We start from the raw sequence: 115032 nt of genomic DNA on the forward strand, positions 1-115032 counted from the left end.
GGCGCTGATGAAGGAGGTGAACAGCGGATGCGGGGCGAACGGCCGGGACTTCAGTTCCGGATGGTACTGGACGCCGATGAACCAGGGATGATCCGGAATTTCCACGATCTCCGGCAGGATGCCGTCGGGCGACATGCCGGAGAAGCGCAGCCCCACCTGCTCCAGCCGGTCCTTGTAGTTGACGTTCACCTCGTAGCGATGACGGTGCCGCTCGCTGATCACGTCCTGGCCGTAGATCTCATGCACCTTCGTGCCGGCGCGCAGGTGCGCGGGATAGGCGCCGAGCCGCATCGTGCCGCCGAGGTCGCCCTCGGCGGAGCGCTTCTCGAGCTGGTTGCCGCGAATCCATTCGGTCATCAGTCCGACCACGGCGTGGTCGGTGGGGCCGAACTCGCTCGACGAGGCGTCCTCGATCCCGAGCAGGTTGCGCGCCGCCTCGATCACCGCCATCTGCATGCCGAAGCAGATACCGAAGAACGGCACCTTGCGCTCGCGCGCGAACTTCACGGCGTGGATCTTGCCCTCGGTGCCACGCTCGCCGAAGCCGCCCGGGACCAGGATGCCGTGCACGTTCTCGAGATGGCTGACGGCATCGTCGCGCTCGAAGATCTCCGAATCCATCCATTCCAGCGCGACCTTGACGTTGCTGCCGAAGCCGCCATGCGTCAGCGCCTCGCTCAGCGACTTGTACGCGTCGAGCAGCACCGTGTACTTGCCGACGACCGCGATCGTCACCTTGCCCTCGGGCTCGCGCACGCCGCGCACCACTCCACGCCAGCGGTCGAGGTTGGGCTCCTTGTCGGCGTCGAGGTAGAAATAGCGACAGACCTCGCGGTCGAAGCCCTGCTCGTGATAGGCGATCGGCACCTGGTAGATCGTGTCGACGTCGCGCGCCTCGATCACGCGCTCGGGCCGCACGTTGCAGAACAGTGCGATCTTGCGCCGCTCGTTGGCCGGGATCTCCTTGTCGCCCGAGCGGCAGACCAGCAGATCGGGCTGGATGCCGACGCTCAGCAGCTCCTTGACCGAATGCTGTGTGGGCTTGGTCTTGAGCTCGCCCGCCGTCGGCACCCACGGCAGGAGCGTGAGATGCACGAACATCGTGCGTTCGCGTCCGAGCTCGTTGCCGAGCTGGCGGATGGCCTCGAGGAACGGCAGGCCTTCGATGTCGCCCACGGTGCCGCCGATTTCGACCAGGACGAAGTCCTCGTCCTTGCTGTCGGCGAGGATGAATTCCTTTATGGCGTCGGTCACGTGCGGAATGACCTGCACCGTGGCGCCGAGATATTCGCCGCGACGCTCGCGCGCGATCACCGTCGAATAGATGCGGCCCGTGGTGACATTGTCGCTCTGCCTGGCATCGACCCCGGTGAAGCGCTCGTAGTGGCCGAGATCGAGGTCGGTCTCGGCGCCGTCGTCGGTGACGAACACCTCGCCGTGCTGGTAGGGGCTCATCGTGCCGGGATCGACATTGAGATAGGGATCGAGCTTGCGTAGCCGCACGCGATAGCCGCGCGCCTGCAGCAGCGCGCCCAGCGCCGCCGACGAAAGACCCTTGCCTAGCGAGGAAACCACGCCGCCCGTTACAAAGATAAAGCGCGTCATGGGCCTACAGACTACAAAATCCGGTGGGATGCGGCCATGGGGATATTGCCCCCGCCGACGATGCTTCGACGAGGGAACGGGCGGCCGCGATCATTGTTCCTAGCGGTTCGGGGCGGTGGGCGGTGCCGGCGCCGCTGGCGGCCCCGGCGTGGCGCCGGGCACGGGCGCGCCCGGCGTGGGGCTCGCTGGCGCGGCGGTTCCGGCCGGCAGCTTATCCATGATCGAGGTCGAGGAGCGCGGCGGCCCGCCGAAGCTCCACGCCATCACGAGGCTGAGGAAGAAGAAGATGCCGGCGAAGATCGCGGTCATGCGCGACAGCACGTTGGCCTGGCCGCGCACCGAGAAGAGCGCATCGGTGCGGCCCATCCCCAGCCCGCCGCCCTCGCTGCGCTGGAGCAGGATGACGACGATCATCGCCGCGGTCACGCCGACATGGATGATCAACAGAACCAGCCGCCAATCGTGCAAAAAGCCTCGTACCGCTTCCATTTTTTCCAGCGTTAGATGGGGTCCGGATCAAGCCGGCGCTTCTAGCCTCTTTGGACCGCCTTGGCGATAGCCAAAAATTCATCCGCCTTGAGGCTCGCGCCGCCCACGAGCGCCCCGTCGACGTCGCCGGCGGCGAGGAGCTCGGCGGCATTGTCGCCTTTCACCGAGCCGCCATAAAGAAGGCGCACCTGCGGCGCTTCGGCCGTCACGCCGCCCAGCTCCTTGCGGATATGTGCGTGCGCGTTGGCCACCTCCGCCACCGTCGGCGTCTTGCCTGTACCGATCGCCCATACCGGCTCGTAGGCGACCACCAGCTTCGCTGCCGTGGCGCCCGCCGGGACGCTGCCTTTGATCTGGCCCGCCAGCACGGCGAAGGTGCGGCCCGCCTCGCGCTCCGCCAGCGTCTCGCCGATGCAAACGATCGGCACGAGCCCCGCCCGCCACGCCGCTTCCGCCTTGGCGCGCACTGCCGCGTCGGTCTCACCGTGGTCGGTGCGGCGCTCGGAGTGGCCGACGATCACGAAAGCTGCGCCCGAATCGCGCAGCATTTCGGCCGCGATATCGCCGGTATGCGCGCCGCTCGGCTTGGCGTGGCAATCCTGGCCACCCACGAGCACGGCGCTTCCCCGCACCGCCTGCGCGACAGCCATGACGAGCGTCGCGGGCGGGCAGACGAGCAGATCGCGGTCGTTCCACGCTGCCTTCCCGAGGCCGTCCGCGACACCTTTGGCCAGGGCCAAGGCATCGGCCCCGAGACCGTTCATCTTCCAGTTGCCGGCGATCAGCGGCCGTCTCGTGCGCGCCATGGATTTTCCTCTTTTTGCGTGCCGGCGTGTCTAGCGGCCGCGCGGCCTGCGGTAAAGGCCGGTTGGTTGCCTGTCCGCAGGGCGGGTGGTAGGCATGCGACCCCACCGCCCGCCCAAGCTGACCATGATTTCCGCAAAGCTCGTCCCGTGAACAAATTCAGAAAGTACGCCGGCTACGTCGTCATGACCCTGCTGATGGGCACACTCATCATCAGCTTCGCGCTCTGGGGCATCGGCGACATGCTGAACATGGGCCGTCGCAGCACCGAGGTGGCGCATGTCGGCGGCATCCATATCCCGGTCTACGGCTGGGTTGGCGGCACGTCGGTGTCGATCGACGAGGTGCGCGAACGCTTCAACCAGCAGCTCGACCAGATCCAGCGCCAGACCGGCCAGCGGCCCGATACCGCGCAGGCCGCGCGCTTCGGGCTGAACGTGCGGGCGCTGCAGGACGTCGTGCAACGGGCGGTGATCGACGCCGCGATGGCCGACTACGGCATCGTGGTGAGCGACAATCAGGTTCGCGAGAACATCGCGCAGAACCCGGCCTTCCACGGCGCGAACGGCAAGTTCGATCCACTGAAGTACCGCAACCTCTTGCAGCAGGCGCGCGTCAGCGAGGCCTCGTACGTCGCCGACGTGCGGCGCGAGATCGGCTCGTCGGAGCTGTTCGGCGTCGTGCGTACCGAAGGTCTCGCGCCGACCGTCCTGCGCGACGACATTTTCAAGATGGAGAGCGAGAGGCGTATCGCGGAAACGGTCTACGTGCCGGACTCGATCGTCACCGACGTGCCCAAGCCCACGGCGGAGGAGCTCGGCAAGTACTTCGACGCCAACAAGGCGCGCTTCCAGATTCCGGAGTACCGCTCCTTCTCCTACGTCCTCCTGACCAACGCCGACGTGATGGACCAGGTCAAGGTGACGCCCGAGCAGGTGAGGCAGGAATACGAGTCGCGCGCCGCCGAGTTCGGCACGCCCGAGAAGCGCGACGTCGACCAGGCGATGGCCGACAGCGAGGACAAGGCCAAGGCCATCATCGCCGCCGTGAAGGCCGGCAAAACGCTCGAGGAGGCGACCAAGGAGGTGACCGGCAGTGCCGACGGCGTGATCAAGCTCGGCCTGATCCAGAAGAAGGACCTGCCCGCCGGCGCGCTGGCCGACGAGATCTTCAAACTGCCGCAGGGCGTGGCGCCCGAACCCATCAAGTCGCCGCTCGGCTGGCACGTTGTGCGCATCAACAAGATCGAGCCCGGCAAGGTGACGCCATTCGACGAGGTGAAGGGCAAGCTCGAGCAGGACCTCAAGAACCAGCTCGCGCCCGATCTGCTGATCAAGCTGGTGAACGACTTCGACCGCGAACTGGGAAAGGACGGGTCGATGGCCGACGCCGCCAAGGCGCTGGGCCTCAAGGTCCATTCGGTCGACAATGTCGACGAACGGGGCCAGGATCCCTCGGGCAAGCAGGTGGTGCTGGGCACCGCCGCCGCCGAGCTCATCAAGGCCGCCTTCTCCACCCGCGAAGGCAACGACAGCGACCTTCTCGAGACCGGAAAGGGCGAGTACTACGTCGTCCACACCGAGCGCATCACGCCGTCACGCACGCCGGTCCTGTCCGAGGTCGAGGCGAAGGTCACGCAGGCGTGGGAGGGCGAGCAGCGCCGCAAGCTGGCCGACCAGAAGGTCAAGGAGGCGGTGGACAAGGCCGGCTCGGGGACCGATCTCGCCGCCGTCGCCAAGGAGCTCGGGCTCGAGGTGCGCACGACCAAGGCCGTCACGCGCTTCGACGTCGATACCGCGAACCATCTGGGCCGCCCGGCGACGCAGGCCCTGTTCAAGCTGCCTGTGGGCAAGGCGCAGGCGGTGCGGGTGGCGGAAGGCAACGTCATCGTACGCACCAAGGAGATCCAGCCGGTCGATCTCGCCAAGGAGAAGGAGCAGCTCGAGCGCTTCGGCGGCCAGCTCGACGGCATGATCGCCAACGACCTCGTGGCCCAGCTTCTCGCCGCGCTGCGCGCCAAGTACGGCGTGACGGTGAACGAGCAGGTGTTCGAGGCGGCCTTCCAGTCGCAGCAGCCTCCGCAGTAACGCGCGATGGCCCTCTCGCCCGACTACGACGCCTTCGCCCGCCTCTACGAGTCCGGCAAGCCGCAGCTCGTCTGGACCAAGGCGGTGGCCGACCTCGAGACGCCGGTCTCCGCCTACCTCAAGCTGGCCGACGGCCGCGCCAACTCCTTCCTTCTGGAGTCCGTCGAGGGCGGCTCGGTACGCGGCCGCTATTCGATCGTCGGCTTCAAGCCGGATGTGATCTGGCGCTGCCGCAAGGGCCAGGCGGAGATCAACCGCCGCGCTCGCACCGATGCACATGCCTTCGAGCCGATCGAGGGCCGGCCGCTGGAGACGCTGCGGGCGCTGATCCGCGAGTGCCAGATGGAGCTGCCCAAGGGGCTGCCGCCGATGGCCTCCGGTCTGTTCGGCTTCCTGGGCTACGACATGGTGCGCGACATGGAGCGGCTGCCGGACGACAATCCGGACCCGATCGGCCTGCCCGACGCGATCATGGTTCGGCCCACGCTCATCTGCGTGTTCGACCGGCTGGAAGACAACGTCACCATGGTCACGCCGGTGTGGCCGCAGGCCGGTATCGGCGCGCGCGCCGCCTACGAGGCGGCCGAGGAACGGCTGGCCGATGCGGTGTCGGACTTCGAGCGCTCCCTGCCCTATCGCCGCGAGAATGCCGAGGCGCTGGACAGCCTGCCCGAGCCGCAGGCCAACATGTCCAAGGACGCCTTCAAGAAAATGGTCGACATCTGCAAGGAATACGTCCTTGCCGGCGACGCCTTCCAGATCGTCCCCTCGCAGCGCTTCTCGCTGCCCTTCAAGCTGCCGCCGCTCGCACTCTACCGCTCGCTCAGGCGCATCAACCCTTCGCCGTTCCTGATCTTCTTCGACTATGGCGACTTCTCGATCGTGGGCTCGAGCCCCGAGATCCTGGTCCGGCTGCGCGACAATACCGTCACCATACGGCCGCTCGCTGGCACGCGGCCGCGCGGCGCCACGCCGGAGGAGGACAAGCGGCTGGCCGACGAGCTCCTGGCCGATCCCAAGGAGCGCGCCGAGCATCTGATGCTGGTCGATCTGGCGCGTAACGACGTGGGGCGGGTGTCCAAGATCGGCTCGGTCAGGGTGATCGAGCAGTTCACCATCGAGAAGTACAGCCACGTCCAGCACATCAGCAGCCATGTGGAGGGCACGCTCGAGGACGGGCTGGAGGCAATCGATGCGCTCAAGGCCGGGTTCCCGGCCGGCACGCTGTCGGGCGCCCCGAAGGTCCGCGCCATGCAGATCATCGACGAGGTCGAGCCGGTGCGCCGCGGCATCTACGCCGGTTGCGCCGGCTACTTCGCATCGAACGGCTCGATGGACACCTGCATCCTGCTGCGCACCGGGCTGGTGAAGGACAACACGCTCTACGTGCAGGCTGGCGTCGGCGTCGTGGCCGATTCCGACCTCGAAGCCGAGTACCAGGAGAGTGTCCACAAGGCGCGTGCCCTCGTCCGCGCCGCGGAAGAGGCCGTGCGCTTCGCCTCGGCCGGCAACTGGAGCGCCGGCAACAAGCGTTAGCCGGACGCCGCCGCAGGCGCTACGCTTCTCCGGAAATGGAGGAGACGGCATGTCCGACTGGCAAAAGCGCTATCAACGCCTTCTGTTCGACCGCCCGCATCCCAAGGTGCTGCGCGTCACGATGAACCGGCCCGAGAAGTACAACGCCACCGATGCCGTGATGCATCGCGAGCTGGTCAATGTCTGGCGCGACATCGACGGCGACGACACCGTGAACTGCGTGATCATCCAGGGCGCGGGCGGGAAAGTGTTCTCGGCCGGCGGCGACTTCGACATCATCGAGAAGAACATGACGGACTACAACGCGCTTCTCGGCATGTGGAAGGAGGCACGCGATCTCGTCTACAACGTCATCAACTGCTCCAAGCCGATCGTCAGCACCATGCGCGGGCCCGCCGTGGGCGCGGGCCTCGTGGCGGGAATCCTGGCCGACGTGTCGATCGCGTCGAAGAAGGCGCGCATCATCGATGGCCACACACGGCTCGGCGTCGCGGCCGGCGACCATGCGGTGATCGTGTGGCCCCTGCTCTGCGGCATGGCCAAGGCCAAGTACTATCTGCTGCTCTGTGAATCGGTCGACGGCGAGGAGGCCGAGCGCATCGGCCTCGTCTCGCTTTGCGTGGACGACGACCAGCTCGAGGCCAAGGGCCTCGAGGTCGCGACCAAGCTCGCCGAGGGTGCGCAGACCTCGATCCGCTGGACCAAGTACGCGCTCAACAACTGGCTGCGCATGATGGGGCCCTCGTTCGACGCCTCGACCGCCCTCGAGATGCTGGGCTTCATGGGCCCCGAGGTGAAGGAAGGTCTCGCCTCCCACCTCGAGAAGCGCAAGCCCAGGTTCGATCCCTACTCGCCGCTTTGACTTCATCCAAGCTGTGTCATCCCGAGCGGGGCGAGGGATGACACCGAATTGCCGGAGTGCGTGCCTGCTGCTTGTTGGTGGTGCGCTCCTGTGAGTCCTCTATTCGCTTCGAACGAGATCGTGAGGAGAAGATCATGCGCGGACTGGACGGCAAGAATGTCATCGTCACCGGCGGCGGCGGGGCGATCGGCGGCGCGATCTGCCGGCGCTTCGCGGGCTACGGCGCCCGCGTCGGTGTTTTCGACAAGAACCTCGACGGCGCCAGGAAGGTTGCGGGCGAGATCAAGGGCTTCGCCTCGGGCGTCGACATCACCGACTACGATGCCGTCGCCAAGGCGGTCGCGCAGTTCGAGAAGGAAGCCGGTCCGACCGACATCCTGGTGAACAACGCTGGCTGGGACCGCTTCGTCAACTTCGTCGACACGACGCCCGACCTCTGGGACCAGATCATCGCCATCAATCTCAAGGGCGCGCTCAACATGAGCCATGTCGTGTTGAAAGGCATGGTGGCGCGCGGTCACGGGCGCATCGTCAACATCGCCTCGGATGCCGGCCGCGTCGGTTCGTCCCTGGAGGCGGTATACTCGGCCTGCAAGGGCGGGCTCATCGCTTTCACCAAGACGGTGGCCCGCGAAGTGGCCCGCAAGGGCATCACGCTCAACACGGTCTGCCCCGGCCCGACCGACACCCCGCTGCTGGCGGCGGTCGCGGGTGAGGACGAGCGCGGCCAGAAGATTCGTGCGGCGCTGGTAAGTGCGATCCCGATGAAGCGCGTGGGACAGCCCGAGGACATCCCCGGCGCGGTCTGCTTCCTCGCCAGCGACGATGCGGGCTTCATCACCGGCCAGACGATCAGCGTGTCCGGCGGCTTGACCATGCACGGCTGACCGGCCGACACTTCGGGGCAATGCCTGAGCTTGCATGGCTGGTCGCCGCTTTCCCGAACTTCCTGCGCTACATCGTCGTGAGCTTCGCGCTCGCCGCGCTTTTCCTCTGGATCTACGGCCTGATCACGCCCTGGCGCGAATTCACCTTGATCCGCGCCGGCAACTCCGCGGCCGCGATCGCCCTGGTCGGCGCCCTGCTGGGCTTCTGCCTGCCGCTCGCCAACACCATCGCCCATTCCGCGAGCCTCACGGACCTCGTGCTGTGGTCCCTGGTGGCGCTCGCGGTGCAGGTGCTCGTCCATATCGGCATGCGCCTGTTGCTGCCGCATCTGAAGGAGGCCGTGGAGGCGGACCGCTCCGCCGCCGGCATCGCGGCCGGCGGCTTCGCCGCCTGCTTCGGCCTCGTCAATGCGGCCTGCCTCACGAGCTGATCGCCATGTCCATGCCCAATCCCGACGACCGTGGCCCTCGTGCCTCGCGCGCGGTGAAGCTCGTGCTGATGGGCGTGGCGGGTGCCGCCCTCCTCTATTCTTGCGCGCCGGGGATCGGCACCGCAGTCGGGGCCTGGCCGCATTTCTGGCTTTGGGGCAATCCCTTCTATCGAGGGGCGACGTTCTCCTCGCCGGCGTCGAGTTCGTCGACCGCGACGGGGACCACGCCGGCACGGACGACCAGCCAACGCGGTGGCTTCGGTGGATCGGCAGCCACGCACGGCAGCACCGCGAGCTGACCGATGCGACGCGAGGCGGTCCCGCCGCGTCCCGGCTGGCAGCAGAAGCTCGAGCAGCTCGGGTTCGACTTCTACACGCTGGAGGGCAAGGCCTACTGGACCGAGCAGGCTTGTTACGTCTTCACCTCCGACGAGATCGACGAACTGGAGGCGGCAACCGAAACGCTCCACGATCTCTGCCTAAAGGCGGTCGAGCATGTCGTGACCGACAAACTTTGGGGACGGATGCGCATTCCGCCGGCGTGGGGTGACTATATCGAGCGCGTCTGGCGGCGCTCCGACCCGGCGCTGGTCGGCCGCTTCGATCTCGCCTACGACGGCACGAGCCCGCCCAAGCTCCTCGAATACAACGCCGACACGCCGACCGCGCTCTACGAGGCGGCCGTCGTGCAATGGCACTGGCTGAAGGATGTGAAGCCCGAGGCCGACCAGTTCAACTCCATCCACGACAAGCTCATCGAGGGCTGGCGTGGCATTGCCAACCGGATGGCACCGCAGTCGCTGGTCCACTTCGCGCGCTTCGAGGACCATCCCGAGGACCTGGCGACATCGGAGTATCTTCGCGACACCGCGCTGCAGGCCGGGCTCACCGGCAAGCCGTTGGCGGTCTCCCGGATCGGCTGGAACGGCCGGCGCTTCACCGACCTGGAGGAGGCACCGATCCAGGTGATGTCCAAGCTCTACCCGTGGGAATGGATGGCGCGCGAGCAGTTCGGCCCGCACGTGCTGGCCGACACCACGGCCTTCATCGAGCCGGCATGGAAGATGATCCTCAGCAACAAGATGCTGCTGCCTCTTCTTTGGGAAGGCTTCCCGGGCCACGCCAATCTCCTGCCGGCGTTCGAGAGCGAGCACCCCGGCCTCGGCAATGCCTTCGTCAAGAAGCCGATCTTCGGCCGCGAGGGCCACAACGTCACCGTAATCGCGCCGGGCCTGTTCGACACGGCTCCGGGGAGCTACGGTGCCGAAGGTTATGTCTGGCAGGCTTATCAGCCGCTGCCCTCCTTCGACGGCAACCATGCCCTCGTGGGCTCGTGGGTGGTCGACGGCAAGGCGGCGGGCGTGGGCATGCGCGAGGACGAACGGCGCATCACCCACAACAACAGCCGCTTCATGCCGCACTATTTCATGTGAAGGGAGCATCCGATGAGCGAGATGTGGATCCAGCCGACCGGAGGCCCGTTGGGCGCCGACGTCCATGGGGTCGATCTCTCCCGGCCGGTCAGCGACGCCGTCTTCCGGAGGATCCTCGATGCCTGGAGCGAGCATCTGGTGCTGCGCTTCAGCGGGCAGCGGATCGACGACGCGACCCTGATGAAGTTCAGCGCCCGCTTCGGCGAGCTCGACCGCGTGCCGATCGCCAGCGCCGATGTCGACAGTGCCGATTCGGATGTGGCGCCCGAGGCAGTCGACTGGGTGAACGTGATCTCCAGCATCAAGAAGAACGGCAAGGCGGTGGGCGGGCTCGGCAGCTACGAGCTCGTCTGGCACACCGACATGTCCTACAATCCGGTCCCGCCGCGCGCGAGCCTGCTCTATGCGCTGGAGGTGCCGCCCGACGGGGGCAACACCGGCTTCCTCAACATGTATCTCGCCTACGAGGCACTGCCGGCCGATCTCAAACGCGCGATCGAGGGCAGGACCTGCATCCACGACGCCAGCCGCAACTCCGCCGGCGAGCTTCGCCAGGGCTTCCAGCGCACACTCGATGTTCGTCAGACGCCGGGCGCGGTGCACCCGCTCGTGCGCCTGCACCCGATGAGCAAGCGCAAGGCGCTGTTCCTTGGCCGACGGCCCGGCGCCTACATCCACGGCCTTTCGGTCGAGGAGAGCGAGGCGCTGCTCGACGCGCTTTGGGAGCATACGACCCAGGAGCGCTTCGCCTGGTACCAGAAGTGGCGCATTGGCGACCTCGTCATGTGGGACAATCGCTGCGTGATGCACCGCCGCGACGCCTTCGACGAGACGATGCGACGCCTGATGCATCGCACGCAGATCGTCGGCGAGCCGGTACTGGCGGGTTAGCTCTCGGCGAAGCCTGCTCGAACGACTTCGTCCTGCTTGTGCCGGAGGTGGGTGCGCAGGATGTGGGCGAGGCCGATGCCGTCGCGGCGTGTCAGGGCATTCAGGATCGCCTCGTGTTCGGTGATCGCGGCCTTCCATCTCGCGGGAGTCATCGGCGTCACGTAACGCGCCCGACGGATGCGTGCAGTGACCGATTCGTAAAGGGTGGCCAGCGCCGGATTGCGTGCGGCCGCCACGATCGCCTCGTGGATCAGGCGATTGCAGCGATAGTATTGGGCGAGATCGCGGTTCCGATGGTGCCCAAGCATCTCCTCGTGCAGGTTCGATATCCAGACGAGCTCGTCATCGCTGATGCGCTCGCCAGCCAGTTCTCCCGCCAGCGCTTCCAGGGCTTGGCAGATCTCGAACAGATCCTGGATGTCCTTGGCTGTCACCTTCGCCGCGCGCGAGCCGCGGTTGGGCAGCAGCACGACCAGGCCTTCCGCCCCCAACACCTTCAGGGCCTCGCGCAACGGCGTGCGCGAAATGCCGAGGCGGGTGCAGAGTTCGCGCTCGGGAATACGCGCGCCAGGCGGGATCTCGCCTTCGATCAGCATCTCCCGCACGCAGCCTACCACCTCGTCATGCAGCATCGTCCGGCACCATTTTGCATGCAAAAGTAGACGAATAAAGCGAAATATCCAATATTTTCTTGATAGTCAGGCAATTTTGAATTCAAAGTTGGCTGCTCGTCGAGAAGACCGAAGGATGGAGGAAACGATGCGGATGGCCGCTGCAATCACAGTTCTAGGTCTGGGAATGGCCCTCGGCACCACAACCCCGGCTTTGGCCGAATGGCGTCCGACCAAGCCGATCGAGTTCGTCGCCACGGCGGGTCCCGGGGGCGGCACCGACAACCTGGCGCGCACCATCCAGAGCATCATCACCAAGCACAAACTCACCGATCAGTCAGTGATCGTGGTCAACAAGGGCGGCGGCAGCGGCGCCGAGGGCTACACCTACGGCAAGGCCTCGGCCGGCGACCCCTACAAGGTGATCTTCGGCACCTCGAATACCTGGCAGCAGCCCATGGTATCCAAGGTCGCGTTCAAGCACACCGACTTCACCCCTATCGCCGCGATGGCGCAGGACGAGTTCCTGCTCTGGGTGAAGCAGGACTCGCCCTACAAGACGGTCGGCGACTATCTGAAAGCCGTGGCAGCCAAGCCCGGCGACTTCAAGATGGGCGGCGCGCAATCCAAGGACACCGACGAACTGCTCACGCGCATCATCGAGAAGACGGCGAACGTCAAGTTCACCTACATCCCCTTCAAGAGCGGCGCGGAGGCGGCGGTCCAGCTCGCGGGCGGCCATATCGACAGCCACGTGAACAATCCCAGCGAAAGCCTCGGCCAGTGGCGCGGCGGCACACAGCGTCCGCTCTGCGCCTTTAGCCCCGAGCGGCTGCCCAAAGGGCCGCTGATCACGGCCAAGGAAGGCTGGCACGACGTGCCGACCTGCGTCGAATCCGGCCTCGACATCCCGCGTTTCCAGCAGCCGCGCACGGTGTGGCTGCCGGCCAAGGTGACCCCTGACCAGGTGGCGTTCTATGTCGCGCTGATGAAGAAGGTGCAGGCGACGCCCGAATGGAAGGAGTACATCGAGCGCACGTCGCAGACCGACACCTTTCTCGCCGGCGCCGACTTCGAGAAGTTCATGGCCGACGACATCGAGCGCGTGCACAAGGTCGCCGCGGAGCAAGGCTGGCTGGTCAACTGAGCAGGCGACCGTGATCTCACGACGCATCCTCGAGGCGGCGACGGCGATCCTGACCGGAACGTTCGGCGCCGCCGTCGCGATCTCGAGCCTCGACAACGGCATCGGCTGGTCGACAGCGGGTGTCGAGGCGGGCACCTTTCCGTTCGTCATCGGCCTGATCATCCTGGCGGGCAGCGTCTACAACCTCGTGCGATCCGGTCTCGGCCCACGCCAGGTCGCCGTGACGCGCAGCGACCTGGGGGCGCTCCTCGCCATGTTCCTGCCAGCGGTCGCCTTTATTGCAGTCATTCCCTTGCTGGGTATGTATGTCGCAACGGCTGGCTACATGCTGGGCACGTTGGCGACACGGCCGGGATTTTCGCGGTCGAAAGCTTTCGTCTATGCCCTGGCAGCGCCAGTCCTGCTCTACCTCGTCTTCGAACGGGCTTTCGAGGTGGCCCTGCCGCACGGGCTCCTGGGCGAGCTCCTGGGCTTCTGACCGCATGGCGAATGTCGAAGCCCTGATGCACGGCTTCGGGATCGCGGTCACGGTCCCGCATCTCGCGCTGATGGTGGTCGGCGTCCTGCTCGGCATCCTGGTGGGCGTGCTGCCCGGCCTCGGCGCGCCCAACGGCGTGTCGCTGCTGCTGCCGCTCACGTTCGGCATGCAGCCCGTATCGGCGATCATCCTGCTGTCCAGCATGTACTGGGGGGCGCTGTTCGGCGGCTCGGTGACATCGATCCTGTTCAACATCCCGGGCGAGCCCTCGTCGGTGGCCACGACCTTCGACGGCTACCCCATGGCGCGCGACGGCCGGCCGACTACCGCGCTTGCCACGGCCTTCGGCTCGGCGGCGTTCGGTGCGCTGGTCGGCGTCGTGCTGATCACCTTCCTCGCCGCCTGGGTCGCCAAGGTGGCGCTCGCCTTCGGGCCGCCCGAGTTCTTCGCCGTCTATTTCCTCGCCTTCGCGAGCTTCATCGGCATGGGCGGCTCCCCGCCGACCAAGACGCTGGTGTCCCTGTCCATCGGGTTCGCGATCGCGGCGATCGGCATCGATACGATCTCCGGCGCCGTACGGCTCACGATGGGCGTCGACGAGCTCGTGAAAGGCGTCAATTTCGTCGTCGCGGTGATGGGACTGTTCGGCATCGGCGAGCTGTTGCTCGCAACCGAGGAGTCGTTCCAGCTCAAGAGCGTCTCCTCGCGCGTGGACTGGCGGGAGGTCGTGCGCACGGTGGCCGGCCTGCCGCGGCATGGCTGGGCTCTACTGCGCAGCGCCGCCATCGGCTGCTGGATGGGCATCACGCCCGGCGGTCCGACCGCCGCCTCCTTCATGAGCTACGCCATCGCCAAGCGCCTTTCCCGCCGGCCGCAGGCCTTCGGCCGTGGCGAGCCGGAGGGTGTCGTTGCCCCCGAGACGGCGGACCATGCTGCCGGCACGAGCGCACTCCTGCCCATGCTCTCGCTCGGCATCCCGGGCTCCGCGACCGCGGCGGTGATGATGGGGGGACTGATGATCTGGGGCCTCAACCCCGGACCGATGCTGTTCGTCGAGCAGAAGGATTTCGTCTGGGGCCTGATCGCCTCGATGTATGTCGGCAATATCGTCGCCGTCGTGCTGGTGCTGGCGACCGTACCGGTCTTCGCCGCCCTGATGCGCGTGCCCTTCTACCTGATCGCGCCCCTGATCCTGATCGTCTGCACCGTGGGCGCCTACTCCGTCTCCAACTCCTATCTCGACGTGCTGCTGATGCTGGGCTTCGGCGTCGTGGGCTATCTCTTCAAGAAGCTTTCCTATCCGCTGGCGCCTTTGGTGCTTGCTGTCGTGATCGGCGACAAGGCCGAGGACGCGTTCCGGCAATCGATGCTGATGTCGAAGGGATCACTCGGCATCTTCTTCGGCAACAGCCTCGTCGGCAGCCTGATGGCGGCCGGGCTCGTGCTGCTGTTGTTGCCCCTGTTGCTGCGGTTCAGGCGTGCGTGGGCGCCGCGACCGTCGCTCGACCAGGAGCCTACGCCATGAACGTCCCCAGCCGCCACCAAACCCGGCCGACGATCGCCCTCGCCATGGGCGACCCCGCCGGCATCAGCCCCGAACTCACCGCCAAGCTCGCGGCGCTCGAGGACGTGCGGCGCGAGGCGCGGTTGATCGTGATCGGCGATCGCCGCCTGTTCGAGGAAGGTGCACGGATCGCAGGCATCGCCGCTCGCGCGGGCACCGCCGATGAGCTGGCGTTCGTCGACCTGCCCCATCCGGACCCGGCGTCGGTCCGCCGCGGCGTCGCTGCCCGCGAAGGGGGTCTGTCGGCGCTGGCGAACTACAAGCATGCCCTTTCGCTCGCCTGCGACGGCAAGGCGAACGCCGTCTGCTTCACGCCGTTCAACAAGCAGGCGATGAGGCTGGCGCGTCCTTCCTATGACGACGAGATCGTCTACTCCGCCGAGGTGATCGGGACCACCGCGCCCGCGAGCGAGTTCAACATCCTGGGAAAGCTATGGAACGCGCGCGTGACGTCCCATATCCCCCTGGCGGACGTGGCGCGAAGCCTGTCGATGGAGCGCATCCATCGCGCGTTGGGGCTGACCGATGCCTGCATGCGTGGCGCCGGTTTCGCGCGGCCGCGCATCGCCGTGGCCGGCCTCAATCCGCATGCGGGCGACGGCGGCAGCTTCGGCCGTGAGGAGATCGATGTGATCCAGCCCGCGATCGAGGCCGGCAAGGCCGAGGGCATCGCGGCCGACGGGCCTTTCCCCGCCGACACGGTGTTTCTGAGGGCGACGAAGGGCGAGTTCGATGCCGTGCTCACGATGTATCACGACCAGGGCCAGATCGCGATGAAGCTGATGGGCTTCGACAAGGGCGTGACGCTTCTGGGCGGCTTCCCCTTTCCGATCTGCACGCCGGCGCACGGCACGGCCTACGACATCGCCGGCCGCGGCATCGCCTCGGTCACCGCCGCGCGCGAAGCTCTGAAACTCGCGATCGCAATGGCACGACAGATTATGCCATCCCCGGCATCTTGACCGCCGCCTTGCGCCGTTCCGGCATCGGGTCCTCGAAGGCGCGCGGATAGCGGTGCGGGCGGGCCGAGACCTTGTCGAGCTTCTCCAGCGCCTCTGCCGGCAGCCGCCAGCCGCCGGCCTTCAGCGTGTCGGCAAGCTGCTCGGCGTTGCGGGCGCCGACGATGGCGCTGGTCATGAAGGGCTGATCCATTACCCAGCGCAGCGCCGTCTGCGCCGGCGTGCGGCCGATCTCCTTGGCCGTGTCGAGCAGCGTCTGCAGGATCTCGGCATGGTTTGGCGCGAAGAAGCGGGCCTGGAAGCCCCAGCCTTCGGCCGAGCGCGTCCCCTGAACCTTGAGGCTGCCGGGCGTGTACTTGCCGGCGAGATAGCCCGACGCCAGCGGCGACCAGGCGACGACGCCCAGCCCCTTGGCCTGGCAGGCCGGCACGATTTCCTCGTCGATGTCGCGCACGACGAGGCTGTACTGCGGCTGATAGGCGACGAAGGTGTCCCAGCCGCGTGACCGAGCGACCCACAGTGCATCGACGAGCCGCCAAGCCTCGAAGTTGGAGCAGGCCGTGTAGAGGATCTTGCCCTCGCGCACGAGATCCTCGAAGGCGCGCAGCGTCTCCTCGATGGGCGTGTGATGATCGACGTGATGGACGTAGTGGATGTCGATGTAGTCGGTCTGCAGCCGCTTGAGGCTCGCCTCGATCTCCTGCTTGATATGCAGGCGCGAGCCGCCCGAATCGTTCGGCCCCGGTCCCATCGGGTTGAATACCTTGGAGGCGATCACGGCCTGATGGCGCCGGCCCTTGAGCGCCACGCCCAGCATCGCCTCCGACTTGCCCCAGACGTAGGCGTTGGCGGTGTCGAAGAAATTGACGCCGGCATCGAGCGCGGCGTGGACCATGCGCGTCGCGCCGTCCTGGTCGGCGCCGTTGCCGAAGGTCATGGTGCCGAGACAGATCTCCGAGACCTTTACGCCGGCGCGGCCGAGATTGCGGTAGTCCATCTTTCGCTCTCCTTCCCCGCCCGCGACGATCAGAGCCCCAGCATCGCCTTGGCAAGCACGTTGCGCTGCACCTCCGACGAGCCGCCGTAGATCGTGGTCTTGCGGTTGTTGAAGTAGCGCGGCGCCACATCGTCGACATAGTCGCCGCCCACCGGCACGACGTTGCTGTCGTAGTTGCGCAGCTCGGTGAAGGGAACGCCGTACCATCCCACGGCCTCGACCGCGAGCTCGGTCACCTTCTGGCCGACCTCGGTGCCGCGCATCTTCACCACCGATCCCATGTTGCCCGGCGCGTCGCCGGTCTCGAGGCTCGAATAGAACATCAGCTCGTTCATCTCGACGGCGTCGATCTCGATCTCGAGCGCCGCCATCTTCTCACGCCATTCGGGATTGGCCGCGATGGGTTCGCCGTCATCGAGCTGCGTCCTCGAAAGAGTCTGCAGATGGCGGAAGGCCTTGCGCAGGCGCGGTCCGAAGGCCTGGCCGCCACGCTCGAACTCGAGCAGGTACTTGGCATAGGTCCAGCCCTTGTTCTCCTCGCCCACCAGGTTCTCGACCGGCACCTTCACATCGGTGAAGAAGACCTGGTTCACCTCGTGCCGCATCGGCGTACGCGTGCCGTCGACCAGGTAGATGGGATCGATGCGGATGCCCGGCGACTTCATGTCGATCAGCAGGAAGGAGATGCCCTCCTGCCGCTTGCCCTCGGTCGAGGTGCGCACCAGGCAGAAGATCCAGTCGGCCCAGTGGGCGTTCGTCGTCCAGATCTTCTGGCCGTTGACGACATAGTGGTCGCCATCGCGGACGGCGCGCGTGCGCAGGCTGGCGAGGTCGGAGCCCGAGCCAGGCTCCGAGTAGCCCTGGCACCACAGTTCCTCGGCGGCCGCGATCCTGGGCAGGAAGCGCTTCTTCTGGGCCTCGCTGCCGAACTTCATCAGGACGGGTGCCACCATCTTGATGCTGAACGAGGAGAGATAGGGCGAATCGGCGCGCGCCATCTCCATTTCAAAGATGAACTTCTGCGTCGAGCTCCAGCCCGGTCCGCCATATTCCCTCGGCCAGTTCGGGCAGAGCCAGCCTTTGCCGGCGAGCTTCTTCTGCCACTGCAGCAGCCGCTCCCTGGAGACGTGGCTCGACCGGCTGCGCCGGCTCTCCTCCGCCACCTCCGGCGGCATGTTGGCCGCGATCCAGTCGCGAACCTCCTTCTGGAAGGCGAGCTCCTCTGCGTTGAACGCAAGATCCATCGCTTACAGGCCCAACATGACCTTCGACATGATCCCGCGCTGCACCTCCGAGGAGCCGCCATAGATCGTCATCTTGCGGCCGTTGAAATAGCGCGGCGCCAGCACGTCGACGCCCTCCGGTCCGATCGGCTCGACATTGGCGTTCCAGGCGCGCTGCTCGGGGAACGGCATCGAGTACCAGCCGGCCGCCTCGACCGCGAATTCCTGCACCTGCTGCATCACCTCGGTGCCGCGCAGCTTGATCATGGAGGACATCGGCCCGGGGTTCTGGCCCGAGGCGAGGCGGGAATAGAATTCCTGCTCGAACATCTCGAGGCCGGAGATCTCGATGTCCATGCGGGCGAGCTTCTCGCGCCAGGCGGTGTCGGCGAGGATCGAATCGTCGCCTTCCGGCATCGACCTCGCGATGCGCACCAGCCGCTCGTAGGCCGAGCGCAGCCGCGGGCTGTAGGGATTGCCGCCGCGTTCGAACTCGAGCAGGTACTTGGCGTAGGTCCAGCCCTTGTTCTCCTCGCCGACGCGATTCTCGACCGGCACCTTCACATCGGTGAAGAACACCGAGTTCACCTCCTGCGTGCCGGCGCGGTTGCCGTCGGCGGTGATGATGGGCTCGACCGAGATGCCCGGCGTCTTCATGTCGATCAGCAGGAACGAAATGCCCTCCTGCGGCTTGCCTTCGGTCGAGGTGCGCACGAGGCAGAAGATCCAGTCGGCGGTCTGGGCGAGCGTCGTCCAGGTCTTCTGGCCGTTGACGATGTAGTGGTCTCCTTCGCGCACCGCCCGCGTGCGCAAGCTGGCGAGGTCCGAGCCGGAGCCCGGCTCGGAATAGCCCTGGCACCAGATCAGGTCCGAATTGAGCATCGGCGGCAGGTGCCGCGCCTTCTGCTCCGGCGAGCCGTATTTCATGATCACCGGCGCGCACATCTTGGGGCCGAACGGCGAGGTGCCAGGCGCACCCGCCCGCGCCATCTCCATCTCGAAGATGTACTTCTGCGTCGTGGTGAAGCCTGGCCCGCCGAACTCCCTGGGCCACCCGGTGCAGAGCCAGCCTTTCTTTGCCAGTCGCTTCTGCCAGTCGATCAGCCGTTCTTTCGGCATGTAGGCATTTCGCGCCACCTTGGTCTCGCCCACGATCTCGGGGGTCAGGTTCTCCTTGAGCCAGCCGCGCACTTCCTGCTGGAAGGCCAGTTCTTCCTTGCCGAACGTCAGATCCATCGAGCAGCTCCTTCAGGGCCGCGAAGGTACCGCGCCGTCGCCGGCAAGGCAAAGGACGCCGTAGGTACGTTCCTCCGCGTCGGGCATTTGCCCTCGCGAGCCGTCGTGAGGCCCTTCCCTCATACCAACTCTACGCGCGCGTGCTGGCCCGCCGCAGCCGCCAGATGTCGGTCTCGGGTAAGCAATGACGCCCCCAGCGCTTCTGCGAGGGCGACATAGATCGCATCATACGCAGTCAGATTATGCCGAAGTTCCCATACGCGCTGCATCAGAAAGCCGTGCGGATATCGACGTGCCGGGAAATCGACGAGATCCACCAGCAGCTCCCGGCCGCGCTCGGAGTCGATTTCTCCCGCCGCTGCGTAACGACGGATCACTTGGGCTATTTCCACGTCGAGCAGGTGCGGCGCGTGCAAAGTTTCTCGCGGATCGAACAAGCGCCTTTCCACATGCTCCGCTGCGGGTGTCCGCAGCAACGCTTCGAGCAGAGCCGACGCATCGACGACGATCACAGCCGATCGCGCTCCGTGCGGATGGCCTGGGCTGGATCAATCGACGGACTGACCGCGGACCGCCGTTCCAAACGCGCCCTCAATTCCTCGATCGTCGGACGCTCGGCCACTTCCCGAATCTCGTTGAGCAGATAGTCCGAAAGCGACATCCCGGCGAGCGCCGCACGCGACTTGAGACGACGGTGCAAGGCGTCGGGAACGTTGCGAATTTGGATCATCGCGGACATGCTTGTAACATGCAAGCATGCGCCAAGCATGTCAAGGCGACGAGCTCAATGCGCCATTGCCGGCTGCTTTGCCTCGCCGGTGATGGCGAAGTAACGCGCGCGCATCGAGGTCTGGTTCTCGTAGATCGAGCCTTGGCGCGGCGCGGGTGGCAGCGGCATGCGCACCGGCACGGCGGCGAGCCGCGGCGTGACGACGGACTCGCCCGCGATCAGGTTGGCGTCGAAGGCCGCGAGATCGGTGGCGGGCTTGGCCAGCGGAAAGGCGTCGGCGGCCGCAAACTCATAGAGCAGGAGCTGGCGCGGCTTGTCGGAGACGTTCTGCGCCGAGCCGTGCACCAGCCGCACGTGATGGAAGCTCATCGAGCCGGCGCGACCGACCAGCGGCACCGCTTTGGCATGGTCGATATCGCATGCCGGATCGATCGCCCCGCAAAAGAAGCCGTCGCAGTGATGGTCGTAGACGGGTCCCTTGTGCGAGCCCGGGATCACCATCAGCGGCCCGTTCTCCGGCGCACAGTCGTCGAGCATGACGCCGACCGCCAGCAGGTCGTCGTTGGTATGCGGATAGAAGGCCCAGTCCTGGTGCCACTCGACCGGCGAGCCGTACTGCGGCGCCTTGATGTTGAGCTTCGAACCGTGCAGCCGGACGCCGGACGGTCCCAGGAGCTGCTTCAGGATCTCGACCAGCCGGGGCGTGCGCATGATGCGGCGGAAGATCTCGTGATGCAGATGCGGCGTCTTGAGGCGGCGCACGCGCGGCGCTTCCGGCCGATGCGTGGGCTCGAGGTCGTAGAGGTCGGTATGGGTCGTGACGCCCCGCGCGCCTTCCACGAGCTCGGCGATGACCTGGCGAGCTGCGCTCAGCATCTCGCCATCGAGCAGATCGGGCACGACCACATAGCCGTGCTCGCGGTAGAACGCGACATCGCGCTCGGGAATCATGGCGCCTCCTTCGACTCGGCGGTTCCATGACGACGCTAACACGAAATGCCGACGCGGATCACGGCCGCCGCCGGCTCACTCCGAGCCGAAGGTCCGGCGATGCGTCCTGGCCATCAGCTCGTCGAGCCGCGTGCCCGGGACGAAGTCCGCCATCTCGTCCGGCCGAGCGAGGCCCGGAAGCTGGCGGACGCATTCCGACGGCGCGCCCAGCACCTGCGTGACCGGATAGAGCGCCGACCACGCCGGCACGGTGGCATAGTCCTCCTCGTCGTCCGCCACGTGCTTGTCGCGGATCTTCGCCGAGGCCATCTCGATCTCCATGCCCATCATGGTCGTCGCCTTCAGCTCCTGCCTGTTGGGCTTGCGGATGAGCCTGGAGCGTCCGGGATAGACGCGGTCGATAAAGCTGTCCATCAGGCGCAGCTTGTCCTCGACATTGTCGATCATGTGGGCACGACCGAACGCCATGACGGCGCGATAGTTGACCGAATGATGGAAGCCCGAGCGCGCCATCACTAGGGCGTCGAGATGCGTGACGGTGAGGCAGACATCGACGCCCTGCGCCTGCGTGCGGATCATCCGGCTGGCCGACGAGCCGTGCCAGTAGAGATGATCGCCCTCCCGCCAGAAGCTGGTCGGCGTGCAGTAGGGCCGTCCGTCGATGACATAGGCGATATGGCAGACGAGCGCCGCATCGAGGATCTCGTAGACCGTCTTGCGGTCGTAGCGGCCGCGCTCGTGCATGCGCTTGACCTTGTTCACGGGCGTGATCCCGAAAGCCTCGGTCGTGTCGCCGTCTTCCCTGGCGCCTATGCTCGTATCCATAGCTCAGCTCCCGCAAAGCGATTGCGGGGCGGACCATGCTGGCAATAAGGTCCACAGGAAAGAGCCAGTTCGGCGGAAATGGACTGAACCAGTTATGACGGGACGCCCTCGCAAGGTCGCACCGCTCGGCATCGCGCTCGATCCCGCCGCAACCGTGCCGCTGCATCGGCAGATCGGCGAGCAGATCCGCCGCGCCATCCTCGAGCGCCGTCTCGCGCCCGGCCTCAAGCTGCCCTCCTCGCGCCTGATGGCAGCCGAGCTCAATTGCGCGCGCGGGACGGTGCTGGCGGCCATCGACCAGCTCGTTGCCGAGGGCTACCTCGTGGCGCAGGCCGGATCCGGGCTGTCGGTCGCTGCCGACCTGCCGGACGAGATGCTGGTGCCATCCGGCGTCGAAGAACGGCAGGAGGATCGGGCAATGCAGGCGCCGGTCCTGTCCCGGCGCGCCGTCGCGGCGCTCGCGGACGACTCGCCGGAGGAGGCCGTCGACGGCACGCCGGTCGCCTTTCCTACGGGGCAGCCCGACCGCGAATCCTTCCCCTTCCCGCTCTGGGCCAAGCTGCTGGAGCGCGAATGGCGCCAGCCCGCCTGGACAGTGGCTGGTGCACCCCATCCCTTCGGCCACCCGCGTTTGCGGCAAGCGATCGCGGCCTATCTCGGCATGGCTCGCGGCTTCGGCTGCGAACCTGGCGCTATCGTCATCACCATGGGCGTGCGGCAAAGCCTCTCGCTTCTTGCCCGCCTCGTCCTCGATGCCGGCGATGCCGCCTGGATCGAGGAGCCGGGCTTTGTCGGCACACGCGAGGCACTGGCGTCGGCGGAAGTGCAGATCGCGGCTGTTCCGGTCGACGCATCCGGCTTTCCGCTCGAGGCGGCGATGGCGCTCGCGCCCCGTGCGCGTCTCGCCGTCGTCGCGCCATCGCACCAGTTTCCGCTCGGCGTGGTGCTGAGCCTGCAACGGCGCCTGGCGCTGCTGAGCTGGGCCGAGCGCGTCAACGGCTGGATCGCGGAGGACGATTTCGACGGCGAATATCGCTATGCCGGCCGACCGCTGGCGCCGCTTCGCGCGCTCGACCGAAACCGGCGGGTCGCCTATCTCGGCAGCTTCTCCAAGCTCCTGTTCCCGGCGCTACGGCTGAGCTACATCGTGTTGCCCGACGCGCTCGTCCCAGCTGCGGAAAAGATCATGTCGGATGTCACTGCCCGCGCCTCGATGCTGGGCCAGGGTGCCCTGGCCCGCTTCATCGCCGACGGTCACTTCGCCGCCCATCTCAGGCGCACGCGGTTGCTTTATTCGATACGCCAGCGGGCCCTGATCGACGCGGCGCGGCGCCATCTCGACGGGCTCCTTCAGATCGCACCGGACCCCGGCGGCATGCACCTCATCGCAAGGCCGCATCCCGACCTCGCATCGGTCTTCGACGACCGGCCAGCAACAGCCGCCGCCGCGGCAACCTCGCTCAGCGTCTCGCCGCTGTCCGCCTGCTATCGCGACGAACCGCGGGTTCACGGCCTCATCCTCGGCTACGCGGCGACACCGGAGGACACCATCGAGCCGGCGGTCGCGGCGCTCGCGAGCGCCCTTCGCCCACTTTACAAACGGCCGTACGCACGATGACGGAGGGAAACGCCATGGCCAAGCGGATCAATCGCGCAATCGAGCTTCTGGAGGCGGGCCAGGCGATCTACTACGACGGCCCGCATACCGGCCACGTGCTGACCTACGAGCGGGGCCGCGAGGACGCCCGCACCTGGGCCGACTACATCAACGTCGGCATGGAGCACGGCGCTTTCGACATGACGGGGCTCGCCGAGTACATGCGCGGCCTCGTCGATAGCGGACCGACCGCTTCGGGCCATCGCACGCCGGCCGTCATCGTCGAGGCGCCGGTCAACGGCACGGACGGGCCAAACGTCGCCTTCAATGCCTGGCAGTTCCGGCAGATCCTGGGCCGTGGGGTCCACGGCATCCTGCTGTGCCAGGCCGAGTCCGCCGAAGCCGTGCGCGAGTTCGTGCGCGCGTGCCGTTTTCCGCATCACAAAGCCGAAATCGACAAGCTCGGCATCGGCAGCCGCGGTCGCGGGTCGGAGCCGACCGCCGCCCCGGTCTGGGGCCTCGATCAGCAGGAATACTTCGCCCGCTGCGAGCCGTGGCCGCTCAATCCGCAGGGCGAGCTTCTGCTCGGTGTCAAGATCGAGAGCCCGCCGGGCGTCGAACACTGCGACGATATCTTGGCGGTGCCTGGATTGGGCTTCGCAGAACTCGGCCCAGGCGATCTGGGCCTGTCGCTGGGCTATACGAGCCTGCAGCGGCGGCCCTACCCTCCAGAGATGGAGGCTGCCCGCACCAGGGTCTTCGCCGCCTGCCGCAGGAACAATCTCGCCTTCCTGGAGGGGGCGACGCCACAGACCATCGCCCAGCGTCTCGACGAGGGCGTGCGCGTCATTTCCGGCCACGATCCCGAGACGGCCAAGATCGGGCGCGCCCACCAGAGACGGACGATGCCGGTGTAGCGACGGGCGTCAGACCGCGATCACCACGCCGTCGTGGCCGGGGTCGGCGCCGCCATCGAGGCCGTCCTCGTGGATGCGAATGCCGTGCACGGCGGCAAAGCCGAAGCCGTAGGGACTGCGAACGACCGGATAGCCCAGGGCCTGCAATTCGCGCTCGACCTTCCACTGGACGCGGTTGGAGATATCGATCGTGTCCGAGGTGGCCGAGAAGCGGGGGGCGCTCACTGCCTCGACCATGGTCATGTCGAAGTCGAGCGCGTTCAGGATGACGTGCAGCACGCCCATGGCGATCTGCGTGGCTCCGGGCGCACCGATAACGAGGTGCGGCCTGTCGCCCTTGAACAGGATCGAGGGGACGACCGAGCTGAACCGGGCCTTGCCCGGTGCGATCGACCCGGCATGGCCCGGCCGCGGGTCGAATACGCCCATGCAGCCGTTGTACATGAAGCCCAGGCCCGGCGTGACCACCCCCGAGGGCATGCCGAGCGAATGGGTCATGGCGAAGCAGTTGCCGTCCCTGTCGAGCACCGAGATATGCGTAGTATCCTTGCTGATGGCGCCCGAGTTGAAACGCGGCACATGCGCCTTGACCCCGCGCTTGACCTCGTCCGCCATCCGCCGGGCATAGTCCTTCGAGGTGAGCGGCTCGACCGGCACCTTGACGAACTTCGGATCGCCGACATGCGCGTCCTTGTCGATCGTGGCGCGCTTCATCGCCTCGGCGACGATGCGCACATACTCCGCCGAATTGTGCTCGAGCGCGCCGAGGTCGAAATTCTCGAGGATGTTCAACATCTCGACCAGCATCACCCCGCCGCCCGGGGGCTGGTTGGTCGAAACCCTGTAGCCACGATACTCGCCCCAGAGCGGCGCATTGCGCACCGTCTTCCACGCCTCGAGGTCCTCGATCGACAGGAGCGCGTCGTTCTTCCTCATGTCCTCGTCGATCGCATGGCCGATCTCGCCGGAGTAGAAGACGTCGGCGCCATCCTTGGCGATGGCGCGCAGCGTCTGGCCGTAGTCGCGGTTGACGACCGGATCGCCCACCCGCTTGGGCGTGCCGTCGGGCCGGCAATAGAGCGCACGGGCGGCCGGAAAGGCGGTGATGCGCTCGTGATTGGGCGCGCGGCCGAATGCGCCCTCGTCGGCCCACCAGAAATGAACATGCGGCCGCACCGTCCAGCCGTTCTCGGCCCAGTGGATGGCCGGCTCGACGATGCGCGACCAGGGAAGACGGCCGTGCTCGTGGTGCGCCTCGTAGTACATCCTGAGGTTGGCCGGCGCGCAGATCGACTTGTAGCCGATGTCGTTCACGCGGCCTCTCAGGATGAAGCCGTAGCCGTCGCGCGCCTCGCTCTCGATGAGGCTCGCCCACATGTCCGGCGTGGCGGCAAGCGGCGCCGGCGCATGGGCGTCGATGTAGCCGTGGAAGTTCTTGCCCGGCAGGTAGAGGCCGCAACTGCCGAAGCCCGCGATGCCGCACATCAGCGGATCGACCACGCCCTGCACCAGGGCGCAGGCGATGCCGGCATCGACGGCATTGCCGCCCTCGCGCAAGGCATCCGCCCCCGCCTCCGCCGCCTCGGGCTGCGGCGCCACGATCATCGCCTGCTTGTGATAACGCACTGTCCTGTCCTCCAACTTCCGTCGACGGGACTCAATCCCAACCGTTGCGCTTGCGCAACGCGGCCGTGAGCGGCGCCAGCGCGAGGCCCTTGGCGGCGAGACCGGGCAGCCATGCCGCCAGCGCTTGCAGGGTGTTCTCGTGCGGATGTCCGATCGCCACCGCGAAACCCTGGCGGCGTGCCACCTCCTCCGTCTCCGCGAGCTTGTGCTTCACCGCGGCAAGGGACTCGTCATCATCGAGGAACACGTTGCGCGAGATCGTGGGCACGCCGAGCTCGTGCGACAACGTCTCGCCGACGGTCTGGGCGGTCGTGCGCGAGTCGAGAAACAGCAGCCCGCGCGCCTTCAGGAGACGCAGCACGATCTCCATGCCGGGCTTCGATGCGGTGAAGCGGCTGCCCATGTGATTGTTCACGCCGACATAGCCGGAGAAACTGTCGAGATCGGTCGTGACGCGCTGGCGGATCTCGCTCTCGCTCAGCGAGGTGAGGAGCGCGTTGGGCCCGGGATCGGCATGGCCCATCGGCTCCATCGGCATGTGCAGCATCAGCTCGTTGCCGTGCGCGCGCGCGGCCTTCGACTGCTCATGGAGATCCCGGGCATAGGGCAGGAACGAGAGCGTGAGCGGCCCCGGCAGCTCCCAGGCGCGCTTCGAATGCGGCCGATCGAGACCGACATCGTCGATGACGATGGCAATCAGGGGGCGCGCATAGAGATCACCGAACGGCACGGCGTTGCGCCGCCAGGCCGGGCGCTCGCTTGCCGCAACTGCCGCGACCTGCGTCGGCTGGGGCAGCTTGCGCGCCGGCTCCTCGATCGTGGTGCGCGCCTGACCGGGTTCGGCTTCGGTATATTGGGGCAGGCCCGGGATATCCTCGATGCGCGCGTACTTGCCGGCAGGTTGCTGCTGCGGTCGGCCTTCGCGCTTCATCTCGTTGAGCGCGTCCTTCACGATGTGCGCGCGGTCGAGCGAGTCGAGCCGGTTCGCGAGCCAGTAGCTGCCCATGAAACTGCCGCCAAGCAGCACGACGCCGCCGATCACGACCGCGGGCCAGCGATGGGCCTCGATCCAGGCTAGAAGATCGCGATAGCGCCCGACCAGTCGACGGCGCCACGTGGCGGCGGCCTTCGGACTCCTTCTGTTCGCCTTCCTGCTTCTGTTCTTCCTAGATGCCATCTGAAAGTTCGGAGTTAATCCCTTGGCTGGCCGCCACTATTTCGCCTCTTTTCGAGGCAGACGCAAAACAAACGTTACGGTTCGTCCAGCACCTTCACCACGCGGACGTCCGAATTGCCGGCGCGCCCGCCTTCGCGCCTGAAACCAAGCTGCTCGGCGAGTTCGAGCATGCGATGGTTCTCGCGCAGGACATGGCCAATGACACGCTTGATGCCGCGTTTCCGTGCGTAGTCGAGCACGTGACCGAGCAGCAACCCGCCATACCCGTGCCGTTGCCTGTCCGACGCCACGATCAGCGCGAACTCCGCCTGCTCGAAGTCGGGATCGGCGGCGAGCCGCCCAACACCCAGCAGTTCCTTGCCGTCGAGCAGCAGGAACGCCATCTCGCGATCGTAGTCGATCTGGCTCAGGCGCGCTGCCATCTCGTGCGTGAGCTCGCGCAGGGGACCAAAGAACCGCAGCCGGATGTCCTCTGCCGTCAGATGCTTCGTGAAGACGTTCAGCAGCTCTTCGTCCTCGGGCCAGATCGGGCGGATATGCAGGCGCTGGCCGCGATGCTCGATGTCGGTCTCGAGCTCGACCGGATAGGGGCGGATGGCAAAGCGCGCGGCCCGCTCCTGACCCGCCGGCCGGCGCACGACGATGCGCGCATCGAGCGCGATCACGCCCTCGGCATCGACCAGCAGCGGGTTGATGTCGAGCTCGGCAATCTCATCGATATCGGCGATGAGCTGCGACAGCCGCACCATCGCCTCGGCCACCGCGCCGCGCGCCGCCGGCGGCCGGTCGCGGTAGCCGCGCAGCAGGCGGTCGACGCGGGTTCGCGACAGCGCGCTCTCGGCCAGCACCGGATCGAGCGGCGGCAAAGCGAGCGCCTTGTCGTCGATCACCTCGGCCGCCACGCCGCCATGGCCCACCATCAGGATCGGCCCGAACACCGCATCCTCGGCGGCGCCGAGGATCAGCTCGATCGCATCCCGCCGCTTGATCATCGGCTGCACCACGAAGCCGTCGATGCGCGCCTGATTGGCCATAACCAGCGCCTTGCCCGTGATCTCGCGCACGGCATCGAGCACCGTCTGCTCCGAGACGAGGTCGAGCGCCACGCCGCCGACGTCGGACTTGTGCGCGATGTCGCGCGACAGGATCTTGACCGCGACCGGAAAGCCGATGCGCGCCGCCACGGCCGCGGCCTCGGCAGCATCACGGACGATCTCGGTCGGCACGACGGGAATGCCGTAGGCTGCCAGCACGCGCTTGGATTCGGGCTCGGTCAGGAGCTGCCGCCCATCGGCGAGCGCGGCCTCGACGATGGTGCGCACGAGCGCCGTGTCGGCATGGGCTTCGGGAATCGACGGCGGCGTGCGCTGCAGGGCACGCTGGCCCCGGCGATACTCGATGATGTGCATGAAGCCCCGCACGGCCCGAAGCGGCGTGTCGAACGCCGGAATACGGGATTCGTGCAGGACGCGACGGCCGGCGTCCGCGTCCGGGCCGCCGATCCAGCAGCCGATCACCGGCAATACACGCCGGCCGGCCGAGCCTGCCACGGCGCGCGCCACCTCCTCCGACGAGGCGAGCGCCGTCGGCACGTTCATGACCAGCACCGCGCCCACGGCCCGGTCGGCTGCCAGGATGTCGAGAGCCGCCGCGTAGCGGCCGCCATCGGCATCGCCCACGATGTCGACCGGATTGCCGTGCGACCAGATGCGCGGCAGGCGCTTGTCGAGCTCGGCGAGCGTGGCTTGCTGCAGCGTCGCGAGTTCACCCCCCTCGTCCATCAGCAGATCGGTGGCGATGATGCCGGCGCCGCCGCCGTTGGTCAGGATCGCGAGCTGCTCGGTGCGCGGCAGCAGGCCGTGCCCCAGCGTCTCGGCGGCGTCGAACAGCTCGCCGAGGCCGGTTACGCTGACCAGCCCCGCGCGTGCGAAAGCCGCTTCGTAGACCGCCGTCGATCCCGCCATCGCGCCGGTGTGCGAGGCTGCCGCCTGGGCCGCGGCGGCGTGCCGACCGGCCTTGAGCACGATCACTGGCTTGAGCCGCGCCACGCCGCGCGCCGCCGACATGAACTTGCGGGCATGGGTGATGCCTTCGACATACATCAGCACGGCGCGCGTATCGTAGTCGCGCGCGAGCATGTCGAGCACGTCGCCGAAATCGACATCGGCCATGTCGCCCATCGAGAAGAGATGCGAGAAGCCGATGCCTTGCGCCATGCCCCAGTCGACCAGGCCAGCCAGCACGGCGCCCGACTGGGCGATCGCGGCGAGACGCCCGCTCCTCAGCCTGCTTGGACCGAAGCTGCCGTTGAGGCCGATCTTGGGCGCGGCGTAGCCGATGCAGTTGGGCCCGACGATGCGCAGCAGAAAGGGCCTGGCCGTCTCGAGAAGGTGGCGGCGCCAGCGCGCGTTGATCTCCGCGGCGTTCGGGCCGACGCCCGGACCGGCACTGATGATGACCGCCACCCTCGTGCCGTGCCGGCCCAGCTCCTCGATCAGTCCCGGTACGGTTTCCGCCGGCGTCATGATGATGGCGAGGTCGGCCGGCTGCGGGAGCTCCGACAGGCTGCGCCGCACCGGCCGCCCCTCGACCTCGCCGCCCTTGACGTTCACGAAGTGCAGATCGCCCTTGAAGCCTCCCGCCAGCAGGTTGCGCGTCACCGCGGCGCCGACACTGCCGGGCCGGCTGCCCGCACCGATGGCGACGACCGAGCGCGGGGCCATGAGCTGATCGAGGTTGCGCGTCGACACGGCGCTAAAAGAACGCCGGACCGTTCATCAGCACAAGTCCCGAAACGATGACAAGGGCTGCGGCCACACGCCGCCCGCCGAACGGCTCACCCAGCAGCAACGTGCCGATCAGCGTGCCGAACAGGACCGACGTCTCGCGCAACGCCGCCACATGCACCATGGGGCCGGTGGCGAGCCCGTAGATCGCGATGCCGTAGCCGACGCTCGCGATCGCGCCGCCCAGCACACCTCGCCACCAGTTGGCACGCAGATGGATCCACACCTCCGCCGGTCGCCGCGCACATGCCAGCGCCAACAGCCACGGTCCCTCGACCACGCACAGCCAGGCGATGTAGCCGATCTTCTGTCCGAGCTCAGGGCCGGCCGCCCGCACTCCGAGACCGTCGGCCAGGATATAGCCGGCAATGGAGACCCCCGTCAGGACGGCGAAGATCGTCGCGAGCCCATGTCGGCTGCCGGGCCGCGGCGCAGTCAGGCGCACCGGGAAGGCAAGGGCCACCAGACCGCAACTCAGCAGAAGAACCCCCAGCACGTCCTGGCCACGCAAATGCTCGCCGACGAGCTGGCCGGACAGGATCGCGACCAGGAGCGGTCCCAAGCCGCGGGCAATCGGATAGGTATGGCTGAGATCGCCATAAGAATAAGCCTTGAGCAGGAAGGTGTAGTAGGCGAGATGGATCGCCACGGAGAGTGCGATAAACTTCCATGCGGCGGGCTCGATCATGGGCAGGAACGGTACCGCGACGAGACCCATCACGGTGCCGGTGGTCATGATCACCCCGAAGGTCGCCAGCCGGTCGGATCGGTCCGATTTCAGGAGCGCGTTCCAGCTCGCATGCATGAGGGCTGCCGCCAGCAGCAGCCCGACGATCAGCGGGGAGACAACCATTGGCGCGCGGTCACCGCGCCTTGTAGCCCGAGTATTTGACGTTCACCCGCAGGTGCACCGGATTGTCGTCGGTGCGCACGTCCTCGTCGGCGCGAATGAGGGCGGGAAACCAGTTCTCCTCGCCGACCCGTTCACGGCGAATCTCATAGCGCATCGGCGCGATCGGATAGGCGGTCGATCGGCCGCAGCTCCTGAGGACCGCGCTCTTGCCGGGCCACACCCAGACGCGCCCGACGAATCCGTGCAGGGGAGCCTGGTCGTTGCGCGGCAGGAGATCGAACACGCTCGGGCTGTAGTCGCCGATCTGCTGCCGCCCTGAATAGACGGCATCCTTTTCGGCCAGCACATCCGGCGTCAGGGCAAAGGGCGGGGCGCTGACGAAGGTGTCGACGTCCCTTTTTGAAAGCTTGAAGCGGCTGAGCGTGTCGACGGCCGGGTCGGCCGGCTTCGCGACCCGTGCGCCGGTATCGTCGAAACCAACGTCGGCAACCTGGTGGAAATCACCGTCGACGGCACCCTCCTTCACCGTCTGGACACTCACCTCGACCCTGTACGCAAACTTCGCGAAGGCCTTGGCCAAGGTCACCTCCTTGGCGGCAACCGCCTGCGTGAACTCGAATGCACTCATTGGCGCCGGTGCGTCCCGGTCGATCGGTCCCATTCCGTCACTGCAGTGGATCTGGGCGAAAGCCGGCAGCGCCAGCAGCAGGAAGGAGAGGAAGGCGGCGACAGGAATCATGCGGCAACCTTAACGCCGGAGCAGCGGCGAAGTCACCGGATCCCGTCAGACCTTCCGGTCGGCCAGGGAGAACATGTCCCGCTCGCCGAGATCGGCACTGCGGCGGCGCTCGAGTTCCTGATTGTAGCGCCGCAGCGCGTACTGCTCGGACAGGTAGCCCACGATCGAACGGTCGTTCGACGAGGCGAGCACCGGCAGGGTCTCGACCTCCTTGTCCTCGAAGCGCCCCAGGGCGGTCCGGACATTCTCGTAGGGCAGCAGGAAGATGTCGGGGTCGGCCGCCAGATCGCGCGCGTAGAGGGTCTCGAGCTTGTCGTTCTGCTGCGTGTCGTGGACGTCGGCGCTGTCGAGCGCGCCGGTGTAGATGCCCTTGTCCGAGACCACGAAGACGTGCCAGGCCGTGCCGGGGGGAAATTTCTCGCGCAGCTCCTTGAGCGGCGTGTTCTCGGGCACGACCTGGGCGTCGGTGCGCATCAGCCGTCCCACCGAAAGATCGGCCAGCCAGCCGATATCGTGCGGGCTGCGGATGCCGATGCCACGCTGATGGAAGCGCCAGGTGGAGAACGAATAGCCGAAGGTCAGGCGCACGATGGTGGACGAGATCACCACCCCCACCATGACCGCCACCATCATCGCGAAGCTGCCGGTCCCTTCCAGCACCAGGAAGACCATGGTGAGCGGGCCACCGATGATGGCGGCCGCCACCGCCCCCATGCCGACCATCATCAGGGCCGACTGCATGTCGCTGAGCGACGGCACGACGAGCGCGGCGACACCGGCAAAGGAGCCGCCGAACAGGCAGCCCAGGAAGAGCGATGCGCTGAACATGCCGCCGCGAAACCCCGAGCCCAGCGAGACGGCCGACGCCACGAGCTTGGCGATCAGCAGGAGCAGGAATGTCTGCAGCGCCACGTTGCGGTCGAACATGAGCTGGATCGCGCCATGGCCGCTGCCCAGCACCTGCGGCACGATGATCGCGATGGCCGACAGCAGGATGCCGCCGATCGCCGGGCGCAGCCATTGCGGCAGGGGCAGGCGACGCAACGCCCGCTCGGCCCATGTCACCGATTGCATGGCCAGCACGCTGAAGGCGCCGGCGAAGATGCCCAGCAGGGCGAACACGAAGTAGACCCTGAGGTTGAAATGAAAGAACTGCTCGACGCTGAAAATGGGTTCGGGATCGATCAGGGCGCGCTGCGCGAAGGTCCCGGCGATCGCCGCAGCGGCCACCGGCGCCAGCGCCCGCACCGAGTAGGTGCCGAGGATGAGCTCGTAGCCGTAGAAAGCGCCGGCGAACGGCGCGTTGAAGGCGGCGGCAATCGCCGCCGCGGCGCCTGCGCCCACGAAGATGCGCTGGTCGTTGCGGCGCAGGCGGAAATACTGCCCCACCTTGGCGAGGATGCTGGAGCCCATCTGGGTGTATCCGGCCTCCATTCCCACCGAGGCCCCGGCGGCATTCGAGGTGATCGTCGCGATCAGCAGACGGAGGCTGTCGAACATCGACATGATGCCGCCGTGGAGCGCGTTGGCCTCGATCGGGTCGACGATATCCTTGGGCCGAAGCCTGCGCATGATGATCGCCGAGAGCCCGATCACCAGGCCGCCTATGACGGGCACGATGAGGATGCGCAGCGGATCGACGCCGATGCCGGTGCTGAGGGTGCGTCCTTCCGACAGATTGAAGCCGACCAGATGCAGCAGGTCGACCACCCAGCGCAGGCCCGCGACGAGCGCCCCGATCGCCGCCCCGACGATGCCGCACACGAAGATCTGCACGGGCTCGTTCGAGCGAAGGCGGCTCTGCATACGGAAGAACCGACGCGCCTGCCCCACGAAGACGGAGCTGACCCAGTCCGAAAAGCTGCCGGCCGCGTCCCGCGCGGAAGTCAAAACGCTCACAGTCTTCTTTCCTTCAGGCGCCGATTCCGGGAAAATAACCCGAACCCGGCGACAGGTGCCACGTGCTGCTTTTGATCGATAACTACGACAGTTTCACCTACAACCTCGTTCACTTTCTGGGCGATCTTGGGGCGCGTTGCGTCGTCCATCGCAACGATCAGATCACGGTCGAGGCCGGAATGGCACTGGAGCCCGACGGAATCGTGCTCTCGCCCGGTCCGTGCACGCCCAGCGAGGCCGGCATCTGCATGGATCTGGTCAAAGCCGCCGCCCACGCCCAGGTGCCGCTGCTGGGCGTTTGCCTCGGTCATCAGGCGATCGGCCAGGCGTTCGGCGGAAAGGTCGTGCGTGCGCCCGTGCCCATGCACGGCAAGCTGTCGGGCATCGAGCATAAAGGCCAGAGCGTGTTCGAGGACGTGCCCTCGCCGTTCTCCGCGACCCGCTATCACTCGCTGGTGGTGGACCTGGCGAGCCTGCCGCAGGACCTCGAGGTGACGGCCAGGACTGGCGAGGTCATCATGGGGCTGCGGCACAGGACGCTGCCGATCCACGGTGTGCAGTTTCATCCCGAGAGCATCGCCTCGGAGCACGGCCACAAGATCCTGGAGAATTTCCTCAAGATCGCCGGAGAGCACCCGGCGCAGCAAAAGCGGAAGGCCGCCTAGCTCCGGCCAGGCCGCCTCGCCTCCGGCCAAAGAAGTGTAATATCAGCGGGTTAGGAGGCCGCGACCCCGAAGCCCGCGCGCTGGATGGCGCGCGTGATCGCGGCCACGTCCGCCCCTGCCGGCAAGCGCATCTCGCCGCTCTCGAGGTCGACGGAAATCGGCGCAGTGCCAGCGCCGGTCGCGGCCCGGGTGACGGCCTTCACACAGCCGTCGCAATCCATGCCGGTAACCCTGAGGATGAGTTCTTCAGCCATGTGATATAGCTACGCGCCCGCCGGCCGAACCGGCAAGGGGTAAAAGAGCACGGGGTCGAGGTGAGCGGCGATATCGACGATTTTCGCGGTCTTCTGGCGAAAGTGGGCAATGGCCAGACACTGAGCGTGGACGAAGCCGAACGCGCCTTCGACATCATGACCAGCGGCGATGCGACGCCGGCCCAGATGGGCGGCTTCCTGATGGCCCTCAAGGTGCGCGGCGAGACGGCCGAGGAGCTGGCGGGCGGCGCGCGCGTGCTGCGCGCCAAGGTCCAGCGAGTGCGGGCGCCCGGGAGCGCCATCGATATCGTCGGTACCGGCGGCGACCACCATGGAACCTTCAACGTTTCGTCATGCTCCGCGCTGGTAGTCGCCGGCGCCGGCATTCCCGTTGCCAAGCACGGCAACCGCGCCTTCACCTCGAAGTCGGGGGCGGCCGACGTTCTGAATGCTCTCGGCATCAATCTCGATCTGCCGATCGAAACACTCGAGAAAGCGCTGGTCGAGGCCAATATCTGCTTCCTCATGGCGCCACGGCACCACAGCGCAATGCGCAACGTGGCAGGCCCGCGCGCGGAACTGGTCCCTTCCCGCACCATCTTCAATCTGCTGGGGCCGATGTCGAACCCGGCGCTGGTGAAGCGCCAGCTCGTGGGCGTCTTCGACCGCCGCTGGCTGAGGCCGGTGGCCGAGGCGCTCGGACAACTGGGCCTCGAGCGCGCCCTCGTGGTGCATGGCCAGGACGGGATGGACGAACTCACCACCACGACCGCGAGCTGGGCCGCGTCGCTCGAGAACGGCAAGGTGAGCGAGATCGAGATTGCACCCGAGGAGATCGGCGTGGCACGGGCCTCCCTCGCGCAGCTCAAGGGCGGCGATGCCGTTCACAATGCCGAGGAGATCAAGAAAGTGCTGGCCGGTGAACGCAACGCTTTCCGCGATATCGTGTTGTTGAACAGCGCCGCAGCCATCATGGTGGCGGGCAAGGCGAAGGATCTGAAGGAAGGCGCCGCCGTCGCCGCGAATTCGATCGACGAGGGCAAGGCTGCGCAGGCGCTCGCCGCGTTGCAAAGGATCTGTGCATGAGCGACACGCTGGCAAGGATCGTCGACGACAAGCGCCGTCATGTCGCCCTCCAGCGCGAGCGTCGGCCACAAGGCGAGGTCGAGCGCGCGGCCAGGACGACGGACGCGCCGCGCGGCTTTGCCAGGGCATTGAAGGACGCGATCACAGCCGGCCGCTACGGCCTGATCGCCGAGATCAAGAAGGCCTCGCCCAGCAAGGGACTGATCCGACCGGACTTCGATCCGCCATCGCTTGCCCGCGCCTACGAACGCGGCGGGGCCTCGTGCCTCTCGGTGCTGACCGACGAACCCTACTTCCAGGGCAAGGACGAATTTCTTTCCCGGGCGCGCCGGGCCACGAAGCTTCCAGTCCTGCGCAAGGACTTCATGATCGACCCCTATCAGGTATTCGAGGCGCGCGCGCTCGGCGCGGACTGCATTCTGCTGATCATGGCCTGCCTCGACGACCAGCTTGCGGCGGAGCTCGCGCGGCTTGCGCATGTTTGCGGCATGGATGTCCTCGTCGAGGTCCACGACGGAGACGAGCTGGACCGTGCGCTCGGCATCGACAGCGAGCTGATCGGAGTCAACAACCGCAATCTCAAGACGCTTGCCGTCGATCTCGCCGTAACCGAGCGGCTCGCACCCAAGGTACCGAAGGATCGCGTGCTGGTGGCGGAGAGCGGGCTCGGCACGCCGGCCGATCTGGCCCGCATGGCCAGGGTCGGCGCCTCGGCCTTCCTGATCGGCGAAAGCTTCATGCGCAAGCCCGACGTCGAAAGCGCGGTGCGCGAAATCCTGGTGAAGGCGGCATGAGCAGGACGCTCAGCCACTTCGACACGCGCGGCAACGCCCATATGGTCGATGTCGGCGCCAAGGACGAGACCGAGCGCATGGCCATGGCGAAGGCGAGCGTCGTCATGCAGCCCGAGACGCTGGCGCTGATCAAGGACAGGAAGGCAGCCAAAGGCGACGTGCTGGCGGTGGCGCAACTTGCCGGCATCATGGCCGCCAAGCGCACCGCCGAGCTGATCCCGCTTTGCCATCCGCTGGCGCTTTCCGCCGTCGAGGTGAAGCTCTCGCTCGATGCCGGCCGCCATGCGGTCGACATCGAGGCCACGTGCCGGATCAGGGGCCGCACCGGCGTCGAGATGGAGGCGCTGACAGCGGCGTCCGTCGCGGCCCTCACAGTCTACGACATGTGCAAGGCGGTCGATCGCGGCATGGTGATCTCGGAAGTGAAGCTTCTGCACAAGTCCGGCGGCAAGTCGGGAACGTTCGACAGAGACCGATGATATGCTGACCGTTCGCGAAGCCCATGCCCGTGTGATCACCGCCTTCACGCCGCTGCCGGCGGAGCTCGTGTCGGTGGCAGATGCCGCGGGGCGCGTCCTGGCCAATCTACCGGCCGCGCGGCTCACGCAGCCTCCGGCCGATCTCTCTGCCATGGATGGATACGCCGTCCGCGCCGAGGACGTTCCGGCAGTGCCGACCGTTCTCACGCTGGCCGGCCAGGCGCCCGCCGGCGGTTCCCACGATGAAGCGCTGAAGCCCGGCGAGGCTGTCCGCATCTTTACCGGCGCCCCGCTGCCGATGGGAGCGGACTCGATCGTCATCCAGGAGGATACCGAGGCCGACGGCCGGAAGGTCACCATCCTCGAGGCGCCGACACCGGGCCGGCACATCCGCAGGGCCGGCCTCGATTTCAAGGCGGGCGACGTTCCCTTCGCCGCGGGGCGCAGGCTCACTGCGCGCGACGTCGCCCTGCTTGCGGCGATGAACGTGCCCTGGGTCGGCGTCTACCGCAAACCGCGCGTGGCGATCCTCTCGACCGGCGACGAGCTCGTGATGCCGGGCGAGCCGGTGGGCCGCAACCAGATCGTCTCCTCCTCCGGCATCGCGGTCGCCGCCCTGGTACGCGGCTGGGGCGGCGAGCCGAGCCTTTTCGATATTGCCCGCGACGACGCCGTCCTCATCCAGGATCGGATTGCCGCCGGCACCCAGCACGACCTCCTGATCACCCTGGGCGGCGCGTCGGTGGGCGACCACGACCTCGTGCAGGATGCGCTCAAGGCCCAGGGCTTCACGATGGACTTCTGGCGCATCGCCATGCGGCCCGGAAAGCCCCTGATGTTCGCCGGACGAGACAGGGCTCGCGTGCTCGGCCTGCCGGGCAATCCCGTCTCGACGATGGTCTGCGCGCTTCTGTTCCTGAAGCCGGCGCTCGAGCGCATGCTTGGCCGGTCCGGTGATCTTCCAGCCACCCGTCCGGCACGGCTTGCCGTCGATCTTAAGGCCAACGATACGCGGGAGGATTATGTCCGCAGCCGGCTTGACCGGGCCCCGGACGGCGGTCTCAGCGTCGAACCGCACAAGATCCAGGACAGCTCGATGCTTTCGGTGCTGGCGGGCTCCGGGGCCTTCCTCGTCCGACCGCCCCACGATCCGGCGCGAAAGGCCGGCGATACCGTCCAGGTCATTGATCTCGGCACCCTCGACGGCGGCTATTGATCCCCAGTTTCCTCTGGAAAACTTGACCTGATCCGGGAACTAAACTAGAACATGTAGCGGGTTTCAGGATTTGTTCCGAAATCTGGTAGTTGGTTTGGGGAGAAGTCGGTGCTGACCCGCAAGCAAAGCGAACTGCTGCTGTTCATCAACAAGCGTCTGAACGACGCCGGCGTATCGCCTTCGTTCGATGAAATGAAGGAGGCGCTGCGATTGAAGTCGAAATCGGGCATCCATCGGCTGATCACCGGCCTGGAGGAGCGCGGCTTCCTGCGTCGACTGCCTCATCGGGCGCGGGCGCTGCAGGTCCTCAAGCTTCCCGATGCGGCCGGATTGCCGGCCCCCAACGTCACGCCCCTCCTCGTCGAGGCGCGCCGTTCCGGCATGGCCGAGCCGCGCGAAGGCTTCGTGCCGCAGGTCGTTCGCGGCGAGCGCGCGCCGCTTGCCGGCGCCTTCCAGGTGGCGAACGAGGCGCATGCCCTCAGCCTGCCGCTGTACGGCCGGATTGCGGCCGGCACGCCCATCGAGGCGCTGCGCGACAACTCCACGACCATCGACGTGCCGGTGTCCCTGCTTGCCTCCGGCGCCCACTACTGCCTCGAGGTGCAGGGCGACTCGATGATCGAGGCCGGCATCCAGGACGGCGACATCGTGATCATCAAGAGCGCCGATACGGCCGAGACGGGCGACATTGTCGTCGCACTGATCGATGATGCCGAGGCAACATTGAAACGGCTGCGCAAGAAAGGCGCCTCGATCGCGCTCGAGCCCGCCAATGCCGCTTACGAGACCCGAATCTTCGGGCCCGACCGGGTGAAGATCCAGGGCCGGCTGGCGGGACTCTATCGCCGCTACCACTGATCTTCGACGCCGGCGGCACGTTCGGATGGCGAGTCGCATGCGCCGGGATCGGAGGCTATCGTGCCGCGCATGACGCTGGAGCAGCTTCGCGTTTTCGTGGCGGTGGCCGAGCGCCAGCATATGACGCGCGCCGCCGAGTCGCTGCATCTGGCGCAATCGGCGGTGAGCGCAGCGGTCGCCGCACTGGAGGCGCGCCACGGCGCCAAGCTCTTCCATCGCGTCGGACGAGGCATCGAGCTCACCGAGGCGGGCGTGCTCTTCCTGAACGAGGCCCGCGCCGTTCTCGCGCGGGCCGAGGCGGCCGAGCTCGTCCTGTCCGAGCTCGGCGGCCTGCAGCGCGGCACCCTCGCCATTCACGCCAGCAAGACGATTGCCAGCTATTGGCTCCCGAGGCACCTCGTCGCCTTTCGGCGCGCTCATCCCGCCATCGATCTGCGGCTGAGCGTCGGCAACACGGCGCAGGTGGCGGCCGCCGTCCATGAAGGCCTTGCCGAAATCGGCTTCGTCGAGGGCGCCATCGATGATCCAATGCTGATCGCGACCGAGGTGGCGCGCGATCAGCTCGTCGTCGTGGTCGGCGGGGACCATCCCTGGTCCAGGGCCGACCGGATCGAGCTCGCCGAGCTCGTCGGAACCGAATGGGTGCTGCGCGAACCAGGCTCGGGGACCCGCTCGGAATTCGAGACGGCGCTCGAAGCGGCGGGCGTCTCGCTGGATCAGGTCAAGGTCGCCCTGGAGCTGCCCAGCAACGAAGCCATTCGCGCCGCCGTGGAGGCCGGCCTCGGTGCGACAGCCATCTCCGCCTCGGTCGCGGCCCCCAGCCTGGAGGCCGGTCTCCTCCATCGGGTCAAGGTCGCGCTGCCGGAACGGGCATTCCATGCCGTCCAGCATTCCGAACGGCACCGGAGCATCGCCGTGGACAGGCTGCTCGAGATCATGGGGGTGCCGCCCGCGGCTGGCCAGCCGGCCGGCCGGCTCAGGCAATACCGATCAGATGGATCAGGCCGAAGCTCATCGCGCCGAGCACGACCAGCGACAGCGTGACCACCGCCGTCACCCGCCCGCCCGCCTGCGCGACGCTACGCAGGTCGGTCGAGAGGCCGAGGGCCGCCATGGCGATGATGGTGAACCAGTTCGCGAGCGCCGCGGCCGGCGCCAGTGCGAATTGCGGCAGAAGTCCCAGCGAGCGCAGAAGGGCCAGCAGCAGGAAGCCGATGATGAACCACGGCACGAGCTTGTGCAGACCGGGCCTGCCCTTCTTCGGCCGATCGCCCGCCGTGACATGCGGCGGCGCCACGTCCGCCTGATCGCGCAGACGGCGGGTCAGCAGGGTCAGCAGCAGCACGACCGGCCCCAGCATCAAGACGCGCACCAGCTTCACCAACGTGCCGATCTGGACGGCGATCGTCCCGATCGGCGCAGTGGCGGCCAGCACCTGCGGTACGGCGTAGACGGTCAGCCCGGCCAGCACGCCGTATTGCAGGTGACTCATGTCGGCGACCGCCGGCAGGAACGGCAGCCCCAGCACCACGGCCACGCCCAGGACCGCCGTGAAGGCAATCGAGGCCGCGACATCCTCGCCGCTGGCGCCGATCACGGGCGCCACGGCCGCGATCGCGGAATTGCCGCAGATCGAGTTGCCGCAGGCGACCAGGACGGCCAGTCGATGGCGCAGCCCGAGCACCCTGCCGATCCCGTAGCTCGCCATGATCGAGACGACGACGATGGCGGCGATGCCGGCCAGCAATGCCGGCCCAGTCGCCATGAGGGTGGCGGCACTGAGCGAGGCGCCGAGCAGGACCACGGCCACCTCGAGCAGCGTCTTGGCGCAAAAGGAGATGCCGGCAAAGGCGCGCTGGCTCGGCGTCCAGACCGTCCGCACGATCGTGCCGACCAGGATCGCCAGCACCAACGCCTCGATCCACGCTCGTCCGAACAGGCGGGCCTCAACCTCCTCGAGCACGATGGCCACCACGGTAACCGCACCGCACAGGACGAGGCCGGGCAGCAAACGGACCGCCAGACCGGCGGGACGTTCCTGCGGGACGGCAGAGGCATTGGAGGGCGCGGCGCGTGTTACCATTTCATTCTCGAGCAGGATTTACTCCCTAGCATCACCGGCGCGCGCAGATCCTTCCAATTCAATCGCATGTTCATATCGATCTGTCTTTTGGATCGATCCGCATCGCGAACATGGATTTAAGCACCCGGAGCCTTGATCGCCGCTCGACGGCTGGGACTGTTCGGGACCCACGGCCGGTCGCCGCGTGCCGCATTCGAGGTAAGCCGCCGCACGCCACTGTCGTCCAGCCACAAAGCCTGCGCGCCGCTGCGCCAGGCGTCCCGCCGATCGATCACCAGGCGCGGACCGCGGCACCGGCCGTGCGCGTCCACGGTCGACAGCACGATGTCGGCATTGGCGCAGGCTTCGACGAGACGGTCCCTGTCACTCACCAGGGCGACACGCCACGGCCCTTTTTGCCAGCGGCAAAGGCCGGACGCGCAGCCGAGGCCCAGCGCCCGTTCCTCGGCGCTCGCCGTCCATTTGCGCGCGCCGTCCTGACCGCCGCGGCGTGCCCAGGTGTCGGTGACGAAGCGGTTGCTCCGCTGCGAGGCGATCTTGAGCACGCCATGGCCATCGTGCAGGCCCAGCACGCGTCCGTCCTCGCTCATCAGCAGGTCGGGCGCCGGCCCGGAGTCCAGCATCAGCGCGACGGCGATCACCGGCAGGCCTGCCAGCCGCCAGGGACGGCGCCAGAGGCAGAGCCACAGCCCGCCCAGCGTCAGCAGCCACAGGCTGGCGCCGGGCAGCGAAGGGACCAGCATTGCCGCCTGCGGCCAGGCGGCGACGTGATCCGCGATGGCGTCCAGTCCCACGATCCCCCATCCCATCGGTATCAAGGCCAACTTCTCCAGGCCCAATGGCATCAGCAGCATGGCAAGAAGGCCCCAGGGCATGATCCAGAAGCCGGTCAAGGGGACACCCAGCAGGTTCGCCGCCACTCCGAGGAAGGACAGGCGATTGAAGTGATAGGCGGCAAAGGCCCCAGTCGCGACCGAGGCCACGAGCGTCGTGGCCACACTCGCGCCGAAGCCCGCGATCAGGCGCCACAGCCAGCGTTGGCTGGCACCCTCGATCCGCTCGTGCCAGCGCCGCCGCCAGCCTCCGGCGGCCTCCCAGGCAGCGATCAGGGCGACGACGGCCGCGAACGACATCTGGAACGAAGCGCCGGTCAAGGCATCCGGCGCTGCGGCGAGCACGACGATCGCCGACCAGGCCACCAGCCGCAACGACAACGCGGTGCGATCGAGCAGGATCGCAAGCAGCGCCAAGGCCGCCATGGCGCAAGCCCGCTGTGCCGGCACCGGGGCGCCGGCGAGCGCGGTGTAGAACAGAGCCGCCGAGAGTGCCACGACGGCAGCAATTTTCTTGGCGTCGACACGCAGCGCGAGCGGCGGCACGAGGGCGACGCCGTAGCGCACCAAGCCCATCACCAGCGCGACCACGAAGACGATATGCAGGCCGGAGATCGAGAGGATGTGGGCCAGCCCCGAATCGCGCATGGCCTGGTTGACCTCGCGCGTAACCGCCGTCTGCTCGCCGGTCAGCAAGGCGGCCGCGACGCCCCCTTCCGGACCCGGCAGGGCCTGCAGGACGCGTGCCGTGATGTCGGCCCGCAGGGCGTCGATGGAGCGCACGATGCCGCTGGGCTCGCCATGTTCGAGCACCACTGCCGGTGCCAGCGCGTAGCCGACGGCGCCGATCTGCTGGAACCACGCGACGCGCTGAAAATCGAACGCGCCGGGCGTCGCTGGCCCTGCTGGCGGCGAGAGGTTGGCGAGGACCAGCAACCGATCGCCCACGCCGAGCGGCGGGGCGCCGCGGCCCAGCGACACCCGAACGCGGACAGGCGTCATCTCCGGCGCCGGCGCGCCGCGGCCTTTCAGCCGCACGGCCTCGAGGACGACACGCGCGCTTTCGGGCAGACGCTGCACGTCGGCGATCCGGCCTTCGACGTTGATGCTGAACAGCGGTCGGCCGAGCACCGGCGCCGCAAGATCGGCCGTGTGCCAGGTCGCGAGACCGAAGCCGGCCGACGCCGCGACGAGCCCGGTGCACAGCGCGCGGATTGCCGTCCCGACGGGCGCGAGGAAGGTTGCAGCAAGGCCGGCGACGGCCAGCGCCGGGCCCAGCCACATCGGCGGCTCGCTCGGCAAGGCGAAGTAGATCGCAATGCCGAGGCCCATGGCCACGGGCAGCCACAGCATCCAGCGGCCGCGCTCGGCGTCCAGTTGCCGCAAAATCCAGGTGCGTGCCCCCGACACGCGCTCCCCCTTCTCGATGGTCTATCTGTCGCGGTTTGACAGACATAGTACACCCGCCTACCTACGGCGCGCTTTTTCGGCCCAAACGTGGCAATCCCGCACCCTCTCCGCACCATGACCGTCGTCACCCGCTTCGCCCCCTCACCGACCGGCTTTCTGCATATCGGCGGCGCTCGCACGGCGCTCTTCAACTGGCTGTTCGCCCGCCATCACGGCGGCAACTATCTGCTGCGCATCGAGGATACCGATCGGGCGCGCTCGACCCAGTCCGCCATCGACGCGATTCTCGACGGCCTCTCCTGGCTCGGCCTGAACTGGGACGGCGAGGTCACCTACCAGTTCGCGCGCGCGGCCCGTCATGCCGAGGTGGCTCGCCAGATGCTGGCGGAGGGCAAGGCCTATCACTGCTATGCCTCGCCCCAGGAACTCGACGAGATGCGCGCTGCGCAACGCAAGGCCGGCGTACCGATGCGCTACGACGGGCGCTGGCGCGATCGCGATCCCAGCGACGCGCCGCCGGGCGTGGCGCCGGTCATCCGGCTCAAGGCACCGCAAAGCGGGAAGACGGTTATCCAGGATGCGGTCCAGGGCGAGGTTGCCGTCGAGAATGCCCAGCTCGACGACATGATCCTGTTGCGCGCCGACGGCACGCCGACCTACATGCTGGCCGTCGTGGTCGACGACCAGGACATGGGCGTCACGCACGTGATCCGCGGCGACGACCATCTGAACAACGCCTTCCGCCAGCTCCAGATCATCCGGGCGATGGGCTGGCCGGAGCCGGTCTATGCGCATATCCCGCTGATCCACGGCGCCGACGGCGCCAAGCTCAGCAAGCGCCACGGCGCCTTGGGGGTCGATGCCTACCGCGACATGGGCTTCCTTCCGGCGGCGCTGCGCAACTATTTGCTGCGGCTCGGCTGGGGGCACGGCGACGACGAGATCATCTCGACCGAGCAGGCGATCGAATGGTTCGATCTCGCTGGCGTCGGGCGCTCGCCCTCGCGCTTCGACACCGTCAAGCTCACCAATCTCAACGCCCACTATCTGCGCGCCGCCCCGGACCCGGAGCTGCTGCCCCTCGTCCTTCCCCGGATCGAGGCCAAGGTCGGCGCCATCGATGCCGCAGGCCGGCAACGGATCGAGCGCGGCCTCGACGGCGTGAAGCAACGCTCGCGTACTTTGGTGGAACTCGCAGACAATCTCGTCTTCTATGCCCGCGGCGGTGCTCCGACGATCGCCGACGACAAGGCGCGGAGCCTGCTGACGGCCGACGCCAAGGCGTTGCTGGGCAAGCTTGCGGGCGCGCTCGAGGCAGAGAAGGATTGGCGCGAAAGACCGATGGAAGAGGCCGTCCGCCGCTTCGCCGACAGCCAGGGCGTCAAGCTCGGCCAGGTGGCCCAGCCGTTGCGCGTGGCGCTCACCGGCTCGACCGTCTCGCCCGGCATCTTCGAGGTCCTGTCGGTGCTCGGCCCCGACGAGACTGGCCTCAGGTTGCGAGCTGCCAGCGGATAGAGGACGTGGGCAACCTCGTTGCCGCGCGCAGTCCGTTGATTGTTCCGATCATGCTGGTTGCCGACGGGTGCGTCACCGACATGCCATGGCCCGCGAAATAGCGGCCTGCGGCCACAATTGCGCCCTCGGGGGCGGCTTGTTAGGGTGCCGCCGAACTCGCAAATCGAGCCCGAAAGAGTATGAAATGGCCAAATCGACCGCGACGCTGACCGACAACGAAACCGGCAAGTCCTACGAATTCCCGATCATCCACGGCACGATCGGGCCGCGCCTGATCGATATCCGCAAGCTCTATGGCCAGTCCGGCATGTTCACTTACGATCCGGGCTTCACCTCGACCGGCTCGTGCGGGTCCAAGATCACCTATATCGACGGCGACGAAGGCATCCTGCTCTATCGCGGCTACAACATCGCCGAGCTCGCCGAACAGAGCGACTTCATGGAAGTCTGCTATCTCCTGATGAAGGGCGATCTGCCGACCAAGGCCCAGAAGGAGAAGTTCGTCAAGGACATCACGAACCACACGATGGTTCACGAGCAGATCAGCACCTTCTATCGCGGCTTCCGCCGCGACGCCCATCCGATGGCGGTGTGCTGCGGCGTCGTGGGCGCGCTGTCGGCCTTCTATCACGATTCGCTCGACATCAACGATCCGCGACAGCGCATGATCGCCTCCTATCGCCTGGTAGCCAAGATGCCGACGATCGCGGCGATGGCCTACAAGTACTCCATTGGCCAGCCCTTCGTTTATCCGCGCAACGATCTCTCCTATTCCGCCAACTTCCTGCGCATGTTGTTCTCGGTGCCGGCGGAGGAGTACGAGGTCAACCCCGTGCTCGAAAAGGCGATGGACCGCATCCTGATGCTGCATGCCGATCACGAGCAGAACGCCTCGACCTCGACCGTGCGGCTGGCGGGCTCGTCCGGCGCCAACCCGTTCGCGTGCATCGCCGCCGGCATCGCCTCGCTGTGGGGCCCGAGCCACGGCGGCGCCAACGAGGCGGTGATCAACATGCTGCACGAGATCGGCGGCAAGCAGAACATTCCGGGCTTCCTGTCGCGCGTGAAGGACAAGCAGGACCATACCCGGCTGATGGGCTTCGGCCACCGCGTCTACAAGAACTACGATCCGCGCGCCAAGGTGATGCGCCAGACCTGCCACGAGGTGCTGACCTCGCTCGGCATCGAGCACGATCCGCTGCTCGAGCTGGCCATGGAGATGGAGCAGATCGCACTGAAGGACGATTACTTCATCTCCAAGAAGCTCTACCCCAACGTCGACTTCTACTCGGGCATCATCTTCCGGGCGATCGGCATCCCGACCTCGATGTTCACCGTGCTGTTCGCGGTGGCCCGCACCGTCGGCTGGATCTCGCAGTGGAACGAAATGATCGAGGATCCGGACCAGAAGATCGGGCGTCCGCGTCAGCTCTACAATGGTCAGACCGAGCGGCCCTACAAGCCCCTGCACATGCGGGGCTGAGCCGCCGGCCGGCGGAAAGGGAGTGACGATGGCGAGATCGATCCATGGATCGCGCCGGACCACGACCTGGGCGGTCGCCCAGAAGCCGAGGCCGATGCCGCGCGTCGTGCGGCTCGGCCGTGCGGCCAACGACAACGTGCGCCGGGCAAGTCTCGGGGCACGGCTGCTCGTCGTGGTGATCGCCTCAGCGCTGGCGGCGATCGCACTCTACGACTGGCGCCTGCTCTGACTCGTTCATCGGGGGCACGCCACCCGGGCGGCGTCGCGCCCTCGAGCCTGCCTTCGGTCTACTTCCGCTCGATCAGCTCGATCTTGTAGCCGTCGGGATCCTCGACGAAGGCGATCACGGTGGTGCCGAACTTCACCGGGCCCGGCGCACGTGTGACCCTGCCGCCGGCCTTTGTGACCTGCTCGCACATGCCGTGGACATCCGGCACGCCGACGGCGAGGTGGCCGAAGCCGGTGCCGATCTCGTAGGGCTTCTCCTGGTCCCAGTTGTAGGTGAGCTCGACCACGCAATGGTCCTTCTCGTCCCCGTAGCCGACGAAGGCGAGCGTGTACTTGCCTTCCGGCACCTCGCGCTTGCGCAGCACCTTCATGCCCATCGGGCCGGTATAGAAGGCGAGCGACTTTTCGAGATCCTTCACGCGGATCATCGTGTGCAGCATGCGGTAGTTGGCGGCTGTATCGGGCATGGCCTTTTCCCCTCACCGGTCGCGGATCATCGCCGCAAAGGTCGCCTCGGCCGCCACCTTGCCTTCGACGATCGCCTTGCCGGCGAACTTCCAGACGTTGGCGCGGCTCTGCACCTTCGTGACATGGAGCTCGAGACGGTCGCCCGGCACGACCGGCCGGCGAAAGCGCACCCCGTCGATCGACATGAAATAGACGAGCTTGCCCTCCGAATGAGAACCGAAGGTGGAGACGACCAGGACCGCTGCGGTCTGCGCCATCGCCTCGACGATCAGCACGCCGGGCATCACCGGTTCCGAGGGGAAATGGCCCTGGAAGAACGGCTCGTTGATGCTGACGTTCTTGATACCGACAGCGCGCGCGTCGAGATGCATGTCGACCACACGATCCACCATCAGCATAGGATAGCGGTGCGGGATCATCTGCAGGATCCGCCTGATATCGACCGCCGTGGCGGTCGTGGTCGCGATGCTGGTCTTGTCGGTCTGCATGTTCATGACAGCGCCGCTCCCGATCAGAACCGGGTCCCGAAGCTGAAGCGGATATTCTGGAGCTTGTCGTAAGGCTGATAAACGAGCGGGAACGTGTAGTCTATACGGATCGGCCCGAAGGGCGACAGCCATTGCAGGCCGATGCCCGTGCCGACCCGCATGAGTTGGTCGTCGAGGATGTTGGCGCCCGCCTGCGGGACCGCCCCCCACAGCGATCCGACATCGACGAACGCCTTGCCGACAATGCCGATTTCCTTGGGTAGCCCGAGCGGGAAGCTCAACTCCCCTATGCCGGTGTAATAGTACTGGCCGCCCAGCGAGTCGCTGGTGTTGCCGTCGCGCGGGCCGATGCCGCCCACCGCCCAGCCGGGCAGCGAGTCGCCGCCGATGAAGAAGCGGTTGGTGAGGCGCAGGTTGCTGTTGTTGAAGGGCGCGATATAGCCCACCGACCCGCTGATCGAGGCGACGAAGTCCTCGACGATCTGCTGGTAGAAGGTCGCATCGGCCGTAGTGCGGAAGTAGTAGTTGTCGCCGATCAGGCCGGCGACCGCGATCGTGTGACGGATCAGCCATCCCTTGGTCGGATTCAGCCGCTGGTCACGGGTGTCCCAGGACAGGGTCTCGGAAATTTCCGACGTCAGAGACTCGCCGGCCTGGGACTGCACGACCGGCGACGCGAACGGCTGAACATTGTAGATGTTCGTGTCGCGCAACGTATAGCGGACCGTCTGGCTGGTGTGCTCGGTGTAGGCCCAGCCGGCGCGCAGCGCGAAGCCGAGGCTGGAGTCGCTGTACGATGCGATGGCCTGCCGGTTGTTGGTCGTCCGGAAGATGTCGAAGCCGGCAGCCAGAGGGCGATCGAGGAAGTAGGGCTCGGTGAAGCTCAGATCGATCAGGGTGCTGAGAGTGCCGAGCGACAGGCCGAGCCGGAGGTCCTGTCCCTTGCCGAGCAGATTGCGCTCGCGGATCGAGATATCGCCCAGGATGCCGCCCACGGACGAGTAGCCGGCGCCGAACGAGATCTCGCCCGTGCTCTGCTCCACCACCTGGACCTGCAGGTCGGTCTTGTCCGGCGTCGAGCCCGGCACGGCCGAAACGTCGACCTTCTCGAAAAAGCCGAGATTCTTGAGGCGCTGCTCGCTGCGCCGCACCTTGGCGGTCGAGAAGGCGTCGCCCTCGGCCAGGCGGAACTCGCGCCGGATCACCTTGTCGAGCGTTCGCGTATTGCCCGAGATGTCGATCCGCTCGACATAGACCCGCGGTCCTTCCTGGATGTTGAAGGTGATGTCGATCGTGTGCGTCTCGCGGTTGCGCCGGATGTTGGGTCGCACATCGACAAAGGCGTAGCCGAGCGACCCCACGGCGTCCGACAGCGCCGTCACGGTCTTGTCGACCTCGTTGGCGTCGTACCAGTCGCCCTCGCTCATGGTCAGGTAGCTCTTGAGCGTGTCGACGTCGAGGCCCTGGAACCGGGTGCTGATATCGACCTTGCCCAGCTTGTAACGCTCGCCTTCATGGATCGTGAAGGTCAGGAAAAAGCCGTCGCGCGTCGGCGACAGCTCGGCAACCGCCGACTCGACGCGGAAATCTGCGTAGCCCTCGGACAGGTAGAACTTGCGCAGGAGCTCGCGGTCGAGATTGAGGCGATCGGGATCGAAGCGGTCGTCCGACGACAGGAAGCGCCACCATGCGCTCTCCACGGTCCGGATGTGACCCCGCAGCGTCCCGTCGCTGAAATGCTCGTTGCCGATGAAGGTGATCCGCTTGATGCCGGTGACGTTGCCTTCGTTGATCTCGAACACGAGATCGACGCGGCCCTGCTCGAGCTTGATGATCTTGGGTTCGATGACCGCATTGTAGCGGCCGCTGCGGCGGTAGATCGAGAGCAGGCGCTCGACGTCGGCCCGCACCCGCGCCTGGGTGAAGACCTGGCGCGGCTTGGAGCGAATCTCGTCCCGCAGCTTGTCGTCCTCGATCTTGTGGTTTCCCTCGAAAGCGACGCGGTTGATGATGGGGTTTTCCGTGACCTTCACCACCAGGGTCGAGCCCTGCATGTCGATCGCCACGTCCGAGAACAGACCCGTCGAGAACAACGCCTTCAGCGACCGATCGGCGGCCGCCGGATCGTAGGCCTCCCCTTCCTTGAGCTGCAGATAGGAGCGGATCGTCTCGGGCTCGGCACGCACGTTGCCCTGAATCTGCACCGCCGTGATCTTGGTCCCGGCGCCGGTCGCGCGCTGGGCCTGGGCAGGGGCGCTGAATGCGAGAAGCGCAGCAACGGCCAGAGCGGCCCAACGATAGATCAAACTCACCCCTGGCACCTTCAGGACCTGCCGATGGCCACGTTCCGGACCGGGGTTTCATAAACCGGCAACAAGGCGTTAGCCACCCCTTTCGTTCCCCAAGTGCGTGCGCCGCCGGTGGGGCCGTCCTCTTCCACCATCGTGTCAGATCACCGCAGCACGTACTTGATGGCGTTGACGTCGTTGAACGTTGCCACCAGCGCGATGCCGATGATCAGCGCGAACCCGATCTTGAGGCTGAGCTCCTGCGCCTTGAGGCTGAGGGGGCGGCCGCGGATGCCTTCGTAGGCATACATCGCCAGATGGCCGCCATCGAGCATCGGCACAGGCAGGAGATTGAACACGCCCAGCACGACCGAGAGCCCGATGACGAGGTTGAGGATGCCGAACCAGCCGGCGTACGAGGCCTCGCCCGCCGCCTTGGCAATGCGGATCGGACCGCCGAGCTCGTCGACAGGCCGCGCACCGGTCACGATCTGGGCCATCGAGGTGTAGAACATCGTCGTCATGTTCCACACGTGCTGGACACCGGCCCACGCTGCCCCCAGCACATCGTGATTGCGGAACTCGGTCACGTTTGCAGCACGAATGCGCATGCGCCCGACCGTGTGCGTGGCGCCCGAGCAATCCGTCACCTGATCGGGCTGCGGAACGATGGTCGTCTCGTGGATTTGGCCGGCGCGTTCGTACTTGACCGCGAGAGGCTGGCCGGCCCGATCGCCGATCAGGTCGGGAATTCTCGAGAAGTACTCGACCGGCTTTCCGTCGATGGACAGCAGCAGGTCGCCGACCTTGAGCCCTGCGGCCTGGGCCGGGCTGTCGGTCGTGAAGCCGCCCACCACCGGCCGAATGAGCTCGTCGATGCCGAGATCGCCGTACCGGACCGTGTTGTGATAGCGATCCGTGCGTTCGCAGTACCGCGGAATGATCTCGCCATGCCGCAGTGTGTTGCCGCGCCGATACTCGACCGACATCGGGCGGGCAAGGTAGAGGAATTGCGCCTGCTGAATCTCCTCGAAGCGATCCACCGACCGGCCGTCGAGGCGCACGATCTCGTCTCCGCTGCGCAAACCCGCCTTCGCGGCGGGACCGTCGGGTTGCACGGCCACGACGGGCGGCGAGTAAGGTTCACCCGCGACATAGAAAACGCCCGTCAGCAACACCACCGCGAAGAGGAGGTTGGCCAGCGGACCGCCCAGCACGACCGCCGCCCGCGCATAGAGCGGCTGGCTGAAGAACGCATGCCGCCTCTGATCGGCCGACAGCGCTTCGTCCGACGGCAGCGCGCTGCTGCCGTCGCTGTCGCCCAGGAACTTCACGAACCCTCCCAGGGGGATCAGCGAGATCTTCCAGCGCGTGCCGCGGCGATCGGTCCAGCCGATCAGCTCGGGCCCGAAGCCGATCGAGAACACTTCGGCATGGATGCCGAAGCGGCGGGCGACCCAGTAGTGACCGAACTCGTGAACGAACACGAGTAGCGTCAGCACCAGGATGAAGTACGGCAGGTAGGTCGTGAACAGGCTGACGACTGCGTGCATGACTCACTAGACCATAAATCTCTTTCTTCCTCAATTAGTTAGGCTGTGACCTTTGACGGCCTCTCCAGCCCGGCGGCGCGCCTCCCGGTCGGCGGCGTGGACCTGCTGGAGCGATTCGACAGGTCCCGCCAGACCCGTCGTGGCAGTGAGCACGTCCTCGACAATCCGGGCGATATCGAGAAATCCGATCCGCCGGGCCAGGAAGGCCGCAACCGCCACCTCGTTGGCCGCATTCAACACGATCGGTGCAAATCCGCCCAGCGCCAGCGCCTCGCGCGCCAGACGTAGTGAAGGAAAGCGGCTGGAATCGGGCCGCTCGAAGGTGAGCGGCGAGAGGCTGGCAAAATCGAGCCGCGCCGCCGGCCCGTCGATCCGCGCCGGCCAGCCCAGGGCATGGCTGATGGGCACGCGCATGTCGGGCGTGCCAAGCTGGGCCAGCACCGACCCGTCGCGGTAGGCGACCATCGAGTGGATCACCGACTGCCGATGGACGACGATCTCGATCTGCTCGGGCGGCAGCCCGAAGAGCAGGTTGGCTTCGATGAACTCGAGCCCCTTGTTCATCATGGTTGCCGAATCGATCGAGATCTTGGCCCCCATGTCCCAGTTGGGATGGGCCAGGGCCTGCTCGGGGGTCGCGGTCGCCATCTCCGCCAGCGACCAGTCGCGGAACGGCCCCCCCGAGGCGGTGAGCACCAGCCGGTCGACGGCGTCGCGCTGGCCCGGCTCGAAGACCTGGAAGATCGCATTGTGCTCCGAGTCGACCGGCAGCAACACGCCGCCCGACTGCTCGACTGCGTCCATCAGGAGCCGGCCGGCGCAAACCAACGCCTCCTTGTTGGCGAGCGCCACCATGGCGCCGCGGCGGGCGGCGACCAGTGTCGATTCGAGGCCGGCAAAGCCGACGACGGCGGCCATCACCCAGTCGGCCGGCCGCGACGCCGCCTCGACCACCGCTTCCGGCCCGGCCGCCGCCTCGGTCGTTGTGCCCGCAAGGGCCTCCTTGAGCGCCCGGTAGCGCTGCGGATTCGCCACCACGGCGAGCCTGGCACGCAGCCGTCGTGCCTGCTCGGCCAGCGCCTCGACGGAGTTGCCGGCGACCAGAGCTTCGACGTCGTAGCTTTCGGGAGTGCGGTCGACGAGGTCGGCGGTGCTCTGGCCGACAGAGCCGGTCGAGCCGATGATGGTGATACTGCGCGGTCTTTCGCGCGACGGCGCCGTCCAGCGCATCATGCCCATGGCCAAGCTCCTCCAGCGATCAAGCGGGCCAATCCGACGACGACCAGAGCCGCGATCAGGCCATCGATACGGTCGAGCAGCCCGCCATGGCCGGGTATCACATGGCCGCTGTCCTTCAATCCAGCGCGCCGCTTGGCCATCGATTCGAGGAGATCGCCCGCCTGGGCGACGATGGCGACACCGGCACCGGCCAAGGCCAGCGTAACGGTATCGCCCTGATCGAACGCAAGCCCGCACGCGGCGCTCGCGACGGCCGAGAGACAGATGCCGCCGACAAGGCCCGACCAAGTCTTGCCGGGACTGATGGCTGGCGCAAGTCGTGCTCCCCCGGCGAGGCTGCCGACAAAGTAGGCGCCGATATCCGTCGCCCAGACGCAGGCGACGATCCAGAGCACGGTCTCGCGGCCGAGATCCGGCTGATGGCGCAGCCACAGCAGCGCGACGATCGCCGCCAGACCATAGAGGATCGCCAAGCCGCGGGCCACCGGCCGTCCCGGCGTGAGACGGATCCATTCGCCCAACATGATCGGCGCGGCAATCGCCGCCATCAGGTCGACCCAGGGAAAGCCGAACCAGATTGCCGCGAGGCAGAGCGGGGCGAGAATCGCGGCCGACACGACGCGCGACAACAGCCCGCGGAAATGCCGTGGCGGCGCTGCCGGGGCATTAGCTGCCGACGCCGCCATAGCGCCGTTCCCGCCGCCGGAACTCGGCGACCGCCTCCTCGAGATGGCCCTTCTCGAAATCGGGCCAGAGCGTGTCCACGAACACCAGCTCGGCGTAGGCACACTGCCACAGCAGGAAATTGCTGATCCGCTGCTCGCCGCTGGTACGGATCAGGAGGTCCGGATCGGGCACGCCGGCGGTGAGGAGCTCCCGCTCGAACTGCCGTTCGTCGATCTGGTCGGCTTCGATCTGGCCCGCCGCCACCTTGCGGGCGAGGCTTCGGGCCGCCCGCAGAATCTCGTCGCGTGCGCCATAGTTGATGCAGATGTTGACGTCGATGCGGGTATTCGAGCGTGTCCTCGTCTCGGCCTCGACGATGTCGCGCACGATGTCGGACGCCAGCCGGTCGCGGTCGCCGATGACGCGCAGCCGTGCGCCGTTGCGCGCCAGCTCGTCGAGCTCGTGTCGCAGATAGTGGCGCAGCAGGCCCATCAGGTCGCTGACCTCGGCCTCCGGTCGTGTCCAGTTCTCGGTCGAGAAGGCGAACAGCGTCAGGACGGGGATGCCGAGCTCCGCCGCTCCACGGATCACGCGCCGCACGGCATCGGCGCCGCGGCGGTGCCCTGCGACCCTGGGCAGGCCGCGCGCCTTCGCCCACCGGCCGTTGCCATCCATGATGATGGCGACGTGGTGTGGTCCCGGCGTGGTGCCGGCATTGGCGGGCAGCGAGGCGGTGGGCATCAGACCGTCTTGATCTCCTTTTCCTTGTGGGCCAGCGTCTCGTCGACGAGCTTGACATACCGGTCCGTGAGCTTCTGCACCTCGTCGGCCCGCTGCCGGTGCTCGTCCTGCGATATCTTGTGATCCTTTTCCGCCTTCTTGAGGGCATCCATGCCATCACGCCGCACGTTGCGCACGGCCACCCTTCCCTGCTCGGCGTATTTGTGCGCAAGCTTCGCAAGCTCGTTGCGCCGCTCGGCGGTGAGTTCCGGGATCGGGACGCGGATCATCTGCCCGTCCGGCGCGGGATTGAGGCCTAGGCCCGCCTCGCGGATCGCCTTGGCGGTGGAGACGACCAGGCCCTTGTCCCAGACATTCACGGTGAGCAGGCGCGGCTCGGGCGCGCTCACGGTGCCGACCTGATTGAGCGGCATGCGCTGGCCGTAGGCCTCGACCATGACCGGATCGAGCAGGTTGACCGACGCCCGCCCTGTACGCAGGCCCGCGAACTCCTTCTTCAGGGACTCCACGGCGGTCTGCATGCGTTTTTCGAGTTCCTTGAGGTCTGTGCTCATGTTCAGCCCTCGTCCTTGATGACGGTGAAAGTGCCCTGCCCCGCCATCGTCTCGGCAAAGGCGCCGGGCTTGTGGATATCGAACACGATAATCGGAATCCGGTTCTCGCGCGCAAGCGCGATCGCCGAGGCATCCATCACCTGCAGGTCGCGCGACAGCACGTCCATGTAGGTGAGCGCATCGTAGCGCTTGGCGCTCTTGTCCTTGCGGGGGTCAGCGGAGTAGACGCCGTCGACCTGGGTGCCCTTCAGCATCGCGTCCACGCTCATCTCCGCCGCGCGCAGGGCGGCCGCCGTATCGGTCGTGAAGAAGGGGTTGCCGGTGCCGGCCGCGAAGATCACCACCCGGCCCTTGTCCATGTGCCGGGCGGCGCGCCGGCGGATATAGGGTTCGCAAACCGTCGTCATGGGAATAGCCGACTGTACACGCGTCTGCAGCCCCTTGCGCTCCAGCGCGCTCTGCATGGCCAGCGAATTGATGACCGTAGCCAGCATGCCCATGTAGTCGCCGCTCGCCCGATCCATGCCGGATGCCGCCGCCGACACGCCGCGGAAGATGTTGCCTCCGCCGATGACCAGACAGACCTGCACGCCCATGTCGTGCACCGTCTTGATCTCCTGGGCGACCATGCCGACCATCACCGGGTCGAGGCCGTATTCCCGATCCCCCATGAGCCCCTCGCCGGAGAGCTTCAGCAGGACGCGACGGTAGCGAGGAGCCGGCGGCATTCAGGCCTCAGTGGAGTTCTTGGGCGGCGCGGGCACCCTCCCGCGCGCCGGGGGTTTTATCAATACTACTTCTTGAGCTGAGCAGCCACCTCAGCCGCAAAATCTTCCGATTTCTTCTCGATTCCCTCGCCGAGTGCGAAACGCAGGAAGCCGGCGATACGGACCGGCGCGCCGACCTGCTTGGCGGCATCGTCGACCACTTTCGACACCTTGGTCTTGCCATCCATGACGAAGGCCTGCTCGAGCAGCACGACCTCCTGATGGAACTTGCGCAGGCCGCCTTCCACCATCCTGGCGACGATGTCGGCGGCCTTGCCGCTCTGCCCCGCCTTCTCGGCCAGCACCGCCCGCTCGCGCTCGATCGCTGCCTTGTCGAGGTCGGCGACGGTCAGCGACTGAGGACTGGCCGCTGCGACATGCATGGCGAGCTGCTTGGCAAGCGGCGCCAGCTTCGACTTGTCGCCCGACGATTCGAGCGCGACCAGCACGCCGATCTTGCCAAGATCCGGCGCCACCGCGTTGTGGGTATAGGCGGCCACGACGCCGTCCGACGCCGAGAGCGCGGCGGCACGGCGGAGCGACATGTTCTCGCCGATGGTGGCGATCAGGTTGGTAAGCTCGGCCTGCACGTCGCGCCCCGTGCCGGGAAAGGGCGCCGCCGCCACCTTGGCGATGTCGCCACCCTGCTCCAGGGCGATCCTGGTGACGGCGCTCACGAACTTCTGGAACTGCTCGTTGCGGCCGACGAAGTCGGTCTCGGCGTTCACCTCGATCAGGGCGCCGCGGGCGCCGTCGGCCACGACGCCGACCAGCCCTTCGGCAGCGACCCGGCCGGCCTTCTTGGAGGCTGCCGACAGTCCCTTGGTGCGCAGCCAGTCGACTGCCTTCTCCAGGTCGCCCTGGACCTCGTTCAGCGCCTTCTTGCAGTCCATCATGCCGGCGCCGGTCTTCTCGCGCAGTTCCTTGACGAGCGATGCGGTGATCTCAGCCATCTTCAAGCTCCATTGGGTGCGACGAGGGCCGGTCTCGCGACCGGCCCCGCAATTCTTCCGTCAGAGGGGCCGCTATTCGGCCGGCGATGCCTCCGCCGCACCCTCGCCCTCGGCCGAAGGCGCGCCGGCGGCGGGGACCTCGTCGCCCGAAGGCTCGGCAAGCTCGCCGATATCGCCGCCCGAGGCCGCGATCTCGGCCCGGATGCCGTCGAGCACGGCGCTCGACATCAGGTCGCAGTAGAGCGACACGGCGCGGATCGCGTCGTCGTTGCCCGGGATCGGGAAATCGATGCCGTCGGGATCGGAGTTGCTGTCGAGGATGGCGGCAATCGGGATGCCGCGCTTGCGCGCCTCCTGGACCGCGATCGCCTCCTTGTTGGTGTCGATGATGAACAGCATGTCCGGCGTACCGCCCATCTCCTTGATGCCGCCCAGCGACCGCTCGAGCTTGTCGCGCTCGCGCGTGAGGTCGAGCTGCTCCTTCTTGGTGAGGCCCACGACGTCGCCCTTGAGGCGCTCGTCGAGCTCGCGCAGACGCTTGATCGAGGCGGAGATGGTCTGCCAGTTGGTAATCATGCCGCCCAGCCAGCGATGGTTCACGTAGTACTGGCCGCAGCGCCGCGCCGCCTCGGCGACGCGATCAGCGGCCGCCGCCTTGGTGCCGACGAACAGCACGCGGCCGCCATTGGCCACCACCTGGCGTATCTGCTCCAATGCCTGCTCCAGGAGCGGCACGGTCTTGGTGAGGTCGATGATGTGGACCCCGTTGCGCACGCCGAACAGGTACGGCTTCATCTTGGGGTTCCAGCGCCGGGTGTGATGGCCGAAATGGACACCCGCTTCCAGCAACTGACGCATCGTGAAGGTCGGCATCGCCATGCCGTTTCTCCTTTTCCGGTTGAGCCTCCGCGGGCGCCGTCCCTGTTCGGGACACCGGAGCGAGCGGCGGGATATCTCCCCGTCGACCGCAAACCCGCGTGCGAAGTGGCGCGTTTCTAAGGGGGAACGTCCCGGAATGCAAGGTCGACGGTCGGATCGGCCAGTACGGTACTCCAATAATATTCGTGAATTACAATATATTACCCGATATTGTTGACATCGTTCCCGGGCTCGAGGCCGACGGCAATCGCCTTGGCCAGTTTCAGAAGCGACAGCGGCGCACTGCCTTCGGCCTTGTTGTTCGCGGTAATCCAGACCCTGCGGCCTGCCTTGAAGGCCCTTCGGGCCATACGCGCGAGAATTCGGCGCGTCTCCGGATCCTCGTCGACAAGCCGGTCGAACGGCTCGTAGCGCTGCCTCGCGCTCTGATAGAGAAAGCCCCGGTGCAGGTTCCAGCGCACCACCAGATCGCCGGGCCCATCGCCGTCGAGCGCCCCGAGCGCCGTCTCCTGACGCTCCACCTCCGGCATCCGGTCGTGCAGGCCCACGCAATAGCGCACGCCGGCATCGCGCAGCATGCGTATCAGCCGCGGCGTCAGAAGCTCGCCGTTGCGCAGTTCCAGGGCGTAGATCGGCCGCTCGCCGCCGAGCTCCTTCGGGAGGGCGGCGAAGAAAGCCGCCAGTCGCTCGATCAGCGCCGGCCCTTCCTCGACCAGGCTTCGCGGCAGCGGCGACACCTGGAATACCAGCGGTCCCGCCTTCGCCTCCAGTCCTTCAATGCAGGGCACGACGAACTCGCGAGCGGCGATCGCCGGGTCGAGGAAGTGTGGGTTGGGCACCCTGCCCCGCCCCTCCTCGTCACGCACCACGGCATCGCAGACGAGCGCCGGTGCCTTGATCACGAAGCTGAAGTCGTCCGGCACCTGGGTGGCATAGCGGGTGTACTCGATGGTCGTGATCGGCGCGTAGAAGGTTCGATCGAGACTGACGGTACGCAGAAGCGGAATCCGGGCATAGGCCGCCAGGCCCTGCTTGCTGAGCGCCGTCTGGGGATGGAGACCTTCGTAGACCAGTCCGCGCCAGCCGGGGAAGAACCACGACGAGGTGCCGAGCCGAATGCCCGGCGGCAGGGTCGGCGCCTGCAGAAGCGGCGACTCCCGGGACGGCTGCACCTCGGCCGCAGCCGATTTCGACCGCTTCGGCGTGGATTGCTCGAACAGGCCGGGCTGGCGGCTCAAATCTCCTCCACCTGCGCGACCCCCGGCAGGCTGCCGATGGCGTCACGCAGGCCGCCCGCGACCGAGTAGCTGCCGGGCAGGACCACCTCGGCCTCGGCCTCCTCCGTCACCGGCACCACGAGCGTCACCCGGCCGCGGCCGCGCTTCCCGTCGAGATGCTTGCGCAGGGCGTCGAGCGCCGCCGGATCGGAGATCACGATGCGCAGGCCGGCCGCGGCATGGGCCACCGCCTCCTCGAGCTTCTCCACCGATTGGGCCATCAGCTTGACCTGCTCGCCGTCCAACCGGCCGTCAGCCGACACCAGGATCGCCTGGCCGGCCTCGAGGAGCTGGCGCTTGCTGCTCAGCACCTCGCTGAAGCAGGTGAGCTCGAACGCCCCCGACTGGTCCGAGCATTGCACGAAGGCGAAGCGGTTGCCCTTGGCCGACACGCGTTCCATGCGATCGATCACCGTGCCGGCGAGCCTGATGCGCCCGGGCACGCCGCGCGCCAGCAAGGCCGGCAAATCGGCCGCCCGCACCACGCCCAGTCGCTGCAGGCTGCGCTCGTAGGCCGCCAGCGGATGCGAAGAAAGGTAGAAGCCGATCGCCGAGAACTCGTGCTGCAGACGCTCCATGGGAGCCCAGTCCGGGACCTTCGGCAGCGGCGGGCGACGCTGCGCCGTGTCGTCACCGAACAGGTTGTTCTGGCTGCTGCCGCGGGCCTCGTGGGTAGCCTGCGAATGGCGCAGCAGCGCCTCGATGGCGCCGAAGGTCTGAGCCCGGTTCCTGTTCAGCGTGTCGAAGGCGCCTGCCTTCACCAGACTTTCGACCAGGCGCTTGTTCAGCACCCGCTGGTCCAGCCGCTCGGCGACGTCGAACAGGTCCTTGAACGGTCCGCTGGCCTCGCGCTCGGCGACCAGCCGAGCCATGGCGTCGCGGCCGACACCCTTGATTGCCGCCAGGGCATAGCGGATCGCCTTCCTGCCGTCGGCCGTCGCCTCGACCGTGAACTCGGCCGAGGAGCGGGTGACGTCCGGCGGCAGCAGCTCGATGCCGAGCTTGTCGAGGTCGCGGCGGTAGCCGTTCAGCTTCTCGACGTTGCCCATGTCGAGCGTCATCGTCGCGGCGAAGAATTCCACCGGATGATTGGCCTTGAGATAGGCGGTCTGGTAGCACACCAGCGCGTAGGCTGCGGCATGGCTCTTGTTGAAGCCGTAGCCGGCGAACTTGTCGACCTGGTCGAAGATCGAGGAGGCCTTGTCCTTCTTGACGCCGTTCTTCTCCGCGCCCTCGATGAAGGTGGCGCGCTGGGCGTCCATCTCCGACTTGATCTTCTTGCCCATGGCACGGCGCAGAAGATCGGCGCCGCCCAGCGTGTAGCCGCTCAGCACCTGGGCGATCTGCATCACCTGCTCCTGGTAGATCATGATGCCGTAGGTCTCCTTCAGGATTCCTTCCAGCAGCGGGTGCAGGTAGTCGGGCGTCTCCTCGCCGTGCTTGCGCTTGATGTAGCTCGGGATGTTCTCCATCGGCCCTGGGCGATAGAGCGCGACGACGGCGATGATGTCCTCGAAGCGGTCCGGCTTCAGCTTGCGCAGGACATCGCGCATCCCGTTGCCTTCGAGCTGGAACACCCCCGATCCGTCGCCGCGGGCCAGTAGCTCGAAGGTCTTGCGGTCGTCGAGCGGCAGCTTGGCGATGTCGATCCTGTCGCGGCCGATCAGGTCGCAGGCCTTCTCGATGACGGTGAGCGTCTTGAGGCCGAGGAAATCGAACTTCACCAGGCCTGCCGTCTCGACCCACTTCATATTGAACTGGGTGGCAGGCAGGGACTCCTTGTTGTCGGTGTCGCGGTAGAGGGGCACCAGCTCGTCGAGCGGCCGGTCGCCGATCACCACGCCGGCCGCGTGCGTCGAGGCATTGCGGTAGAGACCTTCGAGCTGCAGCGCGAGGTCGATCAGGCGCCTGATCTCCTCGTCGGCCTCGTATTGGTCCTTGAGGAGCTGCTCGGTCTCCAGCGCCTTGGCGAGCGTGACCGGATTGGCCGGATTGTTCGGCACCAGCTTGCAGATGCGGTCGACCTGGCCGTAGGGCATGCCGAGCACCCGTCCGACGTCGCGCAGCACCGCACGCGCCTGCAGCTTGCCAAAGGTGATGATGGCGGCGACGCGATCGTGGCCGTACTCGTCCCGCACGTAACGGATGACGCGGTCGCGCTTGTCCTGGCAGAAATCGATGTCGAAGTCCGGCATCGACACGCGCTCGGGATTGAGAAAACGTTCGAACAGCAGGCCCCAGCGCAGCGGGTCGAGGTCGGTGATCTTGAGCGACCACGCGACCAGGGAGCCCGCACCGGAGCCGCGGCCTGGCCCGACCGGCACGTCGTGGTCCTTGGCCCACTGGATGAAATCGGCCACGATCAGGAAGTAGCCGGCGAAGCCCATCTTCTCGATCATGTCGAGTTCGTAGGCGAGCCGCTCCCCGTACTTCTCGAAGTCGATGTGCGGCGCAAGCCGCCCCAGCCGCCTGAGCTCGTCGAGCCCCGAGCGCGCCAGCGCCCGCAACGCTTCGCCTTCCGAGCGTCCCTGGAGCTTGGTGTAGCTCGGCAGGATCGGCTTGCGCGGCGCCGGCATATAGGCGCAGCGCCGGGCCACGACGAGGGTGTTGTCGCACGCTTCCGGCAGGTCGGCGAACAGCCTGCGCATCTCTTCCGCCGACTTGAAGTAGTGCTCGGGCGTAAGCCGGCGGCGGTTGGGATCGTCGATATGCGCTCCCTGCTCGATGCAGAGCAGTACGTCGTGCGCCTCGTGCATCGCCGCCTTGGGGAAATGCACATCGTTGGTGGCGACGAGCGGCAGCCCCTTGTCGTAGGCGAGGTCGATGAGCGGGTCCTCGATGCGCCGTTCGGCCTCCTCGCCATGCCGCTGCAGCTCGATATAGAGCCGCGCCTCGAACATCTTCTGCAGGCGCTCGAGCTGATGCGCCGCCGCCGGCGCCTGTCCCGCCGCCAGCAGGCGGCCCAGCGCGCTCCCGATGCTGCCGGTCAGGGCGATCAAGCCGTCGGTGTGGCCTTCCAGCTCTTCCAGCGGCAGGGCCGACAGCGAGCCGGTCTTGAAGTCGAGATGAGCGCGGCTCACCAGCCGCATCAGGTTGACGTAGCCCGCTTCGCTCTGGACCAGCAGCGTCAGCCAATCGACGGACGGCAGCTTTGCGGCCGCGGCGATGCCGCCCTCCTCGGCCCGGCGGATCGCGAGGTCGCAGCCGATGATCGGCTGGACGCCGTTGCTGGCGGCGTACTGCGAGAACTCCAGGGCGCCGAACAGGTTGTTGCGGTCGGTGACGGCGACCGCGGGCATCGCGTTCTCCTTTGCGAGCGCGACGATCTTGTCGACCTTGTTGGCGCCCTCGGTGAGCGAATAGGCGGATCGGACCTTGAGATGGACGAAATCGGCGATGGGCACGGTCCACTATTGCGCCTGAACCTTGTGGAAAGCGAGGCGCACTTCAGGTCAGCACGCCGTCCTTCAGATGCACCGTGCGGTCCATGCGGGCGGCCAGTTCGGGATTGTGGGTGGCTATCAGCGCCCCCATGCCCGTCTCCCGCACCAGCGTCAGCAACTGCCGGAAGACCGTGTCCGAGGTCCCCGAGTCGAGATTGCCGGTAGGCTCGTCGGCCAGCAGCACGCGCGGCGCATTGGCGACGGCCCGGGCGATGGCGACGCGCTGCTGCTCGCCCCCGGAAAGGCGGCCCGGCCGGTGGTCGGCGCGGTCATTGAGCTGCACCATGGCCAGGAGCTCGGCCGCCCGCAGCCGCGCCTGGCTGCGCGGCAGGCCGTTCAGCATCTGCGGCAACATCACGTTCTCGAGGGCCGAGAACTCCGGCAGCAGATGGTGATACTGGTAGACGAAGCCGAGGAACTTGCGGCGCAGCGCGGTGCGCGGGCCGTCGGCGAAACCCTGCACCGACCGGCCGTCGATGATCACATCCCCCGCGTCGGGCCGCTCCAGCAGGCCCGCGATATGCAGCAGGGTCGACTTGCCGCTGCCCGACTGGCCGACAAGCGCCACGATCTCGCCGGCGTGCAGGTCGAGCGTGACACCGCGCAGGACCTCGAGACGGCGATCGCCCTGGATGAACGTACGCACGATTCCGTGCAGGGAAAGCAGGCCGGCGCCTTCACTCATGACGGAGCCCTTCAACCGGTTCGATTTGGGTGCTGCGCCACGCGGGATAGGCGGCCGCCGCGAGCGACAGCAGGATCGCCACCAGAACAATAGACAGAACTTCCAGCGGCTGCACGCGCACCGGCATGGAGGTGATGAAATCGACCTCCGCACCGCCCGAGCCGGCGGCCCCTGTCAACGCGGTCAGCAGCCGCCCGATCGCGGGCATGTTGGCGCAGACCAGCAGGCCGAGCGCGGTGCCGGCCACCGTTCCGATCACGCCGACTCCGGCCGCCGCCATGAAAAAGGCACGGACGATGGTGCCGGTGCCCGCCCCCATGGTGCGCAAAATGGAGATGCTGCCGCGCTTCACCCGCACCAGCATAGTGAAGCTCGCCACCACGTTCATGGCCGCCACCAGGACGATCAGGCTGAGGATGATGAACATCATCACGCGCTCGACCTGGAGCGCGCCGACGAAACGCGCATTGAGGCTTTGCCAGTCGGCGACCTTGAGGTCGTCGCGGTGAAGCGATGCGCGGATGGCGGCCGCCACCTCCGGTGCCCTGGCCCGGTCGGGCAGCTCGAGGTCGATCGAGCTCACGGTGTGCGGGCCGTACTCCAGGTCCTGTTGCAGCATCGACAAGGGCAGGAACACGAAGCTCGAATCGAACTCGTAGCGCTTGCTGAGGAAGCTCGCCAGCACCTCGTAGTCGGTGTAGCGCGGCGCGATCGTGCCGGTCTCGTTAAGCCGCTGCGTCACGATCGTGATCTTGTCGCCGATCCGCAGGTTGAGCGCCTGCCGCAGCCTGTCGCCGATCACCACGCCCGGCCGCGTGCCGAAGCCGTCGACCGCGCCGTGCACGATGTTCCTGGTGACGATGTCGCGCGACAGCAGGTCCTCGGTGCGCACGCCGCGCAGGACGGCGCCGCGCGTCTGGCCGTTCGCGCTGACCAGGGCCTGGCGCTCGAGCGTGAGGCGAACCGCCTCGACGCCCGGTGCCTGCCCGAGCGCGGCGACGAGATCCGCCGTCGCCTCCAGCATGCCGCTACGGGCGGTGACGACGACGTCGCCGTTCATGCCGATCAGGCGGCCGATCAGCTCCTGGCGAAAGCCGCCCATGACCGACAGCACCACGATCAAGGTGGCCACGCCGAGAGCCACGCCGATCAACGAGAAGATCGCGATCACCGAAACGAAGCCCTCGCGCTGCCGGGTCGCGAGGTAGCGCCAGGCGAGCCAGCGCTCGACCGCCGCCTGCGCCCGGTCACTCACGACGCAGGCCCTCCACCGGATCGAGCCGTGCGGCGCGCGCCGCCGGATAGAGGGAAGCCACCAGGGCGAAGAAGACCGCCATGAGGGCAATTCCAAGGACTTCCTGCCATTCGATGTGCGACGGCATCTCGGCCAGCAGGTAGAGCGTCTCGTCGAACAGCACCAGGCCGAAAGTGTGCTGCAGCCATTGCCGGATCGCCTCGATGTTGTCGGCGAAGGCGAGCCCGAGGACGACGCCGATCAGCGCGCCGAGGCCGCCGATCGTCAGCCCATCGAGCAGGAAGAGCCTCATGATCGCGCCGCGCGTCGCGCCCATGGTGCGCAGGATGGCAATGTCGGCGGTCTTGGTCCGCACCAGCATGACCAGGCTCGAGACGATGTTGAAGGCGGCCACCAGCACGATCATGGTGAGCACCAGGAACATCACGTTGGTTTGCGCCGCAATCGCCGAGAAGAAGCCGGTGTTGGCCTGCAGCCAGTCGAACACCCAGCCCTGCAGGCCCACCGCCTGCGTCACCTCGCGGCGCACCTTCGCGAGCGGGGCCGTCTCGTCGACGAAGATCTCGATCGTCGTCACCTTGTTGCCAAGATCGAGCAGACGCTGCACGTCGACCAGCGGCGCGTAGACGAAATTGGCGTCGTAGTCGTACATGCCGGCGCAGAAGATCGCGCTGACCCGCGCACTGCCCGAGCGCGGCATGACGCCGAGCGGCGTCGCGACGGAGACGGGCGAAACGAGCTGCAGGCGATCACCCACCTTCAGTCCCATCAGGTCGGCGAGACGCCGGCCGATCACCACTGTGAACTGGTCGCCGAAGCCCTTGAGCGAGCCCCAGTCGCTCGGCTCGTCGCCGCTGTCGCCGCGACAAAGGTTGCGGTAGCGGTCGCGCACCGCCGGCGGACCGTCGATGGCCGCCGAGAGCGGCAGCCGCGCCCTGAAGTCGTCGGGCCGCATGCCGCGCAGGATGACGCCGCGCACCTTGTCTCCCGCGACCGCGATCACCTGTCCTTCCGCCGATGGTGTTGCCGAGACGACGCCCGGGATCGCCCGGAGGCGTGCCAGCAGATCCGGCGTCGCCTCGAGCCCACCGCGATTGCCCTGCACTCCGAGCTGTCCACTGATGGCGGACATCTGGCGCAGCATCTCGATGCGAAAGCCGTTCATCACCGCCATCACGACGATCAGCGTGCCGACCCCGAGCGCGATCCCGGCGAGCGAGAAGCCCGCGATCACCGAGATGAACCCCTCCTCGCGCTGGGCGCGCAGATAGCGGAACGCGATCAAGCGCTCCACGGCGGCGAACGCCATGATCAGGCGTATCCCGGGCGAGGCAGATCAGTGTCGTCTCGAGCCAGGCGCGGGATCCTTGATCGGCGCCAGCCAAAGATCCCTCGCTGCGCTCGGGACGACACGATTCCTGTCGCGCTCAGCACCGAGGCCTTGATCGGAGCCTCCGTCACCTAGCCGAGACGAGCCGACAGGGTGGCCACGACCTCGTTGACCGGCAGCTCCTCGCGATTGCCCGTCTTGCGGTTCTTCAGCTCGGCCTTGCCCGCCGCCAGCCCCTTCGGGCCCACGATCACCTGCCAGGGCGTGCCGATCAGGTCCATGTCGGCGAACTTGGCGCCCGGCCGCAGGTCGCGATCGTCGTGCAGCACGGTGATGCCGCCGGCCCTCAGAGCCTCGTAGAGCTTGTCGCAGGCACCCGCGACCGCGGCGTCGTCGGGCTTCAGGTCGACGACCGCCACCTTGAACGGCGCCACCGATTCCGGCCAGACAATGCCGGCCTCGTCGTGGCTCGCCTCGATGATGCCGCCCACCAGGCGCGAGACGCCGATGCCGTAGGATCCCATCTCCACCGTGATCTGCTCGCCGTTCGGCCCGGTCACCACCGCGTTCATCGGCTTGGAATACTTGGTCCCGAAGTAGAAAATATGGCCGACCTCGATGCCGCGCGCGGCCAGGCGGTCGCCCTCCGGGATCTTCTCGAAAGCCGCCTTGTCGTGCATCTCGTCGGTGGCGGCGTAGAGCGACGTCCACTCGTTCACGATCGGCTGCAGGTCCGATTCGTAATCGATCTTCCGGCTGAGGATATTCTTGTCGACCAAGCCCTTGTGGCAGAACACCGCGCTCTCCCCGGTGTCCGCCAGCACGATGAACTCATGGCTGAGATCGCCGCCGATCGGGCCCGTGTCGGCCCGCATGGGGATCGCCTTCAGGCCCATGCGTGCGAAGGTGCGCAGATAGGCCACGAACATCTTGTTGTAGGAGCGGACCGCACCGGCCTTGTCGAGGTCGAACGAGTAGTTGTCCTTCATCAGGAACTCGCGCCCGCGCATGACCCCGAAGCGCGGCCGCACCTCGTCCCGGAACTTCCACTGGATGTGATAGAGGTTCTTCGGCAGATCGCGATAGCTCTTCGCGCCGTCGCGGAAGAGCACGGTGATCATCTCCTCGTTGGTCGGCCCGAACAGCATCTCGCGATCGTGACGGTCCTTGATGCGCAGCATCTCGGGACCGTAGGCATCGTATCGTCCGCTTTCACGCCACAGGTCCGCGGACTGGATGGTCGGCATCAGCACTTCCTGCGCGCCCGACGCATCCTGCTCCTCGCGGACGATACGCTCGATGTTCTTCAGCACCCGGAAGCCGAGAGGCAGCCAGGCGTAGATGCCGGCGCTGGTCTGACGGATCAGCCCGGCCCGCAGCATCAGACGGTGCGAAACGATCTGCGCTTCCGCCGGGGTCTCCTTCAGGGTCGGCAGGAAATACTGGCTCATGCGCATGCTGGATCGGTCCTCGCTCAGGCTGCCGGGGATGGCGGCGGACTGTAGGGAACGGGCCTTCCAAAGGCAAACGTCCCGCCCCTGCGACTGGTTTTGCACAGGCCAATGCCCGCACACTGCCCTCGTTCTCGGGGGAGATGCACAATGCTCGAACGGCTCTTCAGGCTGCACGAAAACAACACGAACGTGCGGACGGAGATCGTGGCCGGGATCACGACCTTCCTGACCATGGCCTATATCATCTTCGTCAACCCGCAGATCCTGGGGCTCGCGAAGATGCCGGTAGACGCGGTGTTCGTCTCGACCTGCGTCGCCGCCGCCATCGGCTGCTTCCTGATGGCCTTCGTCGCCAACTACCCGATCGCGCTGGCCCCGGGCATGGGGTTGAACGCCTACTTCGCCTTCGGCGTGGTCGGCGGCATGGGCTACAGCTGGCAGGTCGCTCTGGGATGCGTCTTCCTCTCCGGCGTGATCTTCTTCCTGATCAGCGTGCTGCCGATCCGGGAATGGATCGTCAACGCCATCCCGAAGTCGCTGAAGATGGCGATTGCCGCCGGCATCGGCCTGTTCCTGGCCCTGATCGCGCTGAAGAATGCCGGCATCGTCGTCGGCAACCAGGCCACGCTCGTCACCCACGGCCAGCTCGCGAGCTGGCCGGTGCTGATGGCGGCGCTGGGCTTCGCCCTGATCGTGGCCCTGGAGCATCGCCGTGTGCTGGGCGGCGTCATCATCGGCATCCTGGCTGTGACGGCCATCTCCGTCATCGCCGGCTACCAGAAATTTGGCGGCATCTTCGACACGCCGCCCTCCATCGCGCCGGTGCTGCTTCAAATGGACCTGGGCGGCGCCTTGAAGGTCGGGCTGGTGACGGTGGTCTTCGCCTTCCTGTTCGTCGATCTGTTCGACAACACCGGGACACTGATCGCCCTCGCCCATCGCGGCGGATTCATGCGGCCCGACGGCACCGTGCCACGCCTCAAGCGCGCGCTGATGTCCGACAGCGCCGCGGCCATGATCGGCGCCGCGATCGGCACGTCGACCACGACCAGCTATATCGAGAGCGCCTCGGGCATCAACGAGGGCGGCCGCACGGGCCTCACTGCCGTGACTGTCGGCGTGCTCTTCCTGCTGGCGCTCTTCATGGCGCCCCTCGCGGGTTCCATTCCGGCCTATGCGACGGCGCCCGCCCTCCTCTATGTCGCCTGCCTCATGGCGCGCGGCTTGACGGAGATCGAATGGAACGACATCACCGAGGCGGCCCCGGCGGTGATCACGGCGATCGCCATGCCTTTCACCTTCTCCATCGCCGAAGGCATCGCCTTCGGCTTCATCTCCTACGCCGGCATCAAGCTCGTCGCCGGAAAATTCCGCGACATCCATCCCGCCGTCGGCATTCTCGCGGTCCTGTTCGTGATCAAGTATCTGGTCATCGGATAGTCAAACGGCGGAGGCGGACATTTGCTTGTTTTGGTCTCGGCCAATCTCATAACAATCATTCCGTCAAGCCCCCGCCATCGAAAGAAAAGGTCTTGGCAAAGCAAAGTTGACGGGCTACAGAGGCGGAGGCTTGGGCACCGTCCGAGTTTAGGGAGGAGAGCGGCTTAAGCCGCCAGACTACGAGTTTCGGGGTTGAAGAAGCGGCGGGTGAAAGCCCGCCGTTTTCTTTTCAAAGAGTTAGCCGGCTTTCCTGAAACCGCTCAATATTTGTCGGCCCATTGGCGGAAATTGAAAATGTCTGCCTGGTGCAGGAAGTAGAATCCGATCCACACCACGGCCGCGACCAGCGACGTTATGACCACCTTGCGCAGGATCTGGGGATTCTCGGGCGCACCGCGATCCTGCCCCGGCCCCGGATTCTCGACCCGGCGGACGCCGAGCGGCAGGACCGCGAACAGCATGATCCACCAGACCACGAGGTAGACCATGATGCCGGTCGCCCAATCCATGGCCGCCTCAGACCTGTTCGAGCTCGATCAGCGTACCGGTGAAGTCCTTCGGATGCAGGAACAGCACCGGCTTGTCGTGCGCGCCGATCTTGGGCTCGCCGTCGCCCAGCACGCGCGCGCCTCCCGCCTTGAGCTTGTCGCGGGCCGCGTAGATGTCCTCCACCTCGTAGCAGACGTGGTGAATGCCGCCGTCTGCATTGCGCGCCAGGAAGTTCGCAATCGGCGACTTCTCGCCCAGCGGGTGCAGCAGCTCGATCTTCGTGTTGGGCAGCTCGACGAACACCACGGTGACGCCGTGCGCCGGCTGGGCCTTGGGCGCGCTCACTTTTGCCCCCATCACGGTGCGATAAAGCTCCGCCGCCTTGCCCAGGTCGGGCACGGCAATGGCGATATGATTGAGGCGTCCGATCATTCTCGGGTCTCCGTCGTCTCGAAGTTTAGATGCGGACGATGTGCACGTCCGTCAATGGCTTCTTGCCGAGATGCGCGCGCACGACGCGCCGCACCGACTGACGTGCCGCCTCCTCGATCCGGTCGTCGTCGCGGCGCTCGGCCGCATTCAAATCGGCCAACATCTCCTCGAGCGCCGTCACGGCCGCCTGGATGAGCTCGCCCTCGGTGTCGGCGATCCCGCGCAGCGAGACTTTGGGCGATGCGACCGGCCGGCCTTGCGAGTCGATGACCAGCGTGGCCGACGCCGACCCGTTCCAGAGGAGCTTGCGCCGCTCGCGCAGGGCCTCCCCTTCCACCGGAGCCACCACATCGCCGTCGCGCGCCAACCGGCCGGCATGGACATGATCGACGATCGTCGCCGGGCCGGGCGCCAGGCGCACCAGCGTGCCGTTCGGCGCCAGCACCGTCTCTGGCACCTGGCAGGCCTTCGCGAGGCTGGCGTGCTCCACCATATGGCGGATCTCGCCATGCACCGGCACGGCGATCCTGGGCCGCACCCACTGGTAGACCCGGACCAGCTCGTCGCGCGCGGGATGGCCCGAGACATGGATGTCGACATCCTTGTCGGTGACCACCTCGACACCGCGCGCCAGCAGCTCGTTCTGCAGGCGTCCGACCGCGCGCTCGTTGCCGGGAATGACGCGCGAGGAGAAGACGGCGGTGTCGCCCGCCTCCAGCACGATATCGCGGTGCTCGCCGTTGGCGATCTTGGCCATCGAGGCGCGCGACTCGCCCTGGCTGCCGGTGCAGATGTAGAGGACCTTGTCGCGCGGCAGACAGCCCGCGTCGCGCTCGGGCACGCATTCGGGGAAATCGAGCAGGTAGCCGCACTCCTGCGCCGCCTCGACCATGCGCTGCACCGCCCTGCCGGCCAGCACCGGATGGCGGCCGGCGGCGACCGCCGCCTTGGCGATGCTCTCGACGCGCGCGACGTTCGAGGCAAAGCACGTCACGGCGACGCGGCATTTGCGTGCCTTCACCAGCTTTTCGAGGTTGGCGCGCACCGTCGCCTCCGACCCCGCCTCGCCCTCGACGAAGACATTGGTGCTGTCGCACACCATGGCGAGCGCGCCCTCCTCGCCGATGCGCTTCAGCGTCGCCTCGTCCGTCGTCTCGCCGAGCAGCGGCTCCGGGTCGATCTTCCAGTCGCCGGTGTGGAAGACGGTGCCGAGCCCGGTCCGAATGGCGAGTGCATTCGGCTCGGGAATCGAGTGGGTCATGGTGATCATCTCGAGCTCGAACGGAGCGACCGTGAATTTTGCTCCCAATGCGATCTCGGTGACCGGCACTGCATCCGTCAGGGCGGCCTCCGCCAGCTTGCGGCGCAGCACAGAGGCGGCGAAGGGCGTGGCATAGACCGGCGCCCGGAGGCGCGGCCAGAGATCGGCTACTGCCCCCAGATGGTCCTCGTGCGCGTGCGTCAGGACGATGCCGGCCAAGTCGTCCCGCCGCTCCTCGATGAAGGCGGGATCGGGCATCACGACGTCGATGCCCGGCATCGTGTCGTCGCCGAAGGCGATGCCGAGATCGACCATCAGCCATTTGCCGGCGTGGCCGTAGAGGTTGAGGTTCATGCCGATCTCGCCCGCTCCGCCCAGGGCAAGGAACAGGAGCTCGTCGGCGCCGGGAACGGTCATTTGCGGTTGCGCCGATAGATCTCGATCAGGCCACGCGCGGTGATGTCCGGCACGATCTGCTCGATCACCGTCGTGGCGCCGTCGAACACGGGCGCGAGGCCGCCGGTGGAGATCACACGCATCGGTCGGCCGAACTCGGTCCGGATGCGCTGCACGATCCCCTCGATCAGCCCGACATAGCCCCAGAACACGCCGGAATGCATGCATTCCACGGTGTTGGTGCCGATGACGTTGACCGGTTTCTCGACGACGATCCGCGGCAGCAGGGCGGTCGCGTTCACCAGCGCCTCGATGCTGAGATTGATGCCAGGGGCGATGACGCCGCCGCAGTAGCTTCCCTCCTCGTCGACGACATCGAACGTGGTGGCGGTCCCGAAATCGACCACGATCATCGGCGTCCTCGGAAACAGGATGGCGGCGCCGATCGTATTGCAGATGCGGTCCGCGCCGGCGCCCTGGCCCTTGATCTTGATGCCGTAGGAAATGTTGGGATCGCCCAGGACAAGGGGGGTGCACTCGAAATAGCGCGTGCACAGCCGCCGCAGGTTGAAGGTGGCCTGCGGCACGACGCTGGCGATGACGGCTTCGGTGATCGAGCTCGGCTCGATCCCTTCCATCGCCAGGAGCTGGAACAGCCAGACCGCGTGCTCGTCGGCCGTACGCATCGCCGAGGTGTGCTGGCGCCATTCGCCGACGATCTTGTCGCCGTCGATGACTCCGAATTTGACGTTGGTGTTGTTGGCGTTGATGACGAGCAGCACGACTGTCTCCTTCAGGCCGCCCGGCCCAGCAGTTCACCCGCGACGATCTTGCGCGGACCGGCCGGCGTGTCCAGCAGCAGCGCGCCGTCGTGGTCGATGCCGCCGAAACGGCCGCGCACCAGCTCCGTGCCGAGCCTCACATCGACCTCGAGTCCGATCGGCCCTGCCCTGGCAAGCCAATCGGCGCGGATCGATTCGAAGCCCTCACGGCGCCATTGCCCGAGGCGCACCGCCAGCGCAGTGACGAGCTTCTCCAGCGCCCCCTCGACCGACCCGCCCAGCATCGCTGACGGATAGCGCATCTCGGGCAGTTGCGGCGCGAAGCCGACATTGACGCCGATGCCCATCACCACGTGCTCGGCCTTGCCGTCCTGGCCGATGGCGCTTTCCGGCAGGATGCCGGCCACCTTGCCGCCGTCGACCAGGACATCGTTCGGCCATTTCACCCGCACCGAACGTTCGGGCGGCACGATGTCGGCGGCGGCGAGCGCGGCCACGAAGCCCAGCTCCGCCGCACGCTGCGCCGGGCAGGCCGGCCGCAGAATGGTCGAGCTGTAGAGGTTTCCGACTGGCGACGCCCAGCGGCGCCCGCGCCGGCCGCGCCCGCCGGTCTGCTCGCGCGCCCACACGACGGTGCCTTCCGGTGCGCCATTGTCGGCAAGATGCGCGGCTTCGTCGTTGGTGCTGCCGACGCTCTGTAGCGCGACCAGCGTCCACCCGTCCGGCAGGACGGGCGTCGCGGTCACGGGAACAGGCCCTTGGCGGCCGCCGCCGCGACCGCGCTGAGCGGCTGCGGCGCGAACGAGAAGATCGCAACGAGGAATGCCGCCGCCAGCGCCACGGCGCGGTTGGCGCCGAACGTCATGCGGTCGAGGGCCTCGGCCGGTTCGTCGAAATACATCGCCCTGACGATCCGCAGATAGTAGTAGGACGCCACGACCGAGGCGAGCACGCCCAGCACCGCCGGCCAGAAGAGCTTCGCTTCGATCGCGGCCATGAAGATGTAGAGCTTCGCCCAGAAGCCTGCGAGCGGGGGAATGCCAGCCAGCGAAAACATCAGGATCAGCATGGCAAAGGCCATCATCGGCTGGGTGCGGCCGAGACCGGCGAGGTCGGACACGTTCTCCACCATGATGTCGCGGCGCTTCATCAGCAGGATGACGGCAAAGGCACCCAGCGTCATGACCATGTAGACCGCGAGATAGAACACCATCGACTGGATGCCCTTCTCGGTGCCGCTCGCCACACCCAGGAGGATATAGCCGACGTTGCTGATGGACGAATAGGCCATCAGACGCTTGATGTTGGGCTGGCGCAGCGCGGCGAAGGCCCCCAGCGCCATGGAGAGCACGGACACGACCACGATAATCTGCTGCCACTCCGCGAACAGTGGCTTGAATGGCCCCATCAGCACCGAGACGGTGAGCGAGATCGCCGCGATCTTGGGCGCCACGGCGAAGAAGGCAGTCACCGGCGTGGGCGCACCCTCGTAGACGTCCGGCGTCCACATGTGGAAGGGCACCGCTGCGATCTTGAAGGCAAGCCCCGCCACGACGAAGACGAGCCCGATCACGGCGCCGAGCTCGGCCGCCTTGCCGTCGAGCAGCGCCTCCGAGATCCGCACGAAGGCCGTCCCGCCGCAGAAACCATAGATCAGCGAGGCGCCGAACAGCAGCATGCCCGACGCCACCGAGCCCAGGACGAAGTACTTCACGCCCGCCTCGGTCGAGCGCAACGTGTCGCGCTGGAAGGCGGCGATCACGTACAGCGCCAGCGACTGCAGCTCCAGCCCGACATAGAGCGACATCAGGTCGTTGGCCGAGATCATCAGCATCATGCCGAGCGCCGACAACGCCACAAGTATCGGATACTCGAAGCGCCAGACCCTCACGCGCTCGAAGTAGGTCTGCGACATCGGGATGGAGATCGCCGCGCCCACCAGCATCAGCGCTTTCATCGTTCCCGTCAGCCGGTCGACGACGAAGAGCGAGGCGAAAGCGGTGCCCTCGCGATAGGGCACGAAGATCAGCACCGCGGTCACCAGCAGCGCTACCGTGGTCGCGGCGGCGACGAATGGCGCCGAGCCCTCGCCGCGCAGCACGCCATAGGCCAGCAGCAGCGCCGTCACCGCCGCCAGGAAGATTTCCGGCCGGGCCAGCGTCCAGGATTCGAGACCGATGGGCATGTTCGTCACTCCCCGCCGCTCACGGCCTTGCCGAGGCCGTGTGCGCGAGCTTGATGGCCGCGTTGTAGTCGCCGATCAGCTTGTCGACGGCCGGTGCCATCGGATCGAGAAACGAGGCGGGATAGATCCCCATCCACAGGGTGATCAGGACCAGCGGCAGGAAAACCGCGATCTCGCGGCGGTTCATGTCCAGGATGGCCTTCAGCGAGGCCTTGGTCAGCTCGCCGAAGATGATCTTGCGGTAGAGCCACAGCGCGTAGGCCGCGCCGGTGATCAGCGCGGTCGTGGCAAGGAAGGCGACCCAGGTGTTGGCCTTGAAGGTGCCAACAATGACCAGGAACTCGCCGACGAAACCCGACAGGCCCGGCAGCCCGACGCTCGCGAGCGTGAAGAACATGAAGACGAAGGCATAGCGCGGCATGCGGTGCACGAGGCCCCCATAAGCGGCGATCTCGCGCGTATGCATGCGGTCGTAGATCACGCCGACGCAGAGGAAGAGCGCCGCCGACACGATGCCGTGGCTCAGCATCTGGAAGATCGAGCCCTGCACCGCCTGCATGTTCATGACGTAGATGCCGATCGTGACGAAGCCCATGTGGGCGATCGACGAATAGGCGATCAGCTTCTTCATGTCCTCCTGCACCAGCGCGACCAACGAGGTGTAGATAATGGCAATCACGCTCAACCCGAAGATCAGCGGCGCGAAGTACTGCGTCGCTTCGGGCATCAGCGTCACCGAGAAGCGGATGAAGCCGTAGCCGCCCATCTTCAGGAGGATGGCCGCCAGGATGACGGAGCCGGCGGTCGGCGCCTCCACATGCGCATCCGGAAGCCAGGTATGGACCGGCCACATCGGTATCTTGACCGCGAAGGACGCGAAGAAGGCCAGCCACAGCCAGAACTGCCACTGGAACGGCAGATCGAGCTTCTCGAACGCCGTCGGCAGGTCGGTCGTGCCGATCTGCCAGTAGATGGCGATGATCGCCAGCAGCATCAGCACCGAGCCCAGCAGCGTGTAGAGGAAGAACTTGAAGGCGGCGTAGACGCGCCGCTGGCCGCCCCAGACGCCGATGATCAGGAACATCGGGATCAGCACGCCCTCGAAGAAGACGTAGAACAGGGCGAGATCGAGCGCGCAGAACATGCCGACCATGAAGGTCTCGAGCACGAGGAACGCGATCATGTATTCCTTGACACGGGTCTGGACCGCTTCCCAGCTGGAGAGGACGCAGATCGGCGTCAGCAAGGTCGACAGCAGCACGAAGAACAGCGAGATGCCGTCGATCCCCATGTGGTAGCCGATGTTGAGCGACGGAATCCAGGCGAGCTTCTCCTCGAACTGGAAGCCGGGCTTGGCGGCATCGAACTCACCCCACAGGACGAGCGAAAGGATGAACGTCACCAGGGAGGTGATCAGGGCGGCGCTGCGGCAGTTGCGATCGACGGCCTCCTTCGGGCCGTTGACGACAAGACAGAACAATGCTCCCACCAGCGGCAGGAACGTCACAAGCGACAGGATCGGCCAGCTCGACATCGTCCCTACCTCGGCCAGCTGAAGTAGGTCACGGCCGCCGCCACCCCGACCAGCATGGCGAACGCATAGTGGTAGAGATAGCCGCTCTGGAAGCGGCTGAGCGCGGCCGCCATGTCGCGCGAGCGCGCGGCGATGCCGTCCGGGCCCAGGCCGTCGATCAGGGCGCCATCGCCCTTCTTCCAGAAGGTGCGACCGATCGCGAGCGCCGGCCGGACGAAGATCGCATCGTAGATCTCGTCGAAATACCACTTGTTGTAGAAGAGCTGGTACAGGCCGTTGAAGGTCGCGATCGTCTTGCCCGGAAGATCCGGCCGCACGAGATAGTAGACGTAGCTGAGCGCGATGCCGGCCAGGCCCATCACGAGCGGCAGGAGCGAGCTCCAGGTCGGCACCGCATGCATGTGGTGCAGGATCTCCTCGGTCGCCTTGACGGCGATCGAGGTCGCCCAGAAGTGCTCCCAGTCACCCCCGACGAACCACGGATAGGCGACGAAGCCGGCCGCCAGCGCGCCAACCGCAAGCACGTAGAGCGGGACCAGCATCACCGCCGGCGATTCGTGGGCGTGCTCCCAGGTGTGATGGTCGCCGCGGTACTTGCCGTAGAAGGTCAGAAACATCAGGCGTGTCGAATAGAAGGCGGTCATGAAGGCGCCGACGATGCCGAGCCAATAGGCGATGTAGCCGACGTCGGTGCCCGCCCCGTAGGCCGCTTCCAGGATCGAGTCCTTCGAGTGGAAGCCGGCGAAGCCGATGCCGTGGCCGAGGATGAAGGGCACGCCGATGCCGGAGAGCGAGAGCGTGCCGATCCACATCAGCCAGAAGGTCTGCGGCGCCTTCTCCTTGACACCGCCCATCTTGCGCATGTCCTGCTCGTGATGCAGGCAGGTGATCACCGAGCCCGAGCCCAGGAACAGCAGCGCCTTGAAGAAAGCGTGCGTCATCAGGTGAAACATCGCCGCCGAATAGGCGCCGACGCCCGCGGCGAAGAACATGTAGCCGAGCTGGCTGCAGGTCGAATAGGCGACCACCCGCTTGATGTCGAACTGGGTGAGGCCGATGGTGGCGGCGAAGAAGGCGGTCGCCGCGCCGATCAGCGTCACCACCTGCGACGCGACCGGCGCCAGCTCGAACAGCGGCGACAGGCGGCACACCATGAAGACGCCGGCGGTCACCATGGTGGCGGCATGGATCAGGGCGGAAACCGGCGTCGGACCTTCCATGGCGTCCGGCAGCCAGGTGTGCAGGCCGAGCTGGGCCGACTTGCCCATGGCGCCGACGAACAGCAGGATGCAGGCCGTTTCCAGTGCCGGCAGGTCCATGCCGAGGAACTGGATGCGCATCTGGGCCATGTCGGGGCCCTTGGCAAAGATCTCCTGGAAGCCGATCGAGCCCGACAGCATCCAGACCGCCGCGATGCCCAGGGCGAAGCCGAAGTCGCCGACGCGGTTCACGATGAAGGCCTTGATGGCGGCGGCATTGGCCGACGGACGATCGTACCAGAAGCCGATCAGCAGGTACGACGCGAGCCCCACCCCTTCCCAGCCGAAGAAGAGCTGCACCAGGTTGTCCGACGTCACCAGCATCAGCATGAAGAAGGTGAAGAGGCTCAGGTACGACATGAAGCGCGGGATCGACGGATCATCGGCCATGTAGCCGACAGAATAGACGTGCACCATCGACGACACGCCGGTCACCACGATCAGCATCACCGCGGTGAGCGTGTCGACGCGCAGAGACCAGGAAACCTCGAACGATCCCGAGCCGATCCAGTCGAACAGCTTCACGACCATCATCTTGCCGTCCTCCGGCCCGAAGCCGACGCGGACGAAGATGAAGACCGACAGTGCCGCCGCGATCAGGAGCGCGGCGCAGGTGACTGTCTGGGCCGGTCGATCGCCGATCACCCGGCAGAAAAGGCCGGCGATCGCTGCGGCGACCAGAGGCAGGAAGACGATGAGCTTGATGGCAAGATCCATGATGCGTCCCCGGCCTCTAGCCCTTCATCGCGTTGATATCTTCGACCTCGACGGTGCCGCGATTGCGGAAGTAGACGACGAGGATGGCAAGCCCGATCGCGGCTTCCGCCGCCGCCACGGTGAGCACGAGCATCGCGAAGACCTGGCCTATGACGTTTCCCTGGAACGCCGAGAAGGCCACCAGGTTGATATTCACGGCGAGCAGCATGAGCTCGACGCACATCAGGATGATGATGACGTTCTTGCGGTTGAGGAAGATGCCCAGCACGCCGAAGGTGAAAAGCACGGCGGCGACGAACAGGTAGTGCCCGAGGCCGATCGTCATGACACGCCTCCCCGGGTCGGCACCTTGACGACCGTGATCGTCTCCTCCTTGGGCCGGAACAGCTGCTCGCTGATGCGCTGCCGCCGCACGCCGGGCCGGCGCCGCAAGGTCAGCACGATCGCCCCGATCATGGCCACGAGCAGCACCACGCCGGCCGCCTGGAACAGGTAGAAGTACTGCGTGTAGAGCACCTGGCCGATCGCCCGCGTGTTCTCGACCGCACCGACATGGGCGCCGGCCTGGTCGAGCGCCGCGATCGTCGCCGAACCGCCGCCGAACACGCCGAGCGCAAACAGGATCTCGGCGAGCAGCACCGCGCCGATCAACGCGCCGATCGGCAGGTACTTGAGAAAGCCGGCGCGCAGCTTGGCGATGTTGATGTCGAGCATCATGACGACGAACAGGAACAGCACCGCGACGGCGCCGACATAGACGATAATCAGGATCATCGCGATGAATTCGGCGCCGATCAGCAGGAACAGAGCGGCAGCATTGAAGAAGGCGAGGATCAGGAACAGGACGGAGTAGATCGGATTGCGCGACACGACGACCATGGCGCCGGACGCCATGGTGACGAACGCGAAGACGTAGAAGGCCAGCGCCTGGAGCAGCATGTTTCTTCCCCCGCTCCGGCTACCGGTACGCCGCGTCGGCCTGGAGATTTGCCGCGATCTCGCTCTCCCAGCGGTCGCCGTTCGCGAGCAGCTTCTCCTTGTTGTACATCAGCTCCTCGCGCGTCTCGGTCGAGAACTCGAAGTTCGGCCCCTCGACGATCGCATCGACCGGGCAGGCTTCCTGGCAGAGACCGCAATAGATGCACTTGGTCATGTCGATGTCGTAGCGCGTGGTCCGGCGGCTGCCATCCTCGCGCGGCTCGGCCTCGATGGTGATCGCCTGCGCGGGGCAGATGGCTTCGCAAAGCTTGCAGGCGATGCAGCGCTCCTCGCCGTTGGGATAGCGGCGCAGCGCATGCTCGCCGCGGAAGCGCGGGCTGAGCGGGCCTTTCTCGTACGGATAGTTGACCGTCACCTTGGGCTTGAACATGTACCTCAGTGTGAGCAGGAAGCCCGAAACCACCTCCGACAGGAGGAAAGATCGGGCGGTGCGGTCGAGAGAAGCCATCAGCGATCTCCCTATGTTCCGGGGACCCAGCCGCCGAACTGCAGCACGGCGGCGGTGAGGACGACCCATCCCAGCGAGATCGGCAGGAAGACCTTCCAGCCCAGGCGCATGAGCTGATCGTAGCGATAACGCGGCAGCGTTCCCTTGCTCCAGCTGAAGACGAACAGCAGGAACGCGATCTTGAGCGCGAACCAGACGAGGCCCGGAATCCAGGTGAACGGCGCGTAGGGGATGGGCGACATCCAGCCGCCGAGAAACAGCACCGCGCCCATGGCCGACAGCAGGATCATGTTCGCGTACTCGCCGAGGAAGAACAGGGCGAAGGGTATCGACGAATACTCGGTCTGGAACCCCTGCACGAGCTCCGCTTCCGACATCGGCAGGTCGAACGGCGTGCGGTTGGTCTCGGCCAGCGCCGAGACGAAGAAGATCACGAACATCGGCAGGAGCGGCAGCCAGAACCAGTTCCAGAACCAGCCCGACTGCGCCAGCACGACCTTCGTCAGGTTGAGCGAGCCGACGCACAGCAGCACGGTGACCAGCACGAAGCCGATCGACACCTCGTAGGACACCATCTGCGCGGCCGACCGCAGGGCGCCGAGGAACGCGTACTTGGAGTTCGACGCCCAGCCGGCGATGATGATGCCGTAGACGCCGAGCGAGGAGATGGCGAAGAGGTAGAGGATGCCGACATTGATGTCGGCGATCACCCAGCCGTCGCTGAACGGCACGACCGCCCAGGCGATCAGCGCCGTCATGAAGGTGATCATGGGCGCGATCAGGAACAGCACCGTATTGGCGCTCGACGGGACGATCGTCTCCTTCAGCACCAGCTTCAGGCCGTCCGCTATCGGCTGCAGGAGGCCGAGCGGGCCCACGACGTTGGGGCCGCGGCGGAGCTGCATCGAGGCCCAGATCTTGCGGTCGGCATAGGTCATGTAGGCCACGGCCAACAAGAGCGGCACCGTCACCAGAAGGCACTCGGCCAGGATGACGATCGCCTGGCCCAGCCAGTTGACGGTGAAGAAACGAACCAGATCGGCGTACATGCCCCTACTCCGCCGCCAGGACCTGCTGCCGCGAAGCCATGCATTCGGCCATGGTCCGCGAGGCGCGGCTGATCGGGCACGTCATGTAGTAGTTGGCGATGGGCGAGGCGAAAGCCGCGTCCGTCGTCGGGCCCGGCTTGCCGAACGCACCCCAGCCGCCGGCCGCCTGCTGGTCGAGCGCGGCGAAGCTGCGGTTGACGGCGACCAGCCGCGCCCGCACCTGGTCGAGGGAGTCGTAGGGCAACGTCTTGCCCAGGCGCTCCGACAGCGCACGCAGGATCGCCCAATCCTCACGCGCCTCGCCGGGCGGGAAGCAGGCACGGCGACCAAGCTGCACGCGGCCCTCGGTGTTCACGTAGGTGCCAGGCTTCTCGGTGTAGGCCGCCCCGGGCAGGATCACGTCAGCCCGGTGGGCGCCGGCATCGCCGTGGTGCCCCTGGTAGATCACGAATGCCTTGCCGAGCTTCTGGGTGTCGATCTCGTCGGCGGCCAGAAGATAGACGACCTCGATCGCCTTGGCCCGCGCGCCGTCGAGGATGCCTGCCACGTCCCGGCCGCCGTCGCCCGGCACCAGGCCGAGATCGAGGCCGCCGACGCGCGCCGCCGCCGTGTGCAGGACGGCGAAGCCGTTCCAGTCGTCGCGCACCGCATTCACCTTCTCGGCAAGATCGCGCGCGAGCGCCAGGACCGCCGCGCCGTCTTCGCGTGCAAGCGCGCCCATGCCGACGACGATCAGCGGGTTCTTCGCCGCGTTGAGTCGTTCGAAAAAGCCGACCTTGCCGTCGACCAGCTCGCGCAGCGTCGCCGGCCCGGCTCCGAGACGCTCGACGGCGTAGGTAAGGTCCGCCATCGGCCCGATGCTCGCAATGGCGCAGCGGCCCGATAGGTAGCGCTTGCGGATGCGCGCGTTCAGCACCGGCGACTCGAGCCGTGGATTGGTGCCGACCAGCAGGATGGCGTCGGCCTGGTCGATGCCGCGGATGCCGGGGTTGAAGATGTAGCCGGCGCGCGCGCCCGCTTCGAGCTTGGCGCCGTCCTGGCGACAGTCGACGTTGGGCGAGCCGAGGGCCGCCATCAGGTCCTTGAGCGCCACCATCGCCTCGGCGTCGCACTGATCGCCCACGATCGCGGCGATCTTCTTGCCGTCCAGGCCATCGAGCTTGCCGGCGATCGCCGCAAAGGCCTCGTTCCAGGTGGCCGGGGCGAGCTTGCCTTGCTTGCGGACGTAAGGCCGGTCGAGACGCTGATAGCGCAGACCATCGATGGCATGGCGCGTCTTGTCGCCGATCCACTCCTCGTTCACGTCGTCGTTGAGCCGAGGCAGGACCCGCATCACGACGGCGCCGCGCGTGTCGACACGAATGTTGGCGCCGAGCGCATCCAGCACGTCGACCGACTCGGTCTTGCGCAGCTCCCACGAGCGGGCCTCGTAGGCATAAGGCTTCGACGTCAGCGCGCCGACCGGGCAGAGATCGACCAGATTGCCGGAGAGCTCGCTGGTGAGCGTATGCTCGACATAGGTCGTGACCTCCATGCCCTCGCCACGGCCTGTGGCGCCGAGCTCCTCCACGCCCGCCACTTCCGTCGCGAAGCGGATGCAGCGCGTGCAGTGGATACAGCGGTTCATCGAGGTCTTGACCAGTGGGCCCAGCTCCTTGTCCGGCACCGCACGCTTGTTCTCGAGATAGCGGCTGCGGTCGAAGCCGAAGGCCATCGCCTGGTCCTGCAGGTCGCACTCCCCGCCCTGGTCGCAGATCGGACAATCGAGCGGGTGGTTGATCAGCAGGAATTCCATCACGCCGTTGCGCGCCTTCTTGACCATCGGCGTGTTGGTCTTGATGACCATGCCCTCGGCCACCGGCATGGCGCAGGAGGCGATGGGCTTGGGCGCCTTTTCCTGCTCGACCAGACACATGCGACAGTTGCCGGCGATCGACAGACGCTCGTGATAGCAGAAGCGCGGAATCTCGACGCCGGCCATCTCGCAGGCCTGGAGGACCGTGATGCCGGCCGGCACCTCGATCTCGACGTTGTCGATCTTCATCTTGGGCATTGCCTGCTCCTGCCCCTACTCGGCCGCGAGCTGTCGGGTGCGCGCCCGGATGCGGCGCTCCATCTCCGGTCGGAAGTGGCGAATGAGACCCTGGATCGGCCAGGCGGCGGCGTCGCCCAGGGCGCAGATCGTGTGGCCTTCGACCTGCTTGGTGACGTCCTCCAGCGCATCGATCTCCTCGATACGCGCATCGCCCACCACCATGCGCTCCATGACGCGCCACATCCAGCCCGTGCCCTCGCGGCAGGGCGTGCACTGGCCGCAGCTTTCGTGCTTGTAGAAGTAGGAGAGCCGCGCGATCGCTTTGATGATGTCGGTCGACTTGTCCATGACGATGACAGCCGCCGTGCCGAGGCCGGATTTCTGGTCCTTGAGCGCGTCGAAATCCATCAGGACCGTGTCGCAGATCTCCCTGGGCAGAAGCGGTACCGAGGCACCGCCCGGGATGACCGCCAGAAGATTGGCCCAGCCGCCGCGCACGCCGCCGGCATGCTTCTCGATCAGCTCGCGCATCGGGATGCTCATCGCCTCCTCGACATTGCACGGCTTGTTCACGTGGCCGGAGATGCAGAAGAGCTTGGTGCCGGTGTTGTTGGGACGGCCGAAGCTCGAGAACCAGCTCGCGCCGCGACGCAGGATGGTCGGCGCAACGGCGATCGATTCGACGTTGTTGACCGTCGTCGGACAGCCGTAGAGGCCGGCGCCGGCCGGGAATGGCGGCTTCAGCCGCGGCATGCCCTTCTTGCCCTCGAGGCTTTCGAGTAGCGCCGTCTCCTCGCCGCAGATATAGGCGCCGGCGCCGCGATGGACATAGAGATCGAAGTCCCAGCCCGAGCCGCAGGCGTTCTTGCCGAGGAGACCGGCATCGTAGGCTTCCTGGATCGCCGCCTCGAGATGCTCCGCCTCGTTGTAGAACTCGCCCCGGACATAGATGTAGCCGGCGTGGGCACGCATGGCGAAGCCCGCGACCAGACAGCCCTCGATCAGGAGATGCGGATCGTGACGCATGATGTCGCGATCCTTGCAGGTGCCAGGCTCGGACTCGTCGGCATTCACCACCAGGTAGTGCGGCCGGTCCTTCACCTCCTTCGGCATGAACGACCATTTGAGCCCCGTCGGGAAGCCGGCGCCGCCGCGGCCGCGCAGGCCCGACTTCTTGATCTCGTCGACGATGGCGTCGGGGCCGCGCTCGAGCAGCGCCCTGGTGTTGTCCCAGGCGCCGCGGGCCCGCGCGCCTGCCAGCCGCCAGTCGTGGAAACCGTAGAGATTGGTGAAAATGCGATCCTTGTCGGCGAGCATGCTCACTCACTCTTCAATGTCGTTGGCCCGCCGACCGGTGCCGATGTTTGCCGGTCGATCTGCGGCCCGGGCTTGGGTTTCTCGCCGCGGCGAAGCGCATCGAGAACCCGGCGCATCGACGCTTCGTCGAGGTCTTCGTAGAAGTCGTCGTTGATCTGCACGACGGGCGCATTCACGCAGCCCCCGAGACACTCCACTTCCTGCACGCTGAAGGTCTCGCCGTCCGCGGCCTCGCGGCAGACTTTCATCACACCCTCGGAGCCGCGCAACCAGCAGGGCGTCGTGGTGCAGACCTGCAGGAGATACTTCCCCTTCGGCCGGAGCTGGAACATCGTATAAAAGGTCGCAATCTCGTAGACGCGAATCGGCGCCATATCGAGAAGCTTCGCCACTTCGTCCATCGCCACCCGCGGCAGCCAGCCCTGCTGGCGCTGCGCAAGGTCGAGCAGGCCGATCACCGCGCTCGCCTGGCGGCCCGGCGGATACTGCGCGATCAGCGCCCTCGCCTTCTCCAGATATTCGGGCGCAAAGGCGAACGATTCGACCTGCGGCACGTCCTTCGGATCGGCGGTGATCATCGCCATCGCATCGCCTCCTAGCGGTCGATCTCGCCGAACACGATGTCGAGCGAGCCGATGTTCGCCGACATATCGGCGAGCTGATGGCCGCGGGTCATCATGTCGAGCGCCTGCAGATGCGGGAACCCTGGAGCACGAATCTTGCAGCGGTACGGCTTGTTGGTGCCGTCCGACACCAGATAGACGCCGAACTCGCCCTTCGGGGCCTCGACGACGGTGTAGGTCTCGCCCGGCGGCACCTTGTAGCCCTCGGTATAGAGCTTGAAGTGATGGATCAGCGCCTCCATCGACCCCTTCATCTCGGCACGGCGCGGCGGCGCGATCTTGCGGTCGTCGATGCGGACCGGTCCCTTCACCGTCCGAAGCGCCTTGATGCACTGCTCCATGATGCGGGCGCTCTGGACCATTTCCTCGATCCGCACGAGATAGCGCGCGAAGCAGTCGCCGGTCTTGCCGACCGGAATATCGAAATCCATGCGGTCGTAGACATCGTAGGGTTGCGCCTTGCGCAGATCCCAGGGAATGCCTGAAGCGCGGATCATCGGGCCGGAGAAGCCCCAGTCGAGCGCCTGCTGCCTGGAGACGACCCCGATGTCGACCGTGCGCTGACGGAAGATGCGGTTGTCGTTCAGAAGCACCTCGAGATCCTTCACGAAAGGATGGAACTGCTTGATCCACGCTTCCATCGAATCGAGCATGCCGTCTGGCAGGTCCTGGTGAACGCCGCCGGGACGGAAATAGTTGGCGTGCATGCGCGAGCCGCTCACGCCTTCGTAGTATTCCATCAGGAGCTCGCGCTGCTCGAAGCCCCACAGCGGCGGCGTGAGCGCGCCGGTGTCCATGGCGAACGTCGTCACGTTCAGGAGATGGTTCAGGATGCGGGTGATCTCCGCGAACAGGACGCGGATATACTGGCCCCGCTCCGGCGCCGTTATGCCCAGGAGCTTCTCGACGGCGAGCGCGAAGGCGTGCTCCTGGCTCATCGGCGAGACATAGTCCAGCCGGTCGAAATACGGCACTGCCTGAAGATAGGTCTTGTACTCGATCAGCTTCTCGGTGCCGCGATGGAGCAAGCCGATGTGAGGGTCGCAGCGCTCGACGATCTCGCCGTCCATCTCGACGACGAGCCGCAGCACCCCGTGCGCCGCCGGATGCTGCGGTCCGAAGTTCATGGTCAGCGTTTTGATCTCGACGTCGGACATGTCAGCTCGCCTTGGTCGCTTTCTCGTCGCCGGGCAGCATGCGCGGCACGTCCCCTTCCCAGGGACTGAGGAAGTCGAACCGCCGGAACTCCTGCGCAAGCTTCACCGGCTCGTAGATCACCCGCTTCTCCACGTCGTCCCAACGCATCTCGACGAAGCCGGTGAGCGGGAAGTCCTTGCGCAGCGGATGCCCCTCGAAGCCGTAGTCCGTCAGGATGCGCCGCAGGTCCGGATGATCGGAGAACCACACGCCGTAGAGGTCGTACGTCTCGCGCTCGAACCAGGTCGCCGAGCTGTAGACGGCGGCGGCCGAGGGCACCGGCGTCGCCTCGTCCGTCGCCACCTTGACGCGGACACGCTGGTTATTGCGCAGGCTCAGAAGATTGTAGACGACGTCGAACCGCTTCTCCCGCTCCGGCCAGTCGACGCCGCAAACGTCCATCAGCTCGGCGAACAGGCATCTCGGATCGGTCTTCAGGAAGGTCAAAAGCGCGATCAGCCTGTCCGGCGTCGTCTCGAGCATCAGCTCGCCCAGCCGGACCGCCACGCCGGTCGTCGCGCCGCTCTTTTGCGCAATGTAGTCGCCGAGCTCGTCCATCGCGCCCTCCTACCGGACCAGCGTACCGGTGCGGCGGACCTTCTTCTGGAGCTGCAGCACACCATAAAGCAGCGCCTCGGCGGTTGGCGGACAGCCCGGCACGTAGATATCGACCGGCACGATACGGTCGCAGCCGCGCACGACGGAGTAGCTGTAGTGGTAGTAGCCGCCGCCGTTGGCGCACGAGCCCATCGAAATCACGTAACGCGGCTCGGCCATCTGGTCGTAGATCTTGCGCAGCGCCGGCGCCATCTTGTTGCACAGGGTGCCCGCCACGATCATCACGTCGGCCGAGCGTGGGCTCGGCATGGGCGCAACGCCGAAGCGATCGAGATCATAGCGGCTCATCCAGCAGTGGATCATCTCCACGCCGCAGCAGGCGAGGCCGAACGTCAGGCCCCACATCGAGCTCGTGCGCGCCCACGAAACCAGCTTGTCGAGCTGCGATACGACGAAGCCCTTGTCGGCCAGCTCATCGTTCAGCGCACGCGACAGCGCCGCCTCGGCGGCGGGATTGGTTTTCGCGGGCGTGATCACTCCCATTCCAATGCTCCCTTGCGCCATTCATACAAGAACCCGACGGTCAGAACGCCCAGGAACAGCATCATCGACCAGAAGCCGAAGACGCCGATATCGCCGAGCGCCACCGCCCACGGAAACAGGAAGGCCACTTCCAGATCGAAGATAATGAAGAGGATGGCCACAAGGTAGAAACGCACATCGAACTGCCCTCGGGCATCGTCGAAGGGCGCAAAGCCGCACTCGAAGGGCGACAATTTTTCCGAGTTGGGATTCTGACGGGCGATCAGATAGGAGCCGCCCAGCATGGCGATCACCAGGGCGAAGGCAAGGCCGAGGAAGATCAGGATCGGAAGGTATTCCTTCAGAAGAGCTTCCATCGTCACCCCTTCCGCCCGTTGGGCTACCAGCGTCGGGGCTGGCGCGAGCGACGGGACTCGAACCCGCGACCTCCGGCGTGACAGGCCGGCGTTCTAACCAACTGAACTACGCCCGCAAAAGCCCCAAACGGCGCGCGGAGAGATAAAGGACACCCTATGGGGTGTCAAGCTTACCGCATCCGCGAGATCGTGTGTAAATGCCCGGAATATCTGAATTTTCCGCAAGGCCCGAAAAGCCTGCGCCGATATGTGCAGTGGTGGGCGATGACGGGCTCGAACCGCCGACATCCTCCGTGTAAAGGAGGCGCTCTACCAACTGAGCTAATCGCCCGCCGCCTCCTCATAGCACAGGTTCACAGGCCCGCGGGCTTCCAGTCCCCGCACGTCACGGTCGCGGTCCACAAGCAGGCTCAGTTGATGGCGTCTTTCAGCGCTTTGCTGGGTCGGAAGCGCGGCACGATCGCCGCCGGGATCTTGATCTTCTCCCCAGTCTGCGGATTGCGCCCTTCACCGGCCTTGCGCCTCGAGACCTGGAAGGTCCCGAAGCCGACCAGCAGAACCTTCTCCTTCTTCTTCAAGGATTTGGTGATCACGGTGAGGATCGAGTCGACGGCGTTGGCGGCGTCGGTCTTGGAAAGGTTGGTCGAAGCGGCAACGGCAGCAATCAAGTCGTGCTTGTTCACGGGCGATCCTCTGCAAAATCCGGCAGCGTGGACTCTAGGGGCGGCGCGAAAACGGCGTCAATGTTGAATACCATATTTTGTGGGCCAGAGGCGATCACGGTCGCATATCATGGGCCAAAAAACGAGGCCCCGGATCGTTCCGGGGCCTCGATGTGTCCAGTCAAGAAACGACGGTGGTCAATGGGCGACCATCGCCTCCGAATTCTCCGCCGGCTTCTTGGTGACCGGCTCCAGGTCGTCGGCCCACTCGATCGGCACCAAAGGCTTCACCAGGGCCCGCGCCAGCACCTCGTCCACAGTCGAGACCGGGACCAGGTCGAGACCCTTCTTCACGTTGTCGGGTATCTCGGGCAGATCGCGCTCGTTCTCCTTGGGGATCAGCACGGTCTTGAGACCGCCGCGCAGGGCGGCCAGCAGCTTCTCCTTCAGGCCGCCGATCGGCAGGACGCGACCACGCAGGCTGATTTCGCCGGTCATGGCCACTTCCTTGCGGACCGGATTGCCCGTGAGCGCCGACACGATCGAGGTGATCATGGCGACACCGGCCGATGGACCGTCCTTGGGCGTCGCGCCCTCCGGCACGTGCACGTGGATGTCGCGCTTCTCGAACATGGCCTGCTTGATGCCGAAGGCGGCTGCACGGGAGCGGACATAGGCGTTGGCCGCCTGCACCGATTCCTGCATGACGTCACCCAGCTTGCCGGTCACGGTGACGCGACCGCGGCCCGGCACCAGCACCGCCTCGACCTGCAGCAGCTCGCCGCCGACCTCGGTCCAGGCGAGGCCCGTGGTGATGCCGACCAGGTCCTCGAGCTCGGCCTCGCCGTAGCGGAAGCGACGGACGCCGGCATACTTGTCGAGGTTCTTGGCCGTGACCTTCACCTTGGCCGTCCCCTTCATGAGGATTTCCTTGGTGGCCTTGCGGGCGAGGTTGGCGATCTCGCGCTCCAGATTGCGGACGCCAGCCTCGCGCGTGTAGTAGCGCACGAGATCGCGCACGGCGTCGTCGTGGATGTCGAGCTCGTTGTCCTTCAGCCCGTTCGCCTCGACCTGCTTGGGGATCAGGTGCTTGCGGGCGATCGCCACCTTCTCGTCCTCGGTGTAGCCGGCGAGCCGTATGATCTCCATGCGGTCCAGCAACGGCTGCGCCATGCGCATCGAGTTGGCCGTGGTGATGAACATCACGTTCGACAGGTCGTAGTCGATCTCGAGGTAGTGGTCGTTGAAGGTGGCGTTCTGCTCGGGATCGAGGACCTCGAGCAGGGCCGACGACGGATCGCCGCGGAAGTCGGCGCCGAGCTTGTCGATCTCGTCAAGCAGGAAGAGCGGATTCGACGACTTCGCTTTCTTCATGCTCTGGACGACTTTGCCCGGCAACGACCCGATATAGGTCCGGCGATGACCGCGGATCTCGGCCTCGTCCCGCACGCCGCCCAGCGACATGCGCACGAAGTTGCGGCCGGTCGCCTTGGCGATCGACTTGCCGAGCGAGGTCTTGCCCACGCCCGGGGGACCCACGAGGCAGAGGATCGGGCCCTTCATCTTGTCGACCCGCTGCTGCACCGCGAGGTACTCGAGGATGCGCTCCTTCACCTTCTCCAGGCCATGGTGGTCGGCATTGAGTACGTCCTCGGCGTATTTGAGGTCCTTGATGATCTTGGTCGGCTTGCGCCAGGGGATCGACAACAGCCAGTCGAGGTAGTTGCGCACCACCGTCGCCTCGGCCGACATCGGGCTCATCGTGCGCAGTTTCTTGAGCTCGCCGTTGGCCTTCTCGCGCGCCTCCTTGCTGAGACGCGTCTTCTTGATGCGCTTCTCCAGCTCGGAGATCTCGTCGCGGCCGTCTTCGGTCTCGCCGAGCTCCTTCTGGATCGCCTTCATCTGCTCGTTGAGGTAGTACTCGCGTTGCGTCTTCTCCATCTGACGCTTCACGCGGTTTCGGATCTTCTTCTCGACCTGCAGGACGCCGATCTCGCCTTCCATCAGGCCAAGAATGCGCTCCAGCCGCTTCGACACCGAGTCGAGCTCCAGGAGCTGCTGCTTGTCGGCGACCTTCAACGCGAGGTGCGCCGAGATCGTGTCCGCAAGCTTCGACGGCTCCTCGATCTTGTTGATCGAGACGACGACCTCCGGCGGCACCTTCTTGTTGAGCTTCACGTAGTTCTCGAACTCCGAGACCACGGTGCGCGCGGCGGCCTGCAGTTCGGCCGGATCGCCGGACGCCTCCTCCATCTCGACGGCGCGCGCCTCGAAGAAGTCGGGCCGGTCGGTATAGCCCGCCACACGCACGCGCTTGCCGCCCTCGACCAGCACCTTGACGGTGTCGTCGGGCAGCTTGAGGAGCTGCAGCACGGTGCCGAGCGTGCCGATATCGTAGATATCGTCGGGACCGGGATCGTCCTGGGTCGCGTTCTTCTGGGCGATGAGCAGAATCTGCTTGTCGTCCTTCATCACCTCTTCGAGCGCCTTCACGCTCTTCTCCCGACCGACGAAGAGGGGAACGATCATGCCCGGAAACACGACGATGTCGCGCAACGGCAGGACGGGATAGACGGTACCTTGTTGGCTGGGGGCGTTCATGATGCCTCGCTACTTACACTGTTAGAGCTGTCGCGCACCCCGACCGTCATCCCCGGACATGGGCGACAAGCGGCTGAAAGCAACGCACACTCAGCTGCAAAGATTGGCCTCAACGGAGTTCCATTCAAGGCCTCGGGACAGGAGCGCGCCGGCTGCCGCAATTGCCGCCGGCCTCGCCGGACTCAAGCTGGCGCAGCAGCGATGCCTTCCTTGCGCTCGCCGTGCACATAAAGCGGCTGGGCGCGCCCTTCAATGACCTCACGATTGATCACGACCTCGTCGACGCCATCGAGCGAAGGCAGGTCGTACATCGTATCGAGCAGCACGGTTTCCATGATCGACCGCAGGCCGCGGGCTCCCGTCTTGCGCAGGATCGCCTTCTGCGCGACCGCACGAAGCGCGTCGTCGGAGAACTTGAGCTTCACGTTCTCCATATCGAACAGACGCTGGTACTGCTTGAGCAGCGCGTTCTTCGGACGCGTCAGAATCTCGATCAGGGCGCCCTCGTCCAGGTCCTCGAGCGTGGCGACCACCGGCAGACGGCCGACGAACTCGGGAATCAGCCCGTACTTCAGCAGATCCTCGGGCTCGAGGTCGCGCAACACCTCGCCCGTACGCCGGTCGTCCGGGCCGCGCACCTCGGCGCCGAAGCCGATCGACGTGCCCTGCCGGCGCTGCGAGATGATCTTGTCGAGGCCCGAGAAGGCACCGCCACAGATGAACAGGATGTTGGTCGTGTCGACCTGCAGGAATTCCTGCTGGGGATGCTTGCGTCCGCCCTGCGGCGGCACGGAGGCGACAGTCCCCTCCATGATCTTCAGCAGGGCCTGCTGCACGCCCTCCCCCGATACGTCGCGGGTGATCGAGGGGTTGTCCGACTTGCGGCTGATCTTGTCGACCTCGTCGATATAGACGATGCCGCGCTGCGCCCGCTCGACGTTGTAGTCCGCCGCCTGCAGGAGCTTCAGGATGATGTTCTCGACATCCTCGCCCACATAGCCCGCCTCGGTGAGGGTCGTGGCGTCGGCCATGGTGAAGGGGACATCCAGCATGCGGGCAAGCGTCTGCGCCAGCAGGGTCTTGCCGCAGCCGGTCGGGCCGATCAGCAGGATGTTCGACTTGGCGATCTCCACCTCGTTGGCCTTGCCGCTGTGGCCGAGCCGCTTGTAGTGATTGTGCACCGCAACAGCCAGGATGCGCTTGGCCTGGTCCTGGCCGATGACGTAGTCGTCGAGGATCTGGCGAATTTCCTTCGGCGACGGCACGCCATCCTTGGACTTCACCAAGGTGGTCTTGCTCTCCTCCCGGATGATGTCCATGCAAAGCTCGACGCATTCATCGCAGATGAATACCGTCGGCCCGGCAATGAGCTTGCGAACCTCGTGCTGGCTCTTGCCGCAGAAGCTGCAATAGAGGGTATTGCGGGAATCGCCCCCGGACTTGGCGGCTGGCATCTTGTAACGCACCTCCGCTTGGGGGGCCCGCCGCCGGCGAGCCCGCACACAAGACTATGTTAAACGCGCCTCCCAGATGGCCACAACCCCAAAATATGGTGTGTTAGCCTGCGAATAGGAAGCAATTGGTCGCGGCCCCTCAGGAAGCGGCCGCCTGGATGGTCGGGATCGGCCGATTCTCCAGGACGTCGTCGATCAGGCCGAATTCCTTGGCTTCTGCGGGCGAGAAGAACTTGTCGCGCTCCATCGCCCGCTCGATTTCCTCGATCGTCCGGCCCGTATGATGAACGTACATCTGGTTCAACCGTGCCCGGGTCTGCAGGATTTCCTTGGCATGAATCTCGATGTCGGTCGCCTGGCCCTGGGCACCGCCGGACGGCTGATGGATCATGATCCGGGCATTGGGCAGCGAGAAGCGCTTGCCTTTCGTACCGGCCATGAGAAGCAGCGAACCCGCCGACGCCGCCTGGCCGAACACCAGGGTCGAGATCTGCGGCCGGATATATTGCATCGTGTCGTACACGGCGAGCCCCGACGTCACCACACCGCCAGGCGAATTTATATAAAAAGAGATGTCCTTGGTCGGGTTCTCGGACTCGAGATACAGAAGCTGTGCACAAACCAGACCGGCCACATTGTCCTCGATCGGGCCGTTCAGGAAAATGATGCGCTCCTTGAGCAGCCTCGACCAGATATCGTAGCCCCGCTCGCCACGCGCCGACTGCTCGACGACCATCGGCACGTAGTAGTTGTTGTAGACCTCGAGCGGATCGCGTTCGCGGCTCATCGCCGAAACCCCCTATGAACTGACGACAGAAAAGTGGCAGCGCGGACCTTCGGGTTCAAGACCGGCGGCGCTGATCAATTGGTGGCTGCCGGGGCGGGCTTCTCCTCGGTCTCCCGGGCCGCCTTCGCCAGTTCCTGGGGGGTAACCGTCTTTTCCGTCACCTTCGCAAGCTCGAGGATGAAGTCCACGGTCTTCTCCTCGAAGATCGGGGCGCGGAGCTGTTCCTTCAGTTCGGCGTTCTTGGTGTAGAAGTCCAGCACCTGCCGCTCCTGGCCGGGGAAGCGCATCGCCTCGCGGATGATCGCCTGGTTGAGCTCTTCCGGCGTCACATCGATGCTGTTGGAACGGCCGACATCGGCCAGCAACAGGCCGAGGCGCACGCGACGCTCGGCGATGTCGCGATATTCCTTGCGCATCTTCTCCTCGTCATCCTCGAGCTTTTCGCCATTCTTCTTGGCCTGCTCGACACGCTGCCAGATCGCGTTGAATTCGCTCTCCACCAGCCCCTCGGGCACGGCGAACTTGTGGGTCTCGGCGAGCTTGTCGAGAAGCTGGCGCTTGATCATGGATCGCGAGACCTGGGCGTAGTCCTGCCCGATGCGGTCGCCGACCGCCTTGCGCATGGCCTCGAGACTCTCGAAGTTGTTTTTCTTCGCCAGCTCATCGTCGATCGGAGCCTCGACGAACTCGCGGATCTCCTTGACGGTGCACTTGAAGACGGCGTCCTTGCCGGCCAGGTCCTTGTTGCCATAGTCGGACGGGAAGGTGACCTTGACGTCGACCGGCTTGCCGACCTCCGCGCCAACGAGTTGATCCTCGAAGCCCGGGATGAACGAGCCTGACCCCAGCTCGAGCACGTAGTCCTCGGCCTTGCCGCCCGGGAACTCCGTTCCGTCGACGAAACCCACGAAGTCGATCTTGATCGCATCGCCCTTCTGCGCAGGACGCGGCGGATCGACCGGCTTCTGCTCGCGGTTGGCCTTGGCGATGCGCTGCACCGTCTCGTCGATTTCCGCTTCCGGCACTTCGGCCTTCAGCCGCTCGAGCTCGATATCCGAGAAGTCGAGCTTGCCGATCTCCGGCAGCACCTCGAGGGCGACCTCGAACTCGACGTCCTTGCCCTCGGCCAGCTCCTTGAGATCGACCTTGGGCTGCAGGGCGGGCCGCAGCCCGCGATCCTCGATGGCCTTGGTCGTGCCCTGGTTGACGGCCTGCTCGAGCGCCTCGCCGTAGAGCGCCTGCCCGTACTGCTTCTTCAGCAAGCCGACCGGTACCTTGCCGCGGCGAAAGCCCGGCATCTGCGCCGTGCGGGAAAGCTCCACCAGACGCTCGTCGACCTTCGCCGACAGGTCGCCGGCCGGAACGACGATCTTGAATTGCCGCTTCAGCCCTTCGGCTGAGAGTTCCGTGACTTGCATAATCCCACTTCCATCACTTCGTTGGTGCGGGCGGAGGGACTTGAACCCCCACGCCTTGCGGCACGAGAACCTAAATCTCGCGTGTCTACCAATTTCACCACGCCCGCCCGACGTGGCCCCGTGCCCCGCCAAGGGGAGAGCGGGCCAATGCCGCAAGGGCCGAATCGCGGGCCTCTTAGCCCGCGCCTGCGGGGCGGTCAATTGATCGCCGCGCCGAGGGCCAGCGGCAGGCAATCGATCAGATCCTCGGCGATCAGCCCGGCGCGGCCGAAGCGATAGGCGCTCTCGCCGTGGATCCACGCCGCCGCCGCACCGGCCGCCAGCGGCGCCAGGCCCCGTGCCATCAGGCCGGCTGCGATTCCCGACAACACGTCGCCCGAACCGGCCGTCGCGAGGGTGCTCGGCGCATGGACATTGATCACCGCCCGCCCGTCCGGGCTGGCAATCACCGTGTCGGGTCCCTTGAGCAGGACGGTGGCACCGCTGCGCCGGGCGGCCGCACGCGTACGTTCGACCTTGTCCGGCATGTCGGCGAGATCGGGGAAGACACGGCGAAATTCTCCGGCATGGGGCGTCATCAGCACCGGCCCCGCGACGGCCCGGAACAAGGTGTCGGGCCGGTCGGCAAACGTCGTCAACGCATCGGCATCGAGCACCACCGATCGCCGGGCTTTCAGAGCCGACAGCACGGCGCGGCCTGTGCGCTCGCTGTGGCCCGAGCCGGGCCCGATCAGCACGCCGTTGCGCCGCTCGTCGGCAAGCAACTCGCCGAATGTATCGTCGCTGTCGCATTCGGCCACCAGATTGCCCGGTTCGGCGCCTTGGTAGATGGGCACGGCCGCACGAGGAGCCGCGATGGTGACGAGGCCTGCGCCGGTGCGGCGCGCCGCCAGGGCTGCGAGCCGCGCGGCGCCCGTGGCTCCGGCGCCGCCAAGGATAGTCAGATGACCACGCTTGTACTTGTGATCGGCGAGATCGTGCCGCCGAAGAAGCGACGACCACAGCGCCGGTTCATTCTTCCATAGCGTCGGGCGGATGTCGTTCAGGACAGCCGAAGGGATGCCGATATCGGCCACGAGGATGTCGCCGCAGAGCTCGCGTCCCTTCAGCGAATAGTGTCCCGGCTTGGCCCGAAAGAAGGTCACGGTGAGCTCGGCCTTGACCGGCGGCCCCATCACTTCGCCGGTATCTCCATGCAATCCGCTGGGGACATCGACTGCGACCAGCGGCAGCCCGAGCGCATTGACTTCGGCCAGAACCTGCGCCGCCGGCCCCTCGACAGCCCGGCTGAGACCAGCGCCAAAGAGGGCGTCGATCACCAGCGGGCGGCCGCCCATCAGGCCCACTGAAAGTGCCTCGACCGGCCCGGTCCACCGTTCCGCCGCCGCCGCCGCGTCGCCCTTCAGGAGATCCCGCGAACCGAGCAAGGCCAGACGCACCTGCCAGCCTGCCGCCTGAAGGTGCCGGGCCGCCACAAAGCCATCCCCGCCGTTGTTGCCGGGTCCGCACAGCGCCACGACTGGCCGGCCCTGATATCGCGCGCGGATGGCTGCGGCGACGGCCCCGCCGGCAGCCTCCATCAGGTCGCCAGTCGGCGTGCCGGCCGCCGATGCCGCGGCATCGGCGGCGGCCGTCTGCGCGCAGGTCAACAGCACCAGCTCGTCGCGAGGCACGATATCTCGTTCGGTGGGATCGGGCTCAGGCATCGTGGATGAACGACTGGGGCGGCCGACCGGATTTGAACCGGCGACATCCAGAATCACAATCTGGCGCTCTAACCAACTGAGCTACGGCCGCCACCGTCCGTCGCTTCGGGCGAAGCGGGCGCTTTCCTACGCTCAGGCGTCGGGAGCGTCAAGAAACCGGGGTCGGCGGCAACAGCCGGTCGATGGCCCGGATCCAGACCGTGCACGCCTCCTCGTGCGACAGGCCGAACATCTCGATCATTCGGGCCCAGCTCTCGAAATCCATCACGGCCTCGAGCGCGATGAGGGTCTTCTTGCGCTCGGGCTCGGCCAGTGCGGCGAGCTCCGGCTTGAACATCTCCTCGATGCGCATGACGACCAACTGGCGGATTATCTTGATACGATGTTGCAGCTCCAGCGAATCGCTGCTGTTGGTGTTGAGGACACGCCAAAGCGGCAGCCAGCGCTCGCAACCACGCGCCCGTGTCTCGACCTGGGACCTGATCCGCGTCTGCCGGTCGGCATCGGCGTCGCGCAACGCGCTCAGCGTCTTGGCCTCGCTGATCGCGTAGTCGGTCGCGGTCACGCGAATGGCATGCAGGTCCGGAAAACGTTCGAAGATCGACCGCACGGAATAGCCGGCGCGCTCGGCGATCTGCACGGCCGTCGGCATCTGGTTGTTCTCGCGCACGAGAGCCACATAGGCCTCGACGATGAGGCGCCGCGTGCGTTCGCTGCGCAGATGACGGCCGTCGATGCGGGCCGGCTTGCGCGACGGCGGGAAGGAAGGGGAAGCTGCGGGAGGGTCTGCCACGATGGCTCGCTTCGGTGGGCCGCCTGAGTCAGCCATGGGTCGGCGTCGGCGGCAACAGACGGTCGATGGCATAGGTCCACACGGCGCTCGCCTCCTCGAACGGCAGGCCGTACTGCTCGCGCATGCGCGCCCAACTTTCGATATCGGTCAGCGCTTCGAGCGCGACCAGGAGATCGCGCCGCTCCTCGTGCGGCAGCGTCGACAGCTCCGGCTTGTACATGAGCTCCAGCCTTGCCATCGTGACCTCGCGCGCGCGTCGGACCCGCGCCTTGAGCTCGTCGGACTCGTCCTGCATGTTCATCAGCAGCCGCCACAAGGCGACGCCACGCTCGCAGGTGCGGGCGCGGGTGTCGACCTGGGATCGCACCCTCGTCCGCCGGTCGCCGTCGACATGGCGGGCCGGAGCCAGAGCCGCGGCCTGGGCCAGGGCGTAGTCGGTGGCCGCCACGTGCAAGGCGTTGAGATCGGGAAACCGCTCGAAGACCGACCGCACGGAACAGCCGGCACGTTCGGCGATCAGGACGGCAGTCGGCACCTTGGGATCCTCGCGCACGAGCGCCAGGAAAGCCTCGATGATGAGCTGCTTGGTCCGCTCGCTCCGCAGCCGGCGGCCGTCGATCCGCGGTGGCTTAGGCGTAGATTGCGACGACACGATTTCCACCGGCCTGACTCATGCGGCGCGCTCGCGGCGGGTCCCCGTCCCGAAGGGACAAAGCTCGCAGATCAGTTTTTTGTAATGCGAGTGCAGTAACACTATGCCGCAAAATGACGCCGGCGTCGCCAAAAATTCCGTAAAACATGCCTATCGCCTGAAATATTCTTTCAATCGATCAATTGCCGCCTCTAACGTACTGTTGTTTTTACAAAAACAAAACCTAACGAAATGCACAGGTGCCTGCCCCGGATCGTCATAGAAGGCGCTCACGGGGACTGCAGTGACGCCTGCTTCGGTCGTGATGTGGCGGCAAAAATCCTCGTCCGTGCCATTGAAGCCCAGGGATCGGAAGTCGGTTGTTACAAAGTACGTACCCTGTGACGGGAGCACGTCGAAGCCGATCTGCGCCAGACCGCCCGCCAGCCGATCGCGCTTGCCCTGCATCTCGCTCGCGAGGGACTCGAAATAGCGCTTGTCCAGCCGGAGACCGGTGGCGGCGCCCCATTGCAGGTTGGGCGGGGTCGTAAAGGTCATGAATTGATGCGTCTTGGCGATCGGCTTCAGCATGTCCGGCGCCGCCGTCACATAGCCCACCTTCCAGCCGGTCAGGCTGAAGCTCTTGCCCGCCGAGCCGATCCGCGCCGTGCGCTCGCGCATGCCGGGCAACGTCATGATCGAGAGGTGCCGGTGATCGTCGAACACGATGTGCTCGTAGACCTCGTCACAGACGGCGTAGGCGTCGTGCTTCAAGCAGAGGTCGGCGATAAAGCCCAGCTCCTCGCGGTCGAACACCTTCGAGCAGGGGTTCATCGGCGTATTGAACAGGATGAGCTTGGTCCGGGCGCTGAACGCCGCCGCAAGCTCCTGACGCGGCAACGTCCAGCTCGGGGGCTCGAGCCGCACCAGTCGCGGCACGCCGCCCGCGCGGCGGACGATTGGCAGATAGGAATCGTAAAGCGGCTCGATCAGGACGACCTCGTCTCCCGGCTCGATCAGCCCGAACAGACAATCCGCCAGTGCCTCGGTGGCGCCGGACGTCACCAGCACTTCCGTCTGCCAGTCGATATCCAGGCTCTGAAAGCGCTTGGCGTGCTCGGCGACGGCCTGCCGCAGCTCCGGCAGGCCCATCATCGGCGGGTACTGATTGTGGCCGTTCAGCAGATAGTCGGCCGCCGCCTGGCGCACCTCGTCGGGCCCTTTGTCGTCAGGAAAGCCCTGCCCCAGATTTACCGACTGGTACTGACGGGCAAGCGCCGACATGACCTCGAACACGGTCGTGCCCAGGCCGGATATGGTGGTGTTGGCGGGTTTCATGGGCTTTGTCATGATGCAACTTGAGGCAGAGTCCTGAACATCTTTTGACCAGTTCGCCTATTCTTGGACCAGCGAACCATATCGTTCCCCGCGATCTTTGTGGAAAACTTTGGCATGAAAGCTGCTTCACCGGTTGACGCAGGGCTGCCAGAGGCGACAGCGCCGGCGCCTGCGCGTGGAGTGTTGCAAGCCAATGAAGAAGATCGAAGCGATCATCAAGCCCTTCAAGCTCGACGAGGTGAAGGATGCCCTGAACCAGATCGGCCTCAAGGGAATCACGGTCCTGGAAGCGAAGGGCTTTGGTCGTCAGAAGGGACACACCGAGCTCTATCGCGGCGCCGAATATGTCGTCGACTTCCTGCCCAAGGTGAAGATCGAATTGATCATCGAGGACGAGATGGTCGAGAAGGCCGTCGAGGCGATCCGCGGCGCCGCCCACACCGGCCGCATCGGCGACGGCAAGATCTTCGTGTCGCAGATCGACGAAGCCATCCGAATTCGTACTGGCGAGCGCGGTGACGCCGCCGTATGAGAAACGGCCCTTGGGGGGCCCGACGTCAACCAAAGGAAAGGGACGAACGACATATGGATGCCAAGCAAGTTCTCGCGATGATCAAGGAGAAGGACGTGAAGTTCGTCGACTTCCGTTTCACCGATCCTCGCGGCAAGTGGCAGCACACGGCCCGCATGGCCTCCGCTACCGATGAAGGCACGTTCGTCGACGGCGTCATGTTCGACGGGTCCTCGATCGCCGGCTGGAAGGCGATCAACGAGTCCGACATGATCCTGATGCCCGACACGTCCACGGCGGTGCTCGATCCCTTCACCGCGCAGACCACGCTGATCGTCAACTGCGACGTCGTCGAGCCCTCGACCGGCCAGCTCTACTCGCGCTGCCCGCGCTCGACCGCCAAGCGGGCCGAGGCCTTCCTGAAGTCGTCCGGGGTCGGCGATACGGCCGTCTTCGGACCGGAGCTCGAGTTCTTCGTGTTCGACGACGTGCGCTTCGACGTGCAGATGTCGGGCAGCTACTACAAGATCAACTCGAGCGAGTCGCCGTGGAACACGGGAGCGGAGTTCGAGGGCGGCAATATGGGCCACCGGCCCGGCGTCAAGGGCGGCTACTTCCCGGTGCAGCCGGTCGATTCGATGAACGACCTGCGCGCCGAGATGATGTCGGTGGCTACCGAGATGGGCCTTTCGATGGAGATCCATCACCATGAGGTGGCGCCGAGCCAGAACGAGCTCGGCTTCAAGTTCGACACGCTGGTAAAGACGGCCGACAACGTGCAGAAGTACAAGTACACGCTGCACAACGTCGCCCACAGCTACGGCAAGTCGCTGACCTTCATGCCGAAGCCGCTCTATGGCGACAACGGCTCGGGCATGCATACCCACCAGTCGATCTGGAAGGACAACAAGCCCCTGTTCGCAGGCTCGGGCTACGCCGACCTCTCCGAGACGGCGCTTTATTACATCGGCGGCATCATCAAGCATGCCAAGGCGCTCAACGCTTTCTGCAACGCCAGCACCAACTCCTACAAGCGCGTCATTCCGGGTTTCGAGGCACCGGTGCTGCTCGCCTACTCGTCGCGCAACCGTTCGGCCTCGTGCCGCATCCCCTACTCGGCCTCGCCCAAGGGCAAGCGCGTCGAGGTCCGCTTCCCCGATCCGTCGGCCAACCCCTATCTCGCCTTCGCGGCGATGCTGATGGCCGGCATCGACGGCATCCAGAACAAGATTCATCCTGGCGATCCGATGGACAAGAACCTGTACGATCTGCCGCCGGAGGAGCTGACCAAGGTGCCGACCGTCGCCGGCTCGCTGCGCGAGGCGCTGAATTCGCTCGATGCCGACCGCACCTTCCTCACCAAGGGCGGCGTGTTCACCGATGACCAGATCGACGCCTACATGGAGCTCAAGTGGGAAGAGGTCTATGCCTGGGAGCATCAGCCCTCGCCCGTCGAATACAAGATGTACTATTCGATCTGACACCGAACCGGCGATCGTTTTCGAAGCATGGAAGGGCCCGCACAGGCGGGCCCTTCTTTTATTGGAGCAGCGGGCGAGGCGTGCGAATCTCCCGTAATCACGCGAGGGACGGAAGCATGACGGAGTGGATGGACAAGGCGATGGAGACGTTGCGCCCGTGGATCGGGCGGGTGCGCATGGTGGAGGACGACATCGGCCTGATGGCGGTGCGGCGCGCCGCCGGCACCTTCGATCTGGCTCCCGCGAGCTTTTCCCGCGGCACCGAATTGCCGCCGCATTGGTTCACTCTCTTCTTCGCCGAGACCGTCAGGCAGGACGAGATCGGCCCTGACGGCCATCCCAACAAGGGCATCGTGCTGCCGCCCATTCCGATGCCGCGGCGCATGGGCGCCGGTCGGCGGGTGAAGGTCATGGGCCGCCTGCGCGCGGGCGAGCCGGCGGTCAAGAAGGCCGAGGTTGCCAACATCGTCCCCAAGACCGGGCGCTCCGGCGACATCTTCCTGCTGACCATGCGTCATACGATCGAGCAGCACGGCAAGGTGCTGGCGGTGGACGAGTTCGACGCGATCTACCGGCCGGCCGTTCCGCCAGGTCAGAAGACCACGGCCACCGTGCCTACCCCGGCGCCCGGTGGCCATGCCTGGAGCGCAACCACCAACGTCACCAACACCCTGAACTTCCGCTACTCGGCGCTGACCTGGAATGCGCACCGGATCCACTACGACGCCGACTATACCCGCGCCGAGGAAGGCTATCCGGCCCTCGTCTCCAACGGCGGGCTGTCGATGCACCTCATGGTCGATGCCGCCCTCGAGCATGCCTCGGGCACGCTTACCGGCTACACCGCCCGGCTCGTCCATCCGATCTGGGTCGGCGATTTGATCGAGGTGCGCGGCGACATGCAGAAGGACGGGCGGCTCAAGATCTGGGCCGCCGACAAGAACGGCGTGCTCTGCGGCCAGATGGAGCTGGAGTTCGCGAAATGACGGCCGCTTCCGGCGGTGGCCCGTTGGCGGGCGTCCGCGTGATCGATCTCACGACGGTGGTGGTTGGCCCCGTCTGCACGCGGACGCTGGCCGACTACGGAGCCGACGTCATCAAGGTCGAGGCTCCCGGCGGCGATCTCTTGCGCACCATGGCGGAGGGCAGTCGCCATCCCGGCATGTCGGGCAAGTTCATCAACTTCAACCGCAACAAGCGCTCGATCGTGGTCGACCTCAAGAAGCCGGAAGGCCATGCCGCCCTCCTCCGCCTGATCGACTGCGCCGACGTCTTCGTGAGCAACGTCCGCCCCGAGGCGCTGGCGCGGGCCGGCCTCGATGCCGCCAGTCTCGCCGAAAGATGTCCGAGGCTGATCCATTGCTCGATCCTCGCCTTCGGCCGCGGCGGCCGCTACTTCAACCGCCCGGCCTACGATCCCGTCGTGCAGAGCCTCTCCGGGGTCGCCGGCACCCTCGCCCGCGCCACCGGCGAGCCGCGCTTCGTGCCGATGGTGATGAGCGATCACGTGAGCGGCCTGATCGCCGCGCAATGCATCGGCTTCGCCCTCTATCGGCGCGAGAAGACCGGCAAGGGCGAGGCGATCGATGTGCCGATGCTCGAGAACATGGCTTCGTTCGTGGCCAGCGAGCACCTCGGCGCCATGACCTTCGATCCGCCGGTGGGCCCGAGCGGCGACGGACGGCTGCTCAGCCCCGACTATCGGCCGCTCCCTACCCGGGACGGCTACATTACCGTCCGCCCCAACACCAACGCCCAGGCCTTCGCCTTCTTCGACGCGATCGGCCGCCCCGAGCTCAAGACCGATCCCCGCTTCGACAGCGCGGCCGCCCGCACGCGCAATGCCAAGGCCTATTTCCAGGTCCAGCGGGAAGGCCTCGGCAGCCGGACCACCGACGAATGGGTCGAATTGTTCGACAAGCTCGACGTGCCGGCCGCGCGGTACAATTCGATCGACGATCTCCTCACCGACCCGCACCTGAAGGATGTCGGATTCTTCCAGGAAGAAGACCATCCCAGCGAAGGCAGGATCCGCCGCACCAGGCTCGCCAATACCTTCTCGGGCGGCGCGCGCGGGCAGGAAGGCCATGCGCCGCTGATGGGGCAGCAGACGCGCGAGATCCTGGCCGAGGCCGGCTACAGCGCCGCCGAGATCGACAAGCTGGTCGCCTCCGGCGCAGTGCAGGAGAGCCCGGCCCGTCAGTAGGGTCGGTCACCCTCGATCAGCACGCGCTGCATGACCCGTGCTTCGCCGACCGGATAGTCGACGTCGACGCGATGCATGGTGGCGCGGTTGTCCCAGACCACGATGTCGCCGAGCGACCAGGCGTGGCCATGGTGGTGCTCGGGCTTGCGCGCCTCGACGGCGAGCGCGTCCAGCAGGGCATCGCTCTCCTCGCGCTCCATCCCGACGATGCGGTCGAGGCGATTGAAGTTGAGGTAGAGCGCCTTGCGGCCGGTCTCCGGATGGGTCCGCACCAATGGATGCTCGACGTCGGGCGTCTCGGCGACCTCCTGCGCGGTGCGCCGCGACGGCCGGTTGCGGGCGCGGCTCGTGTCGTAGGAATGGATGGCCCGTTTGCCGTCGATCCGCCGGCGCACCGCTTCCGGCAGGGCCTCGTAGACCGAATGCATATTGCAGAACCACGTCGTTCCGCCCTGACTCGGCAGCTCGATCGAATGGAGCAGCGTCGCCTTGGCGGGCGTGGCGAGATAGGAATCGTCGGTGTGCCAATCCTCCGAGCGCAACGCCGTCTTGTCCGTCGTGCCGTCGGCCATCAGCGTGCTGACCATGATCGAGACTTCCGGGACCGTGCCGCTGCGCTTGTAGCGCAGCACCTGCGGCTTGGGCCTGCCGAAGGCCGAGGCGAAGCCGCGCATCTGCTCCGGCGTCATGCGCTCGCCCGGCACGATCACCAGCAGATGCTCCCCCAGCGCCCGATTGAGCAACGATGCGATCTCCGGCCTGCCGGCATCGGCGCGATCCAGCCCTTCGATGCGCGCGCCCAGCGGCGCTTTCAGCGGGACGACTTCGGGCGACGCCATGGCATTCCTCCGACATCTCGTTGTCGGAAGCTAGCGCGCCAGGAGGCCGGACACCAATTCCGCGATCCGGACGCGCATGCGCGCGATCAAATCCGCCGCCTTGCGCCAGGCCGGCAGGCTGCGCACGAAGGCATAGGCCCAGTCCCGCCATTCGAAGAACTTGCGGTCGGCCCAGGCGAACCAGCCCAGCGCCAGCAGGTTGGGCCGCAGGATGCGGTACAGCCGCGCCACGATCGCGGTGGCCAGCACCTTGCCCAGCGCCACCGCGGCAAAGGCCAGGACGAAGCGGTGATGGGCCACGAACCAGAGAGCGGAAAGCTTGACCGGCAGGATGAGGATGGACGGCGCGGCAAAGGCCAGAACGGCCGCCGACGGCGGCAAGCGCTGGAGGAAGGCCTCGACTCGCGCGACCGGAGGCCAGCGCGCGAACGCCGCCATCATCAGGTTGAGATAGCGGATGAGCGTCTGCTCGAGGAACACGACCGCAGCGGCGATCGGCACCAGGACGACCTCGAGAGCGTGCTTCAGGCGCTGCTCCATCGGCGCAATGTAGGCGACGCAACCGCCAGGCACAGCAGCGCCACCAACAAAATAGTTGGGAGCCGGCCTTGCAATCGCCCTTTTGCCGGGTGTCAGACCGTCTTCACCAGCTCGGCGATCGCCGCCCCTACGGTCTTGGTGTCGCCATTGCCGCCGAGATCGCGCGTACGCGGGCCGCCCTCGACCAGCGAGGCGGCGATCGCCCGCTCGATCGCCTCGGCCGCCTCGGGATAGCCGAGGTGGCGCACCATCATCGCGCCCGACCAGATCTGGCCGATCGGATTGGCGATCCCCTTGCCCGCGATATCGGGCGCCGAGCCGTGCACCGGCTCGAACATCGACGGATACTTGCGCTCTGGATTGATATTGCCCGACGGCGCGACGCCGATCGAACCGGTGAGCGCCGGCCCGAGATCCGAAAGGATATCGCCGAACAGATTGGAGCCCACCACGACGTCGAACCAGTCGGGATTGCGCACGAAATGCGCCGTCAGGATGTCGATATGGTACTGGTCGGCCTCGATGTCGGGATAGTTCTTCTTCATCTCGGCGAAGCGCTCGTCCCAGAACGGCATGGTGTGGATGATGCCGTTGGACTTGGTGGCCGAGGTGACATGCTTCTTCCTCGTGCCGCGCGCGAACTCGAAGGCGAACCTCAGCACGCGGTCGACGCCCTTGCGGGTGAAGATCGCCTCCTGGACCGCGAACTCGTTCTCCGTGCCCTGGAACATGCGGCCGCCGAGCTGGCTGTACTCGCCCTCGGTGTTCTCGCGCACGACCCAGAAATCGATCTCGCCGGGCTTTCGGTTGGCGAGCGGCGAGGGCACGCCCTCGAACAGGCGCACCGGCCGCAGGTTCACGTACTCGTCGAAGTCGCGCCGGATCGGAATCAGGAGGCCCCACAGCGAGACATGGTCGGGCACGCCCGGCCAGCCGACGGCACCGAGGAAGATGCTCTCGAACGCCTTGAGCTGCGCCATGCCGTCGTCCGGCATCATCTTGCCGGTCTTCAGCAGGCGATCGCACGACCAGTCGAAGTCGGTGAACTCCAGCTCGAAATTGAACCGGCGCGCCGCGGCCTCCAGCACGCGAACGCCCTCCGGCAGGACTTCCTTGCCGATTCCGTCACCCGGAATGAGTGCGATCTTGTGCCTGGCCATCCGTTGCCCCTCCTCGCATTGAGGGACGTATAATGGACGCATATTCGGGAGCAAGCCATGTCCTATGACCTGAAGATCACGGGCGGAACCATCGTCGATGGCACCGGCAAGCCGGGCTTCATCGGCGACCTCGGCATCAAGGACGGCAAGGTCGTGGCGATCGGCAAGGCCGACGGCCCGGCGACAACGACCATCGCCGCCAAGGACAAGGTGGTGTCGCCGGGCTTCGTCGACGTGCACACCCACTACGACGCGCAGGTGCTGTGGGACCGCATGCTCTCCATCTCGCCCTGGCACGGCGTCACCACGACCGTGATCGGCAATTGCGGCTTCGGCGTCGCTCCCACGCGCGCGGCGCATCGCAAGCTGATCCTGCAGACGCTCGAGAAGGTCGAGGGCATGAGCCTCGATGCCCTGCAGGCAGGCCTGGGCGATGCCTGGCCGTTCGAGACCTTTCCGCAGTATCTCGACACGCTCGAGAAGAGCGGCACGGCCATCAATATCGCCGCGCTGTTCGGCCATACGCCGCTCAGGCTCTACGTCATGGGCGAGGCGTCCACGGAGCGCGCCGCGACGGCCGAAGAGATCGGCGCGATGAAGAAGCTGGTGCGCGAGGCCATGGAAGCCGGCGCCATCGGCTTCGGCACCTCGATGTCGGTGACCCACAACGGCTATGCCGGCAAGCCGGTGCCCAGCCGTCAGGCCACGCCGGAGGAGATGGATGCGCTGGTCTCGGTGATGGGCGAGATGAAGCGCGGGCTGATGCAGATCACCATCGGCCGCGAGTTCTCGACCAAGGCGATGGCCGAGGTGAGCCGCAAGTACGGCATCCCTGTCACCTGGACCGCCCTTCTCTCCTACCTCTACGGCCCCGGCGGACATCGCAGGCAGCTCGATCTCGCCGCCGAGCAGCGCAAGTCGGGGGCGCTGGTCATCCCGCAGGTGAGCTGCCGGCCGCTCAATTTCGAGTTCACCTTCGCCGAGCCGTTCATCTTCGACGTGCTGAAGTTCATGAACGAGCTTGCGGTCGAGGAGGCCCGCTCGCCCGGCGCGCGCCGTCGCGCCTATGCCGATCCCGCCTGGCGGCGCAAGCTCGCGACCGAGCTGACGCCGCTGTTCCAGCGCTGGTGGGATCGCACGACCATCGCCTGGGCGCCCTCGGCGCGGGAACTGGAGGAGCAGCCGCTCGCCGACGCCGCGCGCAGGCTGGGCAAGGATCCGGTCGACCTCGCCCTCGACCTCGCGCTCGACAACGACCTGCAGGCGCGCTTCCGCATGGCGGTGATGAACTTCGACGAGCGCGAAGTGGCCGAACTGATCACCGATCCCAACACGATCATCGCCCTTTCCGATGCCGGCGCGCACGCGAGCCAGCTCTGCGACGCCTGCTACTCGACGCATCTGCTCGGCCACTGGGTGCGCGAGCGAAAGACGTTCACCCTCGAGCAGGCCGTGCACAACCTGACGCAGCGGCCGGCCGAGATGTTCGGCATCACCGATCGCGGCGTACTGGCCGAGGGCCGGCCGGCCGATGTCGTGGTGTTCGATCCGACGACCGTTGCCCCCGGCCCGCTCAAGCGGGTCTACGACCTGCCGGCGGGCGCCGATCGGCTGGTATCCGAGGCGCACGGCATCGAGGCCGTCATCGTGAACGGCAGGTTGATCCGCCGTGACGGCAAGGATGTCGTGGCGGACAACGATCGTTTGCCCGGGCGCCTGCTGCGCCACGGCCGCGCCGCCTAACCTGAGATCGGGAGAAGATCATGATCCATGTCATCGCCATCATCACTGCCAAGCCGGGCAAGCGCGACGAGATTCTCGGCCATTTCCGCGCCAACGTGCCGGCGGTGAAGGCCGAGAAGGGCTGCATCGAATACGGTGCCACGATCGACGCCGAAGGCATGGGCTCCTTCCAGACCAGGTTCGGGCCGGACACCTTTGTCGTCGTCGAGAAGTGGGAAAGCCCGGAGGCGCTCAAGGCCCATGCCGCCGCGCCGCACATGGCCGCCTACGCGGCCAAGACCAAGGAGCATATCGCCAGCCGCGTCATCCACGTCCTCTCGCCTACCTGACGCATGCACTCAGGGTGCCACCAACAGGAAATAAAATCGGCGCCGCCCCCTGTGTCGTCCCGAGCGGAGCGAGGGACCCTTGGCCGGCGTCGCGAAAGATCCCTCGCCCTTCGGCTCGGGATGACACGGCTTTGCCATACCCGTTTCATCCCCGAGGGTCGGCTTTGCCGGTGGGCAACTCCAGTGGCGCAATCTTCCTGTTTGACCAGCGAGGCTAAGACAGCCGCACGACGCCGCGTACCGCCAGGTCGATCATGCCGGCGATCAGGGTGTCGCGTCTGGCTGACGGCACCTCGGGTCGGCTGATGAGGGCGGCCACCAGACCGTGCAGGCTCATCCACACCAGCTCCGCCGCAGTCTCGACCGGATAGTAGAGCGGCATGCCGGCATTCTCGATGTCGCGGAACATGGCCATCAGCTTGGCGAAGGCGATCGCGCTACCCGCCCCCTGCTCGTTGGGATCGATTGGTCCCGGCTCGTGACCGCCTCCGCCTTCCTTGACGTGTTTCGGCATGTTGCCCGACAGAAACGTCAGCCAGTATTCCTGCGGGTTGTCCAAGGCGAAGCGGACATAGGACTCGCCGCAATGGCGCAGGCGTTCGATCGGCGGCAGGCCTTCCTTCTCGATCGTCGCCATCCGCTCGATCAGGCCGCCGAAGGTCTGGTCGCAAAGCGCCAGCATGATGGCTTCCTTGTCCCTGAAGTACAGGTAGAGCGCCGGGGCCGAAACGCCGACGACGTCGGCAATACGACGGATCGTCGTCGCCTCGTACCCTTCCTTCAGGAACAGTGTCTTCGCAGCCCAGAGGATCTCGTCCCGACGGGTATGGCCCTCGCCGCGCTTCTTACGGGTGCCCGGCACTGCCGTGGACAATTCGCTTCCCATCCCGAGGTGCAACGGATCATCGATACTCCACAAGTGGAGCGCGGTCCAACGTCTATGACAGTCGCCCCTCGGCCGTGCGAATGTCGCTGGTGCGGGCCGCGCTGACCGCGAGCACGATCTCGATGCCGCGCACGATGTCATCGAGCGCCATCGAGGGCTCGCCGCCGAGCCGCGCCGCCTGCTCGGGCAGATAGGGGATGTGCAGGAAGCCGCCGCGGAACGCGAGGCCGTCCCGGTGCGCCACGTCCATCAGGGTGTAGAACACGTGATTGCAGACGAAGGTCCCGGCGCTGTTGGAAACCGTCGCCGGCAGGCCGGCGCGGCGCAGCTCCGCCACGCAGGCCTTGATCGGGAGCGTCGCGAAGTAGGCGGCCGGGCCGTCGCGCACCACGGGCCGGTCGATCGGCTGCTTGCCGTCGTTGTCGCGGATGCGCGCGTCCTGGACGTTGATGGCAACCCGCTCGAGGCTGAGCTCGCCGCGGCCGCCCGCCTGTCCGACGCAAAGCACGAGGTCGGGCCGCACCTCGTGCAGGGCGGTGCGCAAGGCGATCGCCGAGCGGGCGTAGGAGGTCGGCAGAACGGCGGTATGGACCGCCAGGCCGCCCCTTCGCGCTTTGAGCCGGCCAACGGCCAGCGACGAGGGATTGACCTTGTCGCCGCCGAACGCGTCGAAGCCTGTCACCAGCGCTTTCATCGAAGTCGATCCTCGTTGCCAGCAAAAAGGGCGCCCCGAACGGGGCGCCCGACGTTACCGCCGCCCAACGGCGGCATCTACCTGTTCGCCGCGTCCACGGCGCGGCGCGCCATGACGTTCACCAGGTGGGCGCGATACTCCGCGCTGCCGTGAATGTCGCTGTTGAGGCCGTCGGCGGGAATCTTGATGTCCTTGATCGCGGCCGACGAGAAGTCCTTCGCCAGCGCGTCCTCCATCGCCTTGACGCGGAAGACCGACGGGCCGGCGCCCGTGACGGCGACCCGCACGTTGCTGCCCGTCTTGGCTACGAACACACCCACCATCGCGTAGCGCGAGGCCGGGTTGCGGAACTTCATGTACGCCGCCTTGTCCGGCTTGGGGAAGCTGAACGAGGTGATGAGCTCGCCATCGCCGAGCGCCGTCTCGAACAGGCCCTTGAAGAAGCCGTCCGCCGCGTGCTTGCCGGTGTTGGTCGTGATGGTGGCGTTCAGGCCGAGCACCGCCGCGGGATAGTCCGCGGCCGGATCCGAATTGGCCACCGAGCCGCCGATCGTGCCGCGGTTGCGAACGGCCGGATCGCCGATCATGCCGGCAAGCTCGGCGAGCGCCGGAATCAAGCGCTTGACGTCGGCCGAGGTCGCCACGTCGGCGTGCCTGGTCATGGCGCCGATCACGAGGTTCGAACCCTCGACCTTGATGCCCGCCAGCTCCTTGATGCCGCCGAGATCGACGACATCGGTCGGCCGTGCCAGCCGCTGCTTAAGCGTCGGGATCAGGGTCATGCCGCCGGCCATGGGCCGCGCCTCGTCCTTGCCCTTCAACGCATTCGCCGCATCGGCAAGGGACTTCGGACGATGATAAGCGAAATCGTACATTTCTCTCCTCCCGTTACTCGGCCGCCGCGTGCTGGGCGCCATGGATGGTCTGCCACACGCTGAGCGGCGTGGCCGGCATCGGCACATGGGTGACGCCGAGCGGCGCCAGGGCATCGCGAACGGCATTCATGACGGCGGCGGGCGCGGCGATTGCGCCGGCCTCGCCGCATCCCTTCACGCCCAGCGGATTGTGCGGACAGGGCGTGACCTTGTAGCCGAGCTTGAACGACGGCACGTCGTCGGCGCGCGGCATGGTGTAGTCCATGTACGAGCCGCTCACGAGCTGGCCCGTCTCCTTGTCGTAGACCGCGTTCTCGAGCAGCGCCTGGCCGACGCCCTGGACGATGCCGCCGTGCACCTGCCCCTCGACGATCATCGGGTTGATGACGTTGCCGAAATCGTCGACGGCAGTGAAGTTCACGATCCGGGTCTCGCCGGTGTCGGGGTCGATCTCGACCTCGCAGATCTGAGTGCCGGCCGGATAGACGAAATTCGCCGGGTCGTAGAAGGCGTTCTCGTCCATGCCGGGCTCGATCTCGCCCAATGGATAGTTGTGCGGGACATAGGCCGCGAACACGGCCTGCGCCAGCGGCACGTTCTTGTCGGTGCCGGCGACCTTGAAGGTCCCGTTCTCGAACACGACGTCGTCGACCGACGCCTCCATCAGATGGGCGGCGATCTTCTTGCCCTTGGCGATGATCTTGTCGGCCGCCTTCATGATCGCCGAGCCGCCAACCGCCAGCGACCGCGAGCCGTAGGTGCCCATGCCGAACGTCGTCGTCGACGTGTCGCCGTGGACGACTTCGATATTCTCCAGCGGCACGCCGAGCTTGTCGGACACGATCTGCGCGAAGGTCGTCTCGTGGCCCTGGCCGTGGCTGTGCGACCCGGTAATGACCTGGACATTGCCGGTCGGGTTGAACTTGAGCTGCGCCGACTCCCACTGGCCGACGCCGCCACCCAGCTGGCCGATCACCTGTGACGGCGCCAGCCCGCAGGCCTCGATGTAGGACGAGAAGCCGATGCCGCGCAGCTTGCCGCGCGACTTGGCCTCGGCCCGGCGCGCCTCGAAGCCCTTGTAATCGGCGATCTTCATCGCCTCGTCGATGATCGGCGGATAGTTGCCCGAGTCGTACTGCAAGGCGACCGGGGTCTGATACGGGAACGCCGTCGATGGGATGAAGTTCTTCCGGCGCAGCTCCGCCGGATCCATCTTCAGCTCCTTCGCCGCGCGGGAAACGATGCTCTCGATCACGAACGTCGCCTCGGGGCGGCCCGCGCCGCGATAGGCATCGACCGGCGCGGTGTTCGTCAGCGCCGCCCGGACATTGGCGTAGATCAGCGGCGTCGTGTACTGGCCGGCGAGCAGGGTGGCGTAGAGATAGGTCGGCACCGCCGTCGAGAAGGTCGAAAGATAGGCGCCCATGTTGGCGATGGTGTCGACCTTGAGCGCCAGGAACTTGCCGTCCTTGTCGAGCGCCAGCTCGGCATGGGTCACGTGGTCCCGGCCGTGTGCATCGGTCATGAAGGACTCGGCCCGCTCCGCCGTCCACTTGATCGGACGGCCGACACGACTCGCCGCCCAGCACACCGCCGTCTCTTCGTTGTAGCAGAAGATCTTGCTGCCGAAGCCGCCGCCGACGTCCGGCGCGATCACGCGCAGCTTGTGCTCGGGGATGCCGAGCACGAAGGCCGACAGGATCAGCCGCAGCACGTGCGGATTCTGCGAGGTGGACCAGAGCGTGTATTGCCCTGTCCCCTTGTCGTACTCCGCCGCCGCGGCGCGCGGCTCCATGGCGTTCGGGATCAGGCGGTTGTTGACGATATCGATCCTGGTGACGTGGGCGGCCTTGGCGAAGGCGGCGTCGACGTCGGTTTTCACGCCGAGCTCCCAGTCGTAGATCAGGTTGCCTGGCGCCTCCGCATGCACCTGCGGCGTACCCTTGTCGAGGGCCTTGGCGAGATCGACGTTGGCGGACTTCACCTCGTAGTCGACCTTGATCGTCTCGGCTGCGTCCTTGGCCTCGTCGTGGCTGTTGGCCACGACCATGGCGACCGGATCGCCGACATAGCGCACCGTATCGACCGCCAGCACCGGATGTGGCGGCGCCTTGTGCGGCTGGCCGTGCTTGTCCTTCACCACCCAGCCGCAGATCAGGCTGCCGACCTTGGCCTCGGCCAGATCCTTGCCGGTGTAGATCGCGACCACGCCCGGCATCTTCTCCGCCGCCGAAAGGTCGATGCCCTTGATCCCGGCGTGCGCATGCGGCGAACGCAGGAAGTACGCGTAAGTCGCCCGCGCGAGGGGCAGATCGTCGACATAGCGGCCCGTGCCGGTCAGGAAGCGCAGGTCTTCCTTCCGCTTGACACGGGCGCCGATCCCGGTGGCGGCGGTCATGGCTAAACTCCCGCGGCCTTCATGGCCGGGGCAGCGGCCAGGATGGCCTTCACGATGTTGTGGTATCCGGTGCAGCGGCAGAGATTGCCCTCGAGCTCATGACGCACCGTCGTTTCATCGAGCTGGTAGTTGTGACGCTTCACCATGTCGATGGCGCTCATCACCATGCCGGGCGTGCAGAAGCCGCACTGCAGGGCATGGTTGTCGCGGAACGCCTCCTGCATCGGATGGAGCTTGTCGGCGCTGGCGGCCAGTCCCTCGATGGTCGTGACCTGGGCGCCCTCGGCCTGGACGGCGAGCATGGTGCAGGACTTCACCGACTTGCCGTCGACATGCACGACGCAGGCGCCGCACTGGCTGGTGTCGCAACCGACATGGGTACCGGTCATCCCCAGATGCTCGCGCAGGAACTGGACCAACAGTGTGCGCGCCTCGACCTTGCCGGACACCGGCTTGCCGTTGACGGTCATGGCGACGGAAATGGTCATTATTCTTCTCCCTCACATGTTGGTTCACGCAGCGCCAAGGCGCGCCGCAGAGCCTTCGCGCGACTCTCGCAAGGCGTCGATACGCCGGTCAAGCGAATTACGGAGAATGCATAACGGCCGGCAAAAAGCCGCGGCTAGCGGCTGAGCAGGAACACGACGATCAGGATCGCAGCGCCGATACCGATGATCGTCCAGTGCCGGTACCCCCGCCGTGTCGCAGCCGCCGGAAGCGGCGGCGGATCGTCGGAGACCATCGGGCTATTCCGCCGAGGCGACCGGCGCCGGCGCACCCACGCTTTCGGCGAACTTGCCGAAGAACTGGTCGGCGAGCTTCTTCGCCGTGCCCGAGATCAGGCGGGCGCCGACCTGGGCGATCTTGCCGCCGACCTGGGCGTCGACATCGTAGGTCAGCACCGTGACGTCGCCGTCGTCGGCAAGCCTGACCACCGCGCCGCCCTTGGCGAACCCGGCGACGCCGCCCTGCCCTTCGCCGCTGATCTTGTAGCCGTTCGGCGGGTCGATGTCGGACAGCGTGACCTTGCCGTTGAAGGTCGCGCTCACCGGCCCGATGCGCAGGCGCACCTTGGCGGTCATCTCGGTGTCCGACAGTTTCTCGAGCGATTCGCAGCCCGGGATGCAGGCCTGCAGGACGGCCTGATCGTTGAGCGCCGCGAAGACTTTTTCACGTGGCGCCGCGATTCTGTATTCGCCCTTGATTTCCATGAGGTTACTCCGCTTCTCGGGCCAGCTTTACCACTTGCTGGTATAGGAGTCCGGCGGCGGTTCTGCCAGTGGCTCGCGGACCGAGAGGTAGATGGTGGCAAGGTATGGGACAGCCATCAGCACCGCCAGGCCGGCAAGCCAGTCCGACTGGGTGTTCCAGAAGAGTGTCCTGATTACCCAGCGGCCGCCGTCCGCGGCTATGAACCCGCCGATGCCGCCGTCATAGAGCTTGATGGCGCCTTCGGTCAGCACGAGGACGGCCGCCCAGAAGATCAGCAGGCTGGCGAGGATGATCTCCGGCAGGACCGGCCGCAGACGGCTCAGCCTGCGGTTCATGCGGACATAGCCGCGACTCGCGTCGTAGCCCAGGAGGCGGCCGAACGAGAGCGCGCGCAGCAGCCGGGCCGGCCGCGGCACGGCCTGGGTGCGAAACAGCGTCGTGACCTTCCAGACCATCAGACAAATGCCCGGGATGACGAAGCTCCAGATCGGGAAGTCGCGGTAGCGCCCGTCGATCGCGATCTGGCGGAACCAGGTATCGCTCAGCCGAATGACGCCGTCGTACCAGTCGATCGAGATCACCACGAGATAGAAGATGCAGAGCACCGTGAGCGCCAGATAGAGGATCTGCGCCATCAGGTCGGCGCGCTGAAGGATGCGAAAACGCGGCAGCTCGCGCCAGGCCTGCCAGGCCTCGCGCACGCGGGCGCCGTAAAGCGACGGATCGGCCATCCGCCCGGTGAGGTTGTCGGCAATGCCGCGCAGCAGGGCGTAGCTGAAGGCACCGAGCAGTGCCGCCCAGAAGACCACGCCCAGCCATTTCTCGACATAGAAGGTCCGAGTCAGATCGATCCAGACGGACTGCACGTAGCAGGTGGCGACAAGCTGCGCGAACAGGGCGAAGAGGGCGATCTGCCGACCTTTCGAGCGCTTGCGGCCGACCGTGAAGGCCAGCACGAGCAGCCCCGCCATCACAGTCGATATGACGAACAACAATCGCCAGTGCGGCTCCGCCACAACGGGCTTGCCGAGTTCGAACTTGTCATGGCGATAGGCGTCGAGCAGGCCCCAGCTCGCGCCGACAGTGCCTTCCTGCCGCGCCTTCCAGTACTGGTCGAACGCCTCGACGAAGTTGTAATCGAAGTGCTCGCGCTCGGCCAGGGAGCGGAACATCGAGAAGAAGCGCACCTGCTCCACCCGACCAGGACGTGCATCCGACCGCATGCGTCCGTCGGACGGCCAGCCGGTCTCGCCGATCACAATCTTCTTTCCCGGGAAGCGGGCCTGCACCCGGTGATAGATGTCAAGGATATGCTTCTCGATGCTCAGCGTCCCATCGGGTTCGCGCCGGTCCATGCCGATCGGCTCGTCCTCCCAGTAGGGCAGCATATGGATGGTGATGAAGTCGACATCGTCCGCGAGCGTGGGATTGCGCAGCCAGAATTCCCAGACATCGGCGTAGGTCACCGGCTGGCGGACACGCTGCTTGACCATGCGGATGTAGGCGCGGAGCTGGTTGACCGTCAGGTCCTTGCGCAGCAGCACCTCGTTGCCGACGATCACCCGCTCGACCGTGTCGGGATAGCGGTTGGCGTGATCGATCAGCAGGTTCACCTGCTCGAGATTCTCCTTGTCGTTGCTGTTGAGCCAGGCGCCTTCCCAGACCTTGAGGCCGTACTTCCCGGCACGCTGCGGCACGGTCTCCAGATTCTCCGCTGCCGAGTAGGTGCGTACCGCCCGCACCTTGCCCTGCAGGCGCTTCAGGTCCTGCTCGATCTGGTCGGGAGTCGGGAAAGTGCGGGACAGCGGGCTCTGGCCCGGCCGATAAGGAGCAAAGGAGACGCTCTGGAGAGGGGCGCTGGTCCAGCCGGCGACCTCGATCGGCCTGTTGGGCAGCCACCACCACAAGAGATTGAGCGCCGTCACGACCGCGAACGCGAGCAACGCTGCCAAGGCACGCATGAGGGCTTTGTAGCAGGATCGCCGGGGAGGCGAATGGCTTTTTGCCGTTTGTCCCCAGTCGCCCCCGCGACGGGAGGCCTAGATCGCGCCGAGCTGCACGCCTGCGATGGCCTGCCGCATGACCTGGTGGCCGCGGAACAGCACCGCTTCCTTCCAGTCGTCCGTGTCGGGGTAGAACTGCCGTCGCATGGCGGCGCGCACCGGGCCCGCTTCCTTGCCCAGCGGATCGCCATATTTGTGCAGCCAGTGGTCGGCGCGGAATGCCTTCTGGCCGCTCTCGCGATCGAACGTGCCGAATTCGAGCGTGCACATGGTGAGCCGGGTCTCGGGCTCCTTCAGCACGCGATTGAGATTGTAATGGCCGAGCCCGTCGCGAGCCTGCGAGGCCGTCTGGCCGCGCTTGGACTCCGTTACCGATTCCCCCCAGAAGGCGCGCACGCGGCGTGAGCCCGGCGAGTCGATGTCGTAGTGCGTGATCGGCTCGCCGTAGCCGTAGGGGCCAAGGCCGGTGTGGAAGTCGATCACCGCGACATCGCGGCGCCCCTTGAGGAAGCAGTCGGCGATCGCATGCATGGTGCGGTTCGACCAGCTCGGGCCGCCACCGCCGAAGAACATGCCGTCGGGATGGCTGTACTGGCCGCCGGAAACGGCGCGGTAGTACGCCACGTCGCCCACTTTCTTGCGGTACGCCGCGAGCTTGGCGTCGGCCGCCTTGACGCCCGCGTCGCTGAAATCCGCCGGCACCAGCCAGTCGGCGATTTCGAGATAGCCCTCGTTCACCGGATAGGGCTTGCTGTGATCGACGTAGTTGCGGTTGAGATCGTTGCCTTCCTCCGTGACCCGTCGCGTCCAGGCGAAGCCGTAGGGGTTGATCGCGTGGACGAACAGCACCGCCGTATCCTT

107 protein-coding genes and 4 tRNA genes (2 of these 111 only partly in view) are annotated in these 115032 nt (G+C 66.3%); 31 read left to right on the forward strand and 80 right to left on the reverse strand.

The features are described 5' to 3' along the window. The 3 genes from OJF58_RS24190 to tpiA all read right to left on the reverse strand — a co-directional run. Positions 1 to 1605: the 5' portion of a CTP synthase gene (locus OJF58_RS24190; RefSeq protein WP_300780429.1), read on the reverse strand. It extends 27 nt beyond the left edge of the window; the window shows 1605 of its 1632 coding nt (coding positions 1-1605); the start codon lies at positions 1603 to 1605; the stop codon falls past the left edge of the window. Between the two features lie 99 nt (positions 1606 to 1704). Further along, positions 1705 to 2094: a preprotein translocase subunit SecG gene (gene secG / locus OJF58_RS24195; protein ID WP_300780430.1), complete on the reverse strand. Its 390-nt coding sequence runs from the start codon at positions 2092 to 2094 to the stop codon at positions 1705 to 1707. Positions 2095 to 2135: 41 nt separating this feature from the next. After that, positions 2136 to 2900, reverse strand: a complete 765-nt coding sequence (gene tpiA, locus OJF58_RS24200; RefSeq protein ID WP_300780431.1) for a triose-phosphate isomerase — start codon at positions 2898 to 2900, stop codon at positions 2136 to 2138. Positions 2901 to 3047: 147 nt separating this feature from the next. Between tpiA and OJF58_RS24205 the strand changes: the two genes are divergently transcribed. The 8 genes from OJF58_RS24205 (at position 3048) to OJF58_RS24240 (ending at position 11025) form a co-directional block, all read left to right on the forward strand. Further along, on the forward strand, positions 3048 to 4985 hold the full coding sequence (locus tag OJF58_RS24205; protein WP_300780432.1) for a peptidylprolyl isomerase: 1938 nt from the start codon (positions 3048 to 3050) through the stop codon (positions 4983 to 4985). Positions 4986 to 4991: 6 nt separating this feature from the next. Continuing rightward, entirely contained in the window at positions 4992 to 6521 is a 1530-nt protein-coding gene (gene trpE, locus OJF58_RS24210; RefSeq protein WP_300780433.1) for an anthranilate synthase component I, read from the forward strand. A 49-nt stretch (positions 6522 to 6570) separates the two neighbouring features. Continuing rightward, positions 6571 to 7383, forward strand: a complete 813-nt coding sequence (locus OJF58_RS24215; protein WP_300780434.1) for an enoyl-CoA hydratase/isomerase family protein — start codon at positions 6571 to 6573, stop codon at positions 7381 to 7383. A 134-nt stretch (positions 7384 to 7517) separates the two neighbouring features. Then, a complete protein-coding gene (locus OJF58_RS24220) occupies positions 7518 to 8270 on the forward strand; it encodes an SDR family oxidoreductase (RefSeq protein ID WP_300780435.1) in 753 nt (250 codons plus the stop codon). A gap of 20 nt (positions 8271 to 8290) precedes the next feature. Further along, a complete protein-coding gene (locus OJF58_RS24225) occupies positions 8291 to 8701 on the forward strand; it encodes a DUF350 domain-containing protein (RefSeq protein WP_300780436.1) in 411 nt (136 codons plus the stop codon). A gap of 5 nt (positions 8702 to 8706) precedes the next feature. Then, complete coding sequence (locus OJF58_RS24230) at positions 8707 to 9000, forward strand: hypothetical protein (protein WP_300780437.1); 294 nt, start codon at positions 8707 to 8709, stop codon at positions 8998 to 9000. A 3-nt stretch (positions 9001 to 9003) separates the two neighbouring features. Then, positions 9004 to 10134, forward strand: a complete 1131-nt coding sequence (locus OJF58_RS24235; RefSeq protein WP_300780438.1) for a glutathionylspermidine synthase family protein — start codon at positions 9004 to 9006, stop codon at positions 10132 to 10134. A 12-nt stretch (positions 10135 to 10146) separates the two neighbouring features. After that, entirely contained in the window at positions 10147 to 11025 is an 879-nt protein-coding gene (locus tag OJF58_RS24240; protein ID WP_300780439.1) for a TauD/TfdA family dioxygenase, read from the forward strand. Here OJF58_RS24240 and OJF58_RS24245 read toward each other — a convergent pair. Next, positions 11022 to 11657 (reverse strand): GntR family transcriptional regulator, encoded by a 636-nt coding sequence (locus tag OJF58_RS24245; protein ID WP_300780440.1) that lies wholly within the window; start codon positions 11655 to 11657, stop codon positions 11022 to 11024. The two genes, OJF58_RS24240 and OJF58_RS24245, sit on opposite strands and share 4 nt — an antisense overlap. A gap of 166 nt (positions 11658 to 11823) precedes the next feature. On the opposite strand from OJF58_RS24245, the gene OJF58_RS24250 reads away from it, so the two are divergent. The 4 genes from OJF58_RS24250 to OJF58_RS24265 are packed head-to-tail and all read left to right on the forward strand — an operon-like array spanning position 11824 to position 15787. After that, complete coding sequence (locus OJF58_RS24250) at positions 11824 to 12783, forward strand: tripartite tricarboxylate transporter substrate-binding protein (RefSeq protein ID WP_300780441.1); 960 nt, start codon at positions 11824 to 11826, stop codon at positions 12781 to 12783. 10 nt (positions 12784 to 12793) lie between these two features. Continuing rightward, on the forward strand, positions 12794 to 13261 hold the full coding sequence (locus OJF58_RS24255) for a tripartite tricarboxylate transporter TctB family protein (RefSeq protein WP_300780442.1): 468 nt from the start codon (positions 12794 to 12796) through the stop codon (positions 13259 to 13261). Between the two features lie 4 nt (positions 13262 to 13265). Beyond that, positions 13266 to 14786, forward strand: a complete 1521-nt coding sequence (locus OJF58_RS24260) for a tripartite tricarboxylate transporter permease (protein ID WP_300780443.1) — start codon at positions 13266 to 13268, stop codon at positions 14784 to 14786. After that, entirely contained in the window at positions 14783 to 15787 is a 1005-nt protein-coding gene (locus OJF58_RS24265) for a 4-hydroxythreonine-4-phosphate dehydrogenase PdxA (protein WP_300780444.1), read from the forward strand. Before OJF58_RS24260 ends, OJF58_RS24265 begins: the two co-directional genes overlap by 4 nt. Here OJF58_RS24265 and OJF58_RS24270 read toward each other — a convergent pair. From OJF58_RS24270 to OJF58_RS24300, 7 genes are all read right to left on the reverse strand, one after another. Then, complete coding sequence (locus OJF58_RS24270) at positions 15765 to 16781, reverse strand: aldo/keto reductase (RefSeq protein ID WP_300780445.1); 1017 nt, start codon at positions 16779 to 16781, stop codon at positions 15765 to 15767. The genes OJF58_RS24265 and OJF58_RS24270 overlap by 23 nt on opposite strands. A 29-nt stretch (positions 16782 to 16810) precedes the next feature. Further along, on the reverse strand, positions 16811 to 18025 hold the full coding sequence (locus OJF58_RS24275; RefSeq protein WP_300780446.1) for an acyl-CoA dehydrogenase family protein: 1215 nt from the start codon (positions 18023 to 18025) through the stop codon (positions 16811 to 16813). A gap of 3 nt (positions 18026 to 18028) precedes the next feature. Continuing rightward, positions 18029 to 19240: an acyl-CoA dehydrogenase family protein gene (locus OJF58_RS24280; RefSeq protein ID WP_300780447.1), complete on the reverse strand. Its 1212-nt coding sequence runs from the start codon at positions 19238 to 19240 to the stop codon at positions 18029 to 18031. Positions 19241 to 19359: 119 nt separating this feature from the next. After that, on the reverse strand, positions 19360 to 19752 hold the full coding sequence (locus OJF58_RS24285) for a type II toxin-antitoxin system VapC family toxin (RefSeq protein WP_300780448.1): 393 nt from the start codon (positions 19750 to 19752) through the stop codon (positions 19360 to 19362). Beyond that, positions 19749 to 19979, reverse strand: coding sequence for a hypothetical protein (locus OJF58_RS24290; RefSeq protein WP_300780449.1), 231 nt, complete (start codon positions 19977 to 19979; stop codon positions 19749 to 19751). The genes OJF58_RS24285 and OJF58_RS24290 overlap by 4 nt, the downstream gene beginning before the upstream one ends. A gap of 45 nt (positions 19980 to 20024) precedes the next feature. Then, the gene (locus tag OJF58_RS24295) at positions 20025 to 20921 is read right to left on the reverse strand and encodes a phytanoyl-CoA dioxygenase family protein (RefSeq protein WP_300780450.1); all 897 of its coding nucleotides are present in this window, start codon (positions 20919 to 20921) and stop codon (positions 20025 to 20027) included. A 75-nt stretch (positions 20922 to 20996) separates the two neighbouring features. Further along, positions 20997 to 21746: a pyridoxamine 5'-phosphate oxidase family protein gene (locus OJF58_RS24300; protein WP_300780451.1), complete on the reverse strand. Its 750-nt coding sequence runs from the start codon at positions 21744 to 21746 to the stop codon at positions 20997 to 20999. 94 nt (positions 21747 to 21840) lie between these two features. On the opposite strand from OJF58_RS24300, the gene OJF58_RS24305 reads away from it, so the two are divergent. Further along, positions 21841 to 23364, forward strand: coding sequence for a PLP-dependent aminotransferase family protein (locus OJF58_RS24305; protein WP_300780452.1), 1524 nt, complete (start codon positions 21841 to 21843; stop codon positions 23362 to 23364). Between the two features lie 14 nt (positions 23365 to 23378). Continuing rightward, positions 23379 to 24260, forward strand: coding sequence for an aldolase/citrate lyase family protein (locus OJF58_RS24310; RefSeq protein ID WP_300780453.1), 882 nt, complete (start codon positions 23379 to 23381; stop codon positions 24258 to 24260). Positions 24261 to 24269: 9 nt separating this feature from the next. Here the strand turns inward: OJF58_RS24310 and OJF58_RS24315 are convergent, their stop codons facing one another. The 6 genes from OJF58_RS24315 to OJF58_RS24340 all read right to left on the reverse strand — a co-directional run bounded on the left by OJF58_RS24315 (position 24270) and on the right by OJF58_RS24340 (position 33247). Next, positions 24270 to 25865: a gamma-glutamyltransferase family protein gene (locus tag OJF58_RS24315; RefSeq protein WP_300785389.1), complete on the reverse strand. Its 1596-nt coding sequence runs from the start codon at positions 25863 to 25865 to the stop codon at positions 24270 to 24272. Between the two features lie 52 nt (positions 25866 to 25917). Continuing rightward, a complete protein-coding gene (locus OJF58_RS24320) occupies positions 25918 to 27063 on the reverse strand; it encodes a divergent polysaccharide deacetylase family protein (RefSeq protein WP_300780454.1) in 1146 nt (381 codons plus the stop codon). Between the two features lie 74 nt (positions 27064 to 27137). Then, positions 27138 to 29786 carry a bifunctional acetate--CoA ligase family protein/GNAT family N-acetyltransferase gene (locus tag OJF58_RS24325; RefSeq protein ID WP_300780455.1) on the reverse strand — a complete coding sequence of 883 codons (2649 nt, stop codon included), beginning with the start codon at positions 29784 to 29786 and terminating at the stop codon, positions 27138 to 27140. A gap of 31 nt (positions 29787 to 29817) precedes the next feature. Then, positions 29818 to 30702: an EamA family transporter gene (locus tag OJF58_RS24330; protein ID WP_300780456.1), complete on the reverse strand. Its 885-nt coding sequence runs from the start codon at positions 30700 to 30702 to the stop codon at positions 29818 to 29820. A gap of 10 nt (positions 30703 to 30712) precedes the next feature. Continuing rightward, a complete protein-coding gene (locus tag OJF58_RS24335) occupies positions 30713 to 31441 on the reverse strand; it encodes a hypothetical protein (RefSeq protein ID WP_300780457.1) in 729 nt (242 codons plus the stop codon). A gap of 45 nt (positions 31442 to 31486) precedes the next feature. Further along, positions 31487 to 33247, reverse strand: a complete 1761-nt coding sequence (locus OJF58_RS24340; protein ID WP_300780458.1) for a chloride channel protein — start codon at positions 33245 to 33247, stop codon at positions 31487 to 31489. 155 nt (positions 33248 to 33402) lie between these two features. On the opposite strand from OJF58_RS24340, the gene OJF58_RS24345 reads away from it, so the two are divergent. Then, positions 33403 to 34005: an aminodeoxychorismate/anthranilate synthase component II gene (locus tag OJF58_RS24345; RefSeq protein WP_300780459.1), complete on the forward strand. Its 603-nt coding sequence runs from the start codon at positions 33403 to 33405 to the stop codon at positions 34003 to 34005. Between the two features lie 50 nt (positions 34006 to 34055). On the opposite strand, the gene OJF58_RS24350 is transcribed toward OJF58_RS24345, so the two are convergent. After that, on the reverse strand, positions 34056 to 34259 hold the full coding sequence (locus OJF58_RS24350) for a heavy metal-associated domain-containing protein (RefSeq protein ID WP_300780460.1): 204 nt from the start codon (positions 34257 to 34259) through the stop codon (positions 34056 to 34058). A 72-nt stretch (positions 34260 to 34331) separates the two neighbouring features. Here OJF58_RS24350 and trpD point away from each other — a divergent pair, with 72 nt between their 5' ends. From trpD to OJF58_RS24380, 6 genes are all read left to right on the forward strand, one after another. Continuing rightward, a complete protein-coding gene (trpD, locus tag OJF58_RS24355) occupies positions 34332 to 35345 on the forward strand; it encodes an anthranilate phosphoribosyltransferase (RefSeq protein WP_300785391.1) in 1014 nt (337 codons plus the stop codon). Further along, positions 35342 to 36139 (forward strand): indole-3-glycerol phosphate synthase TrpC, encoded by a 798-nt coding sequence (gene trpC / locus OJF58_RS24360; RefSeq protein ID WP_300780461.1) that lies wholly within the window; start codon positions 35342 to 35344, stop codon positions 36137 to 36139. Before trpD ends, trpC begins: the two co-directional genes overlap by 4 nt. Further along, positions 36136 to 36618 (forward strand): cyclic pyranopterin monophosphate synthase MoaC, encoded by a 483-nt coding sequence (moaC, locus tag OJF58_RS24365; RefSeq protein ID WP_300780462.1) that lies wholly within the window; start codon positions 36136 to 36138, stop codon positions 36616 to 36618. Before trpC ends, moaC begins: the two co-directional genes overlap by 4 nt. A gap of 1 nt (position 36619) precedes the next feature. Next, positions 36620 to 37834 (forward strand): gephyrin-like molybdotransferase Glp, encoded by a 1215-nt coding sequence (gene glp / locus OJF58_RS24370; RefSeq protein WP_300780463.1) that lies wholly within the window; start codon positions 36620 to 36622, stop codon positions 37832 to 37834. Positions 37835 to 37942: 108 nt separating this feature from the next. After that, the gene (gene lexA / locus OJF58_RS24375; RefSeq protein ID WP_300780464.1) at positions 37943 to 38692 is read left to right on the forward strand and encodes a transcriptional repressor LexA; all 750 of its coding nucleotides are present in this window, start codon (positions 37943 to 37945) and stop codon (positions 38690 to 38692) included. Positions 38693 to 38761: 69 nt separating this feature from the next. Continuing rightward, positions 38762 to 39736: a LysR family transcriptional regulator gene (locus OJF58_RS24380; RefSeq protein WP_300785393.1), complete on the forward strand. Its 975-nt coding sequence runs from the start codon at positions 38762 to 38764 to the stop codon at positions 39734 to 39736. On the opposite strand, the gene OJF58_RS24385 is transcribed toward OJF58_RS24380, so the two are convergent. Both OJF58_RS24385 and OJF58_RS24390 read right to left on the reverse strand, forming a co-directional pair. Beyond that, a complete protein-coding gene (locus OJF58_RS24385) occupies positions 39669 to 40775 on the reverse strand; it encodes a putative sulfate exporter family transporter (RefSeq protein ID WP_300780465.1) in 1107 nt (368 codons plus the stop codon). The genes OJF58_RS24380 and OJF58_RS24385 overlap by 68 nt on opposite strands. Positions 40776 to 40891: 116 nt before the next feature. Continuing rightward, complete coding sequence (locus OJF58_RS24390; RefSeq protein WP_300780466.1) at positions 40892 to 43018, reverse strand: ComEC/Rec2 family competence protein; 2127 nt, start codon at positions 43016 to 43018, stop codon at positions 40892 to 40894. Positions 43019 to 43132: 114 nt separating this feature from the next. On the opposite strand from OJF58_RS24390, the gene gltX reads away from it, so the two are divergent. From gltX to OJF58_RS24405, 3 genes are all read left to right on the forward strand, one after another. Next, positions 43133 to 44533, forward strand: a complete 1401-nt coding sequence (gene gltX / locus OJF58_RS24395; protein ID WP_300780467.1) for a glutamate--tRNA ligase — start codon at positions 43133 to 43135, stop codon at positions 44531 to 44533. Between the two features lie 184 nt (positions 44534 to 44717). Further along, positions 44718 to 46016, forward strand: a complete 1299-nt coding sequence (gltA, locus tag OJF58_RS24400) for a citrate synthase (RefSeq protein WP_300780468.1) — start codon at positions 44718 to 44720, stop codon at positions 46014 to 46016. A 28-nt stretch (positions 46017 to 46044) separates the two neighbouring features. Further along, the gene (locus tag OJF58_RS24405) at positions 46045 to 46245 is read left to right on the forward strand and encodes a hypothetical protein (protein WP_300780469.1); all 201 of its coding nucleotides are present in this window, start codon (positions 46045 to 46047) and stop codon (positions 46243 to 46245) included. Positions 46246 to 46303: 58 nt separating this feature from the next. On the opposite strand, the gene gloA is transcribed toward OJF58_RS24405, so the two are convergent. The 17 genes from gloA to proS all read right to left on the reverse strand — a co-directional run bounded on the left by gloA (position 46304) and on the right by proS (position 66287). Further along, the gene (gene gloA, locus OJF58_RS24410; RefSeq protein WP_300780470.1) at positions 46304 to 46711 is read right to left on the reverse strand and encodes a lactoylglutathione lyase; all 408 of its coding nucleotides are present in this window, start codon (positions 46709 to 46711) and stop codon (positions 46304 to 46306) included. Positions 46712 to 46723: 12 nt separating this feature from the next. Then, positions 46724 to 47206 (reverse strand): 3-hydroxyacyl-ACP dehydratase FabZ, encoded by a 483-nt coding sequence (gene fabZ, locus OJF58_RS24415; RefSeq protein WP_300780471.1) that lies wholly within the window; start codon positions 47204 to 47206, stop codon positions 46724 to 46726. Positions 47207 to 47223: 17 nt separating this feature from the next. Then, positions 47224 to 49512 carry an outer membrane protein assembly factor BamA gene (bamA, locus tag OJF58_RS24420; protein WP_300780472.1) on the reverse strand — a complete coding sequence of 763 codons (2289 nt, stop codon included), beginning with the start codon at positions 49510 to 49512 and terminating at the stop codon, positions 47224 to 47226. A 140-nt stretch (positions 49513 to 49652) separates the two neighbouring features. Beyond that, entirely contained in the window at positions 49653 to 51041 is a 1389-nt protein-coding gene (gene rseP, locus OJF58_RS24425) for an RIP metalloprotease RseP (protein ID WP_300780473.1), read from the reverse strand. Positions 51042 to 51071: 30 nt separating this feature from the next. After that, positions 51072 to 52280, reverse strand: a complete 1209-nt coding sequence (dxr, locus tag OJF58_RS24430) for a 1-deoxy-D-xylulose-5-phosphate reductoisomerase (RefSeq protein ID WP_300780474.1) — start codon at positions 52278 to 52280, stop codon at positions 51072 to 51074. Next, positions 52271 to 52966 carry a phosphatidate cytidylyltransferase gene (locus OJF58_RS24435; RefSeq protein WP_300780475.1) on the reverse strand — a complete coding sequence of 232 codons (696 nt, stop codon included), beginning with the start codon at positions 52964 to 52966 and terminating at the stop codon, positions 52271 to 52273. Before OJF58_RS24435 ends, dxr begins: the two co-directional genes overlap by 10 nt. Further along, entirely contained in the window at positions 52947 to 53687 is a 741-nt protein-coding gene (locus tag OJF58_RS24440) for an isoprenyl transferase (protein WP_300780476.1), read from the reverse strand. The genes OJF58_RS24435 and OJF58_RS24440 overlap by 20 nt, the downstream gene beginning before the upstream one ends. Next, entirely contained in the window at positions 53687 to 54241 is a 555-nt protein-coding gene (gene frr / locus OJF58_RS24445) for a ribosome recycling factor (protein ID WP_300780477.1), read from the reverse strand. The genes OJF58_RS24440 and frr overlap by 1 nt, the downstream gene beginning before the upstream one ends. Positions 54242 to 54243: 2 nt before the next feature. After that, entirely contained in the window at positions 54244 to 54969 is a 726-nt protein-coding gene (gene pyrH, locus OJF58_RS24450; RefSeq protein ID WP_300780478.1) for a UMP kinase, read from the reverse strand. A gap of 65 nt (positions 54970 to 55034) precedes the next feature. Next, positions 55035 to 55961, reverse strand: coding sequence for a translation elongation factor Ts (gene tsf, locus OJF58_RS24455; protein WP_300780479.1), 927 nt, complete (start codon positions 55959 to 55961; stop codon positions 55035 to 55037). Between the two features lie 72 nt (positions 55962 to 56033). After that, positions 56034 to 56840 (reverse strand): 30S ribosomal protein S2, encoded by an 807-nt coding sequence (gene rpsB / locus OJF58_RS24460; protein WP_300780480.1) that lies wholly within the window; start codon positions 56838 to 56840, stop codon positions 56034 to 56036. Positions 56841 to 57040: 200 nt separating this feature from the next. Then, positions 57041 to 58078, reverse strand: coding sequence for a DUF72 domain-containing protein (locus OJF58_RS24465; protein ID WP_300780481.1), 1038 nt, complete (start codon positions 58076 to 58078; stop codon positions 57041 to 57043). Further along, on the reverse strand, positions 58075 to 61521 hold the full coding sequence (gene dnaE, locus OJF58_RS24470; RefSeq protein WP_300780482.1) for a DNA polymerase III subunit alpha: 3447 nt from the start codon (positions 61519 to 61521) through the stop codon (positions 58075 to 58077). Before dnaE ends, OJF58_RS24465 begins: the two co-directional genes overlap by 4 nt. A gap of 43 nt (positions 61522 to 61564) precedes the next feature. Continuing rightward, entirely contained in the window at positions 61565 to 62245 is a 681-nt protein-coding gene (locus OJF58_RS24475; protein ID WP_300780483.1) for an ABC transporter ATP-binding protein, read from the reverse strand. Next, positions 62238 to 63500: an ABC transporter permease gene (locus tag OJF58_RS24480; RefSeq protein WP_300780484.1), complete on the reverse strand. Its 1263-nt coding sequence runs from the start codon at positions 63498 to 63500 to the stop codon at positions 62238 to 62240. The genes OJF58_RS24475 and OJF58_RS24480 overlap by 8 nt, the downstream gene beginning before the upstream one ends. Next, positions 63493 to 64809, reverse strand: coding sequence for an FtsX-like permease family protein (locus tag OJF58_RS24485; protein WP_300780485.1), 1317 nt, complete (start codon positions 64807 to 64809; stop codon positions 63493 to 63495). The genes OJF58_RS24480 and OJF58_RS24485 overlap by 8 nt, the downstream gene beginning before the upstream one ends. Positions 64810 to 64961: 152 nt before the next feature. Beyond that, on the reverse strand, positions 64962 to 66287 hold the full coding sequence (gene proS / locus OJF58_RS24490; protein WP_300780486.1) for a proline--tRNA ligase: 1326 nt from the start codon (positions 66285 to 66287) through the stop codon (positions 64962 to 64964). A gap of 144 nt (positions 66288 to 66431) precedes the next feature. Between proS and OJF58_RS24495 the strand changes: the two genes are divergently transcribed. Continuing rightward, positions 66432 to 67724 (forward strand): NCS2 family permease, encoded by a 1293-nt coding sequence (locus OJF58_RS24495; protein ID WP_300780487.1) that lies wholly within the window; start codon positions 66432 to 66434, stop codon positions 67722 to 67724. A gap of 260 nt (positions 67725 to 67984) precedes the next feature. Here the strand turns inward: OJF58_RS24495 and OJF58_RS24500 are convergent, their stop codons facing one another. The 32 genes from OJF58_RS24500 to OJF58_RS24655 all read right to left on the reverse strand — a co-directional run bounded on the left by OJF58_RS24500 (position 67985) and on the right by OJF58_RS24655 (position 97294). Further along, on the reverse strand, positions 67985 to 68233 hold the full coding sequence (locus tag OJF58_RS24500) for a DUF1467 family protein (protein ID WP_300780488.1): 249 nt from the start codon (positions 68231 to 68233) through the stop codon (positions 67985 to 67987). A 7-nt stretch (positions 68234 to 68240) separates the two neighbouring features. After that, complete coding sequence (gene mce / locus OJF58_RS24505) at positions 68241 to 68645, reverse strand: methylmalonyl-CoA epimerase (protein ID WP_300780489.1); 405 nt, start codon at positions 68643 to 68645, stop codon at positions 68241 to 68243. 25 nt (positions 68646 to 68670) lie between these two features. Then, complete coding sequence (locus OJF58_RS24510; protein WP_300780490.1) at positions 68671 to 70323, reverse strand: ribonuclease J; 1653 nt, start codon at positions 70321 to 70323, stop codon at positions 68671 to 68673. After that, positions 70320 to 71084: a type III pantothenate kinase gene (locus OJF58_RS24515; RefSeq protein WP_300780491.1), complete on the reverse strand. Its 765-nt coding sequence runs from the start codon at positions 71082 to 71084 to the stop codon at positions 70320 to 70322. Before OJF58_RS24515 ends, OJF58_RS24510 begins: the two co-directional genes overlap by 4 nt. Positions 71085 to 71095: 11 nt before the next feature. Then, positions 71096 to 71830, reverse strand: a complete 735-nt coding sequence (locus OJF58_RS24520) for a biotin--[acetyl-CoA-carboxylase] ligase (RefSeq protein ID WP_300780492.1) — start codon at positions 71828 to 71830, stop codon at positions 71096 to 71098. Beyond that, a complete protein-coding gene (gene nuoN, locus OJF58_RS24525) occupies positions 71827 to 73269 on the reverse strand; it encodes an NADH-quinone oxidoreductase subunit NuoN (RefSeq protein WP_300780493.1) in 1443 nt (480 codons plus the stop codon). The genes OJF58_RS24520 and nuoN overlap by 4 nt, the downstream gene beginning before the upstream one ends. A gap of 19 nt (positions 73270 to 73288) precedes the next feature. Then, positions 73289 to 74803 (reverse strand): NADH-quinone oxidoreductase subunit M, encoded by a 1515-nt coding sequence (locus tag OJF58_RS24530; protein WP_300780494.1) that lies wholly within the window; start codon positions 74801 to 74803, stop codon positions 73289 to 73291. A 5-nt stretch (positions 74804 to 74808) separates the two neighbouring features. Beyond that, positions 74809 to 76779 carry an NADH-quinone oxidoreductase subunit L gene (gene nuoL / locus OJF58_RS24535; protein ID WP_300780495.1) on the reverse strand — a complete coding sequence of 657 codons (1971 nt, stop codon included), beginning with the start codon at positions 76777 to 76779 and terminating at the stop codon, positions 74809 to 74811. 16 nt (positions 76780 to 76795) lie between these two features. Next, positions 76796 to 77104: an NADH-quinone oxidoreductase subunit NuoK gene (nuoK, locus tag OJF58_RS24540; protein WP_300780496.1), complete on the reverse strand. Its 309-nt coding sequence runs from the start codon at positions 77102 to 77104 to the stop codon at positions 76796 to 76798. After that, positions 77101 to 77718 (reverse strand): NADH-quinone oxidoreductase subunit J, encoded by a 618-nt coding sequence (locus tag OJF58_RS24545; RefSeq protein WP_300780497.1) that lies wholly within the window; start codon positions 77716 to 77718, stop codon positions 77101 to 77103. The genes nuoK and OJF58_RS24545 overlap by 4 nt, the downstream gene beginning before the upstream one ends. A 19-nt stretch (positions 77719 to 77737) precedes the next feature. Next, the gene (nuoI, locus tag OJF58_RS24550; protein WP_300780498.1) at positions 77738 to 78226 is read right to left on the reverse strand and encodes an NADH-quinone oxidoreductase subunit NuoI; all 489 of its coding nucleotides are present in this window, start codon (positions 78224 to 78226) and stop codon (positions 77738 to 77740) included. Between the two features lie 11 nt (positions 78227 to 78237). After that, positions 78238 to 79275 carry an NADH-quinone oxidoreductase subunit NuoH gene (gene nuoH / locus OJF58_RS24555; protein WP_300780499.1) on the reverse strand — a complete coding sequence of 346 codons (1038 nt, stop codon included), beginning with the start codon at positions 79273 to 79275 and terminating at the stop codon, positions 78238 to 78240. A gap of 4 nt (positions 79276 to 79279) precedes the next feature. Beyond that, positions 79280 to 81328 (reverse strand): NADH-quinone oxidoreductase subunit NuoG, encoded by a 2049-nt coding sequence (nuoG, locus tag OJF58_RS24560; RefSeq protein WP_300780500.1) that lies wholly within the window; start codon positions 81326 to 81328, stop codon positions 79280 to 79282. 15 nt (positions 81329 to 81343) lie between these two features. Beyond that, a complete protein-coding gene (gene nuoF / locus OJF58_RS24565) occupies positions 81344 to 82627 on the reverse strand; it encodes an NADH-quinone oxidoreductase subunit NuoF (RefSeq protein WP_300785395.1) in 1284 nt (427 codons plus the stop codon). 2 nt (positions 82628 to 82629) lie between these two features. Continuing rightward, positions 82630 to 83211, reverse strand: a complete 582-nt coding sequence (gene nuoE, locus OJF58_RS24570; RefSeq protein ID WP_300780501.1) for an NADH-quinone oxidoreductase subunit NuoE — start codon at positions 83209 to 83211, stop codon at positions 82630 to 82632. Positions 83212 to 83222: 11 nt separating this feature from the next. Continuing rightward, positions 83223 to 84407 carry an NADH-quinone oxidoreductase subunit D gene (locus OJF58_RS24575; RefSeq protein WP_300780502.1) on the reverse strand — a complete coding sequence of 395 codons (1185 nt, stop codon included), beginning with the start codon at positions 84405 to 84407 and terminating at the stop codon, positions 83223 to 83225. 1 nt (position 84408) lies between these two features. Continuing rightward, positions 84409 to 85005 (reverse strand): NADH-quinone oxidoreductase subunit C, encoded by a 597-nt coding sequence (locus tag OJF58_RS24580; protein WP_300780503.1) that lies wholly within the window; start codon positions 85003 to 85005, stop codon positions 84409 to 84411. 9 nt (positions 85006 to 85014) lie between these two features. Beyond that, a complete protein-coding gene (locus tag OJF58_RS24585) occupies positions 85015 to 85548 on the reverse strand; it encodes an NADH-quinone oxidoreductase subunit B (protein ID WP_300780504.1) in 534 nt (177 codons plus the stop codon). Beyond that, positions 85539 to 85904: an NADH-quinone oxidoreductase subunit A gene (locus tag OJF58_RS24590; protein WP_300780505.1), complete on the reverse strand. Its 366-nt coding sequence runs from the start codon at positions 85902 to 85904 to the stop codon at positions 85539 to 85541. The genes OJF58_RS24585 and OJF58_RS24590 overlap by 10 nt, the downstream gene beginning before the upstream one ends. A 39-nt stretch (positions 85905 to 85943) precedes the next feature. Continuing rightward, positions 85944 to 86020 (reverse strand) — tRNA-Asp (locus tag OJF58_RS24595). Positions 86021 to 86159: 139 nt separating this feature from the next. Next, a tRNA-Val gene (locus OJF58_RS24600) sits at positions 86160 to 86235 on the reverse strand. A 79-nt stretch (positions 86236 to 86314) separates the two neighbouring features. Beyond that, complete coding sequence (locus OJF58_RS24605) at positions 86315 to 86587, reverse strand: HU family DNA-binding protein (protein ID WP_300780506.1); 273 nt, start codon at positions 86585 to 86587, stop codon at positions 86315 to 86317. 177 nt (positions 86588 to 86764) lie between these two features. Continuing rightward, the gene (lon, locus tag OJF58_RS24610) at positions 86765 to 89167 is read right to left on the reverse strand and encodes an endopeptidase La (protein WP_300780507.1); all 2403 of its coding nucleotides are present in this window, start codon (positions 89165 to 89167) and stop codon (positions 86765 to 86767) included. 182 nt (positions 89168 to 89349) lie between these two features. Continuing rightward, on the reverse strand, positions 89350 to 90621 hold the full coding sequence (clpX, locus tag OJF58_RS24615) for an ATP-dependent Clp protease ATP-binding subunit ClpX (RefSeq protein WP_300780508.1): 1272 nt from the start codon (positions 90619 to 90621) through the stop codon (positions 89350 to 89352). A gap of 139 nt (positions 90622 to 90760) precedes the next feature. Next, positions 90761 to 91408 carry an ATP-dependent Clp protease proteolytic subunit gene (locus OJF58_RS24620; RefSeq protein WP_300780509.1) on the reverse strand — a complete coding sequence of 216 codons (648 nt, stop codon included), beginning with the start codon at positions 91406 to 91408 and terminating at the stop codon, positions 90761 to 90763. 74 nt (positions 91409 to 91482) lie between these two features. Continuing rightward, a complete protein-coding gene (gene tig / locus OJF58_RS24625) occupies positions 91483 to 92826 on the reverse strand; it encodes a trigger factor (protein WP_300780510.1) in 1344 nt (447 codons plus the stop codon). Between the two features lie 22 nt (positions 92827 to 92848). Continuing rightward, positions 92849 to 92933 (reverse strand) — tRNA-Leu (locus tag OJF58_RS24630). Positions 92934 to 93023: 90 nt separating this feature from the next. Further along, positions 93024 to 94484 carry an NAD(P)H-hydrate dehydratase gene (locus OJF58_RS24635; protein ID WP_300785396.1) on the reverse strand — a complete coding sequence of 487 codons (1461 nt, stop codon included), beginning with the start codon at positions 94482 to 94484 and terminating at the stop codon, positions 93024 to 93026. A 62-nt stretch (positions 94485 to 94546) separates the two neighbouring features. After that, positions 94547 to 94623 (reverse strand) — tRNA-His (locus tag OJF58_RS24640). A 57-nt stretch (positions 94624 to 94680) separates the two neighbouring features. Further along, positions 94681 to 95325 (reverse strand): hypothetical protein, encoded by a 645-nt coding sequence (locus OJF58_RS24645; protein ID WP_300780511.1) that lies wholly within the window; start codon positions 95323 to 95325, stop codon positions 94681 to 94683. A 28-nt stretch (positions 95326 to 95353) separates the two neighbouring features. Further along, positions 95354 to 95977, reverse strand: coding sequence for a hypothetical protein (locus OJF58_RS24650; protein WP_300780512.1), 624 nt, complete (start codon positions 95975 to 95977; stop codon positions 95354 to 95356). 150 nt (positions 95978 to 96127) lie between these two features. After that, complete coding sequence (locus OJF58_RS24655; RefSeq protein ID WP_300780513.1) at positions 96128 to 97294, reverse strand: aminotransferase; 1167 nt, start codon at positions 97292 to 97294, stop codon at positions 96128 to 96130. Positions 97295 to 97487: 193 nt separating this feature from the next. On the opposite strand from OJF58_RS24655, the gene OJF58_RS24660 reads away from it, so the two are divergent. The 4 genes from OJF58_RS24660 to OJF58_RS24675 all read left to right on the forward strand — a co-directional run bounded on the left by OJF58_RS24660 (position 97488) and on the right by OJF58_RS24675 (position 101492). After that, positions 97488 to 97826: a P-II family nitrogen regulator gene (locus tag OJF58_RS24660; protein WP_300780514.1), complete on the forward strand. Its 339-nt coding sequence runs from the start codon at positions 97488 to 97490 to the stop codon at positions 97824 to 97826. A gap of 53 nt (positions 97827 to 97879) precedes the next feature. Further along, on the forward strand, positions 97880 to 99286 hold the full coding sequence (glnA, locus tag OJF58_RS24665; protein ID WP_300780515.1) for a type I glutamate--ammonia ligase: 1407 nt from the start codon (positions 97880 to 97882) through the stop codon (positions 99284 to 99286). A 116-nt stretch (positions 99287 to 99402) separates the two neighbouring features. Further along, complete coding sequence (locus OJF58_RS24670) at positions 99403 to 100272, forward strand: hypothetical protein (RefSeq protein WP_300780516.1); 870 nt, start codon at positions 99403 to 99405, stop codon at positions 100270 to 100272. After that, complete coding sequence (locus OJF58_RS24675) at positions 100269 to 101492, forward strand: CoA transferase (protein ID WP_300780517.1); 1224 nt, start codon at positions 100269 to 100271, stop codon at positions 101490 to 101492. The genes OJF58_RS24670 and OJF58_RS24675 overlap by 4 nt, the downstream gene beginning before the upstream one ends. On the opposite strand, the gene OJF58_RS24680 is transcribed toward OJF58_RS24675, so the two are convergent. The 3 genes from OJF58_RS24680 to OJF58_RS24690 are packed head-to-tail and all read right to left on the reverse strand — an operon-like array spanning position 101486 to position 104031. Continuing rightward, positions 101486 to 102331, reverse strand: coding sequence for a TauD/TfdA family dioxygenase (locus OJF58_RS24680; protein WP_300780518.1), 846 nt, complete (start codon positions 102329 to 102331; stop codon positions 101486 to 101488). The genes OJF58_RS24675 and OJF58_RS24680 overlap by 7 nt on opposite strands. Before the next feature lie 30 nt (positions 102332 to 102361). After that, on the reverse strand, positions 102362 to 102904 hold the full coding sequence (locus OJF58_RS24685) for a hypothetical protein (RefSeq protein WP_300780519.1): 543 nt from the start codon (positions 102902 to 102904) through the stop codon (positions 102362 to 102364). 59 nt (positions 102905 to 102963) lie between these two features. Continuing rightward, a complete protein-coding gene (locus OJF58_RS24690; RefSeq protein ID WP_300780520.1) occupies positions 102964 to 104031 on the reverse strand; it encodes a tartrate dehydrogenase in 1068 nt (355 codons plus the stop codon). Positions 104032 to 104088: 57 nt separating this feature from the next. Here OJF58_RS24690 and OJF58_RS24695 point away from each other — a divergent pair, with 57 nt between their 5' ends. Together OJF58_RS24695 and OJF58_RS24700 are read left to right on the forward strand one after the other, a co-directional pair. Then, positions 104089 to 105774 (forward strand): amidohydrolase family protein, encoded by a 1686-nt coding sequence (locus OJF58_RS24695; RefSeq protein WP_300780521.1) that lies wholly within the window; start codon positions 104089 to 104091, stop codon positions 105772 to 105774. A 20-nt stretch (positions 105775 to 105794) separates the two neighbouring features. Then, positions 105795 to 106103, forward strand: a complete 309-nt coding sequence (locus tag OJF58_RS24700; RefSeq protein ID WP_300780522.1) for an antibiotic biosynthesis monooxygenase — start codon at positions 105795 to 105797, stop codon at positions 106101 to 106103. 214 nt (positions 106104 to 106317) lie between these two features. Here OJF58_RS24700 and OJF58_RS24705 read toward each other — a convergent pair whose 3' ends face one another. From OJF58_RS24705 to OJF58_RS24740, 8 genes are all read right to left on the reverse strand, one after another. Further along, positions 106318 to 106977 (reverse strand): TetR/AcrR family transcriptional regulator, encoded by a 660-nt coding sequence (locus OJF58_RS24705; protein WP_300780523.1) that lies wholly within the window; start codon positions 106975 to 106977, stop codon positions 106318 to 106320. A gap of 64 nt (positions 106978 to 107041) precedes the next feature. Beyond that, positions 107042 to 107683 (reverse strand): pyroglutamyl-peptidase I, encoded by a 642-nt coding sequence (pcp, locus tag OJF58_RS24710; protein WP_300780524.1) that lies wholly within the window; start codon positions 107681 to 107683, stop codon positions 107042 to 107044. A 77-nt stretch (positions 107684 to 107760) separates the two neighbouring features. Then, positions 107761 to 108558 carry a xanthine dehydrogenase family protein subunit M gene (locus OJF58_RS24715; protein WP_300780525.1) on the reverse strand — a complete coding sequence of 266 codons (798 nt, stop codon included), beginning with the start codon at positions 108556 to 108558 and terminating at the stop codon, positions 107761 to 107763. Between the two features lie 13 nt (positions 108559 to 108571). Beyond that, the gene (locus tag OJF58_RS24720) at positions 108572 to 110956 is read right to left on the reverse strand and encodes a xanthine dehydrogenase family protein molybdopterin-binding subunit (RefSeq protein ID WP_300780526.1); all 2385 of its coding nucleotides are present in this window, start codon (positions 110954 to 110956) and stop codon (positions 108572 to 108574) included. Between the two features lie 2 nt (positions 110957 to 110958). Continuing rightward, complete coding sequence (locus OJF58_RS24725) at positions 110959 to 111444, reverse strand: (2Fe-2S)-binding protein (protein ID WP_300780527.1); 486 nt, start codon at positions 111442 to 111444, stop codon at positions 110959 to 110961. A gap of 258 nt (positions 111445 to 111702) precedes the next feature. Further along, on the reverse strand, positions 111703 to 112167 hold the full coding sequence (locus tag OJF58_RS24730; RefSeq protein WP_300780528.1) for a carbon monoxide dehydrogenase subunit G: 465 nt from the start codon (positions 112165 to 112167) through the stop codon (positions 111703 to 111705). 27 nt (positions 112168 to 112194) lie between these two features. Further along, positions 112195 to 114129: a hypothetical protein gene (locus OJF58_RS24735; RefSeq protein WP_300780529.1), complete on the reverse strand. Its 1935-nt coding sequence runs from the start codon at positions 114127 to 114129 to the stop codon at positions 112195 to 112197. Between the two features lie 78 nt (positions 114130 to 114207). Continuing rightward, positions 114208 to 115032, reverse strand: partial view of a M14 family metallopeptidase gene (locus tag OJF58_RS24740; protein ID WP_300780530.1) — the 3' portion only. Its footprint extends 282 nt past the window's final position; the window shows 825 of its 1107 coding nt (coding positions 283-1107); the start codon falls outside the window, past its right edge; it ends in the stop codon at positions 114208 to 114210.

Source organism: Enhydrobacter sp., assembly GCF_030246845.1.
GTDB lineage: Bacteria > Pseudomonadota > Alphaproteobacteria > Reyranellales > Reyranellaceae > Reyranella.

Coding starts and splice junctions, on each gene's coding strand:
- OJF58_RS24725 (WP_300780527.1), bottom strand. CDS start 111,444: ATGACCATTTCCGTCGCCATGACCGTCAACGGCAAGCCGGTGTCCGGC.
- OJF58_RS24270 (WP_300780445.1), bottom strand. CDS start 16,781: ATGGACTACCGCAATCTCGGCCGCGCCGGCGTAAAGGTCTCGGAGATC.
- OJF58_RS24290 (WP_300780449.1), bottom strand. CDS start 19,979: ATGTCCGCGATGATCCAAATTCGCAACGTTCCCGACGCCTTGCACCGT.
- OJF58_RS24585 (WP_300780504.1), bottom strand. CDS start 85,548: ATGGGAGTGATCACGCCCGCGAAAACCAATCCCGCCGCCGAGGCGGCG.
- nuoE (WP_300780501.1), bottom strand. CDS start 83,211: ATGGCGATGATCACCGCCGATCCGAAGGACGTGCCGCAGGTCGAATCG.
- OJF58_RS24655 (WP_300780513.1), bottom strand. CDS start 97,294: ATGAAACCCGCCAACACCACCATATCCGGCCTGGGCACGACCGTGTTC.
- OJF58_RS24435 (WP_300780475.1), bottom strand. CDS start 52,966: ATGGCGGCGTCGGCAGCTAATGCCCCGGCAGCGCCGCCACGGCATTTC.
- OJF58_RS24675 (WP_300780517.1), top strand. CDS start 100,269: ATGACGGCCGCTTCCGGCGGTGGCCCGTTGGCGGGCGTCCGCGTGATC.
- OJF58_RS24280 (WP_300780447.1), bottom strand. CDS start 19,240: ATGGATCTGACGTTCGGCAAGGAAGAACTGGCCTTCCAGCAGGAAGTG.
- tig (WP_300780510.1), bottom strand. CDS start 92,826: ATGCAAGTCACGGAACTCTCAGCCGAAGGGCTGAAGCGGCAATTCAAG.
- pyrH (WP_300780478.1), bottom strand. CDS start 54,969: ATGCCGCCGGCTCCTCGCTACCGTCGCGTCCTGCTGAAGCTCTCCGGC.
- OJF58_RS24485 (WP_300780485.1), bottom strand. CDS start 64,809: ATGGCGTTCGCCGCCGTGGAGCGCTTGATCGCGTTCCGCTATCTGCGC.
- nuoH (WP_300780499.1), bottom strand. CDS start 79,275: ATGTACGCCGATCTGGTTCGTTTCTTCACCGTCAACTGGCTGGGCCAG.
- trpE (WP_300780433.1), top strand. CDS start 4,992: ATGGCCCTCTCGCCCGACTACGACGCCTTCGCCCGCCTCTACGAGTCC.
- nuoL (WP_300780495.1), bottom strand. CDS start 76,779: ATGGATCTTGCCATCAAGCTCATCGTCTTCCTGCCTCTGGTCGCCGCA.
- OJF58_RS24545 (WP_300780497.1), bottom strand. CDS start 77,718: ATGCTGCTCCAGGCGCTGGCCTTCTACGTCTTCGCGTTCGTCACCATG.
- OJF58_RS24695 (WP_300780521.1), top strand. CDS start 104,089: ATGTCCTATGACCTGAAGATCACGGGCGGAACCATCGTCGATGGCACC.
- lon (WP_300780507.1), bottom strand. CDS start 89,167: ATGAACGCCCCCAGCCAACAAGGTACCGTCTATCCCGTCCTGCCGTTG.
- glp (WP_300780463.1), top strand. CDS start 36,620: ATGCTGACCGTTCGCGAAGCCCATGCCCGTGTGATCACCGCCTTCACG.
- OJF58_RS24660 (WP_300780514.1), top strand. CDS start 97,488: ATGAAGAAGATCGAAGCGATCATCAAGCCCTTCAAGCTCGACGAGGTG.
- nuoK (WP_300780496.1), bottom strand. CDS start 77,104: ATGACGATCGGCCTCGGGCACTACCTGTTCGTCGCCGCCGTGCTTTTC.
- OJF58_RS24265 (WP_300780444.1), top strand. CDS start 14,783: ATGAACGTCCCCAGCCGCCACCAAACCCGGCCGACGATCGCCCTCGCC.
- OJF58_RS24310 (WP_300780453.1), top strand. CDS start 23,379: ATGGCCAAGCGGATCAATCGCGCAATCGAGCTTCTGGAGGCGGGCCAG.
- OJF58_RS24530 (WP_300780494.1), bottom strand. CDS start 74,803: ATGTCGAGCTGGCCGATCCTGTCGCTTGTGACGTTCCTGCCGCTGGTG.
- OJF58_RS24575 (WP_300780502.1), bottom strand. CDS start 84,407: ATGTCCGACGTCGAGATCAAAACGCTGACCATGAACTTCGGACCGCAG.
- OJF58_RS24275 (WP_300780446.1), bottom strand. CDS start 18,025: ATGGATCTTGCGTTCAACGCAGAGGAGCTCGCCTTCCAGAAGGAGGTT.
- rseP (WP_300780473.1), bottom strand. CDS start 51,041: ATGCACGCAGTCGTCAGCCTGTTCACGACCTACCTGCCGTACTTCATC.
- gltX (WP_300780467.1), top strand. CDS start 43,133: ATGACCGTCGTCACCCGCTTCGCCCCCTCACCGACCGGCTTTCTGCAT.
- OJF58_RS24475 (WP_300780483.1), bottom strand. CDS start 62,245: ATGAGTGAAGGCGCCGGCCTGCTTTCCCTGCACGGAATCGTGCGTACG.
- OJF58_RS24315 (WP_300785389.1), bottom strand. CDS start 25,865: ATGATCGTGGCGCCGCAGCCCGAGGCGGCGGAGGCGGGGGCGGATGCC.
- OJF58_RS24500 (WP_300780488.1), bottom strand. CDS start 68,233: ATGGATTGGGCGACCGGCATCATGGTCTACCTCGTGGTCTGGTGGATC.
- OJF58_RS24250 (WP_300780441.1), top strand. CDS start 11,824: ATGGCCCTCGGCACCACAACCCCGGCTTTGGCCGAATGGCGTCCGACC.
- OJF58_RS24580 (WP_300780503.1), bottom strand. CDS start 85,005: ATGGACGAGCTCGGCGACTACATTGCGCAAAAGAGCGGCGCGACGACC.
- OJF58_RS24215 (WP_300780434.1), top strand. CDS start 6,571: ATGTCCGACTGGCAAAAGCGCTATCAACGCCTTCTGTTCGACCGCCCG.
- OJF58_RS24325 (WP_300780455.1), bottom strand. CDS start 29,786: ATGGCCCCGCGCTCGGTCGTCGCCATCGGTGCGGGCAGCCGGCCCGGC.
- OJF58_RS24440 (WP_300780476.1), bottom strand. CDS start 53,687: ATGCCCACCGCCTCGCTGCCCGCCAATGCCGGCACCACGCCGGGACCA.
- pcp (WP_300780524.1), bottom strand. CDS start 107,683: ATGAAAGCGCTGGTGACAGGCTTCGACGCGTTCGGCGGCGACAAGGTC.
- trpC (WP_300780461.1), top strand. CDS start 35,342: ATGAGCGACACGCTGGCAAGGATCGTCGACGACAAGCGCCGTCATGTC.
- nuoI (WP_300780498.1), bottom strand. CDS start 78,226: ATGGCTTCTCTCGACCGCACCGCCCGATCTTTCCTCCTGTCGGAGGTG.
- OJF58_RS24260 (WP_300780443.1), top strand. CDS start 13,266: ATGGCGAATGTCGAAGCCCTGATGCACGGCTTCGGGATCGCGGTCACG.
- OJF58_RS24340 (WP_300780458.1), bottom strand. CDS start 33,247: ATGCAGAGCCGCCTTCGCTCGAACGAGCCCGTGCAGATCTTCGTGTGC.
- OJF58_RS24295 (WP_300780450.1), bottom strand. CDS start 20,921: ATGATTCCCGAGCGCGATGTCGCGTTCTACCGCGAGCACGGCTATGTG.
- gloA (WP_300780470.1), bottom strand. CDS start 46,711: ATGCCCGATACAGCCGCCAACTACCGCATGCTGCACACGATGATCCGC.
- OJF58_RS24495 (WP_300780487.1), top strand. CDS start 66,432: ATGCTCGAACGGCTCTTCAGGCTGCACGAAAACAACACGAACGTGCGG.
- nuoG (WP_300780500.1), bottom strand. CDS start 81,328: ATGCCCAAGATGAAGATCGACAACGTCGAGATCGAGGTGCCGGCCGGC.
- OJF58_RS24385 (WP_300780465.1), bottom strand. CDS start 40,775: ATGGTAACACGCGCCGCGCCCTCCAATGCCTCTGCCGTCCCGCAGGAA.
- OJF58_RS24225 (WP_300780436.1), top strand. CDS start 8,291: ATGCCTGAGCTTGCATGGCTGGTCGCCGCTTTCCCGAACTTCCTGCGC.
- fabZ (WP_300780471.1), bottom strand. CDS start 47,206: ATGAACATGCAGACCGACAAGACCAGCATCGCGACCACGACCGCCACG.
- OJF58_RS24380 (WP_300785393.1), top strand. CDS start 38,762: ATGACGCTGGAGCAGCTTCGCGTTTTCGTGGCGGTGGCCGAGCGCCAG.
- OJF58_RS24320 (WP_300780454.1), bottom strand. CDS start 27,063: ATGGCATCTAGGAAGAACAGAAGCAGGAAGGCGAACAGAAGGAGTCCG.
- OJF58_RS24220 (WP_300780435.1), top strand. CDS start 7,518: ATGCGCGGACTGGACGGCAAGAATGTCATCGTCACCGGCGGCGGCGGG.
- OJF58_RS24620 (WP_300780509.1), bottom strand. CDS start 91,408: ATGAGCCGCGAACGCGATCCGCTCGAGGTCTACAACAACTACTACGTG.
- OJF58_RS24670 (WP_300780516.1), top strand. CDS start 99,403: ATGACGGAGTGGATGGACAAGGCGATGGAGACGTTGCGCCCGTGGATC.
- OJF58_RS24300 (WP_300780451.1), bottom strand. CDS start 21,746: ATGGATACGAGCATAGGCGCCAGGGAAGACGGCGACACGACCGAGGCT.
- mce (WP_300780489.1), bottom strand. CDS start 68,645: ATGATCGGACGCCTCAATCATATCGCCATTGCCGTGCCCGACCTGGGC.
- OJF58_RS24700 (WP_300780522.1), top strand. CDS start 105,795: ATGATCCATGTCATCGCCATCATCACTGCCAAGCCGGGCAAGCGCGAC.
- OJF58_RS24510 (WP_300780490.1), bottom strand. CDS start 70,323: ATGACCGTTCCCGGCGCCGACGAGCTCCTGTTCCTTGCCCTGGGCGGA.
- OJF58_RS24405 (WP_300780469.1), top strand. CDS start 46,045: ATGGCGAGATCGATCCATGGATCGCGCCGGACCACGACCTGGGCGGTC.
- dxr (WP_300780474.1), bottom strand. CDS start 52,280: ATGGGCATGATGCGCTGGACGGCGCCGTCGCGCGAAAGACCGCGCAGT.
- OJF58_RS24720 (WP_300780526.1), bottom strand. CDS start 110,956: ATGACCGCCGCCACCGGGATCGGCGCCCGTGTCAAGCGGAAGGAAGAC.
- OJF58_RS24235 (WP_300780438.1), top strand. CDS start 9,004: ATGCGACGCGAGGCGGTCCCGCCGCGTCCCGGCTGGCAGCAGAAGCTC.
- tpiA (WP_300780431.1), bottom strand. CDS start 2,900: ATGGCGCGCACGAGACGGCCGCTGATCGCCGGCAACTGGAAGATGAAC.
- glnA (WP_300780515.1), top strand. CDS start 97,880: ATGGATGCCAAGCAAGTTCTCGCGATGATCAAGGAGAAGGACGTGAAG.
- OJF58_RS24245 (WP_300780440.1), bottom strand. CDS start 11,657: ATGCTGCATGACGAGGTGGTAGGCTGCGTGCGGGAGATGCTGATCGAA.
- gltA (WP_300780468.1), top strand. CDS start 44,718: ATGGCCAAATCGACCGCGACGCTGACCGACAACGAAACCGGCAAGTCC.
- tsf (WP_300780479.1), bottom strand. CDS start 55,961: ATGGCTGAGATCACCGCATCGCTCGTCAAGGAACTGCGCGAGAAGACC.
- OJF58_RS24240 (WP_300780439.1), top strand. CDS start 10,147: ATGAGCGAGATGTGGATCCAGCCGACCGGAGGCCCGTTGGGCGCCGAC.
- OJF58_RS24735 (WP_300780529.1), bottom strand. CDS start 114,129: ATGCGTGCCTTGGCAGCGTTGCTCGCGTTCGCGGTCGTGACGGCGCTC.
- secG (WP_300780430.1), bottom strand. CDS start 2,094: ATGGAAGCGGTACGAGGCTTTTTGCACGATTGGCGGCTGGTTCTGTTG.
- OJF58_RS24715 (WP_300780525.1), bottom strand. CDS start 108,558: ATGTACGATTTCGCTTATCATCGTCCGAAGTCCCTTGCCGATGCGGCG.
- nuoF (WP_300785395.1), bottom strand. CDS start 82,627: ATGCTCGCCGACAAGGATCGCATTTTCACCAATCTCTACGGTTTCCAC.
- OJF58_RS24230 (WP_300780437.1), top strand. CDS start 8,707: ATGTCCATGCCCAATCCCGACGACCGTGGCCCTCGTGCCTCGCGCGCG.
- OJF58_RS24350 (WP_300780460.1), bottom strand. CDS start 34,259: ATGGCTGAAGAACTCATCCTCAGGGTTACCGGCATGGATTGCGACGGC.
- nuoN (WP_300780493.1), bottom strand. CDS start 73,269: ATGCCCATCGGTCTCGAATCCTGGACGCTGGCCCGGCCGGAAATCTTC.
- moaC (WP_300780462.1), top strand. CDS start 36,136: ATGAGCAGGACGCTCAGCCACTTCGACACGCGCGGCAACGCCCATATG.
- OJF58_RS24730 (WP_300780528.1), bottom strand. CDS start 112,167: ATGGAAATCAAGGGCGAATACAGAATCGCGGCGCCACGTGAAAAAGTC.
- rpsB (WP_300780480.1), bottom strand. CDS start 56,840: ATGGCGATGCCGACCTTCACGATGCGTCAGTTGCTGGAAGCGGGTGTC.
- OJF58_RS24335 (WP_300780457.1), bottom strand. CDS start 31,441: ATGATTCCTGTCGCCGCCTTCCTCTCCTTCCTGCTGCTGGCGCTGCCG.
- clpX (WP_300780508.1), bottom strand. CDS start 90,621: ATGCCAGCCGCCAAGTCCGGGGGCGATTCCCGCAATACCCTCTATTGC.
- OJF58_RS24690 (WP_300780520.1), bottom strand. CDS start 104,031: ATGGCCAGGCACAAGATCGCACTCATTCCGGGTGACGGAATCGGCAAG.
- frr (WP_300780477.1), bottom strand. CDS start 54,241: ATGAGCACAGACCTCAAGGAACTCGAAAAACGCATGCAGACCGCCGTG.
- OJF58_RS24305 (WP_300780452.1), top strand. CDS start 21,841: ATGACGGGACGCCCTCGCAAGGTCGCACCGCTCGGCATCGCGCTCGAT.
- OJF58_RS24680 (WP_300780518.1), bottom strand. CDS start 102,331: ATGGCGTCGCCCGAAGTCGTCCCGCTGAAAGCGCCGCTGGGCGCGCGC.
- OJF58_RS24330 (WP_300780456.1), bottom strand. CDS start 30,702: ATGGTTGTCTCCCCGCTGATCGTCGGGCTGCTGCTGGCGGCAGCCCTC.
- OJF58_RS24590 (WP_300780505.1), bottom strand. CDS start 85,904: ATGGAAGCTCTTCTGAAGGAATACCTTCCGATCCTGATCTTCCTCGGC.
- proS (WP_300780486.1), bottom strand. CDS start 66,287: ATGCGCATGAGCCAGTATTTCCTGCCGACCCTGAAGGAGACCCCGGCG.